Annotated in this window: 108 protein-coding genes and 4 tRNA genes (2 of these 112 running past the window's edge); 49 read left to right on the top strand and 63 right to left on the bottom strand. The window is 58.5% G+C overall.

Annotated elements, in window-relative coordinates; all coding sequences use genetic code 11:
• Positions 1-125: the 5' end (the start) of a PP2C family protein-serine/threonine phosphatase gene (locus J3348_RS09245; protein WP_242702930.1), read on the bottom strand. It extends 2164 nt beyond the left edge of the window; only the first 125 of its 2289 coding nucleotides appear in the window; the start codon lies at positions 123-125; the stop codon falls past the left edge of the window.
• Between the two features lie 185 nt (positions 126-310).
• Positions 311-1780 (bottom strand): glutamate--tRNA ligase, encoded by a 1470-nt coding sequence (gene gltX, locus J3348_RS09240; protein ID WP_082210819.1) that lies wholly within the window; start codon positions 1778-1780, stop codon positions 311-313.
• Between the two features lie 184 nt (positions 1781-1964).
• Between gltX and J3348_RS09235 the strand changes: the two genes are divergently transcribed.
• The gene (locus J3348_RS09235) at positions 1965-2372 is read left to right on the top strand and encodes a hypothetical protein (protein ID WP_207698823.1); all 408 of its coding nucleotides are present in this window, start codon (positions 1965-1967) and stop codon (positions 2370-2372) included.
• Between the two features lie 80 nt (positions 2373-2452).
• Here the strand turns inward: J3348_RS09235 and J3348_RS09230 are convergent, their stop codons facing one another.
• From J3348_RS09230 to ruvC, 12 genes are all read right to left on the bottom strand, one after another.
• Positions 2453-4036 (bottom strand): ATP-dependent Clp protease ATP-binding subunit, encoded by a 1584-nt coding sequence (locus J3348_RS09230; RefSeq protein WP_207698822.1) that lies wholly within the window; start codon positions 4034-4036, stop codon positions 2453-2455.
• Between the two features lie 24 nt (positions 4037-4060).
• Positions 4061-4756: a hypothetical protein gene (locus J3348_RS09225; protein ID WP_097774251.1), complete on the bottom strand. Its 696-nt coding sequence runs from the start codon at positions 4754-4756 to the stop codon at positions 4061-4063.
• A gap of 74 nt (positions 4757-4830) precedes the next feature.
• On the bottom strand, positions 4831-6063 hold the full coding sequence (locus J3348_RS09220; protein WP_207698821.1) for a DUF5711 family protein: 1233 nt from the start codon (positions 6061-6063) through the stop codon (positions 4831-4833).
• 12 nt (positions 6064-6075) lie between these two features.
• A complete protein-coding gene (truA, locus tag J3348_RS09215; RefSeq protein ID WP_097774249.1) occupies positions 6076-6825 on the bottom strand; it encodes a tRNA pseudouridine(38-40) synthase TruA in 750 nt (249 codons plus the stop codon).
• A gap of 103 nt (positions 6826-6928) precedes the next feature.
• Positions 6929-7744, bottom strand: coding sequence for an energy-coupling factor transporter transmembrane component T (locus J3348_RS09210; RefSeq protein ID WP_207698820.1), 816 nt, complete (start codon positions 7742-7744; stop codon positions 6929-6931).
• A complete protein-coding gene (locus tag J3348_RS09205; RefSeq protein ID WP_207698819.1) occupies positions 7738-8658 on the bottom strand; it encodes an energy-coupling factor transporter ATPase in 921 nt (306 codons plus the stop codon). Before J3348_RS09205 ends, J3348_RS09210 begins: the two co-directional genes overlap by 7 nt.
• A 15-nt stretch (positions 8659-8673) precedes the next feature.
• On the bottom strand, positions 8674-9513 hold the full coding sequence (locus J3348_RS09200) for an energy-coupling factor transporter ATPase (protein ID WP_154256810.1): 840 nt from the start codon (positions 9511-9513) through the stop codon (positions 8674-8676).
• Between the two features lie 189 nt (positions 9514-9702).
• Positions 9703-10578 (bottom strand): class I SAM-dependent methyltransferase, encoded by an 876-nt coding sequence (locus J3348_RS09195; protein ID WP_207698818.1) that lies wholly within the window; start codon positions 10576-10578, stop codon positions 9703-9705.
• Positions 10579-10607: 29 nt separating this feature from the next.
• Positions 10608-11963, bottom strand: a complete 1356-nt coding sequence (glmM, locus tag J3348_RS09190) for a phosphoglucosamine mutase (protein ID WP_207698817.1) — start codon at positions 11961-11963, stop codon at positions 10608-10610.
• A 157-nt stretch (positions 11964-12120) separates the two neighbouring features.
• A complete protein-coding gene (ruvB, locus tag J3348_RS09185; RefSeq protein WP_005943473.1) occupies positions 12121-13176 on the bottom strand; it encodes a Holliday junction branch migration DNA helicase RuvB in 1056 nt (351 codons plus the stop codon).
• A 3-nt stretch (positions 13177-13179) separates the two neighbouring features.
• A complete protein-coding gene (gene ruvA / locus J3348_RS09180; RefSeq protein ID WP_097781213.1) occupies positions 13180-13791 on the bottom strand; it encodes a Holliday junction branch migration protein RuvA in 612 nt (203 codons plus the stop codon).
• A 107-nt stretch (positions 13792-13898) separates the two neighbouring features.
• Positions 13899-14411, bottom strand: coding sequence for a crossover junction endodeoxyribonuclease RuvC (gene ruvC, locus J3348_RS09175; RefSeq protein WP_005943476.1), 513 nt, complete (start codon positions 14409-14411; stop codon positions 13899-13901).
• Positions 14412-14643: 232 nt separating this feature from the next.
• Between ruvC and J3348_RS09170 the strand changes: the two genes are divergently transcribed.
• The 3 genes from J3348_RS09170 to J3348_RS09160 all read left to right on the top strand — a co-directional run bounded on the left by J3348_RS09170 (position 14644) and on the right by J3348_RS09160 (position 17332).
• Positions 14644-14719, top strand: a tRNA-Val gene (locus J3348_RS09170).
• Between the two features lie 379 nt (positions 14720-15098).
• Entirely contained in the window at positions 15099-15482 is a 384-nt protein-coding gene (locus J3348_RS09165) for a hypothetical protein (protein WP_207698816.1), read from the top strand.
• A gap of 242 nt (positions 15483-15724) precedes the next feature.
• Entirely contained in the window at positions 15725-17332 is a 1608-nt protein-coding gene (locus J3348_RS09160) for a recombinase family protein (RefSeq protein ID WP_242702929.1), read from the top strand.
• A 403-nt stretch (positions 17333-17735) separates the two neighbouring features.
• On the opposite strand, the gene J3348_RS09155 is transcribed toward J3348_RS09160, so the two are convergent.
• Positions 17736-18089 (bottom strand): cupin domain-containing protein, encoded by a 354-nt coding sequence (locus J3348_RS09155; RefSeq protein ID WP_113992257.1) that lies wholly within the window; start codon positions 18087-18089, stop codon positions 17736-17738.
• A 142-nt stretch (positions 18090-18231) separates the two neighbouring features.
• On the opposite strand from J3348_RS09155, the gene J3348_RS09150 reads away from it, so the two are divergent.
• Positions 18232-18564, top strand: coding sequence for a helix-turn-helix domain-containing protein (locus J3348_RS09150; protein ID WP_005943481.1), 333 nt, complete (start codon positions 18232-18234; stop codon positions 18562-18564).
• Between the two features lie 291 nt (positions 18565-18855).
• On the opposite strand, the gene J3348_RS09145 is transcribed toward J3348_RS09150, so the two are convergent.
• Positions 18856-20436, bottom strand: a complete 1581-nt coding sequence (locus J3348_RS09145) for a lipase (RefSeq protein WP_207698815.1) — start codon at positions 20434-20436, stop codon at positions 18856-18858.
• Positions 20437-20589: 153 nt separating this feature from the next.
• Positions 20590-21471 carry a LysR family transcriptional regulator gene (locus J3348_RS09140; RefSeq protein WP_005943485.1) on the bottom strand — a complete coding sequence of 294 codons (882 nt, stop codon included), beginning with the start codon at positions 21469-21471 and terminating at the stop codon, positions 20590-20592.
• 252 nt (positions 21472-21723) lie between these two features.
• On the opposite strand from J3348_RS09140, the gene J3348_RS09135 reads away from it, so the two are divergent.
• A complete protein-coding gene (locus J3348_RS09135; protein WP_207698814.1) occupies positions 21724-22479 on the top strand; it encodes a TraX family protein in 756 nt (251 codons plus the stop codon).
• Positions 22480-22526: 47 nt separating this feature from the next.
• Here the strand turns inward: J3348_RS09135 and J3348_RS09130 are convergent, their stop codons facing one another.
• The 3 genes from J3348_RS09130 to J3348_RS09120 form a co-directional block, all read right to left on the bottom strand.
• Positions 22527-23456: an AEC family transporter gene (locus J3348_RS09130; protein ID WP_207698813.1), complete on the bottom strand. Its 930-nt coding sequence runs from the start codon at positions 23454-23456 to the stop codon at positions 22527-22529.
• 87 nt (positions 23457-23543) lie between these two features.
• Positions 23544-23637, bottom strand: a tRNA-Ser gene (locus tag J3348_RS09125).
• 34 nt (positions 23638-23671) lie between these two features.
• Positions 23672-23759, bottom strand: a tRNA-Ser gene (locus tag J3348_RS09120).
• Positions 23760-23980: 221 nt separating this feature from the next.
• On the opposite strand from J3348_RS09120, the gene J3348_RS09115 reads away from it, so the two are divergent.
• The 4 genes from J3348_RS09115 to J3348_RS09100 all read left to right on the top strand — a co-directional run bounded on the left by J3348_RS09115 (position 23981) and on the right by J3348_RS09100 (position 27585).
• Complete coding sequence (locus tag J3348_RS09115; RefSeq protein ID WP_005943491.1) at positions 23981-24613, top strand: XRE family transcriptional regulator; 633 nt, start codon at positions 23981-23983, stop codon at positions 24611-24613.
• A gap of 226 nt (positions 24614-24839) precedes the next feature.
• Positions 24840-26198, top strand: coding sequence for a putative DNA modification/repair radical SAM protein (locus tag J3348_RS09110; RefSeq protein WP_044953876.1), 1359 nt, complete (start codon positions 24840-24842; stop codon positions 26196-26198).
• Positions 26177-26980: a TIGR03915 family putative DNA repair protein gene (locus tag J3348_RS09105; protein ID WP_207698812.1), complete on the top strand. Its 804-nt coding sequence runs from the start codon at positions 26177-26179 to the stop codon at positions 26978-26980. Before J3348_RS09110 ends, J3348_RS09105 begins: the two co-directional genes overlap by 22 nt.
• 128 nt (positions 26981-27108) lie before the next feature.
• A complete protein-coding gene (locus J3348_RS09100) occupies positions 27109-27585 on the top strand; it encodes a peptidylprolyl isomerase (RefSeq protein WP_005943496.1) in 477 nt (158 codons plus the stop codon).
• A gap of 70 nt (positions 27586-27655) precedes the next feature.
• Here the strand turns inward: J3348_RS09100 and J3348_RS09095 are convergent, their stop codons facing one another.
• The 6 genes from J3348_RS09095 to J3348_RS09070 all read right to left on the bottom strand — a co-directional run bounded on the left by J3348_RS09095 (position 27656) and on the right by J3348_RS09070 (position 34610).
• The gene (locus tag J3348_RS09095) at positions 27656-29062 is read right to left on the bottom strand and encodes an FAD-dependent protein (protein ID WP_207698811.1); all 1407 of its coding nucleotides are present in this window, start codon (positions 29060-29062) and stop codon (positions 27656-27658) included.
• 213 nt (positions 29063-29275) lie between these two features.
• A complete protein-coding gene (locus J3348_RS09090; protein WP_005943498.1) occupies positions 29276-29983 on the bottom strand; it encodes a DUF308 domain-containing protein in 708 nt (235 codons plus the stop codon).
• Positions 29984-30028: 45 nt separating this feature from the next.
• Complete coding sequence (locus tag J3348_RS09085; protein ID WP_347563450.1) at positions 30029-31423, bottom strand: MATE family efflux transporter; 1395 nt, start codon at positions 31421-31423, stop codon at positions 30029-30031.
• A gap of 289 nt (positions 31424-31712) precedes the next feature.
• Entirely contained in the window at positions 31713-32318 is a 606-nt protein-coding gene (locus tag J3348_RS09080) for a cytidylate kinase-like family protein (RefSeq protein ID WP_097774644.1), read from the bottom strand.
• 54 nt (positions 32319-32372) lie between these two features.
• Positions 32373-33737 (bottom strand): hypothetical protein, encoded by a 1365-nt coding sequence (locus tag J3348_RS09075; RefSeq protein ID WP_005943502.1) that lies wholly within the window; start codon positions 33735-33737, stop codon positions 32373-32375.
• Positions 33738-33767: 30 nt separating this feature from the next.
• Entirely contained in the window at positions 33768-34610 is an 843-nt protein-coding gene (locus tag J3348_RS09070) for a DUF624 domain-containing protein (protein ID WP_097774642.1), read from the bottom strand.
• Positions 34611-34830: 220 nt separating this feature from the next.
• Here J3348_RS09070 and J3348_RS09065 point away from each other — a divergent pair, with 220 nt between their 5' ends.
• From J3348_RS09065 to J3348_RS09005, 13 genes are all read left to right on the top strand, one after another.
• Positions 34831-35556 carry a lysophospholipid acyltransferase family protein gene (locus J3348_RS09065; RefSeq protein WP_154260572.1) on the top strand — a complete coding sequence of 242 codons (726 nt, stop codon included), beginning with the start codon at positions 34831-34833 and terminating at the stop codon, positions 35554-35556.
• Positions 35557-35581: 25 nt separating this feature from the next.
• On the top strand, positions 35582-36334 hold the full coding sequence (locus J3348_RS09060; protein ID WP_207698810.1) for a hypothetical protein: 753 nt from the start codon (positions 35582-35584) through the stop codon (positions 36332-36334).
• Between the two features lie 3 nt (positions 36335-36337).
• Positions 36338-36517, top strand: a complete 180-nt coding sequence (locus tag J3348_RS09055) for a hypothetical protein (protein WP_207698809.1) — start codon at positions 36338-36340, stop codon at positions 36515-36517.
• A 303-nt stretch (positions 36518-36820) separates the two neighbouring features.
• Positions 36821-37891, top strand: a complete 1071-nt coding sequence (locus J3348_RS09050) for a prephenate dehydratase domain-containing protein (RefSeq protein ID WP_207698808.1) — start codon at positions 36821-36823, stop codon at positions 37889-37891.
• Positions 37888-38931 carry a 3-dehydroquinate synthase gene (aroB, locus tag J3348_RS09045; RefSeq protein WP_097774639.1) on the top strand — a complete coding sequence of 348 codons (1044 nt, stop codon included), beginning with the start codon at positions 37888-37890 and terminating at the stop codon, positions 38929-38931. Before J3348_RS09050 ends, aroB begins: the two co-directional genes overlap by 4 nt.
• A 3-nt stretch (positions 38932-38934) precedes the next feature.
• Positions 38935-40080 (top strand): chorismate synthase, encoded by a 1146-nt coding sequence (gene aroC / locus J3348_RS09040; protein ID WP_207698807.1) that lies wholly within the window; start codon positions 38935-38937, stop codon positions 40078-40080.
• Between the two features lies 1 nt (position 40081).
• Positions 40082-41344, top strand: a complete 1263-nt coding sequence (locus J3348_RS09035; protein WP_207698806.1) for a shikimate kinase — start codon at positions 40082-40084, stop codon at positions 41342-41344.
• Positions 41325-41789, top strand: coding sequence for a type II 3-dehydroquinate dehydratase (locus J3348_RS09030; protein WP_097774636.1), 465 nt, complete (start codon positions 41325-41327; stop codon positions 41787-41789). Before J3348_RS09035 ends, J3348_RS09030 begins: the two co-directional genes overlap by 20 nt.
• Before the next feature lie 181 nt (positions 41790-41970).
• Positions 41971-42342 carry an endonuclease domain-containing protein gene (locus tag J3348_RS09025; protein WP_207698805.1) on the top strand — a complete coding sequence of 124 codons (372 nt, stop codon included), beginning with the start codon at positions 41971-41973 and terminating at the stop codon, positions 42340-42342.
• 26 nt (positions 42343-42368) lie between these two features.
• Complete coding sequence (gene aroF / locus J3348_RS09020; RefSeq protein ID WP_097781196.1) at positions 42369-43385, top strand: 3-deoxy-7-phosphoheptulonate synthase; 1017 nt, start codon at positions 42369-42371, stop codon at positions 43383-43385.
• A gap of 6 nt (positions 43386-43391) precedes the next feature.
• Complete coding sequence (gene aroA, locus J3348_RS09015; RefSeq protein ID WP_207698804.1) at positions 43392-44663, top strand: 3-phosphoshikimate 1-carboxyvinyltransferase; 1272 nt, start codon at positions 43392-43394, stop codon at positions 44661-44663.
• Entirely contained in the window at positions 44656-45519 is an 864-nt protein-coding gene (locus J3348_RS09010; protein ID WP_207698803.1) for a prephenate dehydrogenase, read from the top strand. Before aroA ends, J3348_RS09010 begins: the two co-directional genes overlap by 8 nt.
• A 15-nt stretch (positions 45520-45534) precedes the next feature.
• A complete protein-coding gene (locus J3348_RS09005) occupies positions 45535-46494 on the top strand; it encodes a WYL domain-containing transcriptional regulator (protein ID WP_207698802.1) in 960 nt (319 codons plus the stop codon).
• 318 nt (positions 46495-46812) lie between these two features.
• On the opposite strand, the gene J3348_RS09000 is transcribed toward J3348_RS09005, so the two are convergent.
• Complete coding sequence (locus J3348_RS09000; RefSeq protein ID WP_207698801.1) at positions 46813-48858, bottom strand: AAA family ATPase; 2046 nt, start codon at positions 48856-48858, stop codon at positions 46813-46815.
• A gap of 137 nt (positions 48859-48995) precedes the next feature.
• On the opposite strand from J3348_RS09000, the gene pulA reads away from it, so the two are divergent.
• The gene (gene pulA, locus J3348_RS08995) at positions 48996-50951 is read left to right on the top strand and encodes a type I pullulanase (RefSeq protein WP_207698800.1); all 1956 of its coding nucleotides are present in this window, start codon (positions 48996-48998) and stop codon (positions 50949-50951) included.
• 51 nt (positions 50952-51002) lie between these two features.
• Here the strand turns inward: pulA and J3348_RS08990 are convergent, their stop codons facing one another.
• Positions 51003-52394, bottom strand: coding sequence for a trypsin-like peptidase domain-containing protein (locus J3348_RS08990; protein WP_154256085.1), 1392 nt, complete (start codon positions 52392-52394; stop codon positions 51003-51005).
• A 194-nt stretch (positions 52395-52588) separates the two neighbouring features.
• Here J3348_RS08990 and J3348_RS08985 point away from each other — a divergent pair, with 194 nt between their 5' ends.
• From J3348_RS08985 to J3348_RS08975, 3 genes are all read left to right on the top strand, one after another.
• Entirely contained in the window at positions 52589-53455 is an 867-nt protein-coding gene (locus tag J3348_RS08985) for a GNAT family N-acetyltransferase (protein WP_207698799.1), read from the top strand.
• A 281-nt stretch (positions 53456-53736) separates the two neighbouring features.
• Positions 53737-55341 carry a peptide chain release factor 3 gene (locus J3348_RS08980; RefSeq protein WP_207698798.1) on the top strand — a complete coding sequence of 535 codons (1605 nt, stop codon included), beginning with the start codon at positions 53737-53739 and terminating at the stop codon, positions 55339-55341.
• Positions 55342-55482: 141 nt separating this feature from the next.
• Positions 55483-56466, top strand: coding sequence for an aldo/keto reductase (locus tag J3348_RS08975; protein ID WP_044953880.1), 984 nt, complete (start codon positions 55483-55485; stop codon positions 56464-56466).
• Positions 56467-56734: 268 nt separating this feature from the next.
• Here J3348_RS08975 and J3348_RS08970 read toward each other — a convergent pair whose 3' ends face one another.
• The 6 genes from J3348_RS08970 to gpr form a co-directional block, all read right to left on the bottom strand.
• On the bottom strand, positions 56735-58039 hold the full coding sequence (locus tag J3348_RS08970; protein ID WP_207698797.1) for a M23 family metallopeptidase: 1305 nt from the start codon (positions 58037-58039) through the stop codon (positions 56735-56737).
• Positions 58040-58128: 89 nt separating this feature from the next.
• On the bottom strand, positions 58129-58332 hold the full coding sequence (locus J3348_RS08965) for a hypothetical protein (RefSeq protein WP_044953882.1): 204 nt from the start codon (positions 58330-58332) through the stop codon (positions 58129-58131).
• A gap of 123 nt (positions 58333-58455) precedes the next feature.
• Positions 58456-59499 carry an A/G-specific adenine glycosylase gene (locus J3348_RS08960; protein ID WP_120080338.1) on the bottom strand — a complete coding sequence of 348 codons (1044 nt, stop codon included), beginning with the start codon at positions 59497-59499 and terminating at the stop codon, positions 58456-58458.
• Positions 59500-59570: 71 nt separating this feature from the next.
• A complete protein-coding gene (gene asnS / locus J3348_RS08955) occupies positions 59571-60959 on the bottom strand; it encodes an asparagine--tRNA ligase (RefSeq protein WP_120020016.1) in 1389 nt (462 codons plus the stop codon).
• A gap of 343 nt (positions 60960-61302) precedes the next feature.
• Complete coding sequence (locus J3348_RS08950; RefSeq protein WP_207698796.1) at positions 61303-62442, bottom strand: stage II sporulation protein P; 1140 nt, start codon at positions 62440-62442, stop codon at positions 61303-61305.
• A gap of 29 nt (positions 62443-62471) precedes the next feature.
• On the bottom strand, positions 62472-63257 hold the full coding sequence (gpr, locus tag J3348_RS08945) for a GPR endopeptidase (protein ID WP_207698795.1): 786 nt from the start codon (positions 63255-63257) through the stop codon (positions 62472-62474).
• A gap of 166 nt (positions 63258-63423) precedes the next feature.
• On the opposite strand from gpr, the gene rpsT reads away from it, so the two are divergent.
• The gene (gene rpsT, locus J3348_RS08940; RefSeq protein WP_005943554.1) at positions 63424-63684 is read left to right on the top strand and encodes a 30S ribosomal protein S20; all 261 of its coding nucleotides are present in this window, start codon (positions 63424-63426) and stop codon (positions 63682-63684) included.
• 71 nt (positions 63685-63755) lie between these two features.
• Here the strand turns inward: rpsT and J3348_RS08935 are convergent, their stop codons facing one another.
• From J3348_RS08935 to J3348_RS08920, 4 genes are all read right to left on the bottom strand, one after another.
• On the bottom strand, positions 63756-64031 hold the full coding sequence (locus J3348_RS08935; RefSeq protein WP_118527663.1) for a peptidoglycan synthetase: 276 nt from the start codon (positions 64029-64031) through the stop codon (positions 63756-63758).
• 98 nt (positions 64032-64129) lie between these two features.
• Positions 64130-64486: a SpoVA/SpoVAEb family sporulation membrane protein gene (locus tag J3348_RS08930; protein ID WP_005943559.1), complete on the bottom strand. Its 357-nt coding sequence runs from the start codon at positions 64484-64486 to the stop codon at positions 64130-64132.
• 1 nt (position 64487) lies between these two features.
• Positions 64488-65504 (bottom strand): stage V sporulation protein AD, encoded by a 1017-nt coding sequence (locus J3348_RS08925; protein ID WP_207698794.1) that lies wholly within the window; start codon positions 65502-65504, stop codon positions 64488-64490.
• Positions 65505-65602: 98 nt separating this feature from the next.
• Positions 65603-66064 (bottom strand): SpoVA/SpoVAEb family sporulation membrane protein, encoded by a 462-nt coding sequence (locus J3348_RS08920; protein WP_097774624.1) that lies wholly within the window; start codon positions 66062-66064, stop codon positions 65603-65605.
• 76 nt (positions 66065-66140) lie between these two features.
• Between J3348_RS08920 and J3348_RS08915 the strand changes: the two genes are divergently transcribed.
• From J3348_RS08915 to J3348_RS08885, 7 genes are all read left to right on the top strand, one after another.
• Positions 66141-66971, top strand: coding sequence for a M15 family metallopeptidase (locus J3348_RS08915; protein WP_044953885.1), 831 nt, complete (start codon positions 66141-66143; stop codon positions 66969-66971).
• A 130-nt stretch (positions 66972-67101) separates the two neighbouring features.
• Positions 67102-67686, top strand: a complete 585-nt coding sequence (locus J3348_RS08910; protein WP_044953887.1) for a DUF4358 domain-containing protein — start codon at positions 67102-67104, stop codon at positions 67684-67686.
• A 69-nt stretch (positions 67687-67755) separates the two neighbouring features.
• Positions 67756-69174 carry an MBOAT family O-acyltransferase gene (locus J3348_RS08905; protein WP_097774622.1) on the top strand — a complete coding sequence of 473 codons (1419 nt, stop codon included), beginning with the start codon at positions 67756-67758 and terminating at the stop codon, positions 69172-69174.
• 12 nt (positions 69175-69186) lie between these two features.
• On the top strand, positions 69187-70359 hold the full coding sequence (locus tag J3348_RS08900) for a DHHW family protein (protein ID WP_120080344.1): 1173 nt from the start codon (positions 69187-69189) through the stop codon (positions 70357-70359).
• A 259-nt stretch (positions 70360-70618) separates the two neighbouring features.
• A complete protein-coding gene (locus J3348_RS08895) occupies positions 70619-70942 on the top strand; it encodes a hypothetical protein (RefSeq protein ID WP_005943572.1) in 324 nt (107 codons plus the stop codon).
• 314 nt (positions 70943-71256) lie between these two features.
• On the top strand, positions 71257-71589 hold the full coding sequence (locus tag J3348_RS08890; RefSeq protein ID WP_097774619.1) for a hypothetical protein: 333 nt from the start codon (positions 71257-71259) through the stop codon (positions 71587-71589).
• 92 nt (positions 71590-71681) lie between these two features.
• A complete protein-coding gene (locus J3348_RS08885; protein WP_005943576.1) occupies positions 71682-72011 on the top strand; it encodes a hypothetical protein in 330 nt (109 codons plus the stop codon).
• A gap of 88 nt (positions 72012-72099) precedes the next feature.
• On the opposite strand, the gene dnaJ is transcribed toward J3348_RS08885, so the two are convergent.
• The 5 genes from dnaJ to J3348_RS08860 all read right to left on the bottom strand — a co-directional run bounded on the left by dnaJ (position 72100) and on the right by J3348_RS08860 (position 77797).
• Positions 72100-73278, bottom strand: a complete 1179-nt coding sequence (dnaJ, locus tag J3348_RS08880; RefSeq protein ID WP_207698793.1) for a molecular chaperone DnaJ — start codon at positions 73276-73278, stop codon at positions 72100-72102.
• Positions 73279-73436: 158 nt separating this feature from the next.
• A complete protein-coding gene (gene dnaK, locus J3348_RS08875; protein WP_097776928.1) occupies positions 73437-75266 on the bottom strand; it encodes a molecular chaperone DnaK in 1830 nt (609 codons plus the stop codon).
• A 101-nt stretch (positions 75267-75367) separates the two neighbouring features.
• Positions 75368-75997: a nucleotide exchange factor GrpE gene (locus J3348_RS08870; RefSeq protein ID WP_005943579.1), complete on the bottom strand. Its 630-nt coding sequence runs from the start codon at positions 75995-75997 to the stop codon at positions 75368-75370.
• Positions 75994-77067 carry a heat-inducible transcriptional repressor HrcA gene (gene hrcA / locus J3348_RS08865; protein WP_044953890.1) on the bottom strand — a complete coding sequence of 358 codons (1074 nt, stop codon included), beginning with the start codon at positions 77065-77067 and terminating at the stop codon, positions 75994-75996. Before hrcA ends, J3348_RS08870 begins: the two co-directional genes overlap by 4 nt.
• Positions 77068-77254: 187 nt before the next feature.
• Positions 77255-77797: a stage V sporulation T C-terminal domain-containing protein gene (locus J3348_RS08860; protein WP_005943582.1), complete on the bottom strand. Its 543-nt coding sequence runs from the start codon at positions 77795-77797 to the stop codon at positions 77255-77257.
• A gap of 227 nt (positions 77798-78024) precedes the next feature.
• Between J3348_RS08860 and J3348_RS08855 the strand changes: the two genes are divergently transcribed.
• The 7 genes from J3348_RS08855 (at position 78025) to J3348_RS08825 (ending at position 86980) form a co-directional block, all read left to right on the top strand.
• A complete protein-coding gene (locus tag J3348_RS08855) occupies positions 78025-79326 on the top strand; it encodes an aminoacetone oxidase family FAD-binding enzyme (protein WP_207698792.1) in 1302 nt (433 codons plus the stop codon).
• Between the two features lie 178 nt (positions 79327-79504).
• Positions 79505-80950 carry an NAD(P)/FAD-dependent oxidoreductase gene (locus tag J3348_RS08850; RefSeq protein ID WP_207698791.1) on the top strand — a complete coding sequence of 482 codons (1446 nt, stop codon included), beginning with the start codon at positions 79505-79507 and terminating at the stop codon, positions 80948-80950.
• Positions 80943-82202, top strand: a complete 1260-nt coding sequence (locus J3348_RS08845) for an FAD-dependent oxidoreductase (RefSeq protein ID WP_207698790.1) — start codon at positions 80943-80945, stop codon at positions 82200-82202. Before J3348_RS08850 ends, J3348_RS08845 begins: the two co-directional genes overlap by 8 nt.
• Positions 82199-82552 carry a DUF1667 domain-containing protein gene (locus tag J3348_RS08840; RefSeq protein ID WP_207698789.1) on the top strand — a complete coding sequence of 118 codons (354 nt, stop codon included), beginning with the start codon at positions 82199-82201 and terminating at the stop codon, positions 82550-82552. The genes J3348_RS08845 and J3348_RS08840 overlap by 4 nt, the downstream gene beginning before the upstream one ends.
• Before the next feature lie 36 nt (positions 82553-82588).
• Positions 82589-84082 (top strand): glycerol kinase GlpK, encoded by a 1494-nt coding sequence (gene glpK / locus J3348_RS08835; RefSeq protein ID WP_120080356.1) that lies wholly within the window; start codon positions 82589-82591, stop codon positions 84080-84082.
• A gap of 193 nt (positions 84083-84275) precedes the next feature.
• Positions 84276-86270, top strand: a complete 1995-nt coding sequence (locus J3348_RS08830; RefSeq protein ID WP_207698788.1) for a CocE/NonD family hydrolase — start codon at positions 84276-84278, stop codon at positions 86268-86270.
• 146 nt (positions 86271-86416) lie between these two features.
• The gene (locus tag J3348_RS08825; protein ID WP_097781176.1) at positions 86417-86980 is read left to right on the top strand and encodes a glycerol-3-phosphate responsive antiterminator; all 564 of its coding nucleotides are present in this window, start codon (positions 86417-86419) and stop codon (positions 86978-86980) included.
• A 193-nt stretch (positions 86981-87173) separates the two neighbouring features.
• On the opposite strand, the gene J3348_RS08820 is transcribed toward J3348_RS08825, so the two are convergent.
• From J3348_RS08820 to J3348_RS08790, 7 genes are all read right to left on the bottom strand, one after another.
• Positions 87174-87572, bottom strand: coding sequence for a hypothetical protein (locus J3348_RS08820; protein WP_207698787.1), 399 nt, complete (start codon positions 87570-87572; stop codon positions 87174-87176).
• A gap of 50 nt (positions 87573-87622) precedes the next feature.
• Complete coding sequence (locus J3348_RS08815; protein ID WP_207698786.1) at positions 87623-91009, bottom strand: DEAD/DEAH box helicase family protein; 3387 nt, start codon at positions 91007-91009, stop codon at positions 87623-87625.
• A gap of 26 nt (positions 91010-91035) precedes the next feature.
• Positions 91036-91713 carry an HNH endonuclease gene (locus J3348_RS08810; RefSeq protein WP_049935323.1) on the bottom strand — a complete coding sequence of 226 codons (678 nt, stop codon included), beginning with the start codon at positions 91711-91713 and terminating at the stop codon, positions 91036-91038.
• Positions 91713-92879 carry an ATP-binding protein gene (locus J3348_RS08805; protein WP_005943609.1) on the bottom strand — a complete coding sequence of 389 codons (1167 nt, stop codon included), beginning with the start codon at positions 92877-92879 and terminating at the stop codon, positions 91713-91715. The genes J3348_RS08810 and J3348_RS08805 overlap by 1 nt, the downstream gene beginning before the upstream one ends.
• Positions 92880-92883: 4 nt before the next feature.
• Positions 92884-93066, bottom strand: a complete 183-nt coding sequence (locus J3348_RS08800) for a hypothetical protein (protein ID WP_005943611.1) — start codon at positions 93064-93066, stop codon at positions 92884-92886.
• A 73-nt stretch (positions 93067-93139) separates the two neighbouring features.
• A complete protein-coding gene (locus J3348_RS08795; protein ID WP_005943612.1) occupies positions 93140-94285 on the bottom strand; it encodes a restriction endonuclease subunit S in 1146 nt (381 codons plus the stop codon).
• Complete coding sequence (locus J3348_RS08790) at positions 94285-95817, bottom strand: class I SAM-dependent DNA methyltransferase (protein ID WP_207698785.1); 1533 nt, start codon at positions 95815-95817, stop codon at positions 94285-94287. The genes J3348_RS08795 and J3348_RS08790 overlap by 1 nt, the downstream gene beginning before the upstream one ends.
• Positions 95818-96069: 252 nt before the next feature.
• Here J3348_RS08790 and J3348_RS08785 point away from each other — a divergent pair, with 252 nt between their 5' ends.
• A complete protein-coding gene (locus J3348_RS08785; RefSeq protein ID WP_242702927.1) occupies positions 96070-96321 on the top strand; it encodes a hypothetical protein in 252 nt (83 codons plus the stop codon).
• A gap of 140 nt (positions 96322-96461) precedes the next feature.
• Here the strand turns inward: J3348_RS08785 and J3348_RS08780 are convergent.
• Positions 96462-96537 (bottom strand) — tRNA-Lys (locus J3348_RS08780).
• A gap of 352 nt (positions 96538-96889) precedes the next feature.
• Here J3348_RS08780 and J3348_RS08775 point away from each other — a divergent pair.
• Both J3348_RS08775 and J3348_RS08770 read left to right on the top strand, forming a co-directional pair.
• Positions 96890-98113: a DUF3048 domain-containing protein gene (locus J3348_RS08775; RefSeq protein WP_207698784.1), complete on the top strand. Its 1224-nt coding sequence runs from the start codon at positions 96890-96892 to the stop codon at positions 98111-98113.
• A gap of 12 nt (positions 98114-98125) precedes the next feature.
• Positions 98126-99217, top strand: coding sequence for a DUF3048 C-terminal domain-containing protein (locus J3348_RS08770; protein ID WP_207698783.1), 1092 nt, complete (start codon positions 98126-98128; stop codon positions 99215-99217).
• Between the two features lie 173 nt (positions 99218-99390).
• On the opposite strand, the gene J3348_RS08765 is transcribed toward J3348_RS08770, so the two are convergent.
• Complete coding sequence (locus J3348_RS08765) at positions 99391-99996, bottom strand: twin-arginine translocation signal domain-containing protein (RefSeq protein ID WP_207698782.1); 606 nt, start codon at positions 99994-99996, stop codon at positions 99391-99393.
• An 89-nt stretch (positions 99997-100085) separates the two neighbouring features.
• Entirely contained in the window at positions 100086-100760 is a 675-nt protein-coding gene (locus tag J3348_RS08760) for a histidine phosphatase family protein (protein ID WP_005943629.1), read from the bottom strand.
• A gap of 339 nt (positions 100761-101099) precedes the next feature.
• Here J3348_RS08760 and J3348_RS08755 point away from each other — a divergent pair, with 339 nt between their 5' ends.
• The 4 genes from J3348_RS08755 (at position 101100) to J3348_RS08740 (ending at position 104125) form a co-directional block, all read left to right on the top strand.
• A complete protein-coding gene (locus J3348_RS08755) occupies positions 101100-101795 on the top strand; it encodes a helix-turn-helix transcriptional regulator (RefSeq protein ID WP_207698781.1) in 696 nt (231 codons plus the stop codon).
• 122 nt (positions 101796-101917) lie between these two features.
• Positions 101918-102532 (top strand): twin-arginine translocation signal domain-containing protein, encoded by a 615-nt coding sequence (locus J3348_RS08750; protein WP_005943633.1) that lies wholly within the window; start codon positions 101918-101920, stop codon positions 102530-102532.
• Between the two features lie 163 nt (positions 102533-102695).
• The gene (locus J3348_RS08745) at positions 102696-103238 is read left to right on the top strand and encodes a twin-arginine translocation signal domain-containing protein (protein ID WP_207698780.1); all 543 of its coding nucleotides are present in this window, start codon (positions 102696-102698) and stop codon (positions 103236-103238) included.
• Between the two features lie 251 nt (positions 103239-103489).
• Complete coding sequence (locus tag J3348_RS08740) at positions 103490-104125, top strand: phosphoribosyltransferase (RefSeq protein WP_044953901.1); 636 nt, start codon at positions 103490-103492, stop codon at positions 104123-104125.
• A gap of 131 nt (positions 104126-104256) precedes the next feature.
• Here the strand turns inward: J3348_RS08740 and J3348_RS08735 are convergent, their stop codons facing one another.
• The 10 genes from J3348_RS08735 to hisG form a co-directional block, all read right to left on the bottom strand.
• Complete coding sequence (locus J3348_RS08735) at positions 104257-105627, bottom strand: MATE family efflux transporter (protein ID WP_154255735.1); 1371 nt, start codon at positions 105625-105627, stop codon at positions 104257-104259.
• 175 nt (positions 105628-105802) lie between these two features.
• Positions 105803-106627, bottom strand: a complete 825-nt coding sequence (locus J3348_RS08730) for a histidinol-phosphatase HisJ family protein (protein WP_044953902.1) — start codon at positions 106625-106627, stop codon at positions 105803-105805.
• A gap of 7 nt (positions 106628-106634) precedes the next feature.
• Positions 106635-107270, bottom strand: coding sequence for a bifunctional phosphoribosyl-AMP cyclohydrolase/phosphoribosyl-ATP diphosphatase HisIE (gene hisIE, locus J3348_RS08725; RefSeq protein WP_005943640.1), 636 nt, complete (start codon positions 107268-107270; stop codon positions 106635-106637).
• A gap of 139 nt (positions 107271-107409) precedes the next feature.
• Positions 107410-108165, bottom strand: coding sequence for an imidazole glycerol phosphate synthase subunit HisF (gene hisF, locus J3348_RS08720; protein ID WP_005943642.1), 756 nt, complete (start codon positions 108163-108165; stop codon positions 107410-107412).
• Between the two features lie 16 nt (positions 108166-108181).
• Positions 108182-108901, bottom strand: a complete 720-nt coding sequence (gene hisA, locus J3348_RS08715) for a 1-(5-phosphoribosyl)-5-[(5-phosphoribosylamino)methylideneamino]imidazole-4-carboxamide isomerase (protein WP_207698779.1) — start codon at positions 108899-108901, stop codon at positions 108182-108184.
• A gap of 147 nt (positions 108902-109048) precedes the next feature.
• Complete coding sequence (gene hisH / locus J3348_RS08710) at positions 109049-109657, bottom strand: imidazole glycerol phosphate synthase subunit HisH (RefSeq protein ID WP_005943646.1); 609 nt, start codon at positions 109655-109657, stop codon at positions 109049-109051.
• On the bottom strand, positions 109654-110250 hold the full coding sequence (gene hisB, locus J3348_RS08705) for an imidazoleglycerol-phosphate dehydratase HisB (RefSeq protein WP_097774580.1): 597 nt from the start codon (positions 110248-110250) through the stop codon (positions 109654-109656). The genes hisH and hisB overlap by 4 nt, the downstream gene beginning before the upstream one ends.
• A 3-nt stretch (positions 110251-110253) precedes the next feature.
• Positions 110254-111315 carry a histidinol-phosphate transaminase gene (hisC, locus tag J3348_RS08700; RefSeq protein WP_207698778.1) on the bottom strand — a complete coding sequence of 354 codons (1062 nt, stop codon included), beginning with the start codon at positions 111313-111315 and terminating at the stop codon, positions 110254-110256.
• A 180-nt stretch (positions 111316-111495) separates the two neighbouring features.
• Positions 111496-112773 carry a histidinol dehydrogenase gene (gene hisD / locus J3348_RS08695; RefSeq protein ID WP_207698777.1) on the bottom strand — a complete coding sequence of 426 codons (1278 nt, stop codon included), beginning with the start codon at positions 112771-112773 and terminating at the stop codon, positions 111496-111498.
• A protein-coding gene (hisG, locus tag J3348_RS08690) for an ATP phosphoribosyltransferase (protein ID WP_207698776.1) crosses the window boundary here: on the bottom strand, positions 112770-113696 show its 3' portion. The gene runs 669 nt beyond the window's last position; only the last 927 of its 1596 coding nucleotides appear in the window; the start codon falls outside the window, past its right edge; the stop codon is at positions 112770-112772. The genes hisD and hisG overlap by 4 nt, the downstream gene beginning before the upstream one ends.

Here is a 113696-nt window from a genome sequence, read left to right as displayed (position 1 = left end):
CCCGCAAATCCCACTGCCACAGCCGCCAGCCTGCGCGCTGCCGGGCGCAGCTCTGCCCGCCGTGCCAGTGCTGCCCGCTGTCTGTTCTGCCGCCCGACCGCTGCCAGACCCATCCGCTCTGTCATAAAAACTCCCCGCTTTCCGGCGGGGCGTTGTGGTTCTGTTCCCCGCGCTTTCTGCATATACTGTAGCGCGGGCGCGCGGCGATTTTTGGCGCGGTGCAGTGTTCTGCCGCAAACCGGCCCAAAGACGCAAAAAAGCCCTGCAGCGTTCAAAAATGCTGCAGAGCTTTGTGGTTTTATGGCAAAAATCAGCCGTTCAGCTTTTCAATTGCCGCTTTTACGCGGGCAAGGGTGGTTTCGCGGCCCATCATGCAGGCAAGGTCGGTGCCGCCGCCGGGGGTGCGCTGCTTGCCAGAAAGGGCAATGCCCAGCGGGTACAGCAGCCAGCCGTTCTTCTTGCCCAGCTCCTCAGCCTTGGCCTTGCAGGCATCGAAGACGGCATCGCGATTGCCAAAATCCAGTGCTTCGTCGCTGAGCACAGGCAGCAGGGCTTCCAGTGCCTCCTTGGCGGTCTCCGGGGTGGTCTTCTGCTTCTTGTTGGCGTACATGCTCACATCGTACTCGGGCATCGCATCAAAGAAATCCAGCTGCTCCGGGATCTCGCCCAGCACTTCGCAGCGGGGCTGCAGGTTTGCGCACAGCAGCTTCTTGTCGATGGAGGTGTGCACGGCCTTGTCGATCCACGGCTCCGCCTTCTTCTGGAACTCTTCCGGGGACAGGCGGCGGATATATTCCGCGTTGATGGCCCGCAGCTTGAGGGGATCGAAGATGGCCGGAGACTTGGAGATGCCGTCCGGAGACCAGATCTTGACCAGCTCCGGCAGGGAGAAGATCTCCTGCTCGGCATACTCGCCCTTGGGGCTCCAGCCCAGCAGGCAGATGTAGTTCAGCACGGCCTCGGTCAGGTAGCCCTTTGCCACCAGATCCTGATAGCTGGCATCGCCGTTGCGCTTGGAAAGCTTATTCTGTGCATCCTTCATGACCGGCGGGCAGTGGATGTAGGTGGGGATCTCCCAGCCGAACGCCTGATACAGCAGGTTGTACTTAGGGGTAGAGGACAGATACTCGCTGCCGCGGATCACGTGGGTGATGCCCATGAGGTGATCGTCCACCACATTTGCAAAGTTGTAGGTGGGCATGCCGTCGGTCTTGATGAGGATCTGGTCGTCCATCTCGCTGTTGTTCACCTCGATGTGGCCGTACACCACATCGTCAAAGCCGGTCACGCCCTCGCGGGGGATCTTCTGGCGGATAACATAGGGTTCCCCGGCAGCAAGACGCTTTTCCACTTCCTCCTTGGGCAGGTCGCGGCAGCATCCGTCATAGTGGGTCATCTCACCGTTGGCGCGCTGCTCGGCGTGCAGGGCTTCCAGACGCTCCTCGGTGCAGAAGCAATAATATGCCTTGCCCTCAGCCACCAGCTGCTCGGCATACTGCTTGAACATGCCCATGCGCTCGCTCTGCACATAGGGGCCCACGGGGCCGCCGATGTCCGGGCCTTCGTCCCACAGCAGGCCGGTCTCCCGCAGGGTGTTGTAGATGACATCCACCGCACCCTCCACATAGCGGCCCTGGTCGGTATCCTCGATGCGCAGGATGAAGGTGCCGTCCTCGTGCTTTGCCATCAGGTAGGTGTACAGGGCAGTGCGCAGGTTGCCAACGTGCATATAACCCGTGGGCGACGGCGCAAAACGGGTGCGGACTTTATTGCTCGGCATAGAAAAACGCTCCTTTATTCTCATGCAAAAAATTTGCGGATAGCTATGTTTTATTGTACTGATTCTGCGCAGTTTTGTCAATGCGGGATAACATCATGCATTCACATCTAACCCTTTTCCTTTTGTTCGCAACATGCTATACTTGATTCAACAAATCGAAAGTTGACAAAGGAGTTGAGCTGATATGAAAAAGAAAATCATCCTATTGCTGTCTGTTGTGATAATTCTTTTGATGGGCATTGTTGTATGGTTTAATATTCCACTCGACTTGATGGACTTAGACCCTAATGAGGTCATGGAAATAGTTGTTTTCAATGGCAATAGCGGAAACGCAACACATATTACCGACAAAGAGCAGATTCAGCATATTGTCGAAAATTTGAATGGCGTCGAATTAAAGCGGTCAAAGCCGTCTTTGGGATATATGGGATATAGTTTCAAAGTTACTATTTATTTGTCTGATGGCAACGAGGCAGGCGATTGGAATAATTTTATTATCAATTCAGATGATACAATTAGAAAAGATCCATTTTTCTATTCTGTTACAAAGGGAAATATTGATTACAGCTATATTGAAGGTATCGTAGAATAACAAAAATTCCAGTTTGCCGTACAGCGCCAAACAGCGGAAAAGCCCCTGCATTCCAAAACGGATGCAGGGGCTTTTTTTGTTTACTTCAAGATGATCTCGCCGTTTTCACCGGCATCCACCACAAGGGTGCCGCCGGATGCCAGCGTGCCGTCGATCAGGCGCTCGGCGGCGGGGTCTTCCACGGCTTTGCGAATGACGCGGCGCAAATCGCGCGCACCAAACTTGCCGCCCTGACTCTTTTGCACCAGAGCCTTGAGCGCTGCCGGGGTGTAGCTGTAAGCGATGCCCTTGGCCTCCATGCCGGGCTTGTACTCGTCCAGCATCAGGGCCGCAATGCCCTGCAGGGTCTCCTCGGTCAGGGGCTTGAAGGCGATCACTTCGTCCACGCGGCCAAGGAACTCCGGCCGCAGGAACTGGGCCAGCGCCTTGCGGGTCTTTTCCTCGCTGAGCTGTTCCTCGCTCTTATTGAAGCCAAGCCCACCGGTACTCTGGTCGCTGCTGCCGGCGTTGGAGGTCATGCAGATGACCGGGTGGGCCAGATTGCAGCAGGCGCAGGCTTCGTCCAGCAGGTCGATGGCCTTATCGGGCAGGAAGCGGTCGGTGATATAGCGCTCACTCAGGGTGACAGTGGCAGAAAGCACATCGGCAGGCACCTGCACATGATGGTGCTGCTCGTAGTAGTGCTTGATGCCGTTCATCACAGCAAGGGTATCGGCCACGCTGGGTTCTTCCACCCGCACGGGCTGGAAACGGCGTTCCAGCGCCTGATCCTTCTCGATATACTTGCGGTACTCGTTGAAGGTGGTGGCACCGATGACCTGAATTTCACCACGGGAGAGGGCGGGCTTCAGGATATTGCCCGCGTTCATGGCACCCTCGCTCTCACCGGCAGAGGTGATGGTGTGGATCTCGTCGATGAACAGGATCACATTGCCTGCGGCCTTCACCTCGCTCAGCAGGCCCTTGACCCGCTGCTCGAACTGGCCGCGGAACTGGGTGCCTGCCACAAGGCTGGTGAGGTCCAGCAGATAGATTTCCTTATCCTTCAGGCCGATGGGCACATCCCCCTTGGCAATGCGCTCCGCAATGCCCTCGGCAATGGCGGTCTTGCCCACACCGGCTTCGCCGATGAGGCAGGGGTTGTTCTTCTGGCGGCGGCTCAAGATCTGGATGGTGCGGTAAATTTCGCGGTCGCGGCCAATGATATCGTCCAGTTTTCCTTCCCGGGCCTTGCGGGTCAGATTCTCGCAATAGGTATCCAGAAATTTGCGCTTAGGCGGCTTTTTGCCGTTTTTGCGGTCGGCCTTTTTGTCGCCATCTTTCTTCTCGCTGCTGGTAAAGCCCAGTGGGAAGGTGGCATTGCTGCCGGGGATCAGATCTTCGTCCATGCTGTCCGGGTCAGCATCCTCGCCGCCGTTCGCCATGTTCATCATCATGGAGAGCGGGTTTGCATCGCCCATCTCCTCCATCATGCTTTCCATGCGGTTCTCCATGTTATCAAGATCCTGATCCGACATGCCGAACTGCTTCATCAGATCGTCCACCGGCTTGATGTGCAGCTCACGGGCGCAGTGCAGGCAGTAGCCCTCCTGCTTCATCTGACCATTGTCCATCCGCTGGATGAAGATGATCGCCGGACGTTTCTGGCATCGAATACAGACCATAGTTCCTCCTTTATGCAAAACCCTTTACAGGAAAGGGTTGAAGAGATTGAAGATTTTGTAGTAAAGACTGCTGCTCATCACCGTATCGTTGAGCACATTCAGGTTGCCGCCTGTGATGACGATGATGCCCCACAGGATGCACAGCACCAAATAGATATCCAGCAGCGCTGTGGCACCGCCCACCAGCCAGCCAAGGCCGCGGTTTACCGTGCCAATGACCGGCAGCTTGTTCACAAGGCCCAGCACCGTGACCAGCATACTGACCAGCAGGCGCAAAAGCGCGTAGAACAAGAAGAACAGCACCAGCGTGATCACCGGTGTGAGCAGCGGCTGCAGCACGTTTTCCACAATGGAATCGGCCAGCACCACCGCGTTATCGGCCAGCACAGCGCCAATGGAGCGCTCGCAGGCTGCCACGATGGAAGCGCGGAAAGAAGCAGGCAGGAAGCCCGCATACTTTTCCGCAATGCCGGAAAGGTCTACCGCACCGCCCGCAGCAATGTTTGCTGCGATCTGGGTGCGGAAGCCGCCTGCCAGCATGTGTTCGAACACCCAGCCGGCGCAGGCAGCGGAAAGCTCCTTGGCCCCCAGCAGACTGAACAGGTTGCCCACCAGCTGCACAATGGACGAAAGAAAGCCCTTGCGCGCATAGCGCACCACCAGAATGATCCATGCTGCCGTGCATATGATATCAAAAAGAAATGACGGATTCTTGAACATACCTTGTTTTCCCTGTTATTTTTATCACTTTCCCCGCAAGAGTGCTATTTACGCATGATCTTCTCACCCAAAAATCACTGTCCGCTGGAAGCTGTCTGCTCCGGCGGTGTGACCACCTGCACCGTGTTGCCGCTGAGCACCATGATCTGCTTGCCCTCGATCAGCGCCCGGGGCCGGGCCGAAAGCGGCTGGCTCCACTGGAACTCGCCCACACTGTTGAAGCGCTCCACTGTGCTGTCGGTGAGCAGGTAGAAGCCGTCGTTCTTTGCCCGGATGATCTGGCTGGCCGAGAGCACGCTGCCGCTGTAACCCACGGTCAGCTCCCCGTCCAGCAGCACCGCCGTGCTGGTCTGGCCATTGCTCAGCAGCAGGGCCGCACCGTTACTGGTGTTAGACACGCTGACGAGGGTGCCGCCGCCAAAATCGTAGCTAGCGCGTTCGCCTGCGCTGCCGCCGCTCGTGTTGTACAACACGGCGCGGTTCTCATAAAGCACCAGCAAAAAGCCGTTGGACATCCAGCCCATCCACTGGGGCACACTGTTCTCGGAGCCAAGGCATACCGGGTCGCCCTGCGAGAGGGGCAGTACATAAAGGTTCGTGGTCAGCTGGCCGCCCACCGCCGATACAGCGGCCACGGCAAGGCGGCGGCTGTCCGGCGCAAAGGCCATGCGCAGCGGGGTGCCCTGCTCACTGGTCAGGTTCCACACCAGCTGCTGCTGCATACTGGAATTGTAAACGGTCAGCTTTGCCACGCTGTCGGTGCTGTCGGTCACAACAGCCACCTGTCCGGCATCTGCCACGGCGCACAGCGAGATGGTGCTGTCCATGGTTTTTGTATAAAGGTTCTGGGTGCGGCTTTCCACCCGAAGCTCATTGCCGGAGCGGTTGTACAGCACAAAGCGGGTCTTGCCTGCAGCAATGGCCGGGCGGGCATAGCCGCTCTGGATGCTGTTCAGGCGGGTGCCGCCAAGACTGTATACCACGCAGCTGTCGCCGCCCATCTCCACAAAGCTGCCAGACATCTGCGCCACCGCATCCGGGTCGGTGATGCCGGTCTGCTGCGGCCAGCCTGCGGCTGGTGCCAGCGCGATGACGGCAGTATCCACAAGGTCTTTTGCGCGCGCAATGGAAGACCCCACTGCGCCGGTGGCAAACAGGACAAGGATGGTCAGCACCGCTACGATGATGACGGTGCGGCGGATGCGCCGTGTGCGCACCCGGGCCCGGGCGGCTTCCAGATATTCGACGCGTCCGGCAGAAAGCGGCTCCCCTTCGGCGGAATGTCCGCCGCGGCGAATTTTGCTCATGAATGGTTCTCCTTACAGATCATACTCCACACACTTCAAAAACAGGCCCTTGGCGGGCAGGGTCGGCCCGGCGCGGCTGCGGTCACGGCTTTCCAGAATGGCGGGAATTTCCGCCGGGTCCAGCCGGCCTGCGCCCGCTTCGCACAAAGTGCCTGCCAGAATGCGCACCATGTTGTACAGGTAGCCGTCGGCGGTCACTTCAATGTCGATCTCGTCCCCCTTGCGGGTAACATGACAGTCCGTGATGGTGCGCACGGTATCGCCATGGGCTGCAGCGGAAGAGCCCGCCGCGCACAGGGCCAGAAAATCGTGCCTGCCCACGAACTGCTGCGCCGCCGCCTGCATTCTGGCTTCGTCCAGATGCCGGGGCACCCGGGTGTAATAAGCCGCGTCAAAAGGCGAGTCGATGGGGTGGTTGTGGATGCGGTAGAGATAGGTTTTGGTATGGGCCGCGTACCGGGCATGGAAATCCTCCGGCACCACCTGCGCGTCCAGCACCCGGATGTCCGGCGGCAGATGTTGGTTGAGCGCCAGCGGGAGCTTTGCCGCCGGGATGCGGGTATCGGCGTGGAAGTTGAGCTTGAAGCCCAGCGCGTGCACCCCTGCATCGGTGCGGCTGCAGCCCTTGATATCGGGGCGGCTACCCAGCACGGCCTGCAGCGCATCCTGAAAGGTTTGGGCCACGCTGCGGCCATTGGGCTGCACCTGAAAGCCGCAGTAATTGGTGCCGTCGTAGGCAAGGGTAAGTAAAAAGTTCTGCATGGAACTCCTTCCGTCACGGCTTTGCCGTGCCACCTCCCTCAAAGAGGGAGGCTATAAGGCCCCCTCCTCGAGGGGGCTGTCGCCGAAGGCGACTGGGGGAGTTTTAAAAATTCGGGAACACCAGCCGGGAGGCAAGGATCACTGCAAAGCAGGCGATGCACACGGCAAGGTCGATATAATCCTGCTTTTCGCAGCGCAGCACCTTCAGGCGGGTGCGGCCGTCGCCGCCCCGGTAGCAGCGGCATTCCATGGCCATGGCCAGCTCGTCCGCGCGGCGGAAGGCCGAAATGAACAGCGGGATGAGCACCGGCACCAAGGCTTTTACCCGGTCGGTCATCTTGCCGGTATCCAGCTGGGCACCGCGGGCTTTCTGGGCGTTCATAATTTTGTCCGTCTCCTCAATGAGGGTGGGGATGAACCGCAGGGCAATGCTCATCATCATCGCCAGCTCGTGCACCGGGAAGTGCAGTTTGCCCAAGGGCTTCAGCAGCTGCTCGATGGCATCCGTGAGCACGATGGGGCTGGTGGTGTAGGTGAGCAGGCTGGTGCCCGCGATGAGCGCCATGACGCGCACTGCCATCAGCACAGCATAGCGCACACCCTCGGCATAAATGGTCAAAAACCAGATGTGCACCAGCGGTTCGCCCTCGCCCGACACAAAGAACAGGTTCAGCACCGCTGTGAAGATCACGATGGGCAGGATGGGCTTTAAGCTCTTCATGATCATTTTGCCGGGAATTTTTGCCACCTTGTACATTGCTGCAAGGAACAGAATGGAAAGGGCAAGGCCCAGCGGATTGGAAGCTGCAAACAGCAGCACAATATAGGCGATGGTCAGCACCAGTTTCAGGCGCGGGTCGAACCGGTGCACCAGACTGTTGCCCGGGAAGTGCTGGCCAATGGTGATATCTCTCAGCATCCGGCAGCGCCTCCTTCCTTCTTTGCTTCCCGCGGGAGCACAAGGCTCTCGCCTGCCTCCCGGCGGCGCTTGGCCTCCAGGATCATCTTGACCGCATAGGGGATGGTGTACACATCAGCGGGCACATCCACACCCATCTCCCGCAGCTTGAGGAAGATCTTCGTCACCTGCGGCACGGAAAGCCCCAGCTCCAGCAGCTCCGGAGCGCGGGCAAAGACTTTTTCCACGGTGTCGTACATGGCAATTTTCTTGTTGCTCATCACCAGAACGCGGTTGGCGTACTTGGCAATGTCCTCCATGCTGTGGGACACCAGCAGCACAGTGGTGCCGGTCTTTTTGTGGTACTCCTTCACCTCGCTGAGGATGTCGTCCCGTCCCTCCGGGTCAAGGCCCGCAGCAGGCTCGTCCAGCACAAGGATGCGGGGCTTCATGGCCATAACGCCCGCCACGGCCACCCGGCGCTTCTGGCCGCCGGAAAGCTCAAAGGGACTGCGCTCCAGCAGGGCCGGGTCAAGGCCGACAAAATCGGCGGCTTCATGCACGCGGCGGTCGATCTCGGCTTCGTTCAGACCCATGTTCTTGGGGCCGAACGCGATATCTTTATAACAGGTCTCCTCGAACAGCTGGTACTCCGGGTACTGGAACACCAGACCGGTGAGGAAGCGGAAGTCCCGGATCTTCTCCGGATCTTCCCACAGGTCGCGGCCATCGATATAAATTTTGCCGCTGGTAGGCTTGTTCAGGCCGTTCATGTGGGTGATGAGGGTGCTCTTGCCGGAGCCGGTGGCCCCGATGATGCCCACAAAGTCGCCCTCTTCCACCGTAAAGCTCACGTCGTCCAGCGCAGTGACCGCATTGGGCATGCCGGGGTTGTAGACGTAGCTCAGATGTTCTACTTTGATGATATCTGCCATTTGCGTCTGCCCCCCTTACTGCAAAAGCTCGTACAGAGCCTGTGCGCATTCGCCGGTGTCGATGATGCCCTCCGGCATCGGGATGCCGGCCTTCACCAGCTCGTCCCGCAGCTCTGCAGCCTGCGGCACATCCAGATGCAGGGAGCGCACCTTCTCGGTCTGGCTGAACACCTCTTTGGGGGTGCCCTCCATCACCACATGGCCCTTGCTCATCACCAGCACACGGTCTGCCTGCGCAGCTTCCTCCATGTAGTGGGTGATGGACACCACGGTGATGCCCATATTCCTGTTCAGGTAGTGGATGGTCTGCATCACCTGCTCACGGCCCCGGGGGTCCAGCATGGCGGTGGCTTCGTCTAATATCAGGCAGTCCGGCCGCATGGCAACAACGCCTGCAATGGCAACGCGCTGCTTCTGGCCGCCGGAAAGGTTGTGGGGTGCGCGCTCGCGGTACTCATAGATGCCGGCCATCTTCATGGAGTCGTCCACGCGGCGGCGCATCTCTTCGGGCGGCACACCGAGGTTTTCCAGTGCAAAGGCAACGTCTTCCTCCACCACGGTGGCAACGATCTGATTGTCCGGGTTCTGGAACACCATGCCCACGGTCTGGCGGATATCATAGAGCTTGTCGTCGTCTGCGGTGTCCATGTCCTCCACGTAGACCTTGCCGCTCTCCGGCAGCAGGATAGCGTTGAAGTGCTTTGCCAGCGTGGACTTGCCGCAGCCGTTGGCACCCAGCACGGCCACGAATTCGCCGCGCTTTACTTCCGTTGAGACACCGTCCAGTGCGTAAACCGGCTGGTCGCTGTCGTAGCGGAATTTCAGATTTTGTGCTGTTAAAATCGTCTCTTCCATTTGTGTTTCTCTTTCTGGTGGTGCGCCCCTCTGAAAGGGGCTGTACCCCAAATCTCAGATTATTTTATAAACTCCCCCAGCCACCTGCGGCGGCAGCCCCCTCAAAGAGGGAGCCTTTTGGTTTTCTGCCGTCAGAAAGCCTCCCTCCCTGAGGGAGGTGGCATCGCGAAGCGATGACGGAAGGAGTATTTATTCTTCCCAGATGGCGGTTGCGCCGCAGGGCACCACGCCGCCGGTGGCAGAGACCGGCAGGCCGATCTCGTCGCAGGAGGTCTCGCCGCCAAAGCGGGGCACCAGCGTGGTCTTGAGCATATATTCCATGACCGCCGGGGACAGGCCTGTGGTGTAGCTGTTCACTGCAAAAAACAGCGGCGTATCGCTCAGCACCTCTTCGCACTGGCTAATGAGGTCGTAGATGCAGTCCTCCAGCTTCCAGATCTCACCGCCGGGGCCGCGCCCGTAGCTGGGCGGGTCCATGATGATGCCGTCGTAGGTGTTGCCGCGGCGTTTTTCGCGGGCAACGAACTTGGCACAGTCGTCCACCAGCCAGCGGATGGGCCGGTCGGCAAGGCCGCTTGCCGCAGCATTGTCCTTGCCCCACGCCACGATGCCCTTGGAGGCATCCACATGGCAGACGGTGGCACCTGCCGCCGCACAGGCCAGCGTGGCACCGCCGGTGTAGCCGAACAGGTTCAGCACCTTTACCGGGCGGCCTGCGGTACGGATCTTTTGGGCGTACCATGCCCAGTTGACGGCCTGCTCCGGGAACACGCCGGTGTGCTTGAAGCCGGTGGGGCTGACGATGAGGGTGAGCTTATCCTCGCCCTCGCCGCAGCTGATCTTCCACTTTTCGGGCAGACGGCGCTTGTACTCCCACTCGCCGCCGCCCTGATTGGAGCGGTGATAAACAGCATCTGCCTTTGCCCATAGCGGGCTTTGCTTGGGCGTTTTCCACACCACCTGCGGGTCCGGGCGGATGAGGATGGTCTCACCCCAGCGCTCCAGACGGTTGCCGTCGGTGGCATCCAGCAGTTCATAGTCTTTCCAGGTATCTGCAGGGCGCATAGCGTCCTCCCTTCTCTTTTATCCGTTTCTTACTGGCCCAGAATGCGCTTGTTGATCTTATCCACGATGCGGTCGGCGCAGCGGTGGATGGCGTCCAGATCCTGCCCTTCCACCATCACGCGGATCTTCGGCTCGGTGCCGGACACCCGCACCAGCACGCGGCCCATGCCCATAAGCTTCTGCTGCTCGTTCTCAATGAAACCGGCCAGCACTTCGTCCTCTTTGTAGGCTTTTTTCTGGGCGGCGTTGGCGGTCACATTCACCAGCACCTGCGGATACTGGGCGTAGATGCCGTTCAGCTCGCTCATCTTCTTGCCGCTCTCAGCCAGCAGCTTGAGCAGCTTGCCGGCGGTCAGCTCACCGTCGCCGGTGGTGGCATGGTGCAGCAGGATGACATGGCCGCTCTGCTCGCCGCCGATGGCAAAGCCGTTCTCGCGCATGTTTTCCAGCACGTAGCGGTCGCCCACGGCGGTCTTTTCGGTGTTGATGCCCTGACTCTCCATATATTTGATGAAGCCCAGATTGGACATGACCGTAACCACGGCGGTGTCGCCGTCCAGACGGCCTTTTTCCTTCATGGTCATGGCCAGCAGGGCAATGATCTTGTCGCCGTCCATCTCCTGACCCTTTTCGTCGCAGCCAAGGCAGCGGTCGGCATCGCCGTCAAAGGCAATGCCGCAGTCGAAGCCGCCCTTTACAACAGCCTTTTCCAGATTTTCCAGATGGGTGCTGCCCACGCCCTTGTTGATGTTCTGGCCGTCAGGCTCAATGCCGATGAAGGTGCACTTTGCGCCCAGACGGGGGAACAGCTTCTGCGCCACAGCGGCAGAAGCACCGTTTGCACAGTCGATGCAAACCCTCAGGCCGGTCAGGTCGCCGTGGATGGACTCATACAGGTGATCCACATAGTCCTGCAGGCCGTCATCGCGGCGGTACACACGGCCCACCTCGGCACCGGTCTTCAGCTCAATGCCCGCGCAATTGTTGTCGATGTAGGCTTCGATCTGGTTCTCCACCTCGTCCGGCAGCTTATAGCCGGTACCGGCAAAGATCTTGATGCCGTTGAACTCCATCGGATTGTGGGAGGCAGAGATCACGATGCCGGCATCGGCATTGTACTTGCCCACCAGATAGGCCACAGCGGGCGTTGGCAAAACACCCAGACTTTCCACATCCGCACCCACGCTGCACAGACCGGCCGTCAGGGCTGCTTCCAGCATATCGCCGGACTGGCGGGTGTCCTTGCCGATCAGGATGCGCGGACGGTGGCCGGTGCTGCCGGTCAGCACCGCAGCAGCGCCGCGGCCGATCTTCATTGCCAGCTCACAGGTCAGGTCTGCGCCTGCAACACCGCGCACACCATCGGTTCCAAAATATTTTCCCATAATAATACCCCACTTTCTATAGAAAGAAGAACCCTCTCAGTCAATGCCTTGCGGCATTGCCAGCTCCCCCAAAAGGGGGAGCTTTTTGGCATCTTTTGGTTTTTCGCTCATGAAGCTCTCCCTTCGGGAGAGCTGGACGCGAAGCGGCCTGAGAGGGTCAGAACAAACTCTGCTGCCCGTTGTCCTCGGGCGCAGCGGCCTCCGGCGCTTTCAGGCCCAGATGTTCGTAGGCCAGCCGCGTTGCGCAGCGGCCCCGGGGCGTCCGGGTCAGAAAGCCCATCTGCATCAGATACGGCTCACACAGGTCTTCCAGCGTGACGGATTCCTCGCCGAGGGCCGCCGCCAGCGTTTCCAGACCCACCGGGCCGCCGTTGTACATTTCAATGATCGCACGCAGCATACTGCGGTCCAGTTCGTCCAGACCCAGTGCGTCCACGTCCATCCGCTTGAGGCCCATCAGGGCCACATCCCGGTCAATGATGCCGTCGCCCAGCACGGTGGCAAAGTCGCGGATGCGCTTCAAAAAGCGGTTTGCCACGCGGGGCGTGCCGCGGCTGCGCTTGGCCAGCTCGTAAGCGCCTTCCGGCGTGATGGGCTGGTCGAGGATGCCTGCCGAGCGCTGGATGATCTTGCTCAGTTCATCCGGGCTGTACAGCTCCAGCTTGAGCAGCACGCCAAAGCGGTCGCGCAGAGGGCCGGTGATCTGGCCTGCACGGGTGGTGGCACCCACCAGCGTGAACCGCGGCAGGTTGATGCGGATGCTCTGGGCGCTGGGGCCTTTGCCGATCATGATATCCAGCGCATAGTCTTCCAGTGCCGGATACAGCACCTCTTCCACCTGACGGGACAGGCGGTGGATCTCGTCGATGAACAGTACATCGCCCTCCTGCAGATTGGTGAGCAGGGCAGCAAGGTCGCCGGGCTTTTCAATGGCCGGGCCGCTGGTAATACGGATCTGTACGCCCATTTCATTGGCAATGATGCCTGCCAGTGTGGTCTTGCCAAGGCCCGGCGGACCGTAGAGCAGGATATGGTCCATCGGTTCGCCGCGCCGCTTGGCAGCTTCCAAGTAAATTTTCAGGTTCTGCTTGACCTTTTCCTGCCCGATATAGTCTTCCAGATGCTGCGGGCGGAGGTTGTTTTCCTCGCTGTCCGCCGCCGTCATGCCGGGCTGCATCATTTTTGCGCCGTACAGCGCAGTTTCGTCCTGCATTCTTTACCTCCTGCCTGCCATGCTGCGCAAGGCCAGTTTGATGATCTCTTCCACGGGCAATGCCGCGTCGATCTTGGAAACGGCAAGCGCTGCTTCGCTCTGGCTGTACCCCAGCGACACCAGCGCCGCAATGGCCTGACTGCTGCCCTGAGAAGCCTGTGTGTCGGCGGAAGCGCCTGCCACATCCTCCAGCGAGATGCCGTCCACAAAGCCCTTGGCGACCTTGTCCTTCAGCTCCAGCACGATGCGCTGTGCAAGCTTCGGCCCCACGCCGGAAGCCGCCTTGAACGCCTTGTGGTCCCCCGCCGAGATCGCCAGTGCCACGCGGTCCGGCTCCATCACACTCAGGATGGCAAGACCCACCTTAGGCCCCACGCCGGACACGGCGGTCAGCATCTCAAAGCAGGCCTGCTGCTGCTCGGTGGCAAAGCCGTAAAGGCTCACGTCGTTCTCGGTGATGCTCATCACGGTATAAATGGTGGCTTCCTTGCCCACGCCGGGCAAGGCCCCGGCCACGCTGGCCGGGCACTGGGCATAGTAGCCTACACCGCCGCAGCTGAGCACCACCGCGTTCATGCTTTTTTTGACGATTTTTCCTGTCAGACAGTAGATCATTTAAAGCCCTCTCAGTTTCTGTGTCGGCCAATTTTCCTCTGTTCAGCTCGCCCTTCGGGAGAACTCCGGTGCCGCGCCGCTGCAGGCGGACGGAACCGGTGAGAGGGTCAGATCGGCCCGGCCACACGGCGGACAAAGCGGTTGAGCTGGTTGCCGTTGGTGTGGCAGAAGGTGATCGCCATAGCCAGTGCATCGGCGGTATCGTCCGGCTTTGGCACGGCGGGCAGATGCAGCAGCACGCGGGTCATCTCCTGCACCTGCTTTTTCACGGCCTTGCCGTAACCGGTAACAGCCTGCTTTACCTGCATGGGGGTGTACTCGTAGATGGGCAGGCCTGCCTGCGCTGCCGCCAGCAGGATCACGCCGCGGGCTTCCGCCACGCCGATGACCGTGGTCTGATTGTGCTGGTAGAACAGCTTTTCGATGGCAAGCACCTCGGGCCGGGTGCGCTCGATCACCTCTTTGATGCCTGCATACACCTCGTCCAGACGGCGCTCGAACGGCACGCCCGCGTCGGTGCACACCGCACCGAAATCCACCGGCGCAAACCGGTTGCCTGCGTAATCCACCACGCCCCAGCCCACGATGGCGTAGCCGGGATCGATGCCCAAAACTCTCATGCTGCAAATACCTTCCGATACTATTCCTATTATAACTTTATTATTATATCACAACAAAACAGTGTGAGCAACAGAAAACCTTTCGCATGCCGCCGCCAAATGTGCGCTGGCGCGTAAAAAGGGCAGTCAGCGCCCCTGCCTTTAAAAAAGTTTTACAATTTTTGAAAAAGCACTTGCTTTTTGGCAGAAGGTATGGTAATATAATCAAGCTGATTTCGGCAAAACAGAATATGGACGGTTAGCTCAGCTGGTAGAGCATCTGCTTGACGTGCAGGAGGTCACAGGTTCGAGTCCTGTACCGTCCACCATACAGTTCGTACTCGAACCCGATTCTTTATGAAAAAGGGTTCGGGTACGTTTTTTGTTTACAGGAAGTTCTGCGGAGGGAGTACGTAGAACGGTAAGCAGGAGCAAGTAAAGGCAGGGTATCACCATGGCGGTGGTGCCCTGCCTTTTTGCTTTGTATTTCCCTATATTGCGCTTTTCGGACTAATCGCTGCGTACGTCCGTACATGGTCGGTACGCACGTACGCAGGAAAAAGGGCAGGGTCTGATATATAACAGTAGTCTTTTATTGTGTAATATGATATACTCAAGTCAACATAACAATTGTGAACGAGCGCAATTTCAAATGGACATCAATCGTATTTTAAGTGAACGAGCCATCTAAAAAAGGAGGTATTTGCTATGAAAAAAACGTCGAACATTTGGGTTCGCAGAGGTCTTTTGCTTCACCGTTTGCATGGACAGGAATTGGCATTAGCTCTCCTATTAAAGCAAAAACCGATGTCTGCTCCACAAATTTACTCGTCCCTTTTGGAAAAAGAAATACGCTTTGACCGCAAGAAGATTGGAAAACTTTTGGCAGACCTTGAATGGTGGGGAGTTGTCTCTAACGATAGTGGTGTATATAGCTGCCAATGTGCTGTGCTGGATAACTGTCAAGAGAGCTATAACGAGGGCCAGTTGATTGATTTGATTGGGTTGACTCAAAACACTGTGAATGGCCAATCTTTTTATAGTTCTATACCTCCGATGAGCGTCAGTTCTCGTGGACCCAGTGGTGCATAATTGTGTGATTTCCAAATAGTAAGAAGCAGGGTTTGGGGCAGGCACGCCCCAACAAGAAGCTGTCCCAAAGTGGCAAGAATTTTCAAGAATTGAAAATTTGTGGCCACGGGACGATTCTTGCTCTCCCCTTTTTCGCTGCGTTTCGCAATTTTCACATTTCAATCTGCTCGCAGATTGTTGACAAGCTGCGCTTGACCCGATACTATAAAGGCAAGTCGAATACACGCCAAGGAGGTGCAACCATGACCGCCGTGATCTACGCCCGCTATTCATCCGACAGCCAGCGTGAAGCGTCCATTGAAGGACAGCTACGCGACTGCAAGGACTACGCCGAGAAGAACGGCATCACCGTGGTCGGCACCTACATTGACCGTGCCTACTCTGCCAAGACGGATGACCGCCCGGACTTTCAGCGGATGATTAAGGACAGCGCGAAGAAAATCTTCGATGTGGTTCTGGTCTGGAAGCTGGACCGCTTTGCCCGGAACCGATTCGATGCCGTGAACTACAAGTACCAGCTGGAAAAGAACGGTGTCCATCTGGTGTCTGCCATGGAACCCATCTCGCAGGGGCCTGAAGGCATTATGGTGGAGAGTATGCTGATTGGCATGGCGGAATACTATTCCGCCGAGCTCGCCCTGAAAGTGGCGCGCGGTGAGCGCGAAAACGCCCTCCAGTGCAAGTACAACGGCGGTGTGGTGCCGCTGGGCTTCACCATCGGCAAGGAGGACAGGCTGTACCATATCGACCCGGAGACGGCTCCCATCGTGCAGGAGATCTTCACCCGGTACGCCGACGGCGAACCGGCTGAGAAGATTGCAGCATCCCTGAATGAGCGCGGCCTGCGTACCCGCACCGGGAAGCCGTTCGTAAAGAACAGCTTCTTCCAGATCTTCCGCAACCGCCGCTACATCGGCGAATACCGCTACAAGGACATTGTGACGCCGGGCGGCATTCCGGCTATTGTTGACCAGGATTTGTTCGACCGGGTGCAGCAGCGTTTCGAGCAGAACAGGATCGCCCACGGTCGGCCTGCAAAAGAGGATGTGAGCTATCTGCTGACCACCAAGCTGTTCTGTGGCAAGTGCGGCACCCTGATGGGTGGCGAAAGCGGCACCAGCCACATGGGAAACACCTACTATTACTACAAGTGCGGCAACGCCAAGCGCCACGGCAAGGCGCACTGCGACCTGAAAGCTATCCGCAAAGAGCCGTTGGAACGGTTCGTGGTGGAGACTGCCATTAAGGTGATTTTCAGCGATGAAATCATCGAACAGCTGATAGATTTGATTATGGAAGCCCAGCAGCAGGAGAACACCCGACTGCCTGTTTTGAAAGACCAGCTCCGGGATACAGAGAAGCGGCTGGCAAACCTTCTGGAAGCCATTGAACAGGGCATCCTGACCCCGACCACCAAGCAGCGGCTGGACGAACTGGAAGCCCGGAAAGAAGCTCTGAACACCAGCATTCTGGAAGAAGAGCTGAAAAAGCCCGTCCTGACCCGCGAGTGGATGCGGTTCTGGTTTGAAAAATTCCGCAAGGGTGACATGAGAGACATGGAGCACCAGCGGCAGATCATTGATACCTTTGTCAACTCGGTCTACGTCTTTGACGACCGGGTCGTGCTCAATTTCAACTTCACGGACGATTCCAAAACCATCTCCCGTGAAGAGGTGTTGGGTTCGAGTGCTGTGGAGAATGCTCCACCAAAACAAGAGCCTCTGACTTTGGTCAGGGGCTTTTTTGTTGCGTCATCCACTAACCCACGTCAGAGCCGGACGGTACAGAACTCGAACAGCACGGCACCGCCGCAGGCGGGGCAACAAACACCCCAGTGGGGTGTTTGTTAGTGCGCGGTTCCCAACGGCTAGGAATGTCTACCAAGAAAGATGCCGCCAGACCATTCGGTCTGGGGGCTTTTTTTCGTGGTGGGCGGTACAGGACTCGAACAGCAGCGGAGGCGACCGCCGCCTGCGGCGGAAACAGGGAGCCGAGGCTGGGACAGCGTTCTGATTTTTCAAAGCCCTGCCAAGGGGCTGCGGAAAAATCAGCAAACGCAACCCGTACAGGCGCCAGCCGTCAGATTCCGTCAAGGTTCCCAACGCCTAGGAATGTCTACCAAGAAAGATGCCGCCAGACCATTCGGTCTGGGGACTTTTTTCGTGGTGGATGGTACAGGACGAGAACCGGAACGAGCAAAGGCAGGGTATCACTATGGTAGTGGTATCCTGCCTTTTGCTTTGATATGTTTTATCAGTAGATCACAGCATCCGTTGCAGTATAGCCTTCGAGAGAATTCTCCTTGACCTGAATACAAATATAAGTGATCTCAGAATTGCTTGCAGCAAAGAACTGGCGCTTTGCCATGGGAGAAATCTTCAGCCAGTCGCCTGCTGCAAGGCTGATTTCTTCGCCATCGATAACGACCTTGCCTTTGCCGGAAAGAACACCGTAGATTTCCTCATTTGCCTTGTGGGAGTGAACAAATGGAACATTTGCTCCCGCAGGAAGCGTATTCAGGCTGATCTCCGCACCAGTCAGGGCGAGCTTTTCATGAAGCTCCGTCCGATTTTCTTTTCCAACTGTCATTTTTGTGTAGCTTGCCATTGTAAGCACCTCCAATTTGATTCGCAATCTTTCATTGCCTGAGCTAAGTATAGAAGCTCACACATTCAAAAACAAGTACGCACCTTTTTGTAACTGTACACTCAAAAATGAATGTGCTATACTATACACAGAGGTGACTGATATGCGTACAAAAGAAGAACTGCCGGAATGTCCGGTTGCAACAGCAGTATCCCTGATTGGCGGAAAATGGAAACTCTTGCTTCTGCGCAATCTGAAAGAGCGTCCATGGAGATTCAATGAGTTGCAAAGAAGCATCGACGGGATCTCGCAGAAAGTTTTGACCGAGAGCTTAAGACAGATGATTGATGATGGACTTGCCTACCGCCGTGATTATCACGAGAATCCTCCCAAAGTAGAATATGGGTTGACCGATCTCGGAACGGAAATGTTACCAATTGTCAATGCACTTGCAGACTTTGGCAATTACTATAAATCAGTCGTTGATCGGTCATGATCGATATTATGAAGCAGGGTTTGGGGGCTCCGCACGCCCCAACAAGAGCGCTTCGGAAACTCACAAGAGTTGAAGAGTTTTGGTGGGCGGTACAGGACTCGAACAGCACGGCACCGCCGCAGGCGGGGCAGCAGAACGGTCCTGCGCCAGCAAATAGCACAAAACCCGGAACCTTTTCAGGGCCAATGGCTCAAAAAGGGTTCCGGGTTTCTGATTTTGCGCTATTCCTTTGTGCAAGCTGCTATCGCATTTTTATTTTGCAACAGCCCCTCTTTTTTATTTCCGGAGATTTTATTTTCGGGTATAGGCTTCCATGCCGTGCTCGGCGGGGTCGTAATATTCCATCAGGGTGATGTAGTTTTCCGGGTAGTGGCAGAATGCCGCACGCAGAACGCTGTCTGCCGGGCTGTTCACGCTCATCAGGCTGAGGATGTAGTACACCAGCATCCGCAGCACATCGCTCTCCACCTCGTAGCACAGACCCACCGCCAGCACCGGCACCACCACCTGCTGCGCCCGCAGCGGCACGATGGCCCCCACCTGCTCCAGAATGGGTCGGCTCATGGCCGAAGCCGTCATCACGCAGCGCAGCACCTTCGTCCACGACATTTTACGGATGTTCTCCATGCTGCGCAGCCGTTCCATCACAGCTTCATCGTCCAGGATCACGCCCTCGGCCGCCTCTTTCTCCGAGAGGGTAAAGGCACACTGCAGCATATCCATAAAGGCAGCTTCATATTTTTCGTGGTAATTTGCGGCGCTTTTGCAGAACGCCAGAGCCGCCGCGATCACCGAATCCACATCTTCCTTTGTGGCCAGCTGGTCGAACCGCAGCGGCACGCCGCCCATCCGGCTCTCGATGATGCTCAGATCATCCAGCTCGTTCTGGTACGCCGTGGAGGGCAGAAAGCGGTCGTTTCCGTTGCGGTGGTAGCCCCACTCTTCCGGCATCACGCGGGCCACGATGTCGCCGCTGGAAATGATGTTGAAGATATTGCTTACATCCCAATCCGTTTTCAGTCCGCCGTCTGCAGTGTGGTCGTTGTCGTAGTCCGCCTGCAGATCCGGGCGGTCCACTGCCGTCAGTGCCGCCGGTGCGGCAAAGGTGTAAACAAAGGTATTTTCCTGCGCGATCTGCGGCAGCTGCTGCCGGATGCGCGCCGCCGTCAGGTTTGCCACAGCCGCGCCGCGGCTGTAGCCGCCCAGCCAGAGCTTGATGGTGCCCAGCGTTCCCGCTGCAGCCTCGGCTTTTTTCAGGTAGTCCTGCAGATCCTCAAAAAAATGCTCTGCTGCTGTCACAAAGCCATAGTGCCCGCCGCCTTCGCCCACATGCAGGTTGCTGGCCCACTCGGCACCATAGCCGACACCGCGCAGCATGGCTGCAATAATGGTGGTGCGCTGGCCATCCTGTACCAGTGTTTTCTGCGCAAAAGCACAGCCCGCGGTGTCCACCGGGGTGTTCAGGCTGCACTGGTAGCCCGCATAGACCGCATTGGCAAAGCCAAGCTTCTGGTAGGCATCCGCAATGCTGTCCTCACGGCCCGCTTCACCCTCCACCCAGTAAAGCGCATCGCTCTGGTAGGTGTTGCCGCTTGCCGCCACAAGGCCCAGCGTTGCCAGTGCCAGCTTGTGGCTGTACTGCAGCGCCGTGTTCTCAAAAAAGGCATCTGTATAATAAAAATCGTGGGAGAGATCTGTTTCGCTGTGGTCGCTGCGGAAAGCAAAGGAGTAGTAATCCTCCGGCACCGCACTGCCCACCACAGCCTGTGCGGCCTGCGGCAGCAAAGCCTCTGCCGCCGCGTGCGGGGCCAGCACGCCTGCCACGGCAGCTGCTGCCGCCTTGCAAAAGGCACGTCGTTTTATGGTCTTCATCTTTCTGCTCCAATCAAGGCTTCTGCATAAAACCAGCCTGTTTTTCTAAGTATAGCGGATTTTGCACGCTGATACAATCGCTCTTTCTTAATAAAAAAACAGTCCATGCTCCACACACAGACTGTTTTATGGTATAGTATAAAGGTGTCCGGCTCACCTCAGCTCGATCTGCCTGCAGTAGTCCACGATGTGGTGGAACATCTGTTCCACTGCCGGGGCCATTGCGGCGGGGCGCTGCACAGCCAGGCCCACCACACGGTCTTCCTCTGGCTCGATGGGATAGATTTTGATCGCAGCCTTGCAGTCGCGCAGCAGCATCTGCGGCATGATGGAAATGCCCAGACCTGCTTCCACCATGGCGATGTTGGACTGGTCGTCGATGACATGGCAGCGGCGCTCGGTGCCGATCTTATATTTTTTCAGGAACTGGCGCATTTCAGCATCGGTGGCATCGCACTGCACAACGAAGCTTTGGCCGTTCATCAGGGCGGGAGTCATCACGCCGTTTTCCGGTTCGGGCCAGTCCTGCGGCACGATGCACAGCAGCGGCTCGCGGAACAGCTCGGTGAGGTTGAACTCTTCACGGCAGGTGGAGGAAAGGAACGCGATATCCACCTGACCGGTTCGCAGCCATTCCTTCACATCGTCGTAGGTGCCCTGATACACCTCGATCTCGATCTGCGGGTAGTGGGTCATAAAGCTTTTGAGCAGGCCCGGCAGCAGCGAAGCACACACCGAGTTGAATACGCCCAGCTTCACCTTGCCCTTTTCCAGGCCGTTCAGGCGGGCGATGCTCTGCTTGAGGGCCTCGTCGCTGTTGAGCACATCGCGAATAGAGGGATACAGGGATGCGCCGTAGCTGGTCATGGATACGCCGTTCTTGCCGCGGTTGAACAGAGCAAAGCCCAGCTCCTCCTCCATTACGGCAATGGCGTGACTGATGGCCGATGGGGTCAGGTGCAGCTGCTGTGCCGCCTTGTTGAAGCTGCCCTGCCGGGCCACAGCATCAAAAATCTCGTAGGAAAAAAGCGTCATGCCCAAAGCCTCCTTCCGTTTTTACTGGTTCGGAGACGCCCGATTCTCTGTGAATCTTTTTCATCTTTCATTTGAGATAGTTCAATTATCTTCTTGATTGTACTATCCCGCGCCTTTTCTGTCAAGCATTTTTGCCCGATTTATGCGCCTTTCCGGCGTATTTGGTCAAGGATGACGCAGGAGCCTGCCAGCCTGCGCCGTATTATTAAAAAAGCACAAAAAGTAGATTTTTTATCAAGTGAGGGATTCCTTATGACCGAGACTGCCAAAGCCCCTGTCCGCTGTGGACTCAGCGGCACAGCGCTCAAATACATCGCCTGCATCACCATGCTCATTGATCACATCGGCGCTTCCTGCATCGAAGCCGGTGTCCTGCTGCCGGCCCTCGCCGCCGGTGCTGCCAGCTGCGGTGGCATCCCGGTCAGCACCCTGCTGGCGGCAGACCGTGTGCTGCGGTATATCGGGCGGCTGGCCTTTCCCATCTTCTGCTTTCTGGCCGTGGAGGGCTTTCTGCACACCCACGATGTAAAAAAATACGTCCGGCGGCTTCTGCTGTTCGGCCTTCTGAGCGAGGTGCCTTTTGACCTTGCCTTTTTCCGCACACCGTTCGCCCCGCAGCACCAGAACGTTTACTGGACGCTGGCGCTGGGCGTGCTGGCTATGGCAGGGCTCAAGCGCTTTGAAAAGGAAAACGGCCTGCCCGGCTGGCAGGGGCTTATGTGGGCGGGCGGCTGCGCCGCGCTGGCGCTGGCTGTCAACACCGACTACCACGCCATCGGCGTGCTCATCATCTGCACCCTGTACCTGACCCGCGCAGACCGCAAGCGGCAGTGCCTTGCAGGTGCGCTGCTGTTTTTGTTCGAGCTGACCGCGCCGCTGGCCTTTGTGCTGGTCTGGTTCTACAACGGGCAGCGCGGCGCGTGCAGTCTGCTGCAAAAAAAGGCCTTTTACTGGTTCTACCCGGTGCACCTGCTGGTGCTGGCAGGTATCACGAACCTTATGCTATAACAGCAGAAAGCCCGCCGTCCAAAGACAGCGGGCTTTTTTACAGCTTCTCACATCGGGAACATCGCACCGGTCAGCAGCAGCATGGCAGGCACTGTGACCAGCATACACACGGTGGAGTGGGCCACCGCCTGACTGGCAAGGGTCGCTTCGGTGCCGGTCTGCTTGGCCAGCACAGCGGCAAGGCTGCCGGCCGGGCAGCATGCAATGATGGACAGGCCGGTGCGCAGCACATTGTCCAGCGGCAGCAGCCACAGCAGCAGCATGAACAGCAGCGGGAACAGGATGCCGCGCAGCAGGGTGACCCGGTACAGGAAACCGGTGTGCAGCAGCGCACGGATGTCGCTGTCTGCCAGCAGCACACCTACGATCATGAGCGCCAGCGGGGTGGTGCAGCCGCCCACCGCACTGCAGAACTGCTGCACCGGTGCGGGCAGCCGCCAGCCGGTGGCCAGCAGCACCAGCATAGCCACTGTGGCAATGTTGGTGGGGGTGATGAAGGTCTTGAGCCGGATCTTCTCGCCGGGGCGGAACAGGCACACCACATAGGTAAAAAACCATACATTATAAGAGGCCATGGCCATGCCTGCAAACACAGTGCCGCGCGCGGTGCCCAGCAGGGCGCTGCACAGCGGCAGGCCGATGAAGCCGCAGTTGGGCATAGCCGCCGTGCCCACCAGCACCGCATACTTGCCCGGCGTGTCGTGGTGCAGCCAGCTGCTCAACCGGCACAGGCCGGTGGTCACCACAAACAGTGCCAGCAGCAGCACGAACAGTACCCCTGCCTGAGTGAGCAGCTCCGGCTCACCGTCCACGGCTGCACCAGCCAGCATGGTACAGGGCAGCAGAAGCTTCATGATAAAATCCGACAAAAACTTGCTGTCACGATCCTTGATGATGCCGCTGCGTGCACCTACATAGCCCAGCAGCACCTCCAGAAAGATCACCGTGATCTGACCCGCCAAAACGCCAAACGCCATTGGTTCCTCCTTTTTGTTCCACAAGCCGCATTTTTCCTTTACAAAGGAAAAAGCCCATTGATTTCAACGAATCAACGAGCTTTTTCTTGGCGGAGTAGGAGGGATTTGAACCCTCGCGCCGTTGTTTAGACGACCTACGCCCTTAGCAGGGGCGCCTCTTCGACCTCTTGAGTACTACTCCAGAGCAAAGTGTGTTACACTTATTCAATAAAAAATGGCGGAGAGAGTGGGATTCGAACCCACGGTACGTTGCCGTACGGCAGTTTTCAAGACTGCTTCCTTAAACCACTCGGACATCTCTCCTTGTGGACATCCGCCTTACGCCGTGTCGAATGCCTATTTAATTTACCAGATTTGCACGCCGGTGTCAAGCCTTTGGGGCAATTTTTTTCTTTCAGCCCTTAAAAACAAAATTTACCACAACCTTTTTGGGTCTTGGCCTGTTTCAGGTCTTTACAAGTACACCTTTTTGTTGTATAATAAACACAAGAAAATTTCCTCGCGGTGTAAAGGAGAAATATACCATGTCGTTTTCAGAACTTTTGAAGCAGTGCCGCAAAAAGCAGGGCATCAGCCAGGCTGAGCTGGCTTCCAAACTGGGCGTGACACAGCAGGCTGTCGGCAAATGGGAAAGCGGCAAGTCCTCTCCCGATCCGTCTACCGTGGCCCGCATTGCCGAGCTTTTGAACACCACAGCAGATTATCTGCTGGGCCTGTACCGCCCGGTAAGCAATGTTTCCGCCCCGGAAGAGCGGTTCTTTGGCAGCTATTCTGAAAGCCTGATCCCGGTGATCGGCACGGTAAAGGCCGGTTACGGTGCCCTCGCCTTTGAGGAGGACTACGGTCAGGAGTATGCCCGTGTGAAGGACCCCTCCAACTATTTTTATCTGGTGGTGCGCGGCGACAGCATGGAGCCCCGCATTCAGGACGGCGACCTTGCCCTTGTGCACAAGCAGGACACACTGGAAAACGGCGACCTTGGCGTGCTGATCTACGGCGATGAGGGCGAGGGCACCCTGAAGCGCTATATCCAGCGCGGCAACTGCGTGGTGCTGCAGCCCTTCAACCCGGCCTACAGCGAAATGGTCATCAAGGGCGAGGACCTGAACCATCTGCACATCGCCGGCCGCGTGGTGGAGACCAAGGCGAAGTGGTAATAACCCCTTCCGTCTGCTCACGCTGTTCGCAGCCACCTCCCTCATGGAGGGAGGCCTTGGCAAAACCGGAAACTTTCCCGTACTGCCAAAGGCTCCTCCTCCGGGGGAGCTGGCACGGCGGCAGCTGTGACTGAAGGAGTTCGGCACAAATTGATGTAAAGCCATCTGCATTTTGCGCATGGCTTTATTTTTTGACCCTTTTTCCCACTTTGGAGGTGTATTCTGCATGGAACAGACCCTGATGGACAAGCTTACCATTCTGGCCGACAGCGCCAAATATGATGTTGCCTGCACCTCCAGCGGCGCATCCCGCACCGCGCGGGCAGGCATTCTTGGCAGCTGCTATGCACCGGGCTGCTGCCACGCCTTTACCGCTGATGGCCGCTGTGTAAGCCTTTTAAAGGTGCTCATGACCAACTGCTGTGCCTTCGACTGCAGCTATTGTGTCAACCGCAAGTCCAACGATATCCCCCGTGCCACCTTCACGCCCCGGGAATTGGCTGAGCTGACTGTGGAGTTTTACCGCCGCAACTACATTGAAGGGTTGTTCCTTTCCAGCGCGGTGCTGGGCACGCCGGACTACACCACCGAACGGATGCTGGCCGCCCTGCGGCTGCTGCGGGGCGAATACCGCTTTGGGGGCTACATCCACGCCAAGGCCATCCCCGGCACCAGCCCGGAACTGCTGCAGCAGCTGGGATATCTGGCCGACCGCCTGAGCGTGAATGTGGAGCTGCCCAGTGAGCAGAGCCTGAACCTGCTGGCCCCGGACAAAGGGCGGCACTCCATTTTCCGGCCCATGAAGCAGATCGCAGTTTCCGGCGCGCAGAGCAAACAGGAGCTGACCGTCTACCGCCATGCGCCAAAGTTTGCACCCGCCGGGCAGAGCACCCAGATGATCGTAGGTGCTTCGCCGGAGACAGACTACCACATTTTAAAGCTCACTGAGGGCATGTACCAAAAGTACAGTCTGAAACGGGTGTTCTACTCCGCCTACATCCCGGTAGCCGAGGACACCCGCCTGCCTGCGCTGGACACCAAACCCCCGCTTTTGCGGGAGCACCGGCTGTATCAGGCTGACTGGCTGCTGCGGTTTTACCAGTTCAAGGCAGACGAAATTCTGGATGAAGCCAACCAGAGCTTCAATCCCTACCTCGACCCAAAATGCAACTGGGCCGTGCAGCACTACGGGCTTTTTCCGGTAGATGTGAACCGCGCGCCCTTTGAAATGTTGCTGCGTGTGCCGGGCATCGGCCCCAAAAGCGCCCGGCGCATCTGGCACGCGCGCAAGCTTTCCAGCCTTGGGTTGGACGAGCTGAAGCGCATGGGCGTGGTGCTCAAGCGGGCACAGTATTTCATCACCTGCAAGGGTTTTGCGGGTGCGCACCCGGGCCGCGGCACCGCCGGGCGGGAGCGCATCACGCAGGCGCTCATCGACCCCAACGTGTTCGGCGGCAGCTGCGAACAGCTCAGTCTGTTCACGCCGCCTGCGGTGGACGATTTGATCACGCAGGGCGTGGCACCGCGCGCAGCCATGCGCATGGTGCGGGAGGAGGCAGTGCAATGTCTGGCGAAGGCACTGTAAATGTTCAAGTTCAAAAAGCCCGCAGGCTCCACGATGCGGATGTGGTGTACCTCTACGACAGCAGCTTTGAAGGCTTTCTGTGCTGCGTGTTCGAGAGCTTTGCCCAGCACGAGATCCCCTTTGCGGTGTGGACACCCCAGCGGGAAACTTCCACCCTGTACCCGGTCAAGGACATCCCCACCGACCATGCCAAGGCTCAGCGGGTGTTTGCCAGCTTTGGCAGAAAGCTTGGTCCCGAGACAGAGTACCTCGTCAGCCGGGATTTCCTCTCCGGGCGGGAGAACAAAGAGCTGCTGCTCATCCGCTTTCTGCATCTGGCCTTCGCCCTCGGCCCCGGCACCGTGAAGCGCACCGGCCACCCGGACGTGGCCCCGCTGTATGAGATGAAGAAAAGCCTTGACTGGGAAGTGGACAAGTTTCAGGGCTTTGTGCGGTTTGAGGAGCACGACGGGATGCTGGGCACCGTCATCCACCCCAAAAACTACATCCTGCCGCTGCTGCGGCCCCACTTTTGCGGACGGTTCCCGGAAGAAAACTTTATGATCTACGATGCGGTGCATCAGGCTGTGCTGCTGCAGGAGGACCACAAGGCCCGGCTGCTGGAGCTGGCTGCACCGCTGGAGCTGCCGCCGCCCAGCGAGCGGGAGCAGCAGTTTCAGGCATTGTGGAAGCAGTTCTACCAGACGCTGGAGATCAAGGCCCGCCACAACGAAAAATGCCGCATGACCCACTGCCCCAAGCGCTTTTGGGCCGATATGGTGGAGATGAAAGATGAATTTTAACAAAAACGTTGCATCTGCGGCGTTGCAACCCCCAAAACCTATGGTATACTATAAGAGATATCCGGCAGGCCTTCTGCCGAACACTCCCGCACTGCTGCGGGGCAACACAAAAGGAGTATTGTAGCGTTATGGTTCGCATTACTATGGAAGACGGCGGCATCATCGATATCGAGCTGAACGAAGAAGCCGCTCCTATCACCTGTGAGAATTTTAAGAAGCTGGTCAGCGAGGGCTTTTACAACGGCCTGACCTTCCACCGCGTGATTCCCGGCTTTATGATCCAGGGCGGCTGCCCGCTGGGCAACGGCACCGGCGGCCCCGGCTGGAACATCAAGGGCGAGTTTGCTGCAAACGGCGTGAACAATCCGCTCAAGCACACCCGCGGCGTGATCAGCATGGCACGCGCCATGAACCCCAACAGCGCCGGCAGCCAGTTCTTCATCATGCATCAGGATGCACCTCATCTGGACGGCCAGTACGCTGCCTTTGGCAAGGTGGTTGCAGGCATGGATGTTGTGGATAAGATCGCAGCTGTCCGCACCGACTGGAACGATAAGCCCACCACCCCGGTCAAGATGAAGACCGTGGAGCTCATTGAGGGCTGAATTTCAAACCTAACAAAAAATCCCGACACCTTGCGGTGCCGGGATTTTTTGTTTTTGTTGATGCTTGTTTTTAGCAGCCTTCCTTTTCGGCCAGCTTGCGGCCCATGAGCACGCCCATGACCGAAGCCATCATCAGGCCGCGGGTCCAGCCGGAGGAGTCGCCCAGACAGTGCAGGCCCTTGATGTTGGTGTCAAGGTTCTCATCCATCTTCACCTTGTTGGAGTAGAACTTCAGCTCCGGGCTGTACAGCAGGGTCTCGTTGGCGGCAAAGCCGGGCACCACCATATCCAGCATCTTGATGAACTCAATGATGTTGGTCATGGCGCGGTAGGGCATGGCGGCGGTAATGTCGCCTGCCACGGCATCCTTCAGGGTGGGCTTCACGTTGGACTGGGCCAGTTCCTTCTGCCAGGTGCGCTTGCCGTCCAGAATGTCGCCGTAGCGCTGCACCATGATGTGGCCTGCGCCCAGCATGTTGGTCAGCTCGCCCACCTTCTGTGCGTAGGCAATGGGCTGGTTGAACGGCTCGGTAAAGTTGTGGGAGACCAGAATCGCAAGGTTGGTGTTCTCGCTCTTTTTCTCCTTGAAGCTGTGGCCGTTGACCACGGCAAGGTCGTTGTCGTAGTTTTCCTGCGCCACAAAGCCGCCGGGGTTCTGGCAGAAGGTGCGCACCTTGTTCTTCCAGGGCTTAGGGTAGCCAATGAGCTTGGACTCATACAGCACCTTGTTCACCTTTTCCATGACCTCGTTGCGGCACTCCACGCGCACACCGATGTCCACGGTGCCGGGCTTATGGGCAATGTGGTGCTCGGCGCAGATCTTTTCCAGCCAGTCCGCACCGCGGCGGCCGGTGCCAATGACCACGGTATCCGCATACACAGGCCGGACCTGATCGCCGTCCTTCAGCAGTACGCCCTTGCACTCCTCATTCTCAAGGATGATGTTCTCGCACTCAGTATTGAACAGCATCTCCACGCCATTGTCGGCCAGATAGTTCTGGATGGCCAGATACAGCTGCTGCGCCTTCTCTGTGCCCAGATGGCGGATCGGGCAGTCCACCAGCTTCAGGCCGGCATGGATGGCGTTCTTGCGGATCTCCTTGATCTCCTCGCCGGTGTAGATGCCCTCCACATGGGGATCTGCGCCGAACTCAAGATAGATCTTGTCGGTGTAGTCGATAAGCTTCTGTGCAAACTCCTCTCCGATCAGGGTGGGCAGGTCGCCGCCCACCTCATAGGAGAGGCTCAGCTTGCCATCCGAGAAGGCACCTGCACCGGAAAAGCCGGTGGTGATGGCGCAGGTGGGGCGGCAGTTGACGCAGTGGCCCACTTCGGCTTTGGGGCAGTGGCGCTTTTCCACGGGCTTGCCCTTTTCCACCAGCAGCATCTTCTTTTTGCTGCCGTGGCGCAGCAGCTCCACAGCGGTAAAAATGCCAGCCGGGCCGGCACCGACAATGATCAGATCATACTTTTCCATTTCTCTTTTTCCTTTATATGATTTTTATTTGCTCAAGCTTGGCTCAAGCTTGCATGATAAGACTGACGGCCTCGCCCTCTCCGTCACGGCTTACGCCGTTCCACCTCTCCCAAAGGGAGAGGCCTTGGCAAAGAGATGAACCTTGCGTGGACTGCCAAGGGCTCCCACTTTGGGGGAGCTGGCGAGCAGAGCGAGACTGAGAGGGCAAGCCCGTTAATCTTTCTCGTTCTCCTGTTCCACAGTGGCGCTCTCGTCCACCTCATCCAGCTCCACAGCGCTGGCCTCGGCATCGGTGCGGGTCACATCCGGGGCGACCACGCCGTCGCCGTTCAGATCTTCACCGGTCAGGGACTCCAGCATGGACTGAGTCTCCGGGTGCAGCTTGGCAAAACGGCGCACGGCCAACACCGTGTACAGGGCGCTGAGCAGGTTGATGGAGCCCTCCACGATCAGGATGATGCCAATGGCCATGACCAGCGTTTCCATGGTGCCGAAGGGGTTCAGGATCATGATAACGCCCAGCACCACGCTGAGCACCGGCAGCAGCAGAAAGCTCTTCCAGCTGGAATAGCCGCAGCGGCGCAGGTCCAGTGCGTTCTGCACACGACTGATGCTGTCAAAGATCACGAACAGGCCGAACACGATGGGCAGGATACTCACCACGATGTCGCTGCGCAGGATCAGGAACGCACCCAATGCCAGACAGATGATGCCGGAGATCAGGGTGAGCTGGCTTTGGAACACACCGCGTTCCACCACAAAATAGCGGATGAGCTGCACCGCCGCGCAGGCCAGCACCACAGCGCCCAGCGCATAGCACACGATGTTCAGGGCCGTGGTGGGCTTCATGAGCAGAAAAACGCCCAGACCCAGATACAGCGCACTCATGAGCACCAGATTCCATTTGAGCTTTTTTACCATAGAGATCACGTTCCTTTCCTTTGCAGGGACAGTTTTTCACGCCCCTCATTCGGCAGGGGAATACATGGGGGCAATGATGTTTTTGTTGATGCGGGCGTAGAAGCCAAGGCTCAGCAGGACACTGACGATCTCAGCGATGAGGAAGGCCCACCAGACATTGTTGACATTGCCGGTCTGTGCCAGCAGCCATGCGGCCGGCAGCAGCACGAACAGCTGCCGGCAGACCGAAACGATCAGGCTGAACACACCGTTGCCCAGTGCCTGAAACACCGAGCTGAGCACGATGCTGGCACCCGCCAGCAGGAAATGCAGGCAGATGATGCGCATGGCTGGGATGCCAATGGCCAGCATGGCATCACTGGCCGCAAAGATGCCAAGCACCTTATCCGGTGCGAACTGGAAGATGCAGAAACCAATGAGCATGATGCACTCGGCATAGCAGACTGCCAGCTTGATGGTTTTTTTCACGCGGTCCGGTCTGCGGGCACCGTAGTTGTAGCTGATGATGGGCACCATGCCGTTGTTCAAGCCAAAGATGGGCATGAACACGAAGCTCTGCAGCTTGAAGTACACACCGAACACCGCCACCGCTGTGGCCGAGAAGCTCATGAGGATCAGGTTCATGCCAAAGGTCATCAGGCTGCCCACGCACTGCATGGCAATGCTGGGCAGGCCCACCGTGTAGATGCGGCCAATGGCCTTGGCACTGGGGCGGAAGCCCTTGAAGCTGATCTGGATATCTGGGTTCCTGTTCAGGTTGAAGAACAGGGTCATGCCTGCGCCGCAGAACTGGCCGATGACCGTTGCCACAGCTGCGCCGGTGGTACCACTGAGGGCCTCACCGCAGTAGCCAAAGATGAAGATAGGGTCCAGAATGATGTTCACCACGGCACCCACCAGCTGGCTGATCATGCTCAGGTGGGTGCGGCCGGTAGCGGCCAGCAGCTTTTCGCCCATGGTCTGGGTGAAAAGGCCCAGACTGAAGATGCAGCACACCGAAAGATACTGGATGCCCTGCTGCGCAATAGCCGCATCACTGGTCTGTGCATAGAAATAGGGCTTCATGCAGGTAAGGCCAATGACGAGGAACACCACGAAGCTGCACAGCGAAAGAAAGATGCCGTTTTTCGCCGTGGCATTGGCGCGGCTCTGGTTCTTTTCGCCCAGACTTTTGGACAGCATGGCGTTCACGCCTACGCCGGTGCCCACGCCCACAGCGATCATCACATTCTGCAGCGAGAAGGCGAGGGACACAGCGGTGAGGGCGCTTTCACTCACATGGGACACGAACACCGAGTCCACCACGTTGTAAAGCGCCTGCACCAGCATGGAGATCATCATGGGCACGCTCAGCTTGACCAGCAGAGGGTTGATCTCCATGGTGCCCATAATGTTTTCCCGCGTTTGGGCGGGAGAGGTTTGGGGTTGCTTTGTTTCCACGTTTGCTCCTTTTTTACATTGGGATGGGTTTGCTAGAGACAGATTGCCGCACTTGTGCAGCTGGCAGGGCTTCTGAAAACCGGAAACGGCATCAGCGCCCGGGTTGCGGCTCCCAGCGTCCACTTCGTGACCGCCCATGCGGCACTCGTGTCCTGCTGGCCGCTGCCCCAACGGCTCCTCCCTGTTTCGGCCGCAGGCCGCGGTCGTCGCCGTTGCCCGAAACGTGGGCAGGGTGCAAAAGCACCCTACCCACGAATCATCGTTGTTTTATTTTGAAGCGCCCGGGCGGTCAGCCAAGGTTCTTCTCCTTGGCGGCGGCTGCGTCCAGGATCATCTTCACGCAGGTCTCGCGGCCCAGAGCAGCGTTGATGGCCAGATCATAGTTGTGGGCATCACCCCAGCGGTTCTGGGTGTAGTAGTTGTAGTAGGCAGAACGGTTGCGGTCGGTTTTTTCCACCTCGTCCTTGATGCCCTTTTCGTCCTTGGCCTTGACCAGAGGATTGGTCTTTGCGTATTCCAGCCGCCACTCCTTGGGGGCGTACACGAACACGCGCAGCACATCCTTGCGCTCACGCAGCACATAGTCGCCGCAGCGGCCCAGGATCACGCAGGGGCCTTCCTCGGCCAGCTGCTTGATGATGCGGCTCTGAAGAATGAACACCTGATCGCCCAGCGGCAGCTCATTGCCCATGGTGTACAGACTGTACAGCAGGCTGTGAGTATGCCGTTTTTCACTGGCGGCAACAGCTTCTTCCGAAAGACCGGAGTGCTTTGCTGCCATGGTGATCAGCTCTTTGTCGTAAAGCTTGATGCCCAGCGCATTTGCCACATCTTCAGCGATGTAGCGGCCGCCCGTGCAGTATTCACGTCCCAAAGTGATGATCGTCTTTGCCATAATGTGTTCCTCCTATGTCTTGATCTATAGCCCAAAGGCTTTGGGTCGGGCCGGTCATTCCGCCGGCTTTTCCTGTGCCTGGGAAACAGGTTGCTCCGGCGTGGGGCGCGGCTTTGGCAGCCGCACCTCCGCCACGCGCATGGCACCGGTCTGGTCCACTGCATACACGCTGCAGCGGCAGCCTGCGGCCATGATCTTTTCCGGGAAGCGGATGCCGCCCTCCGGCGTGCGCTCCATCCGGCAGAAGCTGCGGTGGGCGGTGGTGGCGTGGGCCACACCGTCGTGGCACGCACAGGCCACCCAGCCGGAAAAGCCTTCCGGCAGCGGGTCCTTCACGCCGCGCTGCTCAAAATAGTAAACGTCTGCCGTCTCGCCGGGCACCAGCTCGCAGCGCATCCGCAGCGGACGGTTGGCGGCAACATCGCGGGGTTTTGCCCGCAGGGCGATGGCGCGCCCGGTAAAGTAACGCATAAAGTCCACCAGTGCCATGGTGCAGTTCACTGCGCCGTTGGAATCTGCGGTGGGGTCGTTCAGCAGCACATAATCTGCCATTACGGCATCGTCGTGGCCAAAGCCGCGCAGGCCCATCCAGACCCGCACCGGGTCCCGCTGGCCGCGGATGCGCCGCTCCACCTGCACTGCCACACAGCAGTCATCGTGGATCTGGGCACGCAGGTCGGCAAGGTCCATCCATGCCTGCCAGCAGGGGTAGCCGCAGCAGCCGGCGGCAGCAGCCGCAAAGGCCGCATTGGCGGTGGTGCTGTGGGCCATGTCCTCCATCACATAGGCCACTTCTTCGGGCAGGACATCCTCGCCCCAGCAGTTCATCAGTGCCGCCATGACCAGCGGCAGATCCATGGTGCGCCCAAAGCTGGGATCGTGGGCGGAAAGGCAGTATTCCGGCAGATAGAGCTGCCGGTTCAGCGGGTGGCCATTGTGCTTTTCCCACGCCAGCGGCCGCACTGCCGCGGCCAGCAGGCGCACTGCGGGCGAGACCTTGTCATCGTTGGTGGAAAGGTTTACCTGCAGCTGCACGCCGGTGCCGCCGCCGGGCGTTGCCACGGTCACGGTATCGCCCATGAGGAAGATCATGCCGTCGTCACTCTGGGAATTGCAGCTGCAGCGGGGGTAGCCCGGTGCCCACTTGCCAAAGCTCATCCAGCCGGTCCAGTTTCCTCCGGCATATACCCGGCAGCGCACCTCCACCATGGTGTTGTGGGGCGCAAAGGCGTTCCAGCTGACATTCAGGTTGCAGAAGGCCGGCATGGCAAATTCCGGCGTGGTGTAGCTGCCGTATTGCAGGCAGCGGCCCGCCACGCTGTCCAGCACCAGTGCACCGCCGTCCAGTGCCACATTGTCCAGCTGCCCGCGGGAGAAGGTCTCGGTGCCCTGCAAAACCAGATTATTCCGTTGTTCCATGGAGCACCTCTCCTTTGCGGAAGTTCAAATTTACTCTTCGGTGTCGTCGGTGCTTTCGCCGTAGTCCTCTTTGAGGGCGGCTTCCAGCTCGGCATCCTTCATTTTGCGGATGCTCTCCTCAATGTGGAACACCTTTTCAATATCGCCGTAGATGATCTGGCAGGATACTTCGGTCACGAACCAGAAACCGAAGATCAGCATGAGCAGCAGGCCCAGCGGCATGCACAGGATCACCACGCCCCAGAACAGGATCTGCACGATGGCCGCCGCCAGTGCGTGGGGCAGGAACGCGATCATGCAGTTGATGCTGTTTTTCACGGTCAGGCTGAAGGGCTGATCCAGCAGCACCACCTGCGGCCACATGTAGGCGAACAGCATCTGGAAGATGAGCAGGTTCAGCACCGTGGCCACCCACAGCGGCACGCCCACATTGGTGCCCTTGCTCAGCATATTGAAGCAGAAATACACAAGGAAGATCTGCGCCGTGACCACCACACAGTAGAAGATGCCCGGCGCAATGCTGGCCTTGAAGTTGCGCTTGAAGGCACGGCGATAGGTCACCCACCAGTAACCGGCTTCGTCACGCAGGGCACGCAGCACGGTATCGTACATGCCGGCCAGCGCAGGCCCGGCCAGAATGCCGCCTACCACCGCGCTTGCCAGCATGACAGGCAGGCTGTTTGCCAGAAAGCCGATGTACACCAGACAGATCACCGGCAGAAAGCCGATGCAGGCCAGCAGGTTTGCAAGGAACATGCCGTTCATATCACGGCCCACAAGCTCAAAAAAACGGCCCACGCCGGTCTTGCGGGGAGCATCCTTTTCAACGCCCTTACCGGCCTTGAAGTCATTTGCGGAAGGAAATAAACCCATGTTCGTATGGTACCTCTCTCTTCATCCATTGGGCCGGCAGAAAGCATTTCGTGCAGAAAGTGCCATTGTGCTGGCTTTACAACTATAAATATACCCGCATTTTGTCAATTTTGCAAGACCGCAGATCCTCCGATTTGTAAAAAAAGTGTTATTTCTCCCCTTTTTACAAAAAGTGTGATACAATGACAATGGCATATTTTGCCGGAGGGAGGAAAACGCAATGAGCATTTTTCGCACGATTGCGATGTTTATTTACTTATTTGGTTATATGATCGTCCATTATGGCGTGCTGCGCCGGGCGGAACGCGCTCTGGCTGCAGGCGACATGCAGCTGGTGGAAGAGCTTGTCAACAAGCATATCCCGCACTGGAGCCGGGGCATTTTAAAGGTGACCGGCGTTTTCCTGAGCGTGGAGGGCCTTGAGAATATCCCTAAAGATACGGCCTGCGTGTTCGTGGGCAACCACCGCAGCTACTACGACATCCCGCTTTTGCTGGCCAGTCTGGATAAGCCCCACGGCATCCTTGCCAAGGAAGAGCTGGAAAAGATCCCGCTGCTGAACCGCTGGATGAAGCTGCTGGGCTGCGTGTTCGTGCAGCGCGACGACCTGCGGGCATCCGTGCGCGCCCTGAACGACGCCACTGCCATTGTGGAGAGCGGCAAGAGCTTCGTCATTTTCCCGGAGGGCACCCGCTACAAAGGGGAAGAGGGCGGTGCCGGTGAGTTCAAGGCCGGTGCATTCCGCATTGCCGTCAAGACCGGCGCACCGGTGGTTCCGGTGGCCATTACCGGTGCACGTGCCCTGTTCGAGAACAATGGCAACCTGTGCCATCCGGGCAGCGTGCATATCAAGGTGCTGCCGCCCATCCGGACTGCAGGCATGAGCAAGGCCGAGCAGAAGCAGCTGCCGGATGCTGTGCGTCAGGCCATTCTGGCACAGCTGTAAATCAGAACTTGGAGGGAACTGCCCCATGGCAAGCTACCGTTACGAACGCGATATCGACCCCAAAGACCTCCAGCCCCGCAAACAGCGCCAGTACACCCGCAAGGAACGCTGGGCCAACTGGTGGGATTATAACCTCAAGTGGGTCATCATCATCGGCATCATCGTGGTGTTCTTCGGCTACAACTTCATCGGGCAGTATTTCTTTACCGTCCATGCAGACTATAACGTAGCGGTAGTGGCCCCCCACTACCTACCGGAAGCCACCCAGACCGCCCTGCAGGATGCCCTTGCCGCCTACGGCGAAGACCGGAACGGCGACGGCAAGGTGGTGGTAAAGCTGAACCTCTACACCATGGACTTTGGCAACGAGGACTCGGACGTCTACCTTGACATGGCAGGCACCACCAAGCTTTCCACCGACATTCAGGGCGCGCTGAGCTCCATCTTCATCCTGTACGACCCAGCCGGGTTCCAGCAGACCACCGGCACCCTGCGCTACCTCGACGGCAGCCTGCCGCAGTCCGACGAAGACAGTGACTGGTGGAACATGGTCTACCGCTGGACCGACTGCCCGGTGCTGGCGGGCCTTGATCTGGGCGATTACGCTTCTGATGCTGTGCAGAGCGAAAGCGGCTCCAGTCAGGAGCTGATGAGCCGGTACTATATCGGCATCCGCGGCGCATGGAACAAGGACTCCGCCGGCCTGCTTGAGGGCGGCGAAGAACTGTGGAACAAGCTGACCGCCGGGGCTGTTTCTACCGCCAGTGCAGAGGGCTGAGCCATGCGGTTCCGGGTAAAGCGCGGCGGGCCTGCCGCCGGGTTCACATTTGACCGCACAGCAAAGCCGGTGCAAAGGCCAGAGCCGGAAAAGCCGGTCTCTCTTGCACAGGCGCTGGATAATCCCTATGGGAGATATTACAGCAAAGCAAGGAGCCGGGAAGAACTGCTGAAGAACAGATAATATGCAAATAGAACTCCCCCAGTCGCCTTCGGCGACAGCCCCCTCGGGGATGGGGCCCTTGGCAGAGCCGGAAACTTTTCCGCTTTGTCAGCGGCTTCCTCTTTGAGGGAGCTGGCAAACCCGCAAGGGTTTGACTGAGGGAGTTCGTTTTCTATTTTGTTCTTTTTACACATATCTGATTTGAAATATTCTCCCCTTTGAAACGCCGGAGGTTTTGTTGTTTCTCCGTCCCAGTTATGGTATACTTACTGGGTATCTATTATCTTGATGGTATTTATCATACATACAAAAGGATGTGAACCCATGGACGCACTGGAACAGGCACGCGCCGAGATCGATGCAGTGGATGCCCAGCTGGCTGCGCTGTTTGAACGGCGGATGGCCGCCGTGCTGCAGGTGGCCGAATACAAAAGAGCCCATGGCCTGCCCGTTTACGATGCCGCCCGCGAGACGGCAGTGCTGGAAAAGGCTGCGGCCCGCATTCAGGACCCGGCCCTGCGGCCCTACTATAAAGACCACGTGCAGAACCTGATGGACGTGGCAAAGCAGTACGAAGCCGTGGTGCTGGGCCAAAACCGCGCCGCCTATCAGGGCGTGGAGGGCGCTTTTGCCCACATTGCCCTCCGGGCGCTGTTCCCCCACGCCGAGGCTGTGAGCTACCCCACCTGGGACGAGGTGTTTGACGCGGTGGAACGCGGCGATGCTGCCCGGGGCGTCGTTCCCTTTGAGAACAGCCATGCGGGCGATGTTTCCGCCGTGCTGGATCTGTGCTATAACCATCCGGCGCTGTGGGTGGTGGATGTGTACGATCTGCCCATCTCCCAGAATCTTCTGGTGCTGCCGGGCACAAAACTCGACCAGATCAAAAGCGTCTACAGCCACCAGCAGGCCATCGCCCAGAGTGAGACCTTTTTAAGGCAGTTCGGCCTGCCCGCCACCGCCATGACCAACACCGCCATGGCCGCAAAGTTCGTGGCTGAAAGCGGCGACTCCTCTAAAGCGGCCATTGCAAGCGTGGAGACGGCGGCACTGTACGGGCTGGAGGTGCTGGTGCCCAGCATCAACACCGACGGCGACAACACCACCCGCTTTATCGTGCTCAGCCGCGAAAAGCCTACCGGCGGCAACCGGTTCTCGCTGCTGTTCACGGTGGACAACAAACCCGGCAAGCTGGGCGAGGTGATCCAGATCATCGGTGCCAGCGGCTTCAATATGGAGTCCATCAAGAGCCGGCCCATGCCTCATGTGCCGTTTGAATATTATTTTTACGTGGAGCTGGTGGGCGACCCCACCGCCGACGAGACCGCCGCGCTGCTGCGTGAGCTTGACCGCACCTGCCGTACCGTGCGGCTGTTAGGAGTGTATACCAAATGAGTGAATTTATCGGAACCAAGCTGACCATGAATCTGGGCGAGCGCAGCTATGACATCATCGTCAAGAGCGGCTCGCTGGAAAACCTGTACCAGTTCGCCCGGCTGGACCGCCGTGTGGCCGTTGTGACCGACAGCGGTGTGCCCGCACAGTACGCCCAGATGGTGGCCGACCAGTGCAAGGATGCCCACATCATCACGGTGCCGCAGGGCGAAGCCAGCAAGAGCTTTAAAATTCTGGAATCCGTCCTCAAGCAGATGCTGGAATTCGGCATGGGCCGCGGCGATCTGGTGATCGCCGTGGGCGGCGGCGTGGTGGGCGATCTGGCCGGTTTTGCCGCTTCCATCTACATGCGGGGCATCGACTTCATCAACTGCCCCACCACCACCCTTTCCATGATCGATTCCTCCATCGGCGGCAAGACCGCCGTGGATCTGGGCGATACCAAAAACATCGTGGGCGCTTTCTGGCAGCCCAAGCTCGTCATCGTGGACCCGGACACCCTTGCCACCCTGCCCCGCCGCCACTTCATCAACGGTCTGGCAGAAGCCGTCAAGGCAAGCCTGCTGGCAGACCCCGAGCTGTTCGCGATCTTTGAAAATGGCGACGTGGATGCCCAGATCGGCGAAATCATCTGCCGCAGCCTGCGGTTCAAGAAAAACATCGTGGAGCAGGACGAGACTGAGCAGGGCATGCGCAAGGCGCTCAACTTCGGCCACACCATCGGCCACGGCATCGAGGCCGTCAAGGGCATCAAGGGCCGCCGCACCGTGGGCCTTTACCACGGCGAGTGCGTGGCGCTGGGCATGCTGCCCATGATCGAATCCAAGGCATTGCAGAAGCGGGTGCGCGCGGTATACCGCCGCCTCGGCCTGCCCACCCGCACTACTTACGATAAGGAAAAGGTGCTGGCAGAGATGCTGCACGACAAAAAGGCACAGAGCGGCCAGATCACCATTATCAAGGTGCCGGGTCTGGGCTGCTGGCGCGCCGAGACCATCCCGGTGGAGGGTCTGCGTCCCCTGCTGGGCATTGAGGAGTAAGCCATGAAAAATACATTCGGCAGCGACCTTTCGCTGACCATTTTCGGCGAGAGCCACGGCCGCGCCATCGGCGCGGTGTTGGACGGCATGGCCGCAGGCCTGCCGGTGGACGAGGCATTTCTTGCCGCCTGCATGGACAAGCGCCGTGCCCGGGGCGACGGCCTGTCCACTCCCCGGGTGGAGGCAGATGCCGTGCAGCTGCTGTCCGGCGTGGTGAACGGCCGCACCACCGGCACCGCCATTGCCCTGATGATCGAAAATACCAACACCCGCAGCGGCGATTACTCCAAGACCGCAGACCTTCTGCGCCCCGGCCATGCAGACTACACCGCCTACGCCAAGTACCACGGCTTTCAGGATGCGCGCGGCGGCGGGCACTTCTCCGGCCGGGTGACGGCCGCCCTTGTGGCGGGCGGGGCCATTGTGCTGAGCGCACTGCACCGTGCGGGCATCGACATCACCACCCATATCGCAGAGTGCGCTGGCATTGCGGACACCCGCTTTGCACAGGATGATGCCGCACAGCTCTCTGCTCAGGTGGAAGCCCTTGCCAGCAAGCCCGAGGGCTTTGCGGTGCTGGATGAAACCGTAGAAGAACCCATGAAAGCCGCCATCCGTGCCGCCGGTGCGGAGGGCGACAGCGTGGGCGGGATGCTGGAGACCGCCATCCTCGGCCTGCCGGCAGGCATCGGTGAGCCCTATTTTGACAGCGTGGAAAGCGAGATCGCACATCTGGTGTTCTCCGTCCCCGCCGTCAAGGGCATCGAGTTCGGCACCGGCTTCGGCTTTGCCGGGATGCGCGGCTCCGAAGCAAACGACGCTTTCCGCATGACGCCGGAGGGTGCGGTGGTGACCGCCACCAACCACAATGCGGGCATCAACGGCGGCATCGCCAACGGGATGCCGGTGGTGTTCCGCACCGTGGTCAAACCCACACCCAGCATCTACAAGCAGCAGGATACAGTAGACTATCTTGCCAAAAAGGACGCGCAGCTGTCCATTCAGGGCCGTCACGATCCCTGCATCGTGCCCAGAGCCGCCATCGTGCAGACCTGCGCCGCCGCACTGGCTGTGGGCGACCTGCTCACGGCACGCTACGGCGCGGCATGGATGACCCACCCCACCAGCTTCCGGAAGGAGGACGAGTAAAATGGAATACGGACTCATCGGCGCAAAACTCGGCCACTCCTACTCCAAGATCATCCACGAGATGCTCTGCGGCTACCACTACGACCTGTGCCCTCTGCCCACCGAGGAAGAGGCCCGGGCCTTTCTGGCAAAGCGGCAGTTCAAGGCCATCAATGTGACCATCCCCTATAAAAAGCTGGTGATGGAATACTGCTCCTACATCGACCCGCGGGCCAAGGCCATCGGGGCGGTGAACACGGTGGTGAACAAAAACGGCCTGCTCTACGGCTATAACACCGATTATATGGGCTTTGCCCACCTGTGCGACGCCCACGGCGTGAGCTTTGCAGGCAAAACGGTGGTTATTCTGGGCACCGGCGGCACCCACAACACCACCAGCGCTGTGGCCCGGGACAAGGGCGCGGCAAAGGTGCTCACCGTCAGCCGCCATCCGGACCCGGAAAAGGGCGAACTGAGCTATGCCGAGGCCGTTTCCAGCGGGGCACAGATCGTGATCAACACCACCCCGGCGGGCATGTACCCCAATGTAGGCGTGTGCAATCTGGACGTTGCCGCCATGCCGGGCCTTGAAGCTGTGGTGGATGTGGTGTACAACCCCGACAAAACCGAACTCATCCTCCGCGCCGAGGAAGCGGGCGTGCCGGTGGCTGTGGGCGGCCTTGAAATGCTGGTGGCGCAGGCAGTGTATGCCGCAGAATATTTTCTGGACCGCAAGTTCGAGGATGCGCCGGTTGAAATTCGGCGCATCACTGCCGCACTGCGCCGGGATATGCTGAACATTGCCCTGATCGGGATGCCCTCTTCCGGCAAGACCACCCTCGGCAGGATGCTGGCAAAGAGCCTTGGCCGTACCTTTGTGGATCTGGATGAGGAGATCGTAAAGGCCGACGGCCGCAGCATCCCGGATATCTTTGCAGCCGAGGGCGAGGACGGCTTCCGCACAAAGGAAACTGCCGAAGCACAGCGCTTTGGCAAAGAGGGCCGACAGCTCATTTCCTGCGGCGGCGGCATTGTAAAAAAGCCGGAGAATCTGCGTGCTCTGCACCAGAACGGTGTCATTCTGTTCATCGACCGGCCGGTGGATGCCCTGGCCGTGGGCGGCGGCAGGCCGCTTTCTTCCAGCATGGACGCACTGCGCCAGATGGAAGCACAGCGCCGTCCGCTGTATCTGGCAGCGGCAGATGCCGTCATTCCCAACAACGGCACGCTGGACGATGCCCTGCATGCCGCCATGGAGGCACTGGATGAAATTTTTGATTCTTAACGGCCCGAACCTCAACATCATGCGCTGGTCAGAGCCGGGCGTGCCCGGTGAGCTGGATTATAACGCCATCATGGACTATGTGCAGGCAGGCTGCGAACAGCTGGGCATCGAGACCGACTGCTGCCAGTCCAACCACGAGGGCGACCTCGTGGACGAAATTCAGGCCGCAGCGGGCCGGGTGGACGGCATCGTGCTGAACCCTGGTGCCTACGCCCACTACAGCGTGGCCATTCTGGATGCGCTGCGCCTGTGCGGCGTACCCGCCGTGGAAGTGATGCTGCACGCCCCGGACGAGCGGGAGCCTTTCCGCAAAACGGACGTGGTGTCCTTTGGCTGTCAGGGCCACTTCATCGGGGAAGGCCCGCAGGGCTACCTGCACGCCTGCATCTATCTGGCCCAGCTGCTGCGCACCGACGGCTCCAGCAAGGCGCATATCGTGATGTAAAAGGATGAACACGGGCAGCGGGCTAGCCCTCTCCGTCATCGCTACGCGATGCCACCTCTCCCAAAGGGAGAGGCCTTGGCAGTACGGCAAAGTTTCCGGTTTTGCCAAGGGCTCCCCCTTTGGGGGAGCTGGCGCGTTAGCGCCTGAGAGGGCGAGGCCGCTGCCGTAGAGGAAGCCGTCCATGAAACATGCAACTGTAAATAAAAACAATAAAATGCTTGGCACAGCGCGCACATTACGCCGTAATCTGACCCCACAGGAGCACAAGCTCTGGTATGTGTTTCTGCGTGATTATCCTATAAAAATCTACAAGCAGCGGATCATTGAATCCTTTGTCGTTGACTTTTACTGCGCACAGGCACGGCTTGTGATCGAACTGGACGGTTCCCAGCACTATACCGAGCAGGGCAGGGCTTACGATGCAGAACGAAGTACGGTCCTTGAACAGTATGGACTGCTGGTTCTCCGTTTTGCAAACAATGATGTAGACAATCATTTTGATGCCGTCTGTGCGCAGATTCACAGCACCATTCAGCACAGGCTTCCATCTTAAAACAAACAGGAAAGGAACAAACTCCCATGATCATCTCCACCAAAAAAGGGACTCCGAAGGACGAACTGGAAAAGATCGTTGACAAATTCGAGAAACAGGGTTTGGACGTGACCCTGATCACCGGCAAGGACTACAACGTGTTCGGTCTGGTGGGCGACACCACCAAGATTGACGAACGGGATGTGCTGGCAAACCCGTGGATCGACAATGTCACCCGCGTGTCCGCGCCCTATAAGCGTGCAAACCGCCTGTTCCACCCGGCAGATTCCGTGATCGACTGCGGCGGCGTGAAGATCGGCGGCAAGGAAAAGATCGCCGTCATGGCAGGCCCCTGCAGCATCGAGGGCGCAGAGCAGGCTCTGCGCATTGCACAGGGCGTGAAGGCCGGCGGTGCCACCCTGTTCCGCGGCGGTGCCTACAAGCCCCGCACCTCTCCCTACTCCTTCCAGGGCCTTGAGACCGAGGGCATTCTGGATATGGTAAAGGCCCGCGAGGCCACCGGCATGCCCATCGTCTCCGAGCTGATGAGCGAGGACCGCATCCCCGAATTTGAGGAGTATGTGGACGTGGTGCAGATCGGTGCCCGCAACATGCAGAACTTCCAGCTGCTCAAAGCCGTGGGCAAGATGCACAAGCCCGTGCTGCTCAAGCGCGGCCTGTGCAACACCATCGAGGAGTGGATCATGAGCGCCGAGTATATCATGGCCGGCGGCAACGAGCAGGTCATTCTGTGCGAGCGCGGCATCCGTACCTTTGAAAAGTATACCCGCAACACCCTCGATCTCTCTGCAGTGCCCATCATCCACGAAAAGACCCACCTGCCCATCATCGTGGACCCCAGCCACGCCACCGGCAAGGCCAATCTGGTCGAGCCTATGATGATCGCTGCCGTGGCCGCCGGTGCCGACGGTCTGGAAGTGGAGGTCCACTACGACCCACAGCACGCATGGAGCGACGGCGCACAGTGCCTGACCCCGGATTCCTTCGCACAGGCCATGGCAAAGTGCCGTCAGGTGGCATGGGCCATTGGCCGCGATATGTAACGGCCTATGCTGGTAACGATTCAGAACGCGCGTTCCGTGGGCGGCACCATCACTGCCCCACCCAGCAAGAGCATGGCCCACCGTGCTGTGCTCTGCGCGGCACTGGCCGAGGGCCGCAGCCATATCACGAACCTCGAATTCAGCAAGGACATCTCTGCCACGCTGGGCGCAGCGGCACAGCTGTGCGCCCGTGTGCGCACCGGCGCAGACGATGCTGTGGTGGAAGGGCTGGGGCATTTTGTGCCCCTTGCCGCGCCGGTGGACTGCTGCGAGAGCGGCAGCACCCTGCGCTTTCTCATCCCCATCGCCAGCCTGACCGGACAGGCAGTTTCCTTCACCGGCCGCGGGCGGCTGATGGAGCGGCCTCAGTCGGTGTATGACGCTCTGTACCGGGAGCAGGGCCTGCGGTTTGAGCAGAGCGCTTCCGGGCTGACCGTGGAAGGGGCACTGACCCCCGGCGAATACCGCCTTGCAGGCAATGTATCCAGCCAGTTCATCAGTGGGCTGCTGTTTGCTCTGCCGCTGCTTTCCGGCAACAGCACGCTGCACCTCATCCCGCCGGTGGAGAGCCGCAGCTACATCGATATGACCCGCTCTGTGCAGGCAGCCTTCGGTGTGCAGAGCCATTGGCTGGACGAAAACACTCTTGCCATCCCGGGCGGGCAGCACTATCACCCCTGCGATTACACCGTGGAGGGCGATTACAGTCAGGCCGCGTTCCCGGCGGTGCTGGGTGCAGTGTGCGGCGGCGTGACCATCACCGGCCTTGCCCCGGAAACGCTGCAGGGCGATGCCGCCATTCTGGACATCCTGCGCCGGTGCGGCGCGGTGTTTACCCGCACGGCAGAGGGCATCTCTTTTGAAAAGGCCCCGCTGCACGGGGTGGACATCGACCTTGCGGACTGCCCGGACCTTGGCCCTGTGCTCATGGTGCTGGGCCTGCTGTGCGAAGGCACTACAGTCATCCGCAACGCAGAGCGTTTACGCCTGAAGGAGAGTGACCGCATCGCTGCCATGGAGGCCGAGCTGCGTGCCTGCGGCGGCGTGCTGGAAAGCGAGGGCGGCACCATTACGGTGCACGGCTGCGCGAACAGGCTGCACGCTCCGGCAGGTGTTCTGCATGGGCACAATGACCACCGTGTGGTCATGAGCCTTGCGGTGCTGGCCCTGAGTACGGGCATTCCCCTGACCGTGGACGATGCCGAAGCCATTACAAAAAGCTGGCCGAATTTCTTTGAAGCCATCAAGCCCTTGGGCGCGGAGGTGGAATATGCTTGATAAAACAAAACGTTATCTCGTGGTGGGCCTTGGCCTGCTGGGCGGCAAATACGCGCTGGAACTGACGAAAGCCGGTTTCCATGTGGACGGCATCAACCGCAGCGAAGGGCATTTGCAGTACGCGCTAGAGCACGGCTATATCGCCAGCGGCAAGACCCACGATTTTGAGGACCTTGTGAGCAGCGCCGACCACATCATCTTTGGTCTGTACCCCACGGCCCTCATCGAGTGGTTCCGCACCTACGGCCATCTGCTCAAGCCCGGCTGCATTTTTACGGATGTTTCCGGCGTAAAGACCGGCCTTGTGGAGCCGGTGCAGGCCATGTGCCCGGCAGGCGTGGAGTTCATTGCCAGCCACCCGATGGCAGGCCGTGAGACTTCCAGCGTGGAGCACGCCGCCGAGGTGAACTTTGCCCCGGCCAACTTCATCATCACCCCCACGGAAAAGAACACGCCAGAGGCCATTCAGTGGGCAAAGGACCTGGCCGAAGTGCTGGGCTTCCACCACATCTGCACCCTGACGGTGCAGGAGCACGACAAGATGATCGGCTATGTGAGCCAGCTGTGCCATGCCATCGCCGTGAGCCTGATGTGCGCCAACGATAACTCTTCGCTGTGCGAGTACACCGGCGACTCCTTCCGTGATCTGACCCGCATTGCACGCATCAACGATAAAATGTGGGCAGAGCTGTTTTTGTGGAACAAACAGAACTTGATCAGCGAGATCGACCAGTTCGATGCCGCTCTGCAGGAAATGCGCTCTGCTCTTGTGGCCGACGACCGGAACAGGCTGGAAGAGATGTTCCGTCTTTCCACCCAGCGCCGCGCGGCGTTCGACAAAAAACTGCCCGAATAAACCGGAGGTGCTCCCATGCCCAAGCAGGAAGGCCAGAAATCCAAGCTTTTGACCCTTTTGCGCATTCTGGAACAAAAGACCGACGAAGAACACCTGCTCAATGTACCGCAGCTGGTAGAGCTGCTGGAACAGCAGGACATTCTTGCCGAGCGCAAAAGCATCTACAGCGATATCGACACCCTGCGCAGTCTGGGGTATGACATCCAGCTGCGGCGCGGGCGCGGCGGCGGCTACTGGCTGGCCAGCCGCACCTTTGAGCTTTCTGAGCTGAAGCTGCTGGTGGATGCCGTACAGGCCAGCAAGGTTGTGTCGGCACGCACCAGCAGTAAACTCATCCATAAACTGGAAGCCCTCTGCTCCGACTACGAAGGCACCCAGCTGCAGCGTCAGGTGTACGTGGATGGCCGCCCCAAAAGCGACAGCCACACCCTGCTTTACAGCATCGATGCGCTGCACAGCGCCATCAATGCGGGCAGAATGGTGCGGTTCCGCTACAAGGACGACGGCACCCGCACCGTCAGCCCGTGGCAGCTGGCATGGGAAAACGGCTGCTACTACCTTATCGCTTATCAGGACGAGAAAGAGCCTGCGGGCATCCGCAACTACCGCGTGGACCGCATGTCTTCCGTGACGGTGCTGGGCGATGCCCGCCGGGGCAAGGCCGAGTTCCGCCAGTTCGACCTGCCCGCCTATCTGCGCAAGCACTTCAACATGTTCGGCGGGCCGGAGTACCGGGTCACTCTGCGCTGCACCGCCGACCTGGAAATCGCCATGCGCGACCGCTTTGGCAAAACGCCGCTGTTCGTGCCGGAGGAAGACGGTGCATATTTTCACTTTGATGTGCCGGTATGCGTCAGCCCCCAGTTCTACGGCTGGGTGTGCGGCTTTGGCGGCAAGGTGGAAGTAATGGCTCCCGCCGAGGTGCGCAAGGGGATACACGATATGGTGCAGGCCCTTGCGAAGCAGCACGATTAAAATGGCCTCCGCTTCGCTCTGGCCATCATCAGATGAAATGATATTTATAATCAGGTTCCGGAAAAATCTGCGGATTTTTCCGGAACCTTTTTTCACAGGGAAGGCCCGGACCGGGAGATGCAGCGTTTCCGGCAGGAAATAATTTCACGGCACCGTCCTGCCCTGTGGAGCCAGAGCGCCAGATGCTGCTTTCCGGTACGACTCCATCCGTGAAAAATGCAAACCCCGGCAGGCCGCAGCCTGCCGGGGTTTGCTGTTCCTATAAATAATTCTTCCGCTGAGCATGGCCAGAGCGAAGCGGAGGCCATTCTGAATCTCTCACTCCTCAAATTCCAAATCGCTGGGCAGGATCAGATCCAGCTCGGCGGCAGGTTCTGCCACAAGGCGGCGGCTCTGGTGGAAGATGGCCTTTTCCAGCGTGTTGCGGGCAAGACGGCCGTTGCCGGCGGTGCGGCTGTCCAGCGCCTGACGGCGCTTGTAGTAGCCCAAAAGCGGGAAGGTACAGCCCTCGGCAAGGCGGTAGCCCTTGCCCTTTGCCAGCACGTTGGTGATGTCCAGCAGCTCGTCTGCCGTGTAGTCCGGGAACTCGATCTTGTTGGGGAAGCGGCTGGCAAGACCGCTGTTGGCAGTAAGGAACACCTCCATCTCCTTGGTGTAGCCCGCCAGAACGACCACCAGCTCGTCCCGGTGGTCCTCCATGCCCTTCACAAGGGTGTCGATGGCTTCGAGCCCAAAGCTGTCCTGCTCGCCGCGGTAGAGGCTGTAGGCTTCATCGATAAACAGCACGCCTCCCAGCGCACTCTCGATGACGCTGTTGGTCAGCGGGGCGGTGTGGCCGGTGTAGCGGCCCACAAGGTCGGCGCGGGTCACTTCCACCAGCTGGCCGCCCTTCAGCGCGCCGATGGCCTTGAGGTACTTTGCCACCAGCCGGGCAATGGTGGTCTTGCCGGTGCCCGGGTTGCCGGTGAAGATCATGTGCATGGAAAGGCTGGCGGTCTTGAAGCCTGCCGCCGCGCGGCGCTGCTGCACCTGCAGGTTATCCGCCAGACCGAACACATACTCCTTGACCGCCCCAAGGCCCACAAGACCGTCAAGCTCTGCGCGGATTTCATCTACAGCGCCCGTGTACTCGGCAGGCAGCAGGGCAGACAGCTCCTGCTCGGGCTGGTCGTTCAGGCAAAACCATACGCCCTCCGGCTTTGCGGTCAGGGTGACGGTGCCGGTAAGCTTTGCATCAGTCTGCAGGCAGTATTCGCTCAGGGCGCGGAACATTTTATCGCAGCATTCCGCAAGGCCCGCCGCACCCTTTTCCTTAGAGCACTGGGCGGCTACATAGTCCCGCACATCGGCCCCGGCAGAGAGGGTCAGGCCAAGGCGTGCGCTCACCTTCTGGGCCAGCGCATTCAGCTGCTGCGCCGCCAGCGCTGCAAGGTCCCCGCGGGCAAAGGCGCTGGTGGCGCACACATCGCCCACCGCCGCCACAAAGGGCGCACCGAACTTATCTGCCAGCGCGTCCCGGCCCTTGCGGGAAAAGAAGATGAGGTACTTGCCGCAGGGCGTGATACTGCTCACCGCGCCCGGTGCCAGCGCCGTGCCTGCATCCACAAGGATGCCCTCCTTGTTCACCAGATACCGGCTGGAAAGCGGTGCGCTGCCCTTCACAGCAAGGTCTGCAAGGGTCTTGAGGAAGGCCGCATGGCAGCTCTCGTAATGCTCAAAGATCACGATCTCCCCGGGGGCGTGCAGGGCCGCATACAGATCCTGCAAAAACAGCTTTTCCGCACCGGAATTGGGGTAGAGGGCAAGGTCCACCACCGCGGTTTTGTCGCTCTGCAAAAGGCCCCGCGCCGCCATGATGCGGGCGGTCTCTGCCAGCGCAAAATGCCGTCCCGTACCGGCTCCGCCGCACAGCAGGATCACATTGCGTGCTGCCGGGCGCTCGGTGCCCAGCACAAAGGGCCGGCGCATGGCGCGCACCACGCTGTCCACAAAGGCATCCTGCCCGAGAACGGTCTTTTTCACCTCGGCGGCAAGGCCCTCAAAGCTGCCAAGGTGCTCTACGGTCACATCGGCAGTGCCCTTGGCAAGCAGGCCGTCCGCTTCCATATCCCGCAGCATCTGGCGGCTGTCCTCCAGAGCAGACTGCACCGCAGTGTCCTGCGTTTTCAGCTGGGCGTTCTGTTTTTTGAGCAGGGCATCCAGCTGCTTCTGGTTTTCCAGCAGGGCAGCATTCAGGTCCGGCACTGCGGGCGCTTTGGCCTTTGGCGTTTTGCTTTCCGGCTGAGCCGTGCCGCCAAAGCGCGGCTTTCCCCCTGCGCCGAACACACCGTTCATAAGGTTTTCCCAATCGTCGGTATATGCCATGGCTTTGCCCTCCGTCTGCATCGTTTTCTTTCAGTATAGTGTACCGGGGCAGGTTTTGCAATTCCCTCTTGCAAAAAAGACCGCCGGTGTTTACACTTATATCTGATAGGAAATCTGCAAGAAGGAATGAAGAAACTATGACCGTCAAAACGCCCGCCGAACTGAAAACGCTATACGAGAGCATCTCCTTTGACCTTCAAACCACCTACACCGGCCCGCTGGGGCAGGAATATGCTGTTTCCGGCACCCATCTGCGCCTGTGGGCACCCACGGCGCAGAGGGTGGAGGTCAGCCTTTACCGCAAAGGCAGCGGCGGTGAGCCCATAGGCACTCTGCCGCTGGAGCGGGGGCAGCAGGGGGTGTGGAGCATCTATCTGCCCGGCGACCAGCACGGACGATACTATACCTATACGGTCACAGTGGATGGCATTTCGCGCCAGACCGGCGACCCCTATGCCCGTGCGGCAGGCGTGAACGGCACCCGCAGCATGATCGTGGACCTTGCCCGCACCGCCCCCTCCGGGTGGGAGCGGGATGTGCGTCCGGTCATCCCGCCGGAGCAGCGCGCGGTGTGGGAGGTGAGCGTGCGCGACTTCTCGCAGGATGCTGCCAGCGGCGTGCGCCCGGCATGGCGGGGCAAGTTCATGGCCTTTACCCAGCAGGGCACCACCCTGCATGGGGACGGCATCCACCCCACCTGCCTGAATTATTTAAAGCGGCTTGGCGTGAAGTATGTGCAGCTGATGCCCATTTTTGATTTTGGCAGCGTGGACGAGGCAAAGCCGCTGCTGCGGCAGTACAACTGGGGCTATGACCCCACCAACTACAATGTGCCCGAAGGCAGCTATTCCACCGACCCCACCCGCGGCGAGGTGCGCATCCGGGAGTGCAGGGAAATGATCGCAGCCCTGCACGCGGCGGGCATCGGTGTGGTGATGGATGTGGTGTATAACCACATGTATCGTAATGAGAACCCGCTGAACGGCACCGTGCCCTGCTACTTTTTCCGCCAGAACGAGGACGGCAGCTTTTCCAACGGCAGCGGCTGCGGCAACGAATTTGCCAGCGAGCGGCCCATGGCCCGGCGGTATATGATCGATTCCATCCTCTACTGGGCGCAGGAATACCACATCGACGGCTTCCGGTTCGACCTGATGGGTCTGTACGACGTGGAGACCATCAACGCGGTGCGCGCCGCGCTGGATACGCTGCCCGGCGGGCGGGATATCCTGATGTACGGCGAGCCGTGGCAGGGCGGCGGCAGCCAGCTGCACCGGTACGAGGCCAACAAGGCGAATCTTGCCATGCTGAATGATCGCATCGGCATCTTCTGCGACGACACCCGCGACACCATCAAGGGCGGATGCTTCAACGCCCGGGAGCCGGGCTATGTGGAGGGCAGGCCCGGCAGCTTCTGGGACATCGGCGGTGCGGTAGCGGCATGGTGCCGCAGTGACCGTCTGCCGCCCCACGCGCCCAACCAGATCGTGAGCTATGTTTCCGCCCACGACAACTTCACCCTGTGGGACAAGCTTCTGCTGGTGCGGTACGAAAAGCCGGAGTTCACGGCGGCAGACGGCACAGCCCTTGCCCAGAACCGGCTGGCGGCGGGCATTTACCTGACCAGCTTCGGCCTGCCTTTCCTGCAGGCGGGCGAGGAGTTTGCCCGCACCAAAAAAGGGAAGGGCAACAGCTACCGCTCTTCGCCTGCGCTGAACCGGCTGGACTGGGAGCGGGCCGAAAAATACCATGCACTGGTGGACTACTACCGCGGCCTGCTGGCGCTGCGGGCAAGGTTTCCGCGGCTTTCCAGCACCGACCCCCACGCGCCGGATGCCCTGTACTTTTTCTCACTGGAGCAGCCGCTGGTGGGCTGGCAGCTGCCCGCCCAGTGGGGCGACGGCGCAGCATGGCAGGCGCTATGCGTGTTCTATAACCCCACCGAAACCAGCAAGGCCGTGCCGCTGCCGGTTGGGCGCTGGCAGATGCTGAGCGACGGCATCTCGTCCAGCCTGTGGCGCGGCCCGGCAAGGGTGTACGAGCACGAGGCCGTACTGATGCCTTACAGCGCTACTATCTTCGGACAGATATAAAAAAACAGGAGCGGATGGAAAACTCTCATCCGCTCCTGTTTTCTATTTTGTTCAGCTGTTGGAAGCCGTCTTTTCGCCCAGTGTCACATTGACCGTCTGCATCTGGCCGTCGCGTGCAATGGTGATGGAGAGGGTATCGCCTGCTGCGTGCTTCTGCATCAGGGTGCCAAGGTCGTCCTTGGAGGCGATCTCGGTGCCGTCCACGCTCACGATGCGGTCACCGGCCTGCAGGCCTGCCTTTTCGGCAGGGCCGCCCTTGACCACCTCCACAACGTAAACGCCGTAGGCATTCACGCCCAGTTGAGAAGCAGTCTGTGCGTCGGTCACGGCCAGATAGGTGATGCCCAAATAAGGCCGTCCGGTCACATAGCCGTTCTCCAGCAGTTCCTGTGCCACCTTGATGGCATCGTTGATGGGGATGGCAAAGCCCAAACCTTCTGCATCGCTGGAAGAGGATTTTGCGTTCACAATGCCGACCAGCTCACCGTTCATATTGAACAGGCCGCCGCCGGAGTTGCCGGGGCTGACCGAAGCATCCATCTGGATCAGGGACATGGTGTTCACAGAGCTGCTGCCCTGAATGGTGACGCTGCGGTTCAAAGCGCTGATCATGCCGCCGGTCACGGTGCCGCCCAGCTCACCCAGCGGGTTGCCCACAGCCATCACGCTCTGGCCCACCTTCAGGCTGTCGCTGTTGCCCACGGTGGCGGGGGTCAGGCCGTCAGCATCGATCTTGATGACCGCGATATCGCTGGTGGTATCTTCGCCCACGAGGGTGGCGGTGTAGTCCTTGTCACCAATGGTAACGGTGATGGTGGAAGCGCCGTCCACCACATGTGCACAGGTGAGGATGTAGCCGTCCGAGCTGATGATCACGCCGCTGCCGGCACCGCTCTCCACCTGATTCTGGCCGTACCACGACCACTGAGAGTAGACCACCTGCTCCGTAGTGATGACCACCACGCTGGGGCTGACCAGATCAGCCACCTGTTCAGTGGTCAGGCTGCTGCCGCTGCTGGATGCTGCGGTGATGGAACTATCCGAACCGGATGCACTGTCGGCCGTAGAGGAAGGTGCCACCTGCTGAATGACCACCTTGCCGCTGCCGCCAAACTTTGCCCCCACAAAGCCGCCCGCAAAGCCCATGGCTGCGGCCAGCACCAGCGCCACGGCGCTGCGTGCAACGCGCTTGCCGTTGAACTTTTTCTTCTTTTTAGGGGGCTGCGCGTCCTGCGGCTGTACCGGATGTACCGGCGGCGTTGCACCGCCTGCGCCGTTGTCTGTCTGCGGGGCGGTGTAAGCGGTCTCCGGTTCCGGCTGCGGGTCGTTGTACTGGTTGGCGGTGTTCATGCCGCTGCTGCCCACATTGGGATAACCGGTATCTCCGCTTTCGTTTTTATCCTGAGAGGAATAATCATATTCCCATTTGTTCTCATTGTCCATGCTGATACTTCCTTTCCGTAAGGGATACGTCCACAGGAGCCCTGTTCCTTTGAACTGCTCCTATTGTAACCGTCAATTGTGAAAATCAATCGCGCGCGCCGTGAAGAAACTGTGAAATAAAGACGCACTTTCCGCCCTTGACAGCGGCCTTTGCGCTTGCTATTGTAAAAGCGTAAATTCAGGAGGAACACACCATGGAACTGCACCGCACAGACGAGGGCTTTGCCCTCTATAAGGAAAAAACACAGATCGGCTTCTGCGCGCTCACGCCCGCCGCAAAGGGGGCTGCCATCACCGCGTTTGGCATCGAACCGCAGTGGCGGCGCAAAGGCTACGGCTCCTATCTATTAAAAGAAGCCTTGCGCGCCTACGCTGGATACGACCGTGAAACGGCTACCGTATTTACCGCCCCGCTGCCCGCCGATGCCGCAGAGCTTGCGTTCTGGGCAAAGTTCGGCTTTGCGGCAGAAGGCAGGCAGCTGGTGCGCCGCCGCACGCCGGACCTGACCGCCGTCAAGTTCGTGCAGGACTTTCTGGCCGCGCGGCTGGCACAGCCGCGCCTTTGCATCGATGCTACCTGCGGCAACGGCGGCGACACGGCCTTCCTGTGCGGCATCACCGCGCCGGAAGGAAAGGTAGTCGGCTTTGACGTGCAGGAAGCTGCCATTGCATCCACCCGGAAGCATCTGGAGCAGCTGGGCGTGCCTGCCGCCCGGTATGAGCTGCACTGCCAAAGCCACGCAGACCTTTTACAGGTTGTGCAGCCCGGCACGGCAGATGCGGTGATGTTCAACTTTGGCTGGCTGCCCGGGGCCGACCACGCAGTGTTCTCCACCGCGCAGAGCAGCATCCCCGCCCTGCAGGCGGCTTTGGAAGCCGTGCGCCCCGGCGGCGTGGTGAGCGCCATCCTCTACAGCGGGCAGGTCATCGGCACGGATGAAAAGCAGACGGTGCTGGAATATCTCCGGGCACTTCCGCTCAAAAGTTTTACCGTTCTGGTGTGTGATTTTGCCAACTGGGCCGAAACCGCCCCTCTGCCCTGCATCATCCTGAAAAAATAACGAAAACACTTGCATTATGGAGCGTTTTCGGATAAAATAGGGTACGTATGTGTAAAAAGACGGCCTCGCCCTCTCCGTCTTTGCTTCGCAAATCCACCTCTCCCAAAGGGAGAGGCCTTGGCAAAAAGATGCACTTTGCGTGGACTGCCAAGGGCTCCCACTTTGGGGGAGCTGGCGCGTTAGCGCCTGAGAGGGCGAGCCCGGCAAAGTCCAACCGGACATACTAAATGCAAAAATCCACTTCCTGCTCCACAGCAGGTTTATCAGGAGATCTACAGTTTATGACAAATCGTGAAGAAATCGAGCGCCGCCGGACGTTTGCGATCATCAGCCATCCCGACGCCGGTAAGACCACTCTGACCGAAAAGCTGCTGCTGTACGGCGGAGCCATCAATCAGGCAGGCTCCGTCAAGGGCAAGCAGAGCGCAAAGCACGCCGTGTCCGACTGGATGGACATTGAGAAGCAGCGCGGTATTTCCGTCACCTCTTCTGTCCTGCAGTTCAACTACGCGGGCAAGTGCGTGAACATTCTGGACACCCCGGGCCATCAGGACTTCTCGGAGGACACCTACCGCACCCTGATGGCGGCAGACTCTGCCGTCATGGTCATCGATGCCGCAAAGGGCGTTGAGGCCCAGACCATCAAGCTGTTCAAGGTGTGCACCCTGCGCCACATCCCCATCTTCACCTTCGTCAACAAGATGGACCGCGAAGCCCGCGACCCCTTTGAGCTGATGGAGAACATTGAGGAGATTTTGGGCATCAAGACCTACCCCATGAACTGGCCCATCGGCTGCGGCAAGGAGTTCAAGGGCGTGTTCGACCGCAACACCCGCAAGGTGCTGGCATTTTCCAGCGACGGCCGCGCCAACGGCGTGAAGAAGGTGGATGAGACCGAGGCCGAGCTGGGCGATCCCGCACTGGACGAGCTGCTCACCCCGTATCTGCACCAGCAGCTGGTGGATGAGATCGAGCTGTTGGACGGTGCCGCCGAGGAATTTGACCTCGACAAGGTGCTGCGCGGCGAGCTGAGCCCCGTGTTCTTTGGTTCCGCTCTGACCAACTTTGGCGTGGAGCCCTTTCTGGAGAACTTCCTGCGCCTCACTCCCACCCCGCTGGCCCGCGTGGACAGCCTGACCGGCGAGACCGTGGACCCCTGCCGCGACGAGTTCTCTGCCTTCATCTTTAAAATTCAGGCCAACATGAACAAGGCCCACCGCGACCGCATCGCCTTTATGCGCATCTGCTCCGGCAAGTTCGAGCGCGGCATGGAGGCCTTCCATGTGCAGGAGGGCAAGAACATCAAGCTGGCCACCGGCACCCAGCTGATGGCGCAGGACCGCGCCATCGTGGACGAGGCCTACGCCGGCGACATCATCGGCCTGTTCGACCCGGGCATCTTCTCCATCGGCGACACCTTGTGCACCGGCAAAAAGAAGGTCCAGTTCGCAGGCATCCCCACCTTCTCGCCGGAGCACTTTGCCCGCATTGAGCAGAAGGACACCATGAAGCGCAAGCAGTTCGTGAAGGGCATGGAGCAGATCGCGCAGGAGGGTGCCATCCAGATCTTCCGCGAAGTGGGCGGCGGCATGGAAGAAGTGGTAGTCGGCGTGGTCGGCGTGCTGCAGCTGGAAGTGCTGGAGTACCGCCTGAACACCGAGTACAACGTGGAGATCCGGATGCAGCAGCTGCCCTTTGAACAGCTGCGCTGGGTGCAGAACGACCCCGACACCTACAACCTGCGGGATCTGGACCTGACCAGCGACACCAAGGCTGTGGAGGATATGAAGGGCAACCGCCTGCTGCTGTTCACCTCCGACTGGGCGGTGCGCTGGGCTGAGACCCACAACGAAACGCTGAAACTGAGCGAGTTCGGCAATATCTGAGTTGAAAGAGAGCTGCGGTGCGGGAATATCCCGCAGCTGCGGTTCTTTTTTCATAAAACGCAAAAAATACAACGAAGAATGCCAGCTACGGAATGCGCTGCTCCCATTGCGGGGAACACTGCTGGCATGGAGGGAAAATATATGCAAAACATCAATATTGGCAAAAGCGGCATTCAGGTGCCGTTTCTCGGCATGGGCACCTGGGCCATCGGCGGCGGCTCCTGGTGGGGCGACAACGACGACGCCCTTTCAGTCAAGGCCATCCAGACTGCTGTGGAGCAGGGCATCCAGTGGATCGACACCGCCCCCATCTACGGCCTGTACCACAGCGAGACCGTGGTGGGCGAGGCCATGAAGCACATCGACCGCGACAAGGTGGTGCTTTCCACCAAGTGCGGTCTGGAGTGGCGGCATGAAACACCGGTGCTGCACAAGGTCGTGGACGGCACCACCGTTTACCGCGACCTTTCTGCAAAGAGCATCATCGAGGATGTGGAGGATAGCCTGCGCCGCCTGCACACCGATCATCTGGATGTGCTGTACACCCACTGGCAGACCCCCGATTTCGGCATCTACCCGCTGGAAGAGACGGTGGAAGCCATGATGAAGCTGAAGGAGCAGGGCAAGATCCGTGCCATCGGTGCATCCAACGTCACTGCAGACATCATCCGCGGCTACTGCAAGTACGGTCAGCTGGATGTCATTCAGGAAAAGTACAGCCTGCTCACCCGCCGTGTGGAAAAGCAGCTGCTGCCTACCTGCAAGGAGCTGGGCGTATCGGTGCAGGCATACTCTCCGCTGGAGCAGGGCCTGCTGACCGGCAAGGTGACCATGGACACCACCTATCCCGAGGGCAGCACCCGCAACTCGAACCCCAGCTTCCAGCCCGCCCGCCGGGCACAGGCGCTGGACATGCTGGCAAAGTGGGGCGACCTGACCGAGAAATACGACTGCTCTCTGGCACAGCTGGTGATCGCCCTGACCGCCCGTATGATCCCCGGCCTGCATGTGCTGTGCGGTGCCCGCACTCCGCAGCAGGTGATGGACAACGCCGGTGCGCTGAACATCAAACTGGACGGTGCCGATGCCGTCCGCATGAAGTGGGACGTGGATGCCATTTCCTGATGGTTTGACCATCGGAACAGCCTCCGCTTCGCTCTGGCCGTATTTAGAGGAATTCTTCTTTTATGTTTGGGTCCTGAAAAGCCTGCGGGCTTTTCAGGACCCTTTTTTCACGCAAAAGATCGAAACCGGCAGATGATGCCGGTTTTCTTTATGACTCTTTCTGTGAAAATGCAATGCCGGACAGCCCGCAGGCCGTCCGGCATTGCTCTTATAAAAATAAAAATTCCGCTGTTTATGGCCAGCGCAAAGCGGAGGCCATTTAAAATCGTCAGCTGTTCTCCTTCCAGAACAATCCGCCGCTGGTCTGGAACAGCATCCACGGGTTCACGCTCTTGCTGCCAAGCTTGAAGTCCTTGGTCAGCTCCTCGCCCAGCACACCCACAGCCTGCCCCTTTTCCACCGTCTGCCCGGCAGAGACGGAAAGAGTCTGCAGCCCGTACAGGTAGCTGCGCATCCCGCAGCCATGGTCGATGACCACCGTGTTGCCGGTAAGGGCCAGCTCTTCGGCCAGCACCACCACGCCGTTTGCCGGGGCGCGGCAGGGCTCGCCGGGAATGGTATAAAGCTTTGTGGAGTTGGAACGGCTGCCCTGCCTGCCGTTCGCCACCCTGACCTGACCGTAATCCACAAGGGTGGTGTAGCTTTCCACCGGGTTCACAAAGCCGCCCTGCCACATTTTTTCCCGCGCGGGCGCTTCGTACAGGCCCCAGACTGCATTGCGGAACTGGGTGTTTGCCGCATCCGATGCATCCGGTTCCGGCTCCACGTCCACCGTGCCAAAATCCTTGGGCAGCACGATGATGCTGCGGGTGATGGTCTCGCCATTCACGGTAATGTTCACCTCATGCCCGCCGGAGGAAGCGTTGTATGCCGCCGGGATATAGGCCCGCCAGCCATCGGCTGCACGCACGCACTGCACATTGCCGAGGTCTGTTTCCACCGTGGGTGCTGCATCGCCGGTCATGCCGGAGATGCGCAGGCCCACAATACCGCCCTGCTCCACCCGCTCGGCGGAAAGCTCCACCTCCGCGCTGGCCTGCAGGGTGAACCGGAAGGCATAACGATACCAGCCGGTGGGCTTTGCGGGCTTTTCCAGCCCCAGATTTTTGCGCACTGAGCCGGTGCTGCCGCCCTCAAATTGGGTGGCCATGCCGCCCTCCGGCACCCGCCAGACCGATAGCTCTGCCTTATATTCGCCGTTGGTCGGGAACAAAAAGCTTTGATAATCGCTCACACTGCCCACAAATACAATGCTGCCATAGGCGTTCTGGATGGTGAGGGTGGTGTAGCTGGCCCAGTCCGGCAGGGTGATGGCCGGGTGGGCCGTGTACAGCGTGCCCAGCTTCTGCACCGTGAGGGTGGCGGGGCTGGCGAACACCTTATCGAGCTTTCCGCCGATGAGCGGCACCTGCCAGCACCAGCCGTTGGGTTTCAGCGCTTCAGTGCCAAACTGCGCGGTGCTGTCCGGGCAGCCGCCCTCGGTGGTAAAGGCATAGCTCACGCCCATCACTGCGCCCAGAAAGATGCCTACGCCTAGCACCACACCCACGAGCCAGAGCAGAAAACGCTTCATGATACACTCCTTCTATGTAGCAAAAAGGGCGCACCGGCACAGCCTTTTGCAGACTGCCGGTGCGCCCGAAGGTTTACGGTTCGTGTTTTTTATTCTGCAGCATCCTCTGCAGGGGCAGCCTCTTCGGCAGCAGCCTCCGGCTCTACCGTTGCAGCATCGTCCTCGCCGAACAGCAGACGCTCGTACTCGTCCAGCTCCTTCTCACGGCGGTGCAGGTAAACAGCAACAGCAGCAAGGGCACCGGCAACAGCGGCCAGAACAGTGATCACAGCGACCAGACAAGATTTCTTCATAGGTTCAATACACTCCTTTTTTCGTTGAAACGATGTTTCAGCTTTCATTCCAGTGCTTGTTGGCTTTTATTATACCCGTTCCTGTCAAAAATTACAACCATTCAGGTCAAAAAGGCCAAAATTTCATACCATAAGCTTCTTATATGACTTAAACGCACCGGGCAGGGTATACTCCGCCTGCAAAGCTTCCCGGCTGGCCCAGACGCAGCCTGCCGGAGCATCTTGGGCGGGCACATGCAGCAGGATGCCGTTCATATGCCACTCGATGTGGCTGAAGATGTGCTTTGCAGCGGGCAGCGCTTCCGGCGCGGCGGTGCCGGTATCCAGCCCCATGGCCTGCAGGCGGGCAAGGACCTCTCCGGCTGCGAGGGCTTCACCCTCCCACAGTACCGGCTGCCACAGCCCGGCAAGCAGGCCCTTTTGGGGCCGCTGCTGCAAAAGGAAGCCTGCCGGGCTTTCCAGCAGGGCCAGCGTCACAGGCTGCAGTCTGCGGGGCTTGGGCGCTGCTTTGCGGGGCAGCTCCAATGCAGTGCCCGCAGCACAGGCGGCGCACAGGTGGGCAAGCGGGCATTTTTCGCACAGGGGCGCACCGTTCGGCACGCAGACCAGCGCTCCCAGCTCCATAAGGGCCTGATTGTAGTCGCCGGGCGCATCCGGCGGCTGGTGCTCCATCACGCGGGCGGTGAACGCTTTTTTCACTGCCGGTTCCGTGACGGCAGCGGGGTCGTTGTACAAACGGGAGAACACCCGCAGCACATTGCCGTCCACGGCGGGCACCGGGATACCGAAGCTGATGGACGCAACGGCTCCCGCCGTGTAGTCCCCGATGCCGGGCAGGGCGCGCAGGGCATCATAGTCGGCGGGCAGCTGTCCGCCGTACTGCTCGCAGACGATGCGTGCAGCCTTTTGCAGGTTGCGCACCCGGCTGTAGTAGCCAAGACCCTCCCAGAGTTTGTGCAGCTTTTCCTCTTCGCAGGCGGCAAGGGCCGGAATGTCCGGCAGGGCGGCGAGAAAGCGTTCGTAGTAGGGCAGTGCCGCCGAGACCCGGGTCTGCTGCAGCATGATCTCGCTGAGCCACACATGGTAGGGGCTGGGGTCGGTGCGGAAGGGCAGGATGCGGTGGTTTTTGTAAAACCAGTCCAGCAGGGCAGAGGAAATGTTTTCCACTTGTTTTGTGCTCCTTATCAAAAAACGGGCCGCTGCGGAATGCAGCAGCCCGGTAAAAGTATGCGCGCTTATCAGAAGCCGTATGCGGTGCGGGGGAAGGGCAGCACGTCACGGATGTTCTGGATGCCCGTGAGGTACATGATCATGCGCTCGAAGCCCAAGCCGTAGCCGGCGTGCTCCACGCCGCCGAACTTGCGCAGGTTCAGGTACCAGTCGTAGTTGGTCTTGTCCATGCCCAGCTCGTCCATGCGGGCCACCAGCTTGTCGTAGTTCTCTTCACGCTGGCTACCGCCGATCAGCTCGCCGATGCCGGGCACCAGCATATCTGCGGCTGCCACGGTCTTGCCGTCCGGGTTCTGCTTCATGTAGAAGCTCTTGATCTCCTTCGGATAGTCGGTGACGAACACAGGCTTTTTGAACACTACCTCGGTCAGGTAGCGCTCGTGCTCGGTCTGGATGTCCACGCCCCACTCCACAGGGAACTGGAACTTCTTGTTGTTCTTCTTCAGGATCTCGATGGCCTCGGTGTAGCTGATGCGGCCAAACTCGCTGTTTGCCACCAGCTCCAGACGCTCGATGAGGCCCTTGTCGATGAACTGGTTGAAGAAGGCCATTTCATCCGGGCAGTTGTCCAGCACATAGCGGATGACGTACTTGGTCATGGCCTCGGCAGTGTCCATGTAGCCGGACAGGTCGCAGAATGCCATCTCCGGCTCGATCATCCAGAACTCGGCGGCGTGACGGGTGGTAAAGCTCTTCTCGGCACGGAAGGTGGGGCCGAAGGTGTACACCTTGCCGAATGCCATAGCCATGGCCTCGGCTTCCAGCTGGCCGGAAACGGTCAGGTTGACCGGCTTCTCGAAAAAGTCCTGGGTGTAATCCACAGTGCCGTCCTCGTTCTTGGGCACATTCTCAAGGTCGAGGGTGGTCACGCGGAACATCTCGCCTGCGCCCTCACAGTCGGAAGAGGTGAGCAGCGGAGAGTGAGAGTAAACGAAGCCGTTCTCCTGGAAGAACTTGTGGATGGCGTAGGCAGCGGCGCTGCGCACGCGGAAAGCGGCGTTGAAGGTGTTGGTGCGGGGGCGCAGGGTGGGCATGGTGCGCAGATATTCCATGCTCATCTTCTTTTTCTGCAGCGGATACTCGTCCGCCGGGCAGTCGCCCAGGATCTCCACACTGTCGGCATTCAGCTCAAAGGGCTGCTTTGCCTGCGGGGTGAGCACCAGCTTGCCCTTGACGCGCAGGCTGCTGTACAGACCGGTGTGGATCACCTCATCGTAGTTTGCCAGCTTGCCTGCTTCCAGCACGACCTGCAGGGTCTTGAAGCAGCCGCCGTCCGACAGGGCGATGAAGCCGATGTTCTTGGAGTCGCGGATGTTCTTTGCCCAGCCGCAGACGGTGATCTCGGTGCCGTCGGCGGGGGTGTTTTTGAACAGCGAAACGATCTCAGTGCGTTCCATAGTGTTTGTTCTCCCTTTCGATATAAAATGAAAAAGACAGCTTTGTTCTCCCTGAAAGTTCAGGGCGAACAAGCTGTCTTGTAATGTCCGCGGTGCCACCTGAATTACCGGAAGTGTCCGGTCGCTCACGCGCTCAATAAAAGCGCTGCCCCCGTAACGCAGGGCCTGCGGCGCACCTACTAATGGCAGCTGCCATGTTCAGTTTGCTGCTCCCGGGTGTTCGTTCACGCGGCGTGCGGGCGCGGCTCTCAGCTGTGCCGCACTCTCTGGGCCGGACGGCCCGCGCTACTTTTCCCGATCTTTGCATTTTACCTTTAAAAAATAGCACTTTGGCGGCGTTTTGTCAAGCACCGCCCAGCAATGCGGCAGCAAGGCCCTTTGCCGCCAGCTGCCCGGCATAAAGAGCCTCGTTCAGGTTATTGCCGTGCCCGCCGATCTCAATGAGCAGGCTGCCGGTGGTCAGATCCTGATTGTAGAACCGGTAGCTGAACAGCACCGGCCGGGTAAAACCGGGGTACATTCCTTCCATGCTGCGCTCCCACGCAGCGGCAAAGCGCAGATTCTGCCGCCAGCCCGGCAGCTGAACGGTGGTGCCGTTGTCGCACCCGCAGATGATCATGACCTGTGCGGCCTGCCGCCCGTCCACCGTGCACACCGGGGCATAGCGGCTGCCGCTTTCCGTCTCGATGGCATCCCGGTGGACATCCAGCACCACCTTGATGCTGGGATACCGGGCCAGATACTGCTGCACCACGGCCCGGCTGTTGGCATAGCTTCCGGTGTAGCTGGGGTAGTCGTTCAGGGTCTCGTCGTGCAGGGTGTTGATGCCCGCCGCATTGAGGGTATCGGCCACCACACGGCCCACCGCGCACATGTTCACGCTGCAGTCGGTGCTGCGGGCACCATCGCCGGGGGCAAACCACAGCCCGGCCGAAAGGCGGTAGTCCTCGGTGGCGTGAGTGTGCATCACCAGCACCTGCGGGTCGGGACTGTTCGGCTCAATGGCAAAGGGCAGCGGATTCTCGATCTCCGCCGCAATGTCTGCCGCCGTCTGCCGGGTATTGTTTTTGATGCTGCCCGCCCCGCAGGGAATGTACTTTTCGCCGCTGCCCTGCGGATAATTTTTTTCAATGACAGTACCCGCATCCGCCGGGCGGGCTTCCTCGCCCAGCAGCGGCACAAGGTAGTCCTCAATGTTCCCGGTCAGCGCCTGCACGGCCTGCGGCAGAGAGGATGCCGCCGCTTCCGGTGTGCTGTCCGGTACGGCTTCCACCTGCACAGATGATGCGGGCTGCTCCTGTGCGGACTGCCGCCCCAGCCAGAAAAGAGTTTCGGCCATTGGCAGCGGTGCAGTAATAGCCGCAGCCAGCATCAGTGCCGCCGTGCGGGCAAAGATGCACAGTGCGGCAAACAGAGCAGCCGCTTCCAGAAACGGCATGATATGCCCCTGCGCCCGGGCGGGCGGCAGTGCTTTGCTGCGCATAAAATAACCTCCCTTCCGGCCCACCGGTGTTACCCCGCCAGCCAGAACAGCTGCGCCACGCTGAGCCTTGGCTGCAAGGCCCGGTTGATGGCACCGGCCAGAAGAGCCGAGCCGTGGGCGATCACGCTGTCCAGCGCCCGGGGCGTGACCACAAGATCTGCTCCTTCGTCCGAATCCATCAAGGTGGGGATGCCCGCCGCGATCACCGGCACGCCCAGCGCTGCCGCGTCCAGATGCTTTGCATGATCCGCCTGCGCCGGGTACAGCCCGGTGTCGGAGAACTGCACGCTGCGGCCCAGCCGCGCGCCCTCGGCACTGCAAAGGCTGTCCACGCAGATCAGGGCCGCCGGCCGCACCGCTTCCACCATGGCCCCGGCCAGCTGGCGCAGAGTCAGCCCGGTGGAGGCCGACACCCCCGGCGCAATGGCGGCCACCGGCCGGATGCCTTTTACCGGCAGCGTGTGCTGCAGCCCCATGGTGACTAAAATCTTCTGCGCCGTGCGCGGGCCGAGGGCATCCGCCGTGACCCGCCGGTTTCCGATGCCCAGCACCAGCACCGGCCCTTCCGGCGGCAGCAGGGCGCGCAGTTCCGCCGCACAGGTCTCGATCACCGCAGCGTCCCGCTCGTCCAGCACGCTGACGCTGGGCATTTCCAGCGTGACATACCGTCCGCGGGGCTTCGCCAGCCCTTCGCGCGCGATCTCCACCCGCGTTATTGTGACCCCGCCGCGCTTTGCTGTGGCAAGCCTTACCCCGGCAGGCAGCGCCCCCTGTGCTGCACCAAACATCTCGTCTGCCATATCGGTAAAACGCATTTTTCTGCTCCTCCTGCCTGTTTTGGGGCCAAATGCCCCCTCTGCACGCAGAAAGTATGGAAAAAATAAAACTTTTCTAAACAAAAATCAAAAAAACGCTTGCGCTGGTACGCGAAATATGGTATCATAGGGTGCGCTGTTATAGGTAGCCAAGGAGGTGGAACGAATGCCTAACATCAAATCTCAGAAGGACCGCGTCGTGCAGGCTGCTGCAGAGCAGGCTCACAACAAGGCCATTAAGACCAACCTGAAAACAGTCGTCAAGAAGGCAGACGCTGCCATCGATGCGAATGCCGCTGACAAGGACGCAACCGTCCTGGCTGCTGTTTCCGCGATCGACAAGGCTCGCGCTAAGGGTGTCATCAAAAAGAACACCGCCAGCCGCAAGATCAGCCGTATGGCAAAGCGTGCTAACAAGAACGCTTGATCGCTTTCTGATTGACGAACAAAACCTCTGTACCGGGTTCCCGGCACAGGGGTTTTTGTTTTGCCCGCTTTTCAGGGCACGGCAGCAGGCCGCTCAAAATCGCACAGGGTGGCAAAATCGAACCCCGGTGCCTGCTCCAGAAGCTGCTCCGGCGGCAGGCCGTCGGGCGGCTCGGCCAGCAGCGCCCACGCAGCCCATGCCGTGGGCACCGCCGCCGCAAGGGCCAGCCCCGGCAGCGCCAGTGCCGGGCATGTATGGAACGCACTGCCCGGCGGCAGGGCTGCCACCGCGCACAAGGCCTGTGCAGCCCAAAGCTCCCACAAAAGGGTCGTCCAGCGGTGCTTCATCCGCATCACCTCCTGTTTTGCACAGTTTACCGCAGTGCGGTGGAAAAACAGAGCGAAGGGTGGCGGACAACGTGACAATGTTCTGGTGTATTTCTTCTTCAGTTCTGGTCGTGACTTTTGCCCACCCAGCTGCACACCACGCCGCACACAAGGCTGGTGGTAACACCGGCCGCAGCGGCGGTCAGCCCGCCGGTGAGGATGCCCACAGCACCTTCTTCCTGCAGCGCGGTGCGCACGCCCTTTGCCAGCAGATGGCCGAAACCCAGCAGGGGAACCGTGGCCCCGCACCCGGCAAACTCGGCCAGCGGGGCATACCACCCAATGGCCGAAAGCACCACGCCCGCCACCACATATCCGGTCAGGATGCGGGCCGGGGTCAGGCCGGTCAGGTCGATGAGCAGCTGTCCCGCCACGCAGATGGCCCCGCCCACACAGAAAGCCCAGAAATAGTTCATCTTACTTCTCCTTTTCCGGCGCACGCAGCTCCACCAGATGCGCCACCGCCGGGATGGTCTCCTTCTGCAAAAAGGTGGTCTGGCTCATCAGGGCCCCGGTGGCTGTGAACAGCACCCGCTTCTGGCTGCCCCGGCGCAGGCGCGGCAGGATGTGCCCGCACAGCACCGCCGCGCAGCAGCCCGGGCCGGAGCCGCCGCTCTTTACGCTCTGTTCGTTTGCGTCGAACAGGATGCACCCGCAGTCTACATGGTTTTTGATCAGCAAGCCTTCTGCGGCCAGCAGCTCCCGCAGCAGCTGACTGCCCACCTGCCCAAGGTCGCCGGTATAGATGCAGTCGAACTCCTGCGGTTCGGTGCCGGTATCCTTAAAATAGTGCAGCAGGGTGGAAGCCGCTGCCGGGGCCATGGCAGCCCCCATATTGTTGATGTCCTTTACCTGATAATCCTGCACACGGCCAAAGGTGGCAGCGGCAATGCCAACGCCTTCGCCCTGCGGCTGCAAAAGGCAGCATCCGGCAGCGGTAGCAGTCCACTGGGCCGTGGGCGTGCGCACCGCGCCGTAGCTCAGCGGCGTGCGGAACTGCCGCTCTGCCGCGCAGAAGTGGCTGGAAGCCATGGCCAGCAGATTGCGCGCAGCACCGCCCTCGCACAGAGCAGCGCCCAGCGCAAGGCCCTCGGCCATGGTGCTGCAGGCCCCGAACAGCCCGGCAAAGGGCACGCCCAGCTCCCGCATGGCATAGCTGGATGCCGTGCACTGGGCCTGCAGATCCCCGGCAAGGGCCAGCTGCACCTTTTCCTGCGGAAGCGCCGCCTTTTGCAGGCACAGCCGCGCGGCGCGCAGCTGCATGTATTTTTCCGCAGCTTCCCAGCTGGACTGGCCAAAGCGGTTGTCTGCGCTCAGCTCGTCGAACTCTGCCGCCAGCGGGCCTTCGCTCTCTTTTTTGCCGCCCACCGCTGCACCCGCAGCGATCACCGGCAGTGTCTGGAACAGCAGGGTATCCCCGCACCGGACCGTCATAGGCAAAATTTCTCCTTCGTGGAAAATAGATGAAAAACGTTCCATAAAATATTGTATAATAACATCATGCTGCAATCTTATGGCACACTTGCCCGTGTTTATGACAGCACAGGCACACCCGCCATGCCCAGCACCCACAGCACCGCGCCGTACACCACCGCCGCCAGCGTGCCGTACACGATCACCGGCCCGGCAATGGTGAACATCTTGGCCCCGGTACCCAGCACCCGGCCCTCGGCCTTGAACTCGATGGCCGCGCTGACCACCGCATTGGCAAAGCCTGTGATGGGCACCAGCGACCCGGCCCCGGCCTTTGCGGCCAGCTTCTGGTACCAGCCCAGCGTGGTAAGCACCGCTGAGAGCACGATCAGGCTGCAGCTGGTCAGGGTGCCGGCAAGGTCGGCTTCCACGCCCATGGCAAGATAGCTCTGGCGCAGCACTTCGCCCAGCAGGCAGATGCCGCCGCCCACGCCAAAAGCCCACAGGCAGTCCAGCCCCAAGGGCGAGTGCGGCCCGATGCGCCGCACCCGGCGCGCATATTCCTGTGCTGTCATTTTCATATTGTTTCCCCTCCGGGCATAGCTTGCCCATAGGAAGCAAACTCTATGCACATCCACCGGAAAGAAGGTATTCCAGATGAACCTGTCTGTCCATCCTCATCACCGCCGCCATCTGCGGCCCGCCGTGCGGCGCGTGCTCACCGTTACCGTCGTGGCCTGCATTGCCGTGGGCGGGGCCTCGTTCGTGCTGCACAGCCGTTCCGCTGTGCCTGCCGCCTCGGCAACTTCCACGTCCAGCGCCTCGGCAGCATCAGAGGCAGAAAGCAGTCTGCTGACCGCCCGGCAGGCGCAGGCCATTCTGGATGATCCCCGCATGGTGCTGGTGAACCACACGAACAAAATGCCGGACGATCATACCTTTACCACCAAGGCGTGCGGCTCGGCCACCGCTGTGAACAAGACCCTGCAGACCGAAGCCGCCGATGCGTTCCTCGCCATGCAGGCCGCCGCCGCAAAGGACGGCGTGACCATCTGGATGCAGAGCGGCTACCGCAGCGTGGACTACCAGAAGAACCTCTACGACCAAAAGACCCAGTATTTCCGCAATAAGGGCCTGAGCGAAGCCGAAGCGAAAAAGCAGGCGGCAAATATCGTGAACCCGCCGGGCTACTCGGAGCACAACTGCGGCCTTGCTGCCGACCTGAACAGCCCGGAGCACACCGACCTGACCGAGGGCTTTGAAAACACCGAGGCCTTCCGCTGGCTGAGCGCCCATGCCGTGGAATACGGCTTCATCCTGCGGTACCCCAAAAACGCAGAAGCCGTTACCGAGATCACCTACGAGCCGTGGCACTGGCGCTATGTGGGGCCGGAAAATGCGGCCCTGATCCAGCAGAGCGGCCTGTGCTTTGAGGATGCCGTTGCCGTGCTGCAGAAGCTTGCTGCAGGGGAGAAGATCACCGGTTAAAAATCCGTAAAACCGAGGGGCTTTTCGTTGCATTTTGCACACAGTTATGGTAAGATAACAATAGTCTGCCCTGATGCAGGACCGCTTTGGGCAGCTGCAAAAATGTTTTGAACAAAAGAAGGAATATTTTATGATAAATCGCACAAAAATCTTTACAATTGCTCTCACCGGCGCGCTGGCTGCTGTCGCTCTTACCGGCTGCGGCGGTTCCGCCAGCTCTTCGGCCGCTCCCTCCTCCGTTTCCACCGCTGCTGCGGAATCTCCCGCTTCCAGCGCCGCCGCATCCGCTGTTGTGGACAATGCTGCCGAGAACGGCTCTGATGCACTGGACGGTGTTTTCAATGCTCTGCTGGAAGCCGACCCCATCTCCAACCAGTTCGAGATCGCAGCCATGAACATTGAGTACGATTTCGGCCTGAAGGCTGAGGACGTGGTGAGCTACAAGGGCGTGAAGAGCAACGACAACGGCGATGCCGGTCTGGTGCTGGTGCTCGAAGCTGCCGACGGCAAAGCCGAGGACGTAGCCAACCAGCTGGCTTCCTACCAGCAGGATCAGGTGGCCTTCTACGGCAACTACGCCGAGTTTGCTCAGGCGCAGGATAACGTGGAGAACGCTGTCATCGCCTTCAAGGGCAACACCATTGTCATGGTGATCGCATCCAACGAGTGCACTGCCGATCTGGACAGCGCCGTGGACAGCGCACTGGCAGACTGAATCTGGATCCACCCAAGGCCGGTGCCATTTGCGGCATCGGCTTTTTTCGGCTAAAAGGAGGCTGACGCTTTGGTTTTCAGCACCATCATCTTTCTGTTCCGGTTTCTGCCCATCACGCTGGCGCTGTATTACCTTGCGCCCGCAAAGCTCAAGAACACCGTGCTGTTCCTCTGCAGTCTGGTGTTCTACTGCTGGGGCGAGGTACGGTTTTTCCCGGTCATGGTGGCCCTCATCCTCATCAACTACATCAGCGGCCTGTGCATCGAGCACTTCGACCAAAAGCCGGCCCTGCGCAGGACATTTCTGCTGGTGGCCCTCATTGGCAGCCTTGGGATGCTGTTCTACTTCAAATACGCAAACTTTGTGCTGCGCAGCGCAAACGCCCTGCTGGGCACCGCCTTTGCCGAGATCCAGGGCATTGGCACTCTGCCGCTGGGCATCAGCTTTTACACCTTCCAGACCCTTTCCTACTCCATCGATGTTTACCGCCGGGATGTAAAGGCAGAGCGTAATATCATCGACTTTGGTGCCTATGTGGTCATGTTCCCTCAGCTGATCGCCGGCCCCATCGTGAAATACCGCGATGTCTCGAACCAGCTGCACGTATACCGGCACCGCTATAGCCTGCAGCAGCTCGAAGAGGGCATGACCCTGTTCACCTTTGGCCTTGCCAAAAAGGTGCTGCTGGCGGATGCCATCGGTGCTTTGTGGACAGACATCATCGGCGTTGCGGACAGCCCTTCCACCACCTTTGTGGGCCTTGCCAATGCATCCACCCCGCTGGTGTGGCTGGGCATCATCGCCTACAGCCTGCAGCTCTACTTTGACTTTTCCGGCTACTCCATGATGGGCATTGGCATGGGCAAGATGCTGGGCTTCGACTTCCCCGCAAACTTCAACTACCCTTATATCTCCGCATCCATCACCGAGTTCTGGCGGCGCTGGCACATGACCCTTTCCGGCTGGTTCCGGGAGTATGTGTATATCCCTCTCGGCGGCAACCGCAAGGGCCTGAAGCGCCAGATCTTCAACCTGTTCGTGGTGGAGCTGCTCACCGGCATCTGGCACGGCGCGAACTGGAACTTTATCTGCTGGGGCCTGTACTACTTTGTGCTGCTGGCTGTAGAAAAGCTGTTCCTGCTGCCCCACCTGCAAAAGGGCAGAGTGTGGCCCCACATCTACACCCTGTTCCTCGTTGTGGTGGGCTGGGCCATGTTCGTGGGCAACGATACGGGCGTAAGCTTCGGTCTGCTGTTCCACAAGCTGTTCGTTCCTTCCGGCGGTGTTTCGCCGCTGTACTTCCTGCGCAACTACGGTGTGCTGCTGGTGGTCAGCATCCTCTGCTGCACCCCGCTCATTGAAAAGATTTGGAACCTGCTCAAAAAGAATGCCGTCACCCGCTGTGCCGCCATTCTGGCGCTGCTGGTGGTCTCCACCGCCTATGTGGTGGGCAGCACCAACAGTCCGTTCCTCTATTTCAACTTTTAAGGAGGCGTGAAGATGGACAAGCATTCCAAAAAATCTTCCTCGCTCCTGCACTACCCGGTGCTGGTGGTGTTCAGCCTGTTCTTTCTTGGTCTGTTCGCACTGGACCTTATTACACCGGACCGCGCCTACAGCGAGATGGAAAACACCACCCTTTCCCAGCGCCCGGCGCTGACCCAGCTTTCCGCCAAGGGACTGAACAGCTACTTTACCGCCTACACAAAGTACGTGAAGGATCAGGTGTTCGGCCGCGATGAGTGGATCAGCCTGCAGAGCGTAGTGGAGACCACCCTGCTGCAGAAGGAGCAGAACGGCGGCATCCTGCTGGGCAAAGAGCACATGATGTTCCCCCGCACCTTCGGCCTGCTGGACAGCGAGAACCGCACCCTGCCCAAGAACACCGCCGCTGTGGAAGCACTGTGCCAGCGCCACCCGGGTAAGGTGGATGTGCTGCTGGCCCCGGCAGCATCGGTCATTTACCCGGAAAACGTGCCTGCAAACGCGCCGCTGCTGGACGAGGATGCCTATCTCGACCAGCTTTCCGCCGCCGTACAGGCCGCCGGAGGGCGCTTTGTGGATGTGCGGCAGACCCTTGCCGAACACAAGGACGAATATATCTACTACCGCACCGACCATCACTGGACGAGCCTTGGCGCTTATTACGCCTACCAGCAGCTGTGCGGTACGCTGAGCCTGACCCCCTTCGACCCCGCCGCGCACACGGCTCTGACCGCCGAAAATTTCTACGGCACCCACTACTCCAAGGCCCGCACATGGAATGCCGTGCCGGATACTATCACCTACTACGACCTGCCGAACAGCCTGACCATCTATAATGTCACCGCTGCAGGCCAGCCCGCAGACGGCCAGACCACCGGCCTGTACGACACGGACAAGCTGAACGTGTACGATAAGTACGCCATGTTCCTGCATGGCAACAACGGCCTGAGCCGCATTGAGGGCGACGGCACCGGGCGCATTCTGGTCATCAAGGACAGCTACGCCAACTGCTTTGCACCGTATCTGACGGCAAACTACGCCCAGATCGATGTGGTGGACTTCCGCAACTACAACTACGGTCTGGATCAGCTGATCGCGGATAACGATTATGACCAGATCCTGGTGCTCTACAGTTTTGACAGCTTCAAGAGCGACCCGTACCTCTACCGTGCCGGTGTGGCCGGGTAAACATGGCAGCGCCTTTTCCGCAAAGGAAAGGGCGCTGTTGTTTTATGTCAAATTATTGCAGTCTTTTTTCACAAATTTTTCTAGTTCTTTTCGGAAGTCTCTCCAGTTTTTGCGCACTCTGCCCATTCACCCCTTGCAAAAAATCAACGGGTGTTGTACAATGGCGATATAGAGCAGTTGCTCTTCATCGATGGTTCGATCTGGTGTGAACAGTGCATAGAATGTGCTGATACGATCTTTGATTCAAAGGAGTGTTATTATGGAAAACAAGATCATGATGCCTGCTTCCTACAACGTTCTTTCCTGCGAAGAGATGACCTACACCGAGGGCGGTGCTACCTTTACGGAAGCTCTGCTGAACTGGATTCCGCCCATTGGCTGGTACATGGGTGTTACCGCCATGCGCAACTACCGCAAGAGCCACCCCAACGACTGGCTGGATACCGGTCTGGATGCTCTGAGCCGCGATATGGATTCCAGTGCGCAGAACATGCTGCGTGATCTGGGACGCATCGTCTGGGTCACCGCGACCAGCGCTACCGGCGTTGGTTTTCTGGTCAATGCTGCCATCGTCCTGCTCTGACCCTGCTCATAAGATCCGTCCGGAGAGACCAAAGACCCCTTTACCCGCGGCCTTTTCCGCCAGAGAGGGCCGCGGGCTTTTCATCAAGCAGAAATAAGAAATCGGCTGCCTGAGCACTGTATACCGTCTGAACGGTCTTTTGCCTGCAGAGAACAGCACTGCTTTCCTTTTCCTGCAAGCAACTACTCGCGTCATGCGGCGGCGCGCCCTGCTTTATGAGAACGATCTCCAAGCGCATATCCCGGTTTATTTTTGGGTTTTAAACAGTGCGATCTTGCACTGTCTGGATAGCTTTGATTCAAAGGAGTGTTATTATGGAAAACAAAATCATGATGCCTGCTTCCTACAACGTTCTGTCCTGCGAAGAAATGACCTACACCGAAGGCGGTGCTACCGTCGGTCAGGCTGTCGCTGCATGGCTGTGGCCCGGCTACGCTACGGTTATCGGCATCAACACCTGCCGTGAAGCACGCAAGAAGGATCACGACAACTGGGTATCCAACGTCTGGAGCGATATCAAAGCCGACTGCAAGGGCAATGTGACCAACACCTTCTACCATGCCGGCATGATCTTCTGGAATGCTGCATCGACCATCAGCAGCTTTGGCCTTTCTGCCGTTATGTCTCTGGGCATCATCTACTTCTAATTTTCAGGAGTACACCAAAGGGCTTTTTGCGGCGGCTCTTCAACGGAAGAGCCGCCGCTTTTTTATCAAACCTAAAAAAGGAGTTTTGCTTTATGACGAACGCCATTACTTATCCTGCTGCATACAATGTTTTGTCCTGCGAAGAAATGACCTACACCGAGGGCGGCGTAGGTGTTGTGGAAGCCGCCATGGCATGGTTCCCGCTGTACGGCTGGTACAAGGCTGTTTCTGCCATCCACGATTACCGCAAGGCAAATATCAACTCCAACTGGGTGGAAAACGGCATGAACGCTCTGGTTGCCCATGCTGAAAAAAGCCCCACGAACACCATCCATGACATCGGCTGCAGCTTCTGGTTCATTGGTTCCTGCGCAACCATCATCGGCCTTGTGCCCAACGCCCTGTTGATCTTCGGCAACTAAGTCCCGGTCTCTGTTCTGAAAAAGCAAAAGCGGCGGCACCTCCCGTTTGGGAAGTGCCGCCGCTTTTTATGTTATGCGGTTTTCAGTCTCAGTTGTTGAACATGTCCTTCAGCTTTTTGAAGAAGCCCTTGCGCTTTTCGTAGTTTTCTTCTTTCAGGGTGCCCTCGAACTTCTTCAGGGCCTCCCGCTGGGTCTTGTTCAGCTTCTTGGGGATCTCCACCTCGCACTTGACGTACATATCACCGCGGCCGCGGCCATTCAGGTACTGGATGCCCTTGCCGCGCAGGCGGAAGGTGGTACCGCTCTGGGTGCCCTCGGGCACGGTGTACTCCACCTTGCCGTCAATGGAGGGCACCTGCACGGTGTCGCCCAGCACAGCCTGACTGAAGGTGATGGGCACAGTGACCCACACATCGTAGCCGTCGCGCTGGAACACCTCGCTGGGGCGCACCGTGACCATGACGATCACATCACCGGCAGGACCGCCGTTTGCACCGGCATCGCCCATGCCGCGCAGTGCAAAGCTCTGGTCGTCGTCGATGCCCATGGGGATGGACACCTCCAGTGTCTTTTTAGCAGCCACCTTGCCGCTGCCATGGCAGACCTTGCAGGGATTCTTGACCAGCTTGCCCTTGCCGCCACAGCGGGAGCAGGGCTGCTGGGTCTGCATCACACCAAAGGGGGTGCGCTGCTGACGGATCACGAAGCCGCGGCCGCCGCAGTCCGGGCAGGTCTCGGGGCTGGAACCGGCGGCACAGCCGCTGCCGTGGCACTCGGTGCACTCCTGCTGGCGGGTGATGGTGATGTTCTTCTTGCAGCCGTGCACGGCCTCGTCAAAGCTCAGGGTGATGCGCACGCGGATATCCTGACCCTTGCGCGGTGCGTTGGGGTTCGCCTGACGGGACGAACCGCCAAAGCCGCCGAAGCCGCCGCCAAAGATATCGCCGAAAATGTCGCCCAGATCCACGCCGTCGCCGCCAAAACCGCCAAAGCCGCCCGCACCGGGGCCGCCGCCGTTCTGTGCTGCATAGGCAGGGTCAACACCTGCAAAGCCGTACTGGTCGTACAGCTGGCGCTTCTTCGGGTCCGAAAGCACCTCGTTTGCTTCGTTTACTTCCTTGAACTTTTCCTCGGCATCCTTATCGCCGGGGTTATAGTCCGGGTGGTATTTCATTGCAAGCTTGCGGTATGCCTTTTTGATCTCGGCATCGGTCGCAGTCTTGGATACCCCCAGCACTTCGTAGTAATCACGCTTTTCCTGTGCCATATCCACTCACCTCTCCGGGAACGTTTGATCCGGGAAACGCCCCGGTTGGTTCCTCGCTCTATAACCAGCAAGAGCCGCTCCGGCAAAACCGGAGCGGCTTTTGCTATTCCACGCGTGCGTCCGCCGGTTTGGCCGGGCACACACTGCTGTGTTTTTTATCAGACTTCCTTGAAGTCGGCATCCACAACGCCGTCATCACCCGGCTTCTGCTGGTTGTTTGCACCTGCGTCGGGGCCGGGCTGTGCACCGGCGGCCTGCTGTGCGGCAGCGGCTGCCTGATACATCTTCTCGAACACCTGGCTCAGGGCTTCCTGCTTTGCCTTGATGTCGTCCACGTTGCCGGACTGAACAGCGGTCTTCAGGTCGGCCAGCTTGCTCTCAGCCTCGGTCTTGACGTCGGCGGGCAGCTTGTCGCCGTTCTCCTTCAGCATCTTCTCGGTCTGGAACACCATCTGGTCGGCACCGTTGCGGATATCGACCTCTTCACGCTTCTTCTTATCGTCGGCAGCAAACTGCTCAGCTTCCTTCACAGCCTTGTCGATGTCCTCCTTGGACATGTTGGTGGAAGCGGTAATGGTGATGTTCTGCTCCTTGCCGGTGCCCAGATCCTTTGCGCTGACCTTCACGATGCCGTTTGCATCGATATCGAAGGTAACTTCGATCTGAGGCACACCACGGGGAGCCGGAGCGATGCCGTCCAGATGGAAGACACCCAGGCTCTTGTTGTCGCGTGCGAACTCACGCTCGCCCTGCAGAACGTTGACCTCAACAGAGGGCTGGTTGTCTGCAGCGGTGGAGAACACCTGACTCTTGTGGGTGGGGATGGTGGTATTGCGGTCGATGATCTTGGTGCACACGCCGCCCAGAGTTTCAATGCCCAGGCTCAGCGGGGTGACATCCAGCAGCAGCAGACCCTTCACATCGCCCTGCAGCACGCCGCCCTGAATGGCAGCGCCCACAGCCACGCACTCATCGGGGTTGATGCCCTTGAAGGGCTCGCAGTTCAGTTCCTTCTTGACTGCATCGTAGACAGCGGGGATACGGGTGGAACCACCGACCATCAGGACCTTCTTCAGGTCAGAGGGACGCAGGCCTGCATCCTGCAGAGCCTTGCGGACGGGGCCCATGGTGCGATCGACCAGATCAGCGGTCAGCTCGTTGAACTTTGCGCGGGTCAGGGTCATATCCAAGTGCTTGGGGCCGGTAGCATCGGCAGTGATGAAGGGCAGGTTGATCTGGCTGCTCATTGCGCTGGACAGCTCGATCTTTGCCTTCTCGGCAGCTTCCTTCAAACGCTGCGCAGCCATCTTGTCCTTGCGCAGGTCGATGCCGTTCTCGGTCTGGAAGGCATCTGCCATCCAGTTGATGATGCGCTCATCGAAGTCATCGCCGCCCAGATGGGTATCACCGTTGGTGGCCAGAACCTCGGTAACGCCGTCGCCCATCTCGATGATGGACACATCGAAGGTGCCGCCGCCCAGATCGTAGACCATGATCTTCTGGTCTTCTTCCTTATCGATGCCGTATGCCAGAGAAGCGGCAGTAGGCTCGTTGATGATACGCTTGACGTTCAGGCCTGCAATGGTACCTGCGTCCTTGGTAGCCTGACGCTGGCTGTCGTTGAAGTATGCAGGAACGGTAATAACAGCCTCGGTAACAGGCTCGCCCAGATAAGCCTCGGCATCAGCCTTCAGCTTCTGCAGGATCATAGCGCTGACCTGCTGGGGAGTGTACTCCTTGCCGTTCAGGGTCACCTTGTGGTCGGTGCCCATGAAGCGCTTGATGGAAGCGACGGTGTTCTCGGGGTTGGTGATGGCCTGACGCTTTGCGACCTGACCCACCAGACGGTCGCCGGTCTTGGTGAAGCCGACCACAGACGGGGTGGTGCGTGCACCCTCAGAGTTTGCGATAACAACGGGCTCGCCGCCCTCCATGACAGCCACGCAGCTGTTGGTAGTACCAAGGTCGATACCAATGATCTTACTCATAATGAAAACTCCTCTCGAAAGAACAAATCTTATTGTTTATGTGATGCTCAAATGTTTGTAAGCGGATGTTATATTCAAAACCCTTTCGGGTTTCTGCTTTGTTATTCGGCCACTACAACGGTCGCATGGCGGACGATCTTATCGCCCAGCTTGTAGCCCTTCTGGTAGACCGTGATGACGGTGCCGCTCTCCTGTCCGTCCGGGGCGGGGATCTGCTGCACCGCGTTCATGAAGTTGGGGTCAAAGGGCTTGCCCAGCGCCTCGATCTCCTCCACATGGAGGGCATCCAGCGCCTTGGCGGCCTTGTCCAGCGTCATGGTCACGCCCTTTTTGTAGTTCTCGTCGGTGGTGGGGGCGTTGGCCGCCATCTCCAGCGTATCCAGAATGGGAATGATCTGGTTCACCGCAAAGGAAATGCCATCGTTGAACTTCTGGTCGGCTTCGCGGGTGGAGCGCTTGCGGTAGTTCTCGTACTCCGCTGCCATGCGCAGCAGCTGGTCTTTGGCCTGTGCAGCGTTGGCTTCGGCAGCATCCAGCTTTGCCTTTACGGCTTCCAGCTCACGGGCCTTCTTGTTGAACCAGCCGCCATCCTTCTTCTTGTCATCCTTCGGGTCGGCAGCTTCGGCAGCAGGTTCCTGTTCGGGTGCTGCCTGCTGGGCCTTTTCCTCGGGAGCCGTTTCGGGCTGCTCAGCTTCCTGAGCCGGAGCCGTCTTTTTTGCTTCTTCGCTCATTCCAGATCCTCCTTATAGATCACAGTCCGCCGGGGTGCGGCAGCCTGCGGGGTGTCTTTTCGTTTGCCGCTCATGCCCTCGCCCAGCTGATCTGCAAAGTAATGCAGCAGCGGCATCAGTTTCTGGAAGGGCATCCGGGTGGGGCCGATCAATGCAATGGAGCCCCACAGGCCTCCGCCCACCAGATACCGGTCGCTCACGATGCACAGGCCCGGGATCTGCGGTTCCAGATCCTCGCCCAGCAGCACGCTCTCACTGCGTTCTGCCGGAGGTGCGATCAGGCCAGCGGCCTGCTCCTCGTCGTTCAGCAGTGTGAGGATGTCGCCCACCTTGCCGTCCAGCTGAGGCCAGTCCAGCAGATACTGCTCGCCGCCCAGAAATACGTGGGGCTTGACGGAATCCTGCAGGATGGCAGCCGCTGCACTGATAACGGGCACCAGCTCCGGGTCGATCTGGCTGCACAGCTCTGCCAGCAGCCGGGTGGAAAGATCCACCGGCGCTACAAAGGTAAGGTTGCGGTTGAGCAGTGCGGCAAGTGCTGCCGCATTCTCGCGGGAAAGGCCGGTGCGTACCCGTGCCACACGGGTACGAACGTAACCGGCCGTGGTAACGGCCAGCACAGCCGCTGCGCTGCGGCCCACCTGAACCACTTCATAGTGGGCGATGCACAGATCCTCGGCACATGGGGTGCTGATGGCGGCGGTGCAGCCGCTGATGGCGGCCAGCGCCTTGGCGGCACCTGCGGCCAGCTTTTCCGGCTCGTGGTCAAGGCTTGCGAACACCGCATCCACCCGGGCGCGGCTCACACGATCCAGCGGCTGATCGTCGGTCAGCAGATTATCAAGGTAGTAACGGTAGCCCTTGGCACTGGGCACACGGCCCGCGCTGGTGTGGGGCTGCTCCAGCAGACCCAGCTTTGTCAGCGCCGCCATCTCATTGCGAAGCGTTGCGCTGGAAACTGCCATGTCAAAGTAGTTTGCCAGCACGCTGCTGCCAACGGGCTCGCCTTCGAGACCATACAGCGCCACGATCGCCTGCAAGACTCGCTGCTTGCGTGCATCCATCGTCATAGCGCCTGCCTCCTTTTTGCGTTCGCTTTGTTTGTTTAGCACTCCTTGTTCCTGAGTGCTAAGACCATTATAGCCAATTTTCCGGTGCTGTCAAGCCCCTTGGAAAAATGTTTTAAAAGATTCATAATTCTGTCATAAACGAAGAAAGCGCCCTCCTTATTATAAGGAAAGCGCTCCGGCATGTTCTTTACTCTTCCATCTGCCTTGCCAGAAATGCCGCTGCCACATTCACGGCCTTGAGCTGGGCAGCATCCGGCGTGGCCGTGCGGTCTTCGGTCAGCAGGGCCACCACGCCGGTCACATCGCCCGCCGCAATGATGGGTGCGGCGCACAACACCACCCGGGGCGAGCCTTCGCAGGGCAGGATGCACTTTTCGGCAATGCCCTCGCTCTGGTACAACCTGCGGCCATCCATCAGCTTTTCCAGCGGCTGGCTGATGCTGCGGTCGGCCAGCTCCCGCCGGCCGGAGCCGCTCACCGTAAGGATACGGTCGCGGTCGGCCACCAGTGTGGTCAGCGCAAAGCTTTTGCTGAGCACCTCGGTATACTGGGCCGCTACTGCGTTCATCTCGCCAATGGGCGAATACTTTTTAAAGATCACCTCGCCGTCGCCCGTGGTGAAGATCTCCAGCGGGTCGCCGCGGCGGATGCGCTGGGTGCGGCGGATCTCCTTGGGGATCACCACCCGGCCCAGCTCGTCGATGCGGCGCACGATTCCTGTTGCTTTCATGTTTTTGCTCCTCCGTTTCCTTAAAAATGCCTGCAGCACTAGTATCTGTCAGGCCGGGCCATTTATACCTGCCGCCCCCGCGCAAAAAGACCTGCACGGAAAGCTGCCTCTTCGTTGCGTTTCCGGCAGGGTTCTGCTACAATGATACAAAAAGCCGTTTTCATAAGCACAGCACCCCGCTTATGAAGACAGCTCCTAAAATTCTACTGAGAAAGGCAGGTGTCCGGATGCCGAACATCCTCATTCTGGGCGGCGGTGCCGCCGGTCTTGCAGCCGCGCTGGCGGCGGCACAAAGTGCCCCCGCTGCACAGGTCATTGTGCTGGAGCGCAACCCGAAGCCGGGCAAAAAGCTGCTTGCCACCGGCAATGGCCGTTGCAATCTGGATAACACCGGCATTGCACCGGAGCTGTATTTCACTGCCGACCCGGCAGCACTTCGTCCGCTGCTGGATGCCGTAAATACCGCCGACCCGCTGCGCTGGTTCCATGCGCTGGGGCTTTATACCCGCACCGACGAGGCGGGCCGGGTGTATCCGTACTCCAATCAGGCGGCGGACGTGCTGGCCCTGCTGGAGCATCACCTTGCGCAGCACCATGTGCAGCTGCGCACCGGCTGCACCGTGCGCACCCTGAACCAGAGCCGCAGCGGCTACGCCGTGCAGTTCGAGACGGCAGGCGGCTCTGCCGAAACGCTGCGCGCCGATGCCGTCATCTGCGCCATGGGCGGTGAGGCAGGGCCGCAGTTCGGCACCGACGGCTTTGGCACCCGGTTCGCCGCCCAGTGCGGCGGCAGGGTGGAGCCGCTGTACCCCTGCCTGACCGCCCTGCAGTGCGCAAAGCCCCGCAAAGCGCTGGCTGGCATCCGTGCCAAGGCAGCAGCATCCCTGCTGGACGGTGCCCATGTGCTTGCCTGCGAGAACGGCGAGGTACAGTTCACCGATTACGGCCTTTCCGGCATCTGCATCATGCAGCTGTCCGGCCTGCTGGCCCCGGGCCGCGGCCCCAAGGCTCCTGCTGTGGAGCTGGACCTCTTCCCGGCAGTGGACGAAACCGCACTTGCCAGCCTGTTTGCGGCCCACGCCGCCCAGACGGCAGGGGGCAGCGCCGCTGACTTCTGGCTGGGCCTGCTGAACCAGAAGCTGGGCCGTACTGTGTGGTTTGCCGCCGGGCTGCAGGACAGCGACACGCCTGCCGTGCTCACCGCCGCACAGTGGCAGAAGCTGGCCCACACCGCCAAGCACTGGCGCTTTGAGGGGCTGACCCCCTGCAGCTGGAAGCAGGCCCAGACCACCGGCGGCGGGCTGGCCCTGCGGGAGGTGGATCAGCACTTCCAGTTCAAGGGCTGTCCGGGCCTTTACTTTGTGGGCGAAACGCTGGACTGCGCAGGCAGCTGCGGCGGTTTTAACCTGCACTGGGCGTTCGGCTCCGGCCTTGTGGCCGGGCGCAGCGCTGCAGGCCATGCTGCAGCAGGCCGTGCTCTGCCAAAAGCCTCCGCGCCCGCAAAGAGCAGGAAAAAGCCGCACAGGTAAAAATGAGCTTTAAATTTTCAACAAAAGCTTGACATCTTGTGCAGATCGCATTATCATAAAGACAATAAAAGTTTGTTCAGAGGATCGAGCAGAACAAGCAAGGGGAGAGTCGAAAGGCCCTTTTGTTTGTCCTGCTCTTTTTCTTTTATTCGGCAAACGGAGCGATCAGGAGGTTTTTATGCTGGATGTAGCAATTATCGGCTGCGGTGTCATTGGTGCGGCAGCCGCCTATGAGCTGTCCCATTACCCGCTGCAGACCGCCATTTTCGAGGCTGAAAATGACGTAGCAGACTGCACCACCAAGGCCAACAGTGCCATTCTGCACGCTGGCTACGACCCCGAACCGGGCACCCGGATGGCGCAGCTCAACGTGGAGGGGTCCGCACTGGCCAAGGAGATCTGCGCCCGGCTGGATGTGCCGTACCTGCAGTGCGGCAGTCTGGTGCTGGCCCTCAGCCCGGAAGAGCTGCCCCACCTGCAGAAACTGTATGAGAACGGCATCGCCAACGGCGTGCCGGGCATCCGGCTGCTTTCCGCAGAGGAAACGTTTGCCATGGAACCGAATCTGGCCCCCACTGTCGTTGGCGCGCTGTATGCGCCCAGCGCCGCCATCGTCAGCCCGTGGGAGTTTGCACTGGCAATGGCAGAAGTGGCTGTGCGCAACGGCGTGGAGCTGCACCGCAGCTGCCCTGTGACCCGCATCGAAAAGACCGCCGGCGGCTGGGCGCTGACCACCCCCTCCGGAATTGTGGAAACGCGCTATATCATCAATGCGGCAGGCATCTCGGCGCAGGCCGTGCACGATATGGCCGCACCCCACAAATTTACCATCCAGCCCACCCGGGGCGAATACTACCTGCTGGATAAATCCGAGGGCAGCCGTGTGCACCACGTCATCTTCCAGTGCCCCAACGAAAACGGCAAGGGCGTTCTGGTGGCCCCCACCGTCCACGGCAACCTGATCGTCGGCCCGAACGCCGACCCCGTGGAAGGGGACGATACCGCCTGCACCGCTGCCGGGCTGGCCTTCGTCAGCGCCGCAGCGCGCCGCAGCGTGCCGAACATCCGCTTCAGCGAGTCCATCCGCAATTTTGCGGGTGTCCGTGCCAATGTGGACACGGGCGACTTCGTTATCGGCGAAGCGGAAGGCGCACCCGGCTTCATCGATCTGGCGGGCATGAAATCGCCCGGCCTTTCCAGTGCACCGGCCGTTGCCAGAGAAGCCGTCAAAATTCTGGAAGCTCACGGCGATCTGCCCGCCCCCAAGGCGGATTACAGGGATGGCCGCACCCGGGTGCGCTTCAAGGAGCTTCCGCCCGAAGAAAAAGCCCGGCTCATTGCAAAGGAACCCGCCTATGGCCGCGTGATCTGCCGCTGCGAGACGATCACCGAGGGCGAAATTCTGGACGCTCTGCACGAAGAGATCCCCGCCACCACCATTGACGGTGTCAAGCGCCGCTGCGGTGCCGGTATGGGCCGCTGTCAGGGCGGCTTTTGCGGGCCGCGGGTGCTGGAACTGATCAGCAAAACGCTGGGCATCAGTCCGCTGGACGTGCTGCAGGATAAGGCCGGCACCAACGTCTTACTGTGCGAAACCAAGCAGGAGGGAGAGCACCATGATTGATCTGGTCATCGTCGGCGGCGGCCCTGCAGGCCTTGCCGCAGCTTACAGCGCATGGCAGCATGGTCTGCGCGATATCCTTATCTTAGAGCGCGACAACGAGCTGGGCGGCATCCTGAACCAGTGCATCCACAACGGCTTCGGCCTGCACCGCTTTGGCGAGCAGCTCACCGGCCCGGAATACGCAGGCCGCTGCATTGAACTGCTGCGCTCCACCGGTGTCCGGGTGGAGCTGGGCACGATGGTGCTGGAAGTCACCCCGGACAAAAAGATCCACTGCGTCAGCCGGGAAAAGGGCTATCAGATCTTGGAAGCCAGAAGCATCATCCTCTGCATGGGCTGCCGGGAGCGCACCCGCGGTGCCATTGGCATTCCGGGCAGCCGCCCTGCCGGTATCTACACCGCCGGTGCGGCCCAGCGCTATGTCAACATGGAGGGCTATCTGGTAGGCAAGCGGGTGCTCATCCTCGGCAGCGGCGACATCGGCCTGATCATGGCCCGCCGCATGACGCTGGAAGGTGCCAAAGTACTGGCCTGCGTGGAGGTCATGCCGTATTCCGGCGGCCTGACCCGCAACATTGTGCAGTGCCTGCAGGACTTCGACATCCCCCTGTATCTGTCCCATACCATCGTGGATATTCAGGGCAAGGCCCGCGTGGAAAAGGCCACCGTTGCCAAGGTGGACGAAAACCGCCGCCCCATCCCGGGCACCGAGATGGAATTTGATGTGGACACCATCCTGCTCAGCGTCGGCCTGATCCCGGAAAATGAGCTGACCCGGCAGGCTGGCATCCCCATGGACCCTCACACCAAGGGCGCTGTGGTCTACGAGAATATGGAGACCGGCATCCCCGGCGTGTTCGCCTGCGGCAACGTGGTGCACGTGCATGATCTGGTGGACTTCGTTTCGGGCGAAAGCGACCTTGCCGGTGCTTCTGCGGCGGCCTATGTTTTGAAGGGCGAAGCCGCCGATACGGTTGTGCTTGACCTTGTCCCGGGCAATGGCGTGGGCTACACCGTGCCGCAGCGGGTGCGCCCCGCTGATGTGGACAGGAGCGTGAACATTTCCTTCCGTGTGCGGCAGAACTACGGACCCAGCCAGATCACCGTGACCTGCGGCGGCAGGCAGCTGGCCCGGTTCAAGCGCCAGCGCATGGCACCCGGTGAGATGGAACACATCGCACTGCCCAAAGTCCTGCTGGAAAAAGCAGACGGCCCGCTGACCGTTGCGGTAGAGGAGGTTATTGCAGAATGAGCAGCATCAAAGAAGTCATTTGCATCTGCTGTCCCTGCGGCTGCCACTTGCAGGTAGACCCGGAAAATGATTATAATGTAACTGGAAACGCCTGCCCCAACGGTGCCGCCTACGGCAGGGAAGAGCTGACCCATCCCACCCGCATCATCACCAGCACGGTGCGGGCGGAGGGTGGGCTGTATCCGCGCTGCCCGGTAAAGACTGCGCAGGCTGTGCCCAAAGAGAAGATGACCGAGGTCATGGCTGCGCTGGACCGCGTCACCCTGCACGCCCCCGTCCGCACCGGGCAGGTGGTGCTGGCAGATGTGTGCGGCACCGGCGTGGACGTTGTGGCGACGCGAAATCTGTGATACACACTCCTGAAACGATACGGAGGTAGCAAAAGCATGAGTACAAAATATGTTCTGGCGTTGGATCAGGGAACCACCAGCAGCCGTGCCATCCTGTTCGACAATGAGCAGAATATCATTGCGGTGCAGCAGCGCGAGTTTGAGCAGATCTATCCGCAGCAGGGCTGGGTGGAGCACAACCCCATGGAGATCTGGTCCACCCAGTATGGAGTCATGAACGAGGTGGTGGCCCAGAGCGGTGTCGATGCCCACGATATCGCCGCCATTGGCATCACCAACCAGCGGGAGACCACCATCCTGTGGGAAAAGGCCACCGGCCGCCCCATCTACAATGCCATCGTCTGGCAGTGCCGCCGCACGGCACCGCTGGTGGATGAACTGCTGCAGCAGCCCGGCATGGCAGACTACATCCGGGAGAACACCGGCCTGATGCCCGATGCCTATTTCTCCGCAACGAAGATCAAGTGGATCCTGGACAATGTGCCCGGTGCGCGGGAGCGCGCCGAGGCAGGGGAGATCCTGTTCGGCACTGTGGACACATGGCTGGTCTGGAAGCTGACCGGCGGCAGAGTGCATGTCACCGACCGCACCAACGCCAGCCGCACCATGCTGTATAACATCCGCACGCTGGACTGGGATGACACCCTGCTCAAAGCGCTGGATATCCCGCGCTGCATCCTGCCCCGCGTGACGGATTCCAGCGAGGTCTACGGCACCACCGATCTGTGCGGTGTGCAGATCCCGGTGGCCGGCATTGCCGGTGACCAGCAGGCTGCGCTGTTCGGACAGAGCTGCTTTGGCAAGGGCGAGGCCAAGAACACCTACGGCACCGGCTGCTTTTTGCTGATGAACACCGGCGATACCATCTGCCGCAGCCGGAACGGCCTGATCTCTACCATCGCCATCAGCCTGAACGGTAAGGTGGAGTACGCGCTGGAGGGCAGCGTCTTTGTGGGCGGTGCCGTCATCCAGTGGGTGCGCGACGGCCTGCGCATGATCCAGGAAAGCCGCGATGCGGAATACTATGCCCAGAAGGTGCCGGATAACGGCGGCATTTACATCGTGCCGGCCTTTACTGGTCTGGGTGCACCGTACTGGGATATGTACGCCCGCGGTGCCATTGTGGGCATCACCCGCGGTACCACCCAGAACCACATCATCCGCGCGGCAGAGGAGTCCATCGCCTACCAGAGCGCAGACCTCGTGGCTGCTATGGAAAAGGACACCGGCGTGCCCATCACCTCGCTGAAGGTGGACGGCGGCGCCTCCCGTGACCAGTTCCTGATGCAGTTCCAGGCCGACATCCTGAACAAGACCGTGCTGCGCCCTGCCATCCGGGAGACGACCGCTCTGGGCGCTGCCTATCTGGCGGGCCTTGCCACCGGCGTATGGAAGGACCGGGACGAGATCCGCAGCCTGTGGCACTGCAACATGACCTTTGCCCCGCAGATGGACGAGGCTGAGCGCACCCGTCTGCTCTCCGGCTGGCACAAGGCTGTGGGCCGCAGCTGCGACTGGGCAGAGCATTGATAGTTTTCGCCCAACTTTATGGTTCACGCACAAAATATTTTTTAATTGTTTATTTTCTATTGACATTTTGTTACAAAACGCTATACTAGAAGCATCCCAAGAGAAGTGAGATGGGGATGCACTGTATCGTCCAGATGCAGTGTGTCCCCATTTTTATTACGGAAAAATCAGATTCAAAAAGGAGGTCCCCCATATGAACGAGAAAAAACTTTCAAGGCCGCTGATCAGTCTCATCGTCAGCATCGCGCTCATCATCGTAGGCATTGCCGGTTCTTTCATTTTACAGACGAACTCCGGCAAAACGACCATCCGGAACGTTACCATTGAATCCGAATCCGGTCATACCCTTGCGATGGATGTTTATATTCCGGAAAACGCCACCGCTGAAACGCCTGCGCCCGCTATTTTTGTACAGCATGGCGGAAACAACAACAAAGAAGAAATGCAGCACTACTGCATTGAGCTCGCCCGCCGCGGCTATGTTGCGATCGGCGTGGATATGTACGGCATGGGCGAAAGCGAACCTCTGCCGGACTCCGAATGGCTCACCCAGGGCCGCGGCCTTTATGATGCGGTACGCTACGGCGTGACTCTGCCCTACGTTGATACCGACCGAGTTTCGCTGCTGGGCTACTCCCGCGGTGGCAAGGCAGCTGGCGAAGCACTGCAGTGCGATAACGACAGTCTGAATGTTGTCAAGGCCATTTTCCTGATCCACAGCGATCCCATCGTGCGTAACAGCGAGGGCTACACCGATGTTTACGGTGCCCGAGATGTCGCAGTTCTCGCAGACAAGAACGACGAGTTCTTCTTCTCGGAAAAAGCTAATGATAACGGCACCTATTCCAACGACGCCAACAAGTATGCAGCCAACCTTTCCAGCCCGGCAGAATATGTGATCAACAACAGTGCACAGTCCTTCCTGTATTTCGGTATCGACCCCGCAACCACCAGTGAACAGCGCGTGGCAGAGACCGTTTATGAGCAGGATTACGGCGGAAAGACCGGAAGCCGCCAGATCTTTGTTTCTAACGAGACGCATATGGCTGGTTGGTGGTCCCCGCTGGTCATGAACCGTGTGTTGACCTTCTTTAACCGTGTTATGCCCACTGGCACTGCTCTGAGCGCCAGCAGCTACACCTATACCATCTGGAACATCTTCAAGATCATCGCCCTGTCCGGTCTGCTGCTGTTTGCCGGGTCTCTGATGGTCTGGCTAGTCAACTCCGTCAAGACATTCCAGTGTGCCGACAATGGCGAGCAGGACCTTCGCCCAGTTGGCGATAAGAACGCAGTTGCATGGTTCTGGGGCATCCAGATCATCAGTGCCGTCCTGTCCATCCTCATTATTCGATTCCTGAACAAGCAGGGACTGGCATCTTACCGTGATGCACTTTTCCACTCGGCCAACCCTGCGTACCACGGCCTGATCTCTCTGCTGTGCGGCGCACTGACTCTTGTTCTGTGCACGGTGTGGTACATGGCCTACGGCAAAAAACACGGTTTCTCCTTCCGGAATACCGGCATCGCTATTTCCGGGCATGCACTCCTCAAATCCATCGGCGCGGCCCTGCTTGCAGTCTTTGCCCTGATCCTGATGGTTTTTGCCGTCGACTATTTTGTGGATGTGAACTTCCTGATCGTTTACTGGGGCTTTATGAAGTTTGGAGCCAACCGCATCCCGGGTATGCTCCTTGTTGTACCCATGTATCTCGTGTACTACATTGTCATGTCCATCAGCGTCAACAGTTTTAACTTTAGCACGGCGCTCGGCAAAAACAAGCTGCTTTCTAACCTTCTGATCAGCTTTATCGCATCGGTTCCCACTCTGTTCATCCTCTGCTACGTTTACGGCATCTTCAAGGCTACCGGCTCGAACCCGATGTTCGGCGGTCTGGCTTCTGCCGCAACTGCAGTGTATGCGCTGCCCGGCTTCATCTTTGTTGCGATCCTGATTTGTCGTCTCCTGTACCAGCACACGGGCAATCCCTACCTTGGCGGCATCTTCTGCGGCGTTCTTGCAGCTGTCAGCGAGTGGGGCATCTGCGAGATTCGCGTGCACACCCCCGGAACACAGTACGCTGGCACTGCTCTGGTCTACGCACTGATCGCGATCGGCTTTGTAGTTACCATAGCATGCGCTGTACTGCTGAAGAAAAATAATGCAGCCGTGCAGGCACATAAATAATGCCTCTTTAATCCTCTTTACAAACCCCTCAATTTTTTATAAACTTGGTTTGCGCATGGTGCGGCCCTTTTAGAGTTTTCTGAAAGGGCCGTATCTTCTGATTGCTCCCTATCTCTGTAAATCTGGCTCGAAAGGAGTCTTACCCAATGCATCCTCTTGCCGAAACCCTGCTGGACGAACCGGTGATCGCCGCTGTGAAAACGGACGAAGCCCTGACTGCTGCGCTGGCCTCGCCCTGCAGTACTATTTTTCTGCTGGCAAGCACCCTGCTCACCGTAGACGGTCTGGTGCACCGCATACATGATGCCGGAAAACTGGCCGTGGTTCACATCGACCTTGTGGACGGCCTTTCGTCGCGGGAGATCGCGGTGGACTCCCTCAACGCCCTGTGCCACCCGGACGGCATCATCTCCACCCGCCCGACCCTGATCCGCCGGGCGCGCCACCGCGGCCTGCTGACCGTCCAGCGGGCATTCATCCTGGATTCCCTCTCGCTGACCAGCCTGTCCGGCCAGCTGGAGCAGGGCAAGCCGGATTTTGTCGAGATCCTTCCCGGCATCATGCCCCGGGTCATCGCCGAGATCAGCGCCCGCACACAGGTGCCTGTCATTGCAGGCGGCCTGCTGCGGGACAAAGCCGATGTCATGGCCGCCATGCGCGCAGGTGCCGCCGCAGTTTCCACCTCTGCGCCCTCCCTGTGGGATATCTGAGCCAGAACAAGATCCCAGCTGAAGTACGAAAAGCATAATAGTATCCTGGTGTTTTATTGGATATGCCCGCCCACCGATGGAGCCGGATCTCCACGGTGAGCGGGCATTTTTCGTTTTCATTCGATTTGAGTGAATCTATTCAGCCTGCGGATTAACTCGATAATTTAAAGCAATACTACAAGTCGCACTCCCCTTAAAGTCTTTCTGCTTCCTGCATCTTAGCATCATACTGGATGGCAGAGATCGGCACGAGACCCTCGATCATATCCAGTTTGCTGTTGACAAGGTCATCATACACATCTTTGATGGACGACGTAATGGAAGGCTCCAGCTGTTCATTTGCAATTACGCTTTCCACCAGTGCTTGTTTGTTTTTCAGTTTCCGCGCCATATCGGGCAGGAAGTGATAATTTTCAATCATGCGCAGAATGATGTTTGCCATAAAATTTCCGCGGATGCTGCTCAACTCGATATAAATCGCTCCGGCATCCTCCACGGAAATTTGTGCGATGCTCATCAGGTAATCAGCCAGAGTCGTTTGTGTATCGTTCAAAATTCCCTGACTTGCCATACTGCGTTGCAGGATATTCATTTTTCGATAGTCCTGAATTATACCGGTTTTTATCAGTACATTCCACCGCTTTATGCCGTCACATGGGTGGCATTCTCTTTCACCGAATTGATCGTATCCATCAGTTCACTCCCTGTTTTGCCATCAAACAGGCGGGTAAACAGGATGGGCTGGTCAAAGGGTGGTTTCATCAGCACAGCTTTGCTTTCCACATAACCGTTCTGCTCGATGTAATGAATGACCTTCTGCACGAACGCGATCTGCTTTGCATTCAGCGATTCGTCGTTGATGAACTTGGAAAATGCCTGCATGGCAGCATCGTGGTCCAGCTTTGCCACTTTACGCACCAGCAGACCAAAGGGTGTATCCCGAAACTCCCGTGCATAGTCCTCTTTGCTGCCCAGCTCACAGGTAAAGATATGTTCCAGCTCGGTATAGTCGCCCCGGGAAAGCGGAATGTTCTGGGTCAGCTTGTGGATGGCCAGCGTATCGCTGCGGTGCTCCATGATGTAGCGGTTCACACGTTCCCGGTACTCGCCAAAATCGTAGCCGGAATCCAGCGCTTTGCCCTCGGTCTGTTCCAGTACCGGGTCGGCAAGGGCCGTGTAGACAGGCTTTTGCCCCTCGCCGCCCTCCACCAGAAACTTGATGAGCTCCCGCAGTTCCTGCCGCATTTCCTCAAAGCGGAGCAGATCATGCGAGGTCAAAAATTCGTCCGTCTGCACCTCCCGGATGAGCGGCAGCTTTGCCTGCACCTGCGGGATGGTAGCTTTCCCTTCCAGCATTGCCGCTGTATTGCGCAGCTGTTTCTGGGCGCGGCCCAGCCCCGGCAGACCTTCCAGTTCACAGAGCAGCAAGCCATACACAAAGTTATCGAACCGCTTGGCGGCTTCATCTTTGTCGTCCAGCGAGATGAGCGGTGCCACCTCTTTCATCAGAGTACCCTTGTCCGTTTCGGTCAGGCTGACGAAGGCTTCCGGCTTTTGATAGTGTTCCACGGCCTGTCGGTGCAGCCGCACGGATACCAGCTCCGGATTCAGCGCTCCCACTTCGGCACGGCAGGTCTCCGTTAAGATCTTGCGCCAGTTCTGGTAGTTTTCGTCCGCATAGGCTCCATCCTGCAGCGCGGCGGCAATGCGCACCTGCTTGCAGAAAATGCTCTCGGACAGGCTTTTGGTGTCCGCGCTCTCGTAGCCGTTGGGTTTCTGACGGAAAAATTCAAAGTTGCCGCAGTAGTCGAAGATCAGAAACCGCCGTTTGCCCGTATATTCGCCGTCGATGGCATCCACGCAGGCAAGGGACGGGCAGAGCCGCGTACCACGGCCTATCATCTGCCAGAACTTCGTTTTGCTGCGCACTTTTTTGAAGAATACCAGATTCACGCACTCCGGCACATCGATGCCCGTGTCCATCATATCCACCGAGACCGCAATAAACGGCGGCTTGTCCGGCTGTTTGAAGTCGTCAATGATGGACTGTGCATAGGCGTCGTCGCAGACCACCCGCTGGATGAATCCCGGGTACTGGGTCTCCAGCTGCGGGTAGAGCTTGCCAAAACGTTCCCGGATAAACTCCGCGTGGCGCTTGTTCTGGGCAAAGATGATGGTTTTGCCGATGCGGTCGCCGCCTGCCGTCTGGATGCCCCGTTCCATCAGGTCTTGCAGCACCGTGTCCACGGTGTTGGCGTTGAAGATGAACTTGTTCAGCTTTTCGGACGGGATGAAGGTGGGCAGGGTATCGTCCTCGGCAAAATCGTCCTCGTAGCGGGCCTTATCCTCCGGTGAAAGCTGGTCGTAGTGGATGCCCTCTTCTGTGAATTTCGTCTTGACCTCGTAGTTGTAGTAAGGCACCAGCACATGGTCGGTGTAGACCGCCGTATCGTAATCGTAGGCATAGGTGGGGATGCCGTGTTCCATCTCGAAAAAATCGTAGGTGTTGCGGTCTACGTCGGTTTTCGGGGTGGCGGTCAGGCCCACCAGAACCGCATCGAAATAATCAAAAATGGCGCGGTATTTCTTGAAAATGCTGCGGTGGCTCTCGTCCACGATGATAAGGTCAAAGTGGGCGGGCGAAAACAACGGCACGCCGTCCTTGGTCTTGGCGTTGTCGATGGCGTTGAGCATGGTGGGATAGGTGGAAAACACGATGCGCGCGGCCTTATCGTCCTTAGAGGAGCACAGATTGCACAGCGACTGGTCGGGCAGATACTTTTTGAAGTCGTCCTTCGCCTGCTTGACCAGCGCGGTGCGGTCCGCCAGAAAGAGCACGTTGGTCACATGACCGCCCCGGCTCAGCACATCGGTCAGGCTGGATGCGGTGCGGGTCTTGCCCGTGCCAGTAGCCATGACCAGCAGATTGCGCCGGAAGCCCTGCGTAATATGGGCGCAGACTGCCCGGATGGCGTTTTTCTGATAGTAGCGGTCGGTGATTTTATCGTCAATTTCGATGGTGTCCAGCGGCTTTTTCTCGGTGCGGCGGTTCATCAGCTTCTGCAAGTCGTCCTTGCAGAACACCCCGCTCACAGCACGCTGCGGGCCGCTCTGCTCATCCCAGAAATAGGTGGTGTAGCCGTTGGTGGTAAACAGCATCGGACGGCGGCCAAACTTCTGCTCCAGACAGTCTGCATAAAGCTGAGCCTGCTTGCGCCCGATGTTGGGGTCTTTGGTGCTGCGCTTGGCTTCAATGACCGCCAGCGGCAAGCCGTCCTTGCCCATCAGCACATAGTCCGCATAGCCCTTCTGCCCCAGCACGCCGTTCATGTTGTCCACTTCGTACTCGGTGCGCACATCGGCGTCCGGCCCGGTGAATTTCCAGCCCATGGCCTTGAGGTCGATGTCGATGATCTTCCGCCGAGTTTCGGCCTCGGTCAGGTCTGCGGCGGTAAAACTGCGGCTCTGCTGGTTCTGCTGTTTGCTGGCTGTGTATGCCGCCGAAAGGCTCTCCACCTGCTTGCGCAGCGCTTCCAGCTCGGCATCCTTCTGGGTCAGCAGGCTTTCCTGCTCCCGGATCTTCTTTTCGTCCAGCTCCACTTTCTCGCCGGGGATGGCTGTTTCATCAAAGGAGCGCTCCACATAGTCCGTGCCGTAGCAGTAATCCACCCACTGGATGAAATCGAACAGCCCCCGCAGGCTGAACACTGCATCCGCCGCCGACACACTATGCCCCGTATGTACCGCCAGATTGCCCGCCTTCACGATGCTGGGCAGCACGCTCCACACATTGCGGTCCACTGCGAACCGGAAGCTCGGCTCATGCAGCAGGGATTGCAGGTTGTCCTTGTAGGGCATCGTGATGGTTTTGTCTGCCGCATACACCCACTTCACCGCCAGCTCCAACGCCTTCCGGCATCCCACCGCGCACATTGCCGGGGAGGTGGAGAACACTTTCTCGGCCTCGATGGCAGAATTGGCGAAGAGGGAATATTCGGGTCGGGTGGAGAGATAGGAGAAGTTGGACATAAAATCAGCTCCTTTATGTAGGATGATTATTGGCAGTATTTCAGTAATTCTGGAAATTTATCACTGGCATCACGAATCATCCAGCGCTTAAATGCAGCAAAGGGAGCATTCCACTTTAATTTCATCATAATGGACAGCTCTAAATCTTTTTTGTCTTCCCCGTCAGCTGCATTGTAATCCGTTACACATTCTTCGAATGCATTCAGTTCTTTTGACAGCTGCTTTCGGATGATTTTGGCCTCTTCGATTTTCTGTGCAGTCGAGCCATAATATACTTCGTTAAGGAGTGCCACCGTGTTTCGGGTTTCAACGTCGTCTTCTAATGCAGTAATTTCTAATTTATCTGGCATAAACGGTTCACTATGCCGACGAAATGCAATTTTCTTATCAACTGCAACTTTTGTACAATCCAGAATCGGTGTGAACTTATCGTTTTTTATATTGTTGCAATGATTGCAAGATAAAAACAGATTTTCCCAATCGAACATCAAATCTCGGTTTCCACGATGTGGAACGAGATGTTCTATTTGGAGATTGTCCAAATCTTTCTTCTCACAAAGGTAGCATTTATGTGCAAACATCAATCCAAGTGCTTTATTCACTTCGTTGGTATTATACTTTCCGCTACCTTTGCGTTTTTCTCGTTTCAAGGATTCGATTGCTACATGGGCTTCGGAGCTGTCAGGTCGTTCGAATTTGACCATTAAAGCACCTTCTTCCCCTCAATCTTGGAAAGGACATCTTCCGCATCTTTCAATTCCATTCGTAAGTCTGCGCGTTCTGCGCGTTCGTCATCGGAAAGGTCCGTCCGCCCATAAAGCTCCTGATATCGCTTTGCTTTCTTTTGTAACTCATCAGAAAAAGCTGTTGCATCCAGATAGCCTTCTGCAATATCATCAACGGAATAGGAAGAAAAATCTGTAAAACGAACCTGCTTTTCTAAATCATAAATGCAGGCATTGCTGATGGAGTTCAGGATATAGGCGGAATGTGTTGTAATGATAAACTGGATGCGTGGGAAGAACTCTGTCAGGAAGGGCAGGATTTTCCTCTGAAGTTCCACATGAAGATGCGTTTCCAGCTCATCAATCAGCACAATGCCTTCCACATCGTACTGGCTCAGTTCGCCTTTCAGCAACCAGTTGCGGTCCATACGGAGGATTAGGTCTGCGACAATACCGATGATTGCAGAATAGCCATCAGAAAGTTCATCCAAACTATATGGATTTCGACCTTTCTGTTCAATTAGAAAATTATAGTTTTTATAGTCATATATCAATCGGATGCTGTCATCGCTCAACAATACTTTTAGCGCATTTTCGAAGCGGGAAAACCATTCCGCGATTTTCTTCTCGACACTTAAATCATTTTCATTCTTTGCATATGCCTGTTGAGTTTTGAGATGAACCATATATTTCAGCAAAATATTTTCTGGTGTATCATCCAAACTGTATTGATTTTCTAGTTTTACATCTTGAACTCCCTTTGCGCGATGAATCACTGTCTTTCTGTCTGCCGGAAAGTAAGCAGTTACAAATTCTCCCTGACTATATAAACGGTCTAAGCCTACTACATTTGAAACGTCTACTTCTACTCCAGAATTATACTTTGCAAATGTTTCGGCAACAATTTTTTCAAGTTCAGAAAACTTATCATTCGATTTATAGGATCTCCGAATACACAATTTCTGATAGACCCCATCATCGATTGCCTGCAGATAATCTTTCATCGCCTGCAATACCGAAGTTTTACCGGAGCCATTTTTACCGGTCAGGATAAGATGCTGGCGCTTTTCAGGGCTCAACTTGATCTCAATGTTTTTCAGATGCCGGACTTCATTGATGTGGATGCTTGTAATAAAATGTTCCATAGCCTTACCTCTGGATATTGTTCATTTGTTGAAAAATCTCCCACACTGAAGCATACGCTTCCGCTCCAACCAGTTCTTTCAGCAATTGCTCCCGAAGCTCAGGTTTCAGCTTTTGAATCGAGTTCTTTGCCTTGATTGCATCAATCTTTGCATTATTATAGTCTCTTTCTTCTTCAAAAGTCATCATCGTATGCTCCTTTCATAGTAAAATGTTCTGTTTAACGTTATTATACCGCTAAAATCCGCTGCTGCACACCCTTTTACCCAAAATATTCCTGCATCAGTGCCTTTTTCATCAGTTCCAGCTTTTCAAGGCTCTGCTGTACGGTCTGCTTCTGCTGGTCTACACGCTCCACAAAGGCGGCAAACTGATTTTGAAGAGAAAGTGGTGGAACGAGAATTTCAAGACTTTTTACATCTTCTTGATTTATACTTGCTTGATTAACAGATTTTTTTGCACGTCGTAGAATTTGCCTATAAATATCTTCGGTACAAAGCACTTCTGTAACATAAACAGCGTTCACTTTTTTCTCATCCATGTGAAATCGCATCATATTAGACTCAAAAACAGTTTTTTCTTTTAGTCCAACAATATGAGCACATTTTCCGAGATACTCTATACTATTCACCCTGTTGATTACAATATCGTTTTCCTTTAGTAAGTATCGGTCGATTTCAGTTTCTGAGCAAATCAATCTTTTAAGTGTATTCCAATTTGTTACTTTTCCGTTATAAAAAGCATCAATTCGTAAAATTGGAATTCCAGTATCATCTTGAACATAATCCGTCTGGGGCTTATATAACCCATTCTGCGGGAAAACAGTCATAACTGTTTCAAGTGTCGTTGAAGGAAAATTCTTGGTATTGGCTACTGAGTCACCAAACATCTCCACAAACCGTGCCTTTACCAGCTCGTCCAGTTTAGCAAGCTGCTGCTTGCGGAGAGAAATCAAACTCGTTACTTTATCAAGGACTTCTGCAATTTCGCACTGCTTTTCATACGGTGGCAAGTAAAATGGCAGCGCGTCAAAAACGGGCTTGGTCAAATGCTTCATTGTTGCGCCATGTGCATCGGATGCAGCGTTTTCCAGAATCAAACCTACCTGATGTACGAAAAAATCTTTTGAGATTCTTTCTTTATCAAAAACGACCTTGAAAATATGCTGATTTAATACTGCCTTTTCTCCATGCCAAATGTATACGCCAAGACTGGCAGACCATGAAATCAAAACATCTCCATCGTTTACTTCATATTTGGATGCGTATTCACCATTATAACGGTTTGCCTGATATGAATTTCCGGTCAGGTCCTGAATCCGAATAATTGGAATACCTTCGTCCGACCAATCTTGTGGTTTGAAGGCATATCCATTTATGTATGTTGCAATATCTCCCAACTTCGCCATCACACCATCTCCTCCAACTCTGCCAAACCCTTGGTGATCTCCATTTCCAGCTCATGCAGGTCGGCAAGAATCTCCTGCGTGGAGGGGTACTCCACCGGCACATACTCCGTCTCTTTGTACTTATTGATGGATAAATCATACCCATTGGCGGCAATTTCTTCTTTGGGCACAAAGAAACTCTGCTCGGTGCGCTTGCGGTCGGCTTCGGCATCAAGGTTCTGGAACCGGGCGATGATGTCCGGGATGTCGTTTTCCTTCACCTCGGTGCGCTTGTCGTCCAGCGAGAGGCCGTCGGCTTTCATATCGTAGAACCACACCCTGTCGGTGCCGCCTGCGCCGGTCTTGGTAAACACCAGCACCGCCGTGGACACGCCTGCGTAGGGCTTGAACACGCCGGAGGGCATGGAAATGACCGCCCGCAGCTGATGGTTTTCAATCAGTTCTTTTCGGATGCTCTGATGCGCCTTGCTGGAACCGAACAGCACGCCGTCCGGCACGATGCAGGCGCAGCGTCCGCCGGTTTTGAGCATCCGCAGGAAGAGCGCAAGGAAAAGCAATTCTGTTTTTTTGGTGTTGGTGACGGCTTTCAGGTCGTCGTTGATGCTCTCGGCATCCACAGTGCCCTTGAACGGCGGGTTCGCAAGGCAAACGGTGTACTTGCTGCAAATGGAGTTTTGCTTCGACACGCTGTCCTTGTAGTCGATTTCCGGGTTCGTGATGGAGTGGAGCATCAGATTCATGGCCGAAATGCGCAGCATGGTGCGGTCCGTGTCAAAGCCGGTGAACATCGGGCCGGCAAAATGTTGCCACTGCTCCGGGGTCATGCTGTCCTCGTAGTGGGCGCGGAGGTACTGTGCACTGGACACCAGAAAGCCCGCCGTGCCGCAGGCGGGGTCGCAGATAAAGTCGTCCGGCGTGGGCTGCACCAGCTCCACCATCATGTCGCGGATGTGTTTGGGCGTGCGGAACTGGCCGTTCTGCCCTGCGGTTGCCAGCTTGCCCAGCATATACTCGTACAGGTCGCCCTGCATATCAAGGTCGGCAATGTCGTGGGTGTAAAGATCTTCCAGCCCGGTGATGATCTTTTGCAGCACCTGCGGCGTGGGGATCAGGAACATGGCATCGTCCATGTACCGCGCAAAGGCGGTGTTGCCCTCATCCGGGCGGGTGGGGTCGTCTACGATCTCCACCAGCTCGCCGTTTGCGTCAAAGTCCGGCAGACGGCCATATTTCATCTTTTTGATGGCAGGGAACACCCGCTGCTGCATGGTCAGGAAAATTTCGCGGGAATCTTTATCCTTGAAGCGGCTCCACCGCATAGACTGTCCTGCTTCGCTGGCCGGGAAGATGTGCTCCATCTTTTCGCCCGCCATGTTCTCAAAATCTTCGGTGGCAAGCTCTTTCTCGTCCAGTGACCGGATGAACATGAGATAGGTCAGCTGTTCAATGACGGTCAGCGGATTGGTGATGCCGCCTGCCCAGATGTCCGTCCAGATTTTGTCTACCTTATTTTTAATGGCTCCTGTTACCATGCGTTCCTCCTGAATGTTTGCCAATCGCAAACGCTTTGCATCTCGAATTTTTGGTGATAATATCACAATTTTATTATAGCAGTGTACGATTATATTTTCAATGTAGAGCGTTTAGCAGACGTGCTTTCTTGATCGCAAGGCAAAAAGTTAGTGGAACGTTAAAACAGCAATTTGCGATATGCAATTCAACGCTGTTGCTGTTGCATGAAGAAGTTGAATTGCTATAAAACGGTAAAGTGGATTTTATCTGCTTTGCCGTTTTTTTCTTTACATCTGGACTCCAACATGCCTTTGTGCTATTCAGCGATTCCATCGCGCAGCCTGCGCTCTGCTTACCAACTGATGATCTCCGGCGGTGATGTGAAAGCCGTACAGGGGACAACACCTGTGCAGGCTGCCCCGGTTGAAGCAGAACCGACCATCTCCGTGTCGGCACTGTTGGAGCTTCTGAAGGACGCAGACCCCTCTGTAAAAGCGCAGCTTCGCCTGGCTCTGCTGACCTGAATTGCAAAAAATAGCACGAATTGCAAAGTAATTCACAGACTTACTCCATCTGACACGAAAAATGCGGGCCGTGCAAAACCGTGCAACTGGCGTATAAAAAGAAAATCCCACGAGGAATCTTGTGATTCTTCGTGGGATTTTGGTGCGCTCGAGGGAACTCGAATCCCTGGCCCTCTGATTAAAAGTCAGATGCTCTACCGGCTGAGCTACGAGCGCATATTTCCGCAGTGAACATACTGCCGAATAATATTACCACAACTTGCGCAAAAATGCAAGGGTTCCCGGGCAAAAAGGCGCAAAAAGCTCCTGCATCGGTGTGGGCTTCCGCTTTTCATCCGCGCAGCAGATCGAAGATGCTCCGGTGTCGGCAGCGGAAGGGGCTTCATCCCGATAACTTCCTCTTTACAAACCCGGCAAGAATCGTTACAATCAAATCAAATCCGTCTGCAGTGCGCTGCGTTTTACTGCCCGGCAGTGTGCGCCCCGCCGCGCTGCACCCGCAAACTTTTTCCCGGCTTTGGCATTCTGCCGGGCCGCACCGATACGTTTTTTGCAGGAGGTTTTTCCTATGAAGATCACTCGCCGTACTGTTCTTCGCCTGACCGGTGCCGCTGCCGCTTCGCTGGCGCTTTCCAGCTGCAGTGCTTCCGGCAGTGCCATTCTGGGCAGCAATTTTTCCAGCTGGCTCCAGCAGACACTGGGCATCAGTTCTTCCGGCGCAGCTTCTTCTGCTGCATCCTCGGAGGCCATGGCTGCTTCCTCGCTGGCAGCAGGCGAGCAGCCCGCTGCCAGTGTTGCCGCACTGCCCGCTTACGATGCCGACCCGCTGACCGGTGAGGCCAAGCGCAGCAATGGCCGTATCGTGGGCGTGATGGTGAACAACATCTCCAACACCTCCCGTCAGAACGCCCGTCCGCAGCGCGGCCTTTCCTCTGCCGATCTGCTGATCGAGTGCAAGGTGGAGGGCGGCATCACCCGCTTCTGCGCGGTGTTCCACGATGCCGACTCCATCCCGGAGATCGGCCCTCTGCGCTCTGGCCGCGACCAGTTCCTGCAGCTGCTGATGCCCTATCAGGCGCTGTACTACCACGACGGTGAGAGCGCCGCCTGCACCAAATTCATCAACGTATACAACTATTCCGGCCTGAACATCGGCGGCAAGAGCTACTTTAATACTCCCACCCATCCGCATGTGGCTCACCGCGACAGCCGGGGCCGGGATGTGGCCTATGAACACACCGAGTTCACCTCCGGCAAGGAGATCCGGCAGGCCGCTTCCAACGCGGGCATCGGGCTGAAGTACGATTACGACGCCACCTTCTTCCGCTTTGCGGACTACCGCACCGGCGAGGAGAATGCCATGCAGGGTGTAGCATCCGGCAGGACGGTCAGCATCACCCACTCGGACCACTACAAGACCAGCTTCCGCTATGATCCGCAGTCCCGCACCTATAAAATGCAGATGTACAGCCGCATCTCCGGCAAATTTGAAAACACCGTGGACGAGCTGAATGCAAAGCAGCTGAGCTTTGACAATCTGCTGGTCTGCTTTGCGCCCATCGAGCGCTATTCCGGCGACTCCGGCGATGTGCAGCAGGTCAGCTACATCTCCGGCGGCGATGCCTATTATTTCAGCCGCGGCGCTGTACAGCATGGCCGCTGGGAAAAGGCTTCGCCTGAGCATCCGCTGCTGGTCTACGACAAGACCGGTGCGCAGATGCTTTTCAACCGCGGCAAGACCTATCTTGCCATCGTGGACGACGACGAGTGGTCCAACTTCAGCTATCAGTAACGAGGGAACCGCATGAAACGCATCTGGAATCTGGCCCTTGGCACGGCGGTGCTGTGCACAGCCCTGCTGTGCGGGTGTGCACTGTCCGGCCCCACTGCCCCGGACAGTGCAGCGCCCACCGACCCGCTGACCGGGCAGGAGCTACAGTATCCCGGCGAACGCACCGCCGCCGTGGTGATCGACAACGCCGCTTCCAGCACCACACAGTGGGGCATTGGCAGCGCATCGGTGGTGCTGGAAGCCCTGACCGAGAGCGGCCAGCCCACCAGCCTGTGCTTGGCTTATCCTTCGGTATCGGCTATGCCAACCGTCGGCCCAGTGACCCTTGGGCAGGACCTTTACTGGCGGCTGCTCAGCGGGCAGGAAGTACTGCCCATCCAGCGGGGTGCAGGGCAGTTTGCCCGCAACTATCTGGATTATTATAACCTGCGGGCCGTGGACGCGCTGGAAGTGGGCCGCAACGCCTTTTCCTGCGATGATGTCTGGAGCGGCGCGCCGCTGTGGCATACCAGCGGCGGGGAGGTCGCTTCCGTGCTGGGCAGCCTGAACCTTTCCGGCGCATTGGGCGACCATGGCAGCAGCGCTTCCTCCTCGGCCAGCACTGCCGAGGACAGCTCTGCCATTTCCGCTCTGCCCGCCCTGCTGCCGCAGGCCAAAGAGCCCCGCCTGCCGGAGCCCGGTTCCCGTGATGCCGAACAGGTGCAGATCAACTTTGCGCCCCAAAGCACCACCGGCTTTGCCTACGATGCGGCCAGCGGCACCTACGGGATGCTCCGCGCCGACGGCACCGCCCAGCTGGATGCCAACACCGGCGCGCAGGCGCAATTCGACAATCTGCTGGTCCTTTACTCCGCTTCCAGCCTGCGGGACGACGGCACCACGCTGGACTACGACCTGTCCCTTGGCGGCGGTGTCTGGCTGAACGGCAGCCAGCTGTGGCACATCACATGGACGCAGGGCACAGGCTCCACCTTTGCCTTTTACGATGCCGACGGCAGGCCGCTGACCATCCGCACCGGACGCAGCTACATTGCGCTGGTCTCCAGCGTGACCGGGCAGGAGCTGACGGTATTGGATTCCGCCGGGCAGAATGTGCTGAATTGACAAAACAAAAAAGACCATCTGAGGCATTTTTAACTGCATCTCAGATGGTCTTTTATTACGTTCAGGAACTCCTTCCGTCATGGAGGGAGGCTTTGGCAATACGGCCAAGTTTTCCTTTTCGCCAGAGGCTCCCTCTCCGAGGGAGCTGTCGAGCGTATGCGAGACTGAAGGAGTTACAGATCCACCACGCTGCCGACCTCGGCAGGAGAGGTGGGCACCACGCCCAGCACGGCGCGGTCAGTGCTGCGGTTGACCGTAAAGGTCACGCTGCGGCCCGCCGCGAAATCCGGGTGATAGGTCAGTTCCAGCGTCTGCCAGTTGTACGGCACTGCGCAGAAGCAGTGCAGCAGCGCGCCGCGGCCTGCCGTCAGGTTCAGGGTGAACACCGAAGCATCCGCCGCGTTCTCGCCGTAGAGCGGCGCAGCAAAGCTGCCGCAGCGCACCGGCTTGCCATCGCACACAGCGGTAACGCCGGTGCCCATACTGTACAGGTCGCCAAGCGTACACACCTCACGGCTCTGCAGATAGCTTGCGCCCACCGGCAGGGTGGATGCGGAGAGGTTTTCCACCGAGAGGTACACCAGCACATTGCCCATTTCCTGCGCAGGGGCATAGCCCAGCAGCTCCACGGCCGCCTTGCCGTCCAGCAGGGCAGGTTCGCCTGCAAGACGCGGCTGCTGTGCCGCTGTAGGTACGCCGGTGAGCAGCGCTGCCGCAAGGCTGACCGCACCGGAGCCGGCACATTTCAGAAATGACCGGCGGGAAATGGACTGGGACATGGAACTTCCTCCTAAAATAATCGTTCCCTTATACAATAAAGGATTGCGCCGCTTCTGTCAAGGGATGGGCCGAAACTGTAACCGAATCCTTATTCAAAGGCTTCGTTCTCCTCGGTCTCAGCCTGACCGCGCAGGGTATCGGCATAGCCAAAGGGCACGATGTCGATGGCTTCCACCAGACGGTCCCGCATCCACAGCTGCACATCGGTCTGCACGGTGTAGCCGCAGCCGGGGTCTGCCATCCACTGCTCCGGGCGGCGGGTGGGCACGGCGCGCTGGCTGAGCATGCTCATGATCACGCCGCCATGGGTCACACAGGCTGCTTCGGTCACATCCATGCGGATCATATACTCAAACAGCTTCATCAGGCTTTCGGCGCAGCGGGCGTGGAACTGGTCGGTAGGCTCTGCGCCTTCGGGCACATAGCCGGAGCCGGGGGTGATCCACTTTTTAAAGTCCTCGTCGTGCACCAGCTCCTTGACCGGCTTGTTCTCAAACTTGCCAAAGCCGGCCTCCCGCAGGTCGTGCACGGTAAAGGTGTGCTTTGCATCCGGGAACAGGATGTTGGCTGTTTCCACCGCGCGCAGCAGCGGGGAGGAGAACACGGTATCCACCTGCGGATACTCGAACCGCTCTTTCAGCTCATTGAGCTGAGCGCGGCCCTCGTCGCACAGAGGGATGTCGGTGCCGCTGCCGATGTACAGGCCCTGCAGGTTGCCTGCAGTCATGCCGTGGCGGATGAGATGAAGCTTGAACGTTTTCATGGATAGTGCCTCTCTTTATCGCTGTGCGGCGGCACGGGAACGGGCGGCAAAACCCGCTGCGGAGAAAAAATCTGGCAGAAAAACGTGTCGTCTGCCAGATTTTTTGCTCTTTGGCGGCAGCCGCGGCCCCGCGCACGCCACAAAATGTATGCGTTAATACCTATAGTTTAGCATAGATATGGTGTCCAGAGCAAGTCTTTTGACAAAAATGACGAAAATCAACGAAAAATATCGTCACTTTTCTTGCTTTACAAAAGGTTTTCCGTTGTGTATAATCAACCTGCTGTAAACCAAAAACAAGGATGTCCCCCTACATCGAACTTTGAGGAGCCAAAAATCATGGAATTCAACCGTATCATCAAGCTGCTGCGCAAGGAACGCGGCATCACCCAGAAGCAGGCCGCCGAGGATCTTGGCGTCTCGCAGGCGCTGCTGTCCCACTACGAAAAAGGCATCCGCGAATGCGGCCTGGACTTTGTGGTGCGCGTGGCAGACTATTATAATGTTTCCTGCGATTATCTTCTGGGCCGCAGTGCAGAGCGCAACGGCATGATGCTCTCGGCAGAAGACCTTCCGAACCCGGACAAGATGAAGGACAACATCTACCACGGCAGCGTGCTGCCCACCATGAACAAAAAGCTGATCTCCAACAGCCTGAACGTGCTGTACGCCAAGATCGGCCAGTGCCACAGCAAGGCCCTTACCACCGAGGTGAGCGCCTACCTGATGATGGCCGTAGCCAAAATGTTCCGCCTGCTGTACTCGGCCGAGCCGCACAACGCCGCCAGTATGTTCAGCATCGATCCCATCCGCTGGCGCGGCTGCTCCGATGCCGTGATGCGCATGTCCGAAGCCAACGTGGAAGCCCTGCTGGACGGACAGGATGTGAACGGCGGCGAGGGCGTAAAGGACCCGGCCTGCCTGACCATGACCACAGAAAGCCTGACCCGCGAGTTCCCGCTTTATACGCCCAGCCTGTTAAATCTGGTCAAAACCAGCGAAACACATGTGAAGGGCCTTACCCACGAAGGGTGATATTCCTGTGAAAAAGCTGTAAATTCAGCCCCCAAACCCTTGCATCTTTCGGGCAGAAAGGGTATAAACAGAATAGAACATTCTGGAATACGGTTTTTCCTATCAAAAGGAGGATTTATTTTATGTCCAACTCCATTTCCCGCCGTACCTTCCTCAAGTGCACCGGCGCATCCGTTGCTGCTCTGGGCGCAGCAAGCCTGCTGGGCGGCTGCCAGCAGAATGGCAGCGCCACCATCGTGGATGTCAAGGTCGGTGATAAGGTCAGCAACTGGAACGGCCTTGGCGTTCAGCTGACCAGCCTGTTCAACATTGATACCGCACCTGCACAGGCCGGTTACGAATACATTGCTGTTCTGGTCACCGTGGTCAACCGCACCAAGAACCAGACCTTCAACATCGGCGCACAGAATCTGGCCGAGATCAATGCTGCTTATCCCGTGCCCCCGCAGGAGAACGTGGATGCAAACTTCCACGCACTGGCAGCAGCTTCTACCGATTTCTCTGCTTCCTGCGACGGCCAGAGCGTGGAGTGCGGTGCCAACATCTCGCTGTACAACTCCAACTCTCAGACCTTCTCGGATTCCACCAATCTGCCCCCGCAGGGTACCGGCTATCTGCAGCTGATGCTGATGGTCCCCAAGGGCTGGCAGCAGCTGAGCGTTACTTACATGCCCACCTTTGCAGCGGATAAGACCATGACCTTCGTCATGACCGCTGCAGACGTGACCCGCGCTTGATACGCGGCCCGCACAGGACGAAATTTCGTCGCAAAACAACGTCACAGCTCAAAATTTCATCATTTTATTTTGCCAAAAGGCATTGACATCCGGCCCGGTTTCGCCTATCTTATAGGTAATGCCGCAAGGCCGTACTGATCTGCTTTTTAAAGGAGGAACGAACATGTCCTATACATTCTCCCGCCGTGACTTTATGAAATATACCGCTCTTACCGCTGTTGCCATTGCAGGTTCCGGCATGCTGACCGGCTGCTCCAACCCGAACCGTCCTACCGGTGTGCCTGGCAGCACCCTGAAGCCGGGCGACGGCATCTGTGAAGCCACTCTGCTGAACAGTGCTGGCAAAGAACCGAGTTATAATTCTGCTACCCAGACCCTGACCTGCAACTTCAAGATCGTCACCAAGATCGAACTGCTGGAGATCACTGACAGCCATTTCCAGGTCGATGTTACGACTGATGCGGGCACGAAGCACTATTATTATAATACCACTCCTAAGCCCAGTCTGGGCGATACCGCTAACCCCAAAGCTCTCAAGGACAGCGTCACCGAGGCCACTCTGACTCTCAAACTGAATCTCTCCGGTGCTACCAAAGTAGCTGTGCTGTATACTCCCAAGCATGGCGCTACTGGTGAACCCAATGATTCCTACAATGATATCTACGGCACTTGGGATATCACCGAGGCTATCAAGGGTTCGCTCTGACCTGATTTTACTTTTGCATTAAAGACCCGCGCCATATGGTGCGGGTCTTTTTGCGTATACGGGCCATTTGTATCCAAGTTTTGGGCGATATCATGTAAAATGCACAAAGTTTTTTAGTGGATTTATGCCTTGTGCACAGGTTTCTTTTCCGGTACAATAGGGTTATAAAAATGTGCAGGAGCATCGCAGCGATGCGGTGCTTTTTGCATTTGAGGGGCAACCCGGAAAACCTGAAAAGGAGTGTTGTTTCGATGATCAATATGGTAAAGCTTCCCACCAAAAAAAGTAACCTGTTCCTGCGCGTAGCAAAGGGCCACTTTGCTACCAGCCACAGCCATATCAACTATTACATCGATGTCACCACCCAGAAGTCCCGCCTTTCCGAGGCCAAGGCCGTGGCAAAGGAGCTGGTGGCCGCTTACCAGCACAGCACCATTGTGGACACCGTGCTCTGTCTGGACGGCACGCAGGTGATCGGCACCTGCCTTGCCAACGAGCTGACCAAGGACGGCTTTGCCAACATGAACGCCCACCAGACCATTTATGTGATCACCCCGGAGTACACCACCGGCAGCCAGATCATCCTGCGCGACAATCTGGCCCCCATGGTCAAGGGCAAGCATGTGCTCATTCTGTCCGCTTCCATCACCACCGGCTACACCGTGCAGGCCGCTGTGGAGGCCGTGAACTACTACGGCGGCACCGTGGCAGGCCTTTCCGCTATTTTTGCCACCACCCATGAGTGCATGGGCTATGAAGTCACCTCCATCTTTGACCCCGCCAGCCTGCCGGACTACGCCAGCTTTGACAGCCGCGACTGCCCCCTGTGCAAGGCCGGCCAGCACATCGATGCGCTGGTGAACAGCTTTGGCTATTCGGCGCTGTAACCCCTTTCAGTCTGCTCACTTTGTTCGCATCCAGCTCCCCCAAAAGGGGGAGCTTTCTTTGTGCTTCCCGTAAAATGCAAAAAGCTCTCCCTTTCGGGAGAGCTGGCATCGCACAGCGATAACTGAGAGGGTTATTTTTTCGGGAACACAAACGGCTCGTGCAGGTACACCGCCACCAGATATGCCGTCATGAAGAACCAGATGATGGGCTCGCACAGGATGACCGCATTGTACTGGAATTTCGGGATGAACACCAGCACAAAGATCACCTTGCCCACCAGCTCGATCACGCTGGAGAACAGCGGCAGCACCTTCTGGCCAAGGCTCTGCAGCGCGTAGCGGGTGCACAGCAGCACCCCCAGCACCGCATAGAACGGTGCGTTCCACAGCAGGTACCGCGCACCGTTTTCCAGCACGATGGGTTCCGAAGAGCCGGAGATCAGCTGCACCATCCACTGAGCACCAAAGTTCATCAGCACCACGGCGGCGACCATCACCACCACCGAGTACAGATACATCTGCCGCATTCCCCTGCGCACACGGTCGGGCTGGTTTGCGCCGCGGTTCTGGGAAACGAAGGTGGAACCGGCGTTCGCCATGGAGATGAGCGGCATCTCCGTAAAGGCAAACAGCTTGCGGGCAGCGGTGTGCCCCGCAATGGTCAGGGTGCCAAGCCCGTTGATGCCGTACTGCAGCACCACCGAACCCGCAGACACGATGCTGCTCATCAGGCCCATGGAGATGCTCTGGCTGAACAGCTCCCAGTAGAGATGACTGCCCACGGCGAAATGCTTTTTCTCCGGGATGAGGATGCACACCCTTGCCAGCACGTACAGAACGCACAGCACCACCGAGATGCCCTGTGCAATGACCGTTGCCACCGCTGCGCCCCGCACGCCCATGCCAACCCCGGCAATGAACCACAGGTCCAGCCCCACGTTCAGCACCGAGCTGATGAGCAGGAACACCAGCGGCATTACGCTGTTGCCAATGGCGCGCAGCAGGCCTGCGCACAGGTTATACATAAACATGACCACAACGCCAAGGTCGATCACGATGATGTAGCTGTAGGCATCTTCCAGAATTTCTGCCGGGGTATCCAGCAGCTGCAGCAGGGCATGCAGGCCGAAAAAGCCTGCCGCTGTAATGACCAGCGAGGCGATCAGGCCAATGACGACCGACCCCACCACCGTGCGCTTGAGCAGTTCTTCGTCCTGCGCACCGTAGGAGCGCGCTGCAACGATGGCAAGGCCATTGCCGATACCGATGCCAAAGCCGACTAAAAGCTCGTAGATCGAGCCGCAGGAGCCAATGGCGGCAAGGGCTGTATCGCCCAGCACATTGCCCACGATCATGGTATCCACCGTGTTGTAGAGCTGCTGGAACAGGTTGGAAACCAGAATGGGCAGCATGAACAGCAGCAGGCTTTTTAAAATAGGCCCGTGCATCAGGTCTACGTTCATGTTGAAGAAGCTTTTCTTTTGGGGCTGCGCGTGGGTCATAGGGTTCCTCCAAAGTTCTATTTTTACCGCAAAACAACCCTCTCAGTCTCGCTGGCGCTCGCCAGCTCCCCCGAAGGGGGGAGCTTTTATGCTGCGTAAAAGAAACAGCAAAACCTCCCCCTTTCGGGGGAGGTGGCAATGCGAAGCATTGACGGAGAGGGTTATCTCCAATTTTTTACAGCTCCTGCGTCTCGAAGCCGCTGCCGGTAAGCACCTGCACGCTGGTAAAGCCTGCAGCCTTGATGGCGGCGGCAGCTTCGTCAAAGCCGTAGGTCAGGCTGTTGATATCATGAGAATCAGAAGTGATGATGACCTTGCCGCCCATCTTCTGCCACTCGCCCAGCAGCCACGGGCCGGGGTAGAAGTCCTTGCGGTAGCCGCGGTACACGCTGCCGGTGTTCACTTCCAGCAGGCAATCGTTTGCCTTTGCGGCCTGCAGGGCCTTGAGGGCAGCGGCCTTGTAGCGGGGCGACTCTTCGTCGAAGAACTCGCCGTTGGCATTCAGCTTCTTGATGAGGTCGATGTGGGCCAGAATATCCGGCTTGAGGGCAGCCACCTTTTCCACCTCGGCAAAGTAGGCTTCCACAGCGGCAAGGGGGTCTGCGTCAAAATCATCGTTGATGCAGTCCCACAGGTCCTGCGGGCGAAAATCGATCTCGTAATACTTGCCGGTGTTCTTGCCGTACAGGTGGTGTGCGCTGCCGATCCAGTAATCGTAACCGGTGCGCTTATCCTCGCTCAGGATATCCCACTCGATGCCGCACAGGATATCCACCTTGCCCTTGTACTCGGTCTTGAGCTTGGCAATGGTGGCCTTGTACTGGGCGGTGCGGCTGGGGCTCATGCAGTATTCGCGGTCGCGCTGGGTGTAGCTATGGCCGGTGAAGCCCAGCGTGGTCAAGCCCTGCGCACACGCAGCACTTGCCATATCCTGCAAGGTATTTTTGCCATCGCACATAGTGGAGTGGCAATGGACACTGGACTTCTTATAATCTGCCATAGATAATTCACTGCATCCTTTCCTGTTTGACCTTGTGGTCAATGACGTGACGTTTTTCCAGTTCACGGGTCACATCCTCCACCGTGATGCCGGCGCTGACCATCAGCACCAGAACATGGTAGGCAAGATCGCTGATCTCGTAAACGGTCTCTTCCTTATCCTCTTTTTCGCCCGCAATGATGACCTCGGTGCACTCTTCGCCCACCTTTTTCAGGATCTTCTCCTTGCCCTTCTCGAACAGGTAGGTGGTGTAGCTGCCCTCCTTGGGGCTATCCTTGCGGCCCTTGATGAGCTGGTACAGGCCCTGCCAGCTGAACTGCTTCAACTCCGGCGAGACGTATACTTCGTTGAAGAAGCAGCTCTCGGCGCCGGTGTGGCAGGCGGGGCCGGATTTGACCACTTCCACCACCAGAGCATCGGCATCGCAGTCGGCGGTGATGGACACCACCCGCTGCACATTGCCGCTGGTCTCGCCCTTACGCCAGATCTCCTGACGGCTGCGGCTCCAGAACACAGTGCGGCCCTCGGCAATGGTGAGCGCCAGCGTCTCGGCGTTCATGTAAGCGAGGGTGAGCACCTCTTTGGTGTAGTGGTCCTGCACGATGGCAGGGATCAGGCCCTTTTCATCAAATTTCAGATTCATAACGGTTCTCCCTCCCCGGATGGGGATATTACTAGTTTAGCGTATTCGGTGCGCAAACGCAAGAGTTTGCGGGTTGTTTTTGCGGAAATCCAGTTTCGCGTTGCGGCTTCTCCCCGCGCCGGGGAGAAATGCCCCGGCGTTACAGCCGCATCTCCACACCGTTTGCGTTGAGGTATTCTTTCAGATCCCGGATGGTCAGCAGCTTCTGGTGGAAGATGCCCGCGGCAAGACCTGCGTCGATGCCCTTGTGGTGGAACAGCTCCAGAAAGTCTTCCTTTTTGCCTGCGCCGCCGCTGGCAATGATGGGCACGTTCACCCGCGCCGCAACTGCATCCAGCATCTCAAGGTCGAAGCCGCTGCGCACGCCGTCGGTATCGATGCTGTTCAGGCAGATCTCGCCTGCGCCGTGGTCCACGCACCAGCTGATCCAGTCCAGTGCATCCCGGCCGGTGTCCTCGCGCCCGCCCTTGGCGAACACCCGGAACTGGCCGTCCACCCGCTTCACATCGGCAGAGAGTACCACGCACTGGTTGCCGTAGCGCTGTGCTGCTGCCGGGATGAGGTCGGGATTTTTGAGTGCGCCCGAGTTGACGCTGACCTTGTCCGCGCCGCACTTGAGCACCCGGTCAAAATCTTCCAGCGTGTTGATGCCGCCGCCCACCGTGAGCGGGATAAAAATTTCGCTGGCGACGCGGGTCAGGATATCCGTAAACAGTGCCCGGCCCTCGAAGCTGGCGGTGATATCGTAGAACACCAGCTCGTCGGCACCGGCAGCGTTGTACATGCGGGCCATTTCCACCGGGTCGGCCACGTCTCGGATGCCTTCAAAGTTCGTGCCCTTGACCACGCGGCCATTGCGCACATCAAGGCAGGGAATAATGCGTTTGGTGATCATGTCGTTTCCCCTCCGTTCACTCCTGCACCAGCTGCACGCAGCGCGCAAGGTCCAGTGCGCCGGTGTACAGGCTCTTGCCTAAAATGGCAGCGGCAGTGCCCATTTTTTTCAGTTCCAGAAGCTCTGCTTCGGACGAGATGCCGCCGCTGGCCGTAAAGGCCACGCCGGGCACCTCTTTGGCAAGCGTGCGATACAGGCCGAGGTTCGTGCCCTGCATGGCACCGTCGCAGGCAATGTCCGTGTAGATGATGGCGGTGCATCCGGCATCTGCCAGCCGCTTGCAGAAGTCCACGCCCGGCTCGGCGCTCACTTCCTTCCAGCCATGGATGGCCACATAGCCGTCCTTTGCGTCCACGCCCACGGCAATTTTATCGCCGTATTTCTGCAGCATCCGGGCGGTAAAGGCAAAATCTGTCACCGCCACGCTGCCAAGGATGCAGCGGCCCACGCCGAGGGAGAGGTATGTTTCAATGCGTTCCTCGGTGCGGATGCCGCCGCCCACCTCAATGTATAAGCCGCCCTGTTTTGCCAGCGCGGCAATGGTATCGTAGTTGGATAGGGTGCCGTCCTTTGCGCCGTCCAGATCGACGACGTGCAGGTTTTTGGCCCCCGCTGCAAGGAACTCCCGCGCCTGTGCACAGGGATCCTCGCTGTAGACGGTCATGCGGCTGTAGTCGCCCTGCGTCAGGCGCACCACCTTGCCGCCCCGCAGGTCAATGGCTGGAAATAATTGCATTTAAATCTCCTTCAGAAACGAACCCTCTCAGGCTCGCATTCGCTCGCCAGCTCTCCCGAAGGGAGAGCTTTTTACATTTTACGGTTCACTCTTTAGAAGCTCCCCCTTCGGGGGAGCTGGCAACGCCGCAGGCGTTGACTGAGAGGGTTATAGCTCCGCAAATGCTTTCAGAATGCGCAGGCCGGTATCACCGCTCTTTTCCGGGTGGAACTGGGTGCCGTACACCCTGCCTGCCCGCACCGCGCCGGTGACGGGAATGGAATAGTCGCTCACAGCCAGTGTACTCTCCGTACAGTTCTTGCCGTAGTAGCTGTGGACGTAATAGACGTATTCTCCCTCACGGATGTACTTGAACAGCGGGTCGTCCTTTACAATGTGCAAGGCGTTCCAGCCGATCTGCGGCACCTTCAGGCTCTTGTCCGCAAGGTCGGGCTCCAGCGGGCAGACCTCGCCCTTCACAAAGCCAAGGCCTTCGTGCTCACCGTACTCGTAGCTCTTTTCAAACAGCAGCTGCATGCCAAGGCAGATGCCCAGCAGCGGCTTCCTTTCGGCTTCTTCTTTCATGACCGGTACAAGGCCCGTCGCCTCCAGCTTGGCCATGGCATCGGCAAAAGCGCCCACGCCCGGCAGGATCAGCCGGTCGGCTTTGCGGATAGTGTCCGCGTCGGCGGTGACGACCGCTTCCAGCCCCAGCTGCTTCAGGCTGGACTTCAGGCTGAACAGGTTGCCCACGCCATAATCGATAATTGCGATCATACCAGCAGTCCTTTCGTGGAAGGAATTTCGTCCTTGTGGGCTTCGTCGATCTTCACGGCCGCGCCCAGTGCATGGCCTGCGCCCTTGAAGCAGGCCTCGAGGATGTGGTGGGTATTTTCTCCCGCAAATTGTACAAAGTGGATCGTGGCGGGCACGCTGCGGGCAAAGCCCAGCCAGAATTCCTTGGCGCACTCCACGTCAAAATCGCCCACCTTTTCGGTGCTGCAACGGACATCCCAGTTCAGGGTGCAGCGGCCCGAAAGATCGACGGCACACAGGATCAGCGCTTCATCCATGGGCAGATAAAAGCTGCCGTAGCGCTGGATACCGCGCATATCGCCCAGCGCCCGTGCAAAGGCCTGACCCAGTGCAATGCCCACATCCTCGGTGGTGTGGTGGTAGTCCACCTGCACATCGCCGTGGCAGGTGAGCACCAGATCGAACCGGCCATGGCGGGCGAACAGCTCCAGCATGTGGTTCAGAAAGCCGCACCCGGTGTCCACCTCGTAGCGGCCGGTGCCGTCCAAATCAAGGGTCAGGTCGATCTGGGTCTCATTGGTGTTGCGTTCCAGCGAGATCATTCGGTTCGGCATGGTTCATTCCTCCATGATCTTATCCAGTGTGTTCACGAATATCTTCATCTGTTCCGGCGTGCCAATGGTGATGCGCAGCCAGTTCTGGATGCGGGGCGCGTCGAAATGGCGCACCAGAATGCCGTTTTTCTTCAACTCTTTGTAGAGTGTCTCGCCGTCTTTCCTGTTGGTACTTGCAAACAGGAAGTTGGAGCGGCTGTCCAGCACGGCAAATCCGCGCTGTTCCAACTGTTGTTTTGTCCATGCGCGGGTGTCCACGATGGCGGCGCGGGTCCTGTCGAAATAAGCGGTATCTTCCAGCGCGGCCTGCCCGGCCTTCAGGGTCAGGCGGTTGATGTTGTAGGGGTTCAGGCTGAACTTGACCCGGTTCAGGTCGGCAATGAGCTTTGCATTGCCCATGGCAAGACCCAGACGCGCACCGGCCAGCTGCCGGGACTTGGAAAAGGTCTGCACCACCAGCAGGTTCTCGTACTGGTCGATGAGGGGCACGCAGCTCTCGCCGCCAAAGTCCACATAGGCCTCGTCCACAATGACCACATTGTTCGGGTTCGCTTTCAGGATGCCCTCAATCTCTGCCCGCGGCAGTGCAATGCCGGTGGGGGCGTTGGGGTTTGCAAGGACGATGGTCTGGTTCAGGCCGTAGTAGTCCTTCGGGTCAAGGGTGAAATCCTCTTTCAGCGGGATGATGTGGCTGGGAATATGCATCAGCCCACACCACACGCCGTAGCAGCCGTAGGTGATGTCGGCATAGGCCAGCGGGTGGTCTGCGTCGCAGAAGGCACGCAGGGCAAAGAAGAGGTTCTCGTCGCTGCCGTTGCCGGGCATGATCTGCTCCGGCTGCAAACCGAAGTGGGCTGCGGCCGCCTTGAGCAGGTCGGCACAGGCGGGGTCGGAGTAAAGGCGCAGCTTTTCCACCTCGTGCTCACTCACAGCGGCGATCACCGCCGGGGAGGGCAGATAGGGGCTTTCGTTGGTGTTCAGTTTGATGTACTGCTGATCCTGCGGCTGCTCACCCGGGGTGTAGGGGGTGACAGCGGCCAGCGTGGGAGAAAGAAAACGACTCATATAAAAACCCTCTCAGTCAAAGCCTTACGGCTTTGCCAGCTCCCCCGAAGGGGGAGCTTTTTTGCATCTTACGGTTTCCACTCTCAAAGCTCCCCTTCGAGGAAAGACTTCCCCCGGCCGGGGGAAGATGTCACCGCGGGTGACAAAAAGGGGAATCTGGCGCGCAAGCGCCTGAGAGGGTCACTTCTCATACCGGATGGTCACGCTGCGGGCGTGGGCGTGCAGGCCCTCGCGCTCGGCAAAATCGGCGATGCGGGGGGCTACTTCGCCCAGCGCTTCCCGGGTGTAGTAGAGGAAGCTGGACTTCTTTACAAAGTCGTCTACGCCCAAGGGGCTTGAGAAGCGGGCGGTGCCGCTGGTGGGCAGGGTGTGGTTGGGGCCTGCAAAGTAATCGCCCAGCGCTTCCGGCACGTTGCGGCCAAGGAAGATGCTGCCTGCATTTTTGATCTCGTTCAGCACGCCGAAGGGGTCCTCCACGCACACTTCCAGATGTTCCGGTGCAATGATGTTGCAGGCTTCAATGGCCTTGTGCAGGTCGGTGCAGAGGATGATCTTGCCGTTGTCGTCCACGCTGGCGCGGGCGATGGCGGCACGGGGCAGCTGAGGGATCTGCACCTCCAGCTCCGCCTGCACGGCCTTGGCCAGCTCCGGGCTGTCGGTGACGAGGACCGGGCTTGCCAGTTTGTCGTGCTCGGCCTGACTCAGCAGGTCTGCTGCCACCCATGCGGGGTTGCAGCCGCCGTCGGCCAGCACCAGAATTTCGCTGGGGCCTGCGATCATATCGATGCCCACCTTGCCGAACACCTTGCGCTTGGCGGTGGCAACGTAGATGTTGCCGGGGCCAACGATCTTATCCACCGCAGGGATGCTCTGGGTGCCGTAGGCGAGAGCCGCCACAGCCTGTGCGCCGCCGGTCTTGAAGATCTTGGTCACGCCTGCGGTGGCAGCGGCGGCAAGGATGACCGGGTTCACCCTGCCGTCCTTTCCGGCGGGGGTGGTCATGACGATTTCGGACACGCCTGCCACCTTTGCCGGGATCACATCCATGAGCACGGTGGAGGGATAGGCCGCCGTGCCGCCGGGCACATAGACACCGGCCTTTTCAATGGGGGTATATTTCTGGCCCAGCACGATGCCGGGCTTGTCGTTCACCACAAAATTCTTGTGCACCTGCTGGCGGTGGAAGCTCTCGATGTTGGCGGCGGCTTCGCGCAGCGTTTCGAGGAAGTAGGGATCCATGCCCGCAAAGGCTTCGTCGATCTCCTCCTGCGTCACCTGCAGGGCATCGATCTTCGCGCCGTCAAATTTCAGCGCGTAATCCTTCAGGGCTTCATCGCCCCGGGCGCGCACATCGGCAATGATGCCGTCCACCACGTCCTCCACGTTCTTTTCCGCGCGGATATCGCGGTTCAGGATCTCTTCGGGCTTCAGCTCGTCAAAGTTATACAGCTTGATCATTTTGCTTCCTCCTTGTTCTGCAGTTCCGCCCGCAGCTTTTCCAGCATGGTGTCCATTTCGGCGTGCTTGAACTGGTAGCTGGCCTTGTTGGCAATGAACCGGGCCGAGATGGGCATGAACTCGGTGACCACCTTCAGGCCGTTCTCCCGCAGGGTGGTGCCGGTCTCCACGATATCCACGATGACGTCCGAAAGGCCCAGAATGGGGGCCAGCTCAATGGAGCCGTTCAGCTTGATGATATCGATGTCCCGTCCCATGGATGCGTAGTAGCTCTTTGCAATGTTGACGAATTTGGTGGCCACCCGCACCGGGCGGCTGGGGTCGTCCTTGTAATCGGCCGGGGCGGCAACGCACATGCGGCATTTGCCAAGGCCAGTGTCCAGCAGCTCGTACACATCGGCAGAAGCCTCTGTGAGGATGTCCTTTCCCACGATGCCCACATCGGCAGCGCCGTGCTCCACATAGATGGCAACGTCGCTGGGCTTGACGAGGAAGTAGCGGATGCCGGCCTCCGGGTTTTCCACCACCAGCTTGCGGGTGGCGTTGTAGTCCTCCGGGCAGCCGTAGCCGATGCCCGCCAGCAGGTTATACACCTTATCGCCCAGACGGCCCTTGGGCAGAGCCACGTTCAGCATCACCCTGTCGGTGCTGTTCTTCTGCACCGGCGGCAGCGGGGCGCTCAGGCGGTTCAGCTCGTCCAGATAGACCGCAAAGCCGATGGCACCGGCACCGGGGGTGAACTTCTGCATCAGCAGGTCGTAGCGGCCGCCCTTGAGCAGGGGACGGGGCAGGGCTTTCAGGTAGCCCTGAAACACAAGGCCGTTGTAGTATTCCATCTCACCGGCCAGCGTCATGTCCAGCCGGATCACGCCGCCCGCCTTTTCCAGCGGCACAGCCAGCGCTTCCAGCTCGGCCACAGCCGC

Source organism: Faecalibacterium sp. Marseille-Q4896, from assembly GCF_017377615.1.
GTDB lineage: Bacteria > Bacillota > Clostridia > Oscillospirales > Ruminococcaceae > Faecalibacterium > Faecalibacterium taiwanense.
This window is presented reverse-complemented; position numbering and strand designations above follow the sequence as displayed.

Excerpts from the sequence above, each read along its gene's own strand:
- gltX (WP_082210819.1), bottom strand. The coding sequence starts at position 1,780 with ATGCCGAGCAATAAAGTCCGCACCCGTTTTGCGCCGTCGCCCACGGGT.
- J3348_RS09235 (WP_207698823.1), top strand. The coding sequence starts at position 1,965 with ATGAAAAAGAAAATCATCCTATTGCTGTCTGTTGTGATAATTCTTTTG.
- J3348_RS09230 (WP_207698822.1), bottom strand. The coding sequence starts at position 4,036 with ATGGTCTGTATTCGATGCCAGAAACGTCCGGCGATCATCTTCATCCAG.
- J3348_RS09225 (WP_097774251.1), bottom strand. The coding sequence starts at position 4,756 with ATGTTCAAGAATCCGTCATTTCTTTTTGATATCATATGCACGGCAGCA.
- J3348_RS09220 (WP_207698821.1), bottom strand. The coding sequence starts at position 6,063 with ATGAGCAAAATTCGCCGCGGCGGACATTCCGCCGAAGGGGAGCCGCTT.
- truA (WP_097774249.1), bottom strand. The coding sequence starts at position 6,825 with ATGCAGAACTTTTTACTTACCCTTGCCTACGACGGCACCAATTACTGC.
- J3348_RS09210 (WP_207698820.1), bottom strand. The coding sequence starts at position 7,744 with ATGCTGAGAGATATCACCATTGGCCAGCACTTCCCGGGCAACAGTCTG.
- J3348_RS09205 (WP_207698819.1), bottom strand. The coding sequence starts at position 8,658 with ATGGCAGATATCATCAAAGTAGAACATCTGAGCTACGTCTACAACCCC.
- J3348_RS09200 (WP_154256810.1), bottom strand. The coding sequence starts at position 9,513 with ATGGAAGAGACGATTTTAACAGCACAAAATCTGAAATTCCGCTACGAC.
- J3348_RS09195 (WP_207698818.1), bottom strand. The coding sequence starts at position 10,578 with ATGCGCCCTGCAGATACCTGGAAAGACTATGAACTGCTGGATGCCACC.
- glmM (WP_207698817.1), bottom strand. The coding sequence starts at position 11,963 with ATGGGAAAATATTTTGGAACCGATGGTGTGCGCGGTGTTGCAGGCGCA.
- ruvB (WP_005943473.1), bottom strand. The coding sequence starts at position 13,176 with ATGCAGGACGAAACTGCGCTGTACGGCGCAAAAATGATGCAGCCCGGC.
- ruvA (WP_097781213.1), bottom strand. The coding sequence starts at position 13,791 with ATGATCTACTGTCTGACAGGAAAAATCGTCAAAAAAAGCATGAACGCG.
- ruvC (WP_005943476.1), bottom strand. The coding sequence starts at position 14,411 with ATGAGAGTTTTGGGCATCGATCCCGGCTACGCCATCGTGGGCTGGGGC.
- J3348_RS09165 (WP_207698816.1), top strand. The coding sequence starts at position 15,099 with ATGAAAAAAACGTCGAACATTTGGGTTCGCAGAGGTCTTTTGCTTCAC.
- J3348_RS09160 (WP_242702929.1), top strand. The coding sequence starts at position 15,725 with ATGACCGCCGTGATCTACGCCCGCTATTCATCCGACAGCCAGCGTGAA.
- J3348_RS09155 (WP_113992257.1), bottom strand. The coding sequence starts at position 18,089 with ATGGCAAGCTACACAAAAATGACAGTTGGAAAAGAAAATCGGACGGAG.
- J3348_RS09150 (WP_005943481.1), top strand. The coding sequence starts at position 18,232 with ATGCGTACAAAAGAAGAACTGCCGGAATGTCCGGTTGCAACAGCAGTA.
- J3348_RS09145 (WP_207698815.1), bottom strand. The coding sequence starts at position 20,436 with ATGAAGACCATAAAACGACGTGCCTTTTGCAAGGCGGCAGCAGCTGCC.
- J3348_RS09140 (WP_005943485.1), bottom strand. The coding sequence starts at position 21,471 with ATGACGCTTTTTTCCTACGAGATTTTTGATGCTGTGGCCCGGCAGGGC.
- J3348_RS09135 (WP_207698814.1), top strand. The coding sequence starts at position 21,724 with ATGACCGAGACTGCCAAAGCCCCTGTCCGCTGTGGACTCAGCGGCACA.
- J3348_RS09130 (WP_207698813.1), bottom strand. The coding sequence starts at position 23,456 with ATGGCGTTTGGCGTTTTGGCGGGTCAGATCACGGTGATCTTTCTGGAG.
- J3348_RS09115 (WP_005943491.1), top strand. The coding sequence starts at position 23,981 with ATGTCGTTTTCAGAACTTTTGAAGCAGTGCCGCAAAAAGCAGGGCATC.
- J3348_RS09110 (WP_044953876.1), top strand. The coding sequence starts at position 24,840 with ATGGAACAGACCCTGATGGACAAGCTTACCATTCTGGCCGACAGCGCC.
- J3348_RS09105 (WP_207698812.1), top strand. The coding sequence starts at position 26,177 with ATGTCTGGCGAAGGCACTGTAAATGTTCAAGTTCAAAAAGCCCGCAGG.
- J3348_RS09100 (WP_005943496.1), top strand. The coding sequence starts at position 27,109 with ATGGTTCGCATTACTATGGAAGACGGCGGCATCATCGATATCGAGCTG.
- J3348_RS09095 (WP_207698811.1), bottom strand. The coding sequence starts at position 29,062 with ATGGAAAAGTATGATCTGATCATTGTCGGTGCCGGCCCGGCTGGCATT.
- J3348_RS09090 (WP_005943498.1), bottom strand. The coding sequence starts at position 29,983 with ATGGTAAAAAAGCTCAAATGGAATCTGGTGCTCATGAGTGCGCTGTAT.
- J3348_RS09080 (WP_097774644.1), bottom strand. The coding sequence starts at position 32,318 with ATGGCAAAGACGATCATCACTTTGGGACGTGAATACTGCACGGGCGGC.
- J3348_RS09075 (WP_005943502.1), bottom strand. The coding sequence starts at position 33,737 with ATGGAACAACGGAATAATCTGGTTTTGCAGGGCACCGAGACCTTCTCC.
- J3348_RS09070 (WP_097774642.1), bottom strand. The coding sequence starts at position 34,610 with ATGGGTTTATTTCCTTCCGCAAATGACTTCAAGGCCGGTAAGGGCGTT.
- J3348_RS09065 (WP_154260572.1), top strand. The coding sequence starts at position 34,831 with ATGAGCATTTTTCGCACGATTGCGATGTTTATTTACTTATTTGGTTAT.
- J3348_RS09060 (WP_207698810.1), top strand. The coding sequence starts at position 35,582 with ATGGCAAGCTACCGTTACGAACGCGATATCGACCCCAAAGACCTCCAG.
- J3348_RS09055 (WP_207698809.1), top strand. The coding sequence starts at position 36,338 with ATGCGGTTCCGGGTAAAGCGCGGCGGGCCTGCCGCCGGGTTCACATTT.
- J3348_RS09050 (WP_207698808.1), top strand. The coding sequence starts at position 36,821 with ATGGACGCACTGGAACAGGCACGCGCCGAGATCGATGCAGTGGATGCC.
- aroB (WP_097774639.1), top strand. The coding sequence starts at position 37,888 with ATGAGTGAATTTATCGGAACCAAGCTGACCATGAATCTGGGCGAGCGC.
- aroC (WP_207698807.1), top strand. The coding sequence starts at position 38,935 with ATGAAAAATACATTCGGCAGCGACCTTTCGCTGACCATTTTCGGCGAG.
- J3348_RS09035 (WP_207698806.1), top strand. The coding sequence starts at position 40,082 with ATGGAATACGGACTCATCGGCGCAAAACTCGGCCACTCCTACTCCAAG.
- J3348_RS09030 (WP_097774636.1), top strand. The coding sequence starts at position 41,325 with ATGAAATTTTTGATTCTTAACGGCCCGAACCTCAACATCATGCGCTGG.
- J3348_RS09025 (WP_207698805.1), top strand. The coding sequence starts at position 41,971 with ATGAAACATGCAACTGTAAATAAAAACAATAAAATGCTTGGCACAGCG.
- aroF (WP_097781196.1), top strand. The coding sequence starts at position 42,369 with ATGATCATCTCCACCAAAAAAGGGACTCCGAAGGACGAACTGGAAAAG.
- aroA (WP_207698804.1), top strand. The coding sequence starts at position 43,392 with ATGCTGGTAACGATTCAGAACGCGCGTTCCGTGGGCGGCACCATCACT.
- J3348_RS09010 (WP_207698803.1), top strand. The coding sequence starts at position 44,656 with ATGCTTGATAAAACAAAACGTTATCTCGTGGTGGGCCTTGGCCTGCTG.
- J3348_RS09005 (WP_207698802.1), top strand. The coding sequence starts at position 45,535 with ATGCCCAAGCAGGAAGGCCAGAAATCCAAGCTTTTGACCCTTTTGCGC.
- J3348_RS09000 (WP_207698801.1), bottom strand. The coding sequence starts at position 48,858 with ATGGCATATACCGACGATTGGGAAAACCTTATGAACGGTGTGTTCGGC.
- pulA (WP_207698800.1), top strand. The coding sequence starts at position 48,996 with ATGACCGTCAAAACGCCCGCCGAACTGAAAACGCTATACGAGAGCATC.
- J3348_RS08990 (WP_154256085.1), bottom strand. The coding sequence starts at position 52,394 with ATGGACAATGAGAACAAATGGGAATATGATTATTCCTCTCAGGATAAA.
- J3348_RS08985 (WP_207698799.1), top strand. The coding sequence starts at position 52,589 with ATGGAACTGCACCGCACAGACGAGGGCTTTGCCCTCTATAAGGAAAAA.
- J3348_RS08980 (WP_207698798.1), top strand. The coding sequence starts at position 53,737 with ATGACAAATCGTGAAGAAATCGAGCGCCGCCGGACGTTTGCGATCATC.
- J3348_RS08975 (WP_044953880.1), top strand. The coding sequence starts at position 55,483 with ATGCAAAACATCAATATTGGCAAAAGCGGCATTCAGGTGCCGTTTCTC.
- J3348_RS08970 (WP_207698797.1), bottom strand. The coding sequence starts at position 58,039 with ATGAAGCGTTTTCTGCTCTGGCTCGTGGGTGTGGTGCTAGGCGTAGGC.
- J3348_RS08965 (WP_044953882.1), bottom strand. The coding sequence starts at position 58,332 with ATGAAGAAATCTTGTCTGGTCGCTGTGATCACTGTTCTGGCCGCTGTT.
- asnS (WP_120020016.1), bottom strand. The coding sequence starts at position 60,959 with ATGGAACGCACTGAGATCGTTTCGCTGTTCAAAAACACCCCCGCCGAC.
- J3348_RS08950 (WP_207698796.1), bottom strand. The coding sequence starts at position 62,442 with ATGCGCAGCAAAGCACTGCCGCCCGCCCGGGCGCAGGGGCATATCATG.
- gpr (WP_207698795.1), bottom strand. The coding sequence starts at position 63,257 with ATGCGTTTTACCGATATGGCAGACGAGATGTTTGGTGCAGCACAGGGG.
- rpsT (WP_005943554.1), top strand. The coding sequence starts at position 63,424 with ATGCCTAACATCAAATCTCAGAAGGACCGCGTCGTGCAGGCTGCTGCA.
- J3348_RS08935 (WP_118527663.1), bottom strand. The coding sequence starts at position 64,031 with ATGAAGCACCGCTGGACGACCCTTTTGTGGGAGCTTTGGGCTGCACAG.
- J3348_RS08930 (WP_005943559.1), bottom strand. The coding sequence starts at position 64,486 with ATGAACTATTTCTGGGCTTTCTGTGTGGGCGGGGCCATCTGCGTGGCG.
- J3348_RS08925 (WP_207698794.1), bottom strand. The coding sequence starts at position 65,504 with ATGACGGTCCGGTGCGGGGATACCCTGCTGTTCCAGACACTGCCGGTG.
- J3348_RS08920 (WP_097774624.1), bottom strand. The coding sequence starts at position 66,064 with ATGAAAATGACAGCACAGGAATATGCGCGCCGGGTGCGGCGCATCGGG.
- J3348_RS08915 (WP_044953885.1), top strand. The coding sequence starts at position 66,141 with ATGAACCTGTCTGTCCATCCTCATCACCGCCGCCATCTGCGGCCCGCC.
- J3348_RS08910 (WP_044953887.1), top strand. The coding sequence starts at position 67,102 with ATGATAAATCGCACAAAAATCTTTACAATTGCTCTCACCGGCGCGCTG.
- J3348_RS08900 (WP_120080344.1), top strand. The coding sequence starts at position 69,187 with ATGGACAAGCATTCCAAAAAATCTTCCTCGCTCCTGCACTACCCGGTG.
- J3348_RS08895 (WP_005943572.1), top strand. The coding sequence starts at position 70,619 with ATGGAAAACAAGATCATGATGCCTGCTTCCTACAACGTTCTTTCCTGC.
- J3348_RS08890 (WP_097774619.1), top strand. The coding sequence starts at position 71,257 with ATGGAAAACAAAATCATGATGCCTGCTTCCTACAACGTTCTGTCCTGC.
- J3348_RS08885 (WP_005943576.1), top strand. The coding sequence starts at position 71,682 with ATGACGAACGCCATTACTTATCCTGCTGCATACAATGTTTTGTCCTGC.
- dnaJ (WP_207698793.1), bottom strand. The coding sequence starts at position 73,278 with ATGGCACAGGAAAAGCGTGATTACTACGAAGTGCTGGGGGTATCCAAG.
- dnaK (WP_097776928.1), bottom strand. The coding sequence starts at position 75,266 with ATGAGTAAGATCATTGGTATCGACCTTGGTACTACCAACAGCTGCGTG.
- J3348_RS08870 (WP_005943579.1), bottom strand. The coding sequence starts at position 75,997 with ATGAGCGAAGAAGCAAAAAAGACGGCTCCGGCTCAGGAAGCTGAGCAG.
- hrcA (WP_044953890.1), bottom strand. The coding sequence starts at position 77,067 with ATGACGATGGATGCACGCAAGCAGCGAGTCTTGCAGGCGATCGTGGCG.
- J3348_RS08860 (WP_005943582.1), bottom strand. The coding sequence starts at position 77,797 with ATGAAAGCAACAGGAATCGTGCGCCGCATCGACGAGCTGGGCCGGGTG.
- J3348_RS08855 (WP_207698792.1), top strand. The coding sequence starts at position 78,025 with ATGCCGAACATCCTCATTCTGGGCGGCGGTGCCGCCGGTCTTGCAGCC.
- J3348_RS08850 (WP_207698791.1), top strand. The coding sequence starts at position 79,505 with ATGCTGGATGTAGCAATTATCGGCTGCGGTGTCATTGGTGCGGCAGCC.
- J3348_RS08845 (WP_207698790.1), top strand. The coding sequence starts at position 80,943 with ATGATTGATCTGGTCATCGTCGGCGGCGGCCCTGCAGGCCTTGCCGCA.
- J3348_RS08840 (WP_207698789.1), top strand. The coding sequence starts at position 82,199 with ATGAGCAGCATCAAAGAAGTCATTTGCATCTGCTGTCCCTGCGGCTGC.
- glpK (WP_120080356.1), top strand. The coding sequence starts at position 82,589 with ATGAGTACAAAATATGTTCTGGCGTTGGATCAGGGAACCACCAGCAGC.
- J3348_RS08830 (WP_207698788.1), top strand. The coding sequence starts at position 84,276 with ATGAACGAGAAAAAACTTTCAAGGCCGCTGATCAGTCTCATCGTCAGC.
- J3348_RS08825 (WP_097781176.1), top strand. The coding sequence starts at position 86,417 with ATGCATCCTCTTGCCGAAACCCTGCTGGACGAACCGGTGATCGCCGCT.
- J3348_RS08820 (WP_207698787.1), bottom strand. The coding sequence starts at position 87,572 with ATGAATATCCTGCAACGCAGTATGGCAAGTCAGGGAATTTTGAACGAT.
- J3348_RS08815 (WP_207698786.1), bottom strand. The coding sequence starts at position 91,009 with ATGTCCAACTTCTCCTATCTCTCCACCCGACCCGAATATTCCCTCTTC.
- J3348_RS08810 (WP_049935323.1), bottom strand. The coding sequence starts at position 91,713 with ATGGTCAAATTCGAACGACCTGACAGCTCCGAAGCCCATGTAGCAATC.
- J3348_RS08805 (WP_005943609.1), bottom strand. The coding sequence starts at position 92,879 with ATGGAACATTTTATTACAAGCATCCACATCAATGAAGTCCGGCATCTG.
- J3348_RS08800 (WP_005943611.1), bottom strand. The coding sequence starts at position 93,066 with ATGATGACTTTTGAAGAAGAAAGAGACTATAATAATGCAAAGATTGAT.
- J3348_RS08795 (WP_005943612.1), bottom strand. The coding sequence starts at position 94,285 with ATGGCGAAGTTGGGAGATATTGCAACATACATAAATGGATATGCCTTC.
- J3348_RS08790 (WP_207698785.1), bottom strand. The coding sequence starts at position 95,817 with ATGGTAACAGGAGCCATTAAAAATAAGGTAGACAAAATCTGGACGGAC.
- J3348_RS08775 (WP_207698784.1), top strand. The coding sequence starts at position 96,890 with ATGAAGATCACTCGCCGTACTGTTCTTCGCCTGACCGGTGCCGCTGCC.
- J3348_RS08770 (WP_207698783.1), top strand. The coding sequence starts at position 98,126 with ATGAAACGCATCTGGAATCTGGCCCTTGGCACGGCGGTGCTGTGCACA.
- J3348_RS08765 (WP_207698782.1), bottom strand. The coding sequence starts at position 99,996 with ATGTCCCAGTCCATTTCCCGCCGGTCATTTCTGAAATGTGCCGGCTCC.
- J3348_RS08760 (WP_005943629.1), bottom strand. The coding sequence starts at position 100,760 with ATGAAAACGTTCAAGCTTCATCTCATCCGCCACGGCATGACTGCAGGC.
- J3348_RS08755 (WP_207698781.1), top strand. The coding sequence starts at position 101,100 with ATGGAATTCAACCGTATCATCAAGCTGCTGCGCAAGGAACGCGGCATC.
- J3348_RS08750 (WP_005943633.1), top strand. The coding sequence starts at position 101,918 with ATGTCCAACTCCATTTCCCGCCGTACCTTCCTCAAGTGCACCGGCGCA.
- J3348_RS08745 (WP_207698780.1), top strand. The coding sequence starts at position 102,696 with ATGTCCTATACATTCTCCCGCCGTGACTTTATGAAATATACCGCTCTT.
- J3348_RS08740 (WP_044953901.1), top strand. The coding sequence starts at position 103,490 with ATGATCAATATGGTAAAGCTTCCCACCAAAAAAAGTAACCTGTTCCTG.
- J3348_RS08735 (WP_154255735.1), bottom strand. The coding sequence starts at position 105,627 with ATGACCCACGCGCAGCCCCAAAAGAAAAGCTTCTTCAACATGAACGTA.
- J3348_RS08730 (WP_044953902.1), bottom strand. The coding sequence starts at position 106,627 with ATGGCAGATTATAAGAAGTCCAGTGTCCATTGCCACTCCACTATGTGC.
- hisIE (WP_005943640.1), bottom strand. The coding sequence starts at position 107,270 with ATGAATCTGAAATTTGATGAAAAGGGCCTGATCCCTGCCATCGTGCAG.
- hisF (WP_005943642.1), bottom strand. The coding sequence starts at position 108,165 with ATGATCACCAAACGCATTATTCCCTGCCTTGATGTGCGCAATGGCCGC.
- hisA (WP_207698779.1), bottom strand. The coding sequence starts at position 108,901 with ATGCAATTATTTCCAGCCATTGACCTGCGGGGCGGCAAGGTGGTGCGC.
- hisH (WP_005943646.1), bottom strand. The coding sequence starts at position 109,657 with ATGATCGCAATTATCGATTATGGCGTGGGCAACCTGTTCAGCCTGAAG.
- hisB (WP_097774580.1), bottom strand. The coding sequence starts at position 110,250 with ATGCCGAACCGAATGATCTCGCTGGAACGCAACACCAATGAGACCCAG.
- hisC (WP_207698778.1), bottom strand. The coding sequence starts at position 111,315 with ATGAGTCGTTTTCTTTCTCCCACGCTGGCCGCTGTCACCCCCTACACC.
- hisD (WP_207698777.1), bottom strand. The coding sequence starts at position 112,773 with ATGATCAAGCTGTATAACTTTGACGAGCTGAAGCCCGAAGAGATCCTG.